The organism is Flavobacterium sp. PLA-1-15, assembly GCF_049060005.1.
Lineage (GTDB): Bacteria > Bacteroidota > Bacteroidia > Flavobacteriales > Flavobacteriaceae > Flavobacterium.
The window spans coordinates 113,104-228,446 of sequence record NZ_JBMGQS010000002.1 but is presented as its reverse complement, the minus strand read 5'-3'; the positions used below and the strand labels follow the sequence as shown (position 1 = coordinate 228,446).

At 37.2% G+C, this 115,343-nt stretch carries 107 protein-coding genes, 1 tRNA gene, 2 other RNA genes, 1 pseudogene and 1 riboswitch (1 of these 112 running past the window's edge); of the genes and pseudogenes, 69 read left to right on the top strand and 42 right to left on the bottom strand.

Annotated features, from left to right (window positions below; all coding sequences use genetic code 11):
• Nucleotides 1-51 precede the first annotated feature (51 nt).
• Complete coding sequence (glmM, locus tag ACI6PS_RS03180; protein WP_421011101.1) at nucleotides 52-1,440, top strand: phosphoglucosamine mutase; 1,389 nt, start codon at nucleotides 52-54, stop codon at nucleotides 1,438-1,440.
• A 2-nt stretch (nucleotides 1,441-1,442) separates the two neighbouring features.
• A complete protein-coding gene (gene def / locus ACI6PS_RS03175) occupies nucleotides 1,443-2,093 on the top strand; it encodes a peptide deformylase (protein ID WP_421011100.1) in 651 nt (216 codons plus the stop codon).
• Nucleotides 2,094-2,135: 42 nt separating this feature from the next.
• On the opposite strand, the gene ACI6PS_RS03170 is transcribed toward def, so the two are convergent.
• Nucleotides 2,136-3,305, bottom strand: coding sequence for a proline dehydrogenase family protein (locus ACI6PS_RS03170; RefSeq protein WP_421011099.1), 1,170 nt, complete (start codon nucleotides 3,303-3,305; stop codon nucleotides 2,136-2,138).
• A gap of 176 nt (nucleotides 3,306-3,481) precedes the next feature.
• On the opposite strand from ACI6PS_RS03170, the gene aroB reads away from it, so the two are divergent.
• From aroB to ACI6PS_RS03140, 6 genes are all read left to right on the top strand, one after another.
• Entirely contained in the window at nucleotides 3,482-4,549 is a 1,068-nt protein-coding gene (gene aroB, locus ACI6PS_RS03165; RefSeq protein WP_421011098.1) for a 3-dehydroquinate synthase, read from the top strand.
• A 57-nt stretch (nucleotides 4,550-4,606) separates the two neighbouring features.
• Nucleotides 4,607-4,786 (top strand): hypothetical protein, encoded by a 180-nt coding sequence (locus tag ACI6PS_RS03160; protein WP_421011097.1) that lies wholly within the window; start codon nucleotides 4,607-4,609, stop codon nucleotides 4,784-4,786.
• A 56-nt stretch (nucleotides 4,787-4,842) separates the two neighbouring features.
• Nucleotides 4,843-6,249: an arginine decarboxylase gene (locus ACI6PS_RS03155; protein WP_421011096.1), complete on the top strand. Its 1,407-nt coding sequence runs from the start codon at nucleotides 4,843-4,845 to the stop codon at nucleotides 6,247-6,249.
• A 94-nt stretch (nucleotides 6,250-6,343) separates the two neighbouring features.
• On the top strand, nucleotides 6,344-7,315 hold the full coding sequence (locus ACI6PS_RS03150; protein ID WP_421011095.1) for a deoxyhypusine synthase family protein: 972 nt from the start codon (nucleotides 6,344-6,346) through the stop codon (nucleotides 7,313-7,315).
• A 7-nt stretch (nucleotides 7,316-7,322) separates the two neighbouring features.
• Nucleotides 7,323-7,721 (top strand): DNA primase, encoded by a 399-nt coding sequence (locus tag ACI6PS_RS03145; RefSeq protein WP_421011094.1) that lies wholly within the window; start codon nucleotides 7,323-7,325, stop codon nucleotides 7,719-7,721.
• Nucleotides 7,722-7,795: 74 nt separating this feature from the next.
• Complete coding sequence (locus tag ACI6PS_RS03140; protein ID WP_421011093.1) at nucleotides 7,796-8,272, top strand: DNA-deoxyinosine glycosylase; 477 nt, start codon at nucleotides 7,796-7,798, stop codon at nucleotides 8,270-8,272.
• Here the strand turns inward: ACI6PS_RS03140 and ACI6PS_RS03135 are convergent, their stop codons facing one another.
• The 3 genes from ACI6PS_RS03135 to ACI6PS_RS03125 all read right to left on the bottom strand — a co-directional run bounded on the left by ACI6PS_RS03135 (nucleotide 8,273) and on the right by ACI6PS_RS03125 (nucleotide 11,918).
• On the bottom strand, nucleotides 8,273-8,791 hold the full coding sequence (locus tag ACI6PS_RS03135; RefSeq protein ID WP_421011092.1) for a DinB family protein: 519 nt from the start codon (nucleotides 8,789-8,791) through the stop codon (nucleotides 8,273-8,275).
• 10 nt (nucleotides 8,792-8,801) lie between these two features.
• On the bottom strand, nucleotides 8,802-11,384 hold the full coding sequence (locus tag ACI6PS_RS03130) for a phosphoenolpyruvate carboxylase (RefSeq protein ID WP_421011091.1): 2,583 nt from the start codon (nucleotides 11,382-11,384) through the stop codon (nucleotides 8,802-8,804).
• 81 nt (nucleotides 11,385-11,465) lie between these two features.
• A complete protein-coding gene (locus ACI6PS_RS03125) occupies nucleotides 11,466-11,918 on the bottom strand; it encodes a response regulator (protein ID WP_421011090.1) in 453 nt (150 codons plus the stop codon).
• A gap of 478 nt (nucleotides 11,919-12,396) precedes the next feature.
• Here ACI6PS_RS03125 and ACI6PS_RS03120 point away from each other — a divergent pair, with 478 nt between their 5' ends.
• The 5 genes from ACI6PS_RS03120 to ACI6PS_RS03100 are packed head-to-tail and all read left to right on the top strand — an operon-like array spanning nucleotide 12,397 to nucleotide 19,288.
• Nucleotides 12,397-13,956 (top strand): response regulator, encoded by a 1,560-nt coding sequence (locus tag ACI6PS_RS03120; protein ID WP_421011089.1) that lies wholly within the window; start codon nucleotides 12,397-12,399, stop codon nucleotides 13,954-13,956.
• A gap of 22 nt (nucleotides 13,957-13,978) precedes the next feature.
• Nucleotides 13,979-17,542, top strand: coding sequence for a response regulator (locus ACI6PS_RS03115; RefSeq protein ID WP_421011088.1), 3,564 nt, complete (start codon nucleotides 13,979-13,981; stop codon nucleotides 17,540-17,542).
• Between the two features lie 10 nt (nucleotides 17,543-17,552).
• Nucleotides 17,553-17,915 (top strand): response regulator, encoded by a 363-nt coding sequence (locus ACI6PS_RS03110; protein WP_421011087.1) that lies wholly within the window; start codon nucleotides 17,553-17,555, stop codon nucleotides 17,913-17,915.
• A 6-nt stretch (nucleotides 17,916-17,921) separates the two neighbouring features.
• Nucleotides 17,922-18,731 (top strand): CheR family methyltransferase, encoded by an 810-nt coding sequence (locus ACI6PS_RS03105; protein ID WP_421011086.1) that lies wholly within the window; start codon nucleotides 17,922-17,924, stop codon nucleotides 18,729-18,731.
• Nucleotides 18,713-19,288: a chemotaxis protein CheB gene (locus ACI6PS_RS03100; protein WP_421011085.1), complete on the top strand. Its 576-nt coding sequence runs from the start codon at nucleotides 18,713-18,715 to the stop codon at nucleotides 19,286-19,288. Before ACI6PS_RS03105 ends, ACI6PS_RS03100 begins: the two co-directional genes overlap by 19 nt.
• On the opposite strand, the gene ACI6PS_RS03095 is transcribed toward ACI6PS_RS03100, so the two are convergent.
• On the bottom strand, nucleotides 19,285-20,310 hold the full coding sequence (locus tag ACI6PS_RS03095; protein WP_421011084.1) for a quinone-dependent dihydroorotate dehydrogenase: 1,026 nt from the start codon (nucleotides 20,308-20,310) through the stop codon (nucleotides 19,285-19,287). The genes ACI6PS_RS03100 and ACI6PS_RS03095 overlap by 4 nt on opposite strands.
• Nucleotides 20,311-20,416: 106 nt before the next feature.
• Between ACI6PS_RS03095 and ACI6PS_RS03090 the strand changes: the two genes are divergently transcribed.
• The 7 genes from ACI6PS_RS03090 (at nucleotide 20,417) to pepT (ending at nucleotide 29,031) form a co-directional block, all read left to right on the top strand.
• Nucleotides 20,417-20,884 carry an OsmC family protein gene (locus ACI6PS_RS03090; protein ID WP_421011083.1) on the top strand — a complete coding sequence of 156 codons (468 nt, stop codon included), beginning with the start codon at nucleotides 20,417-20,419 and terminating at the stop codon, nucleotides 20,882-20,884.
• A gap of 263 nt (nucleotides 20,885-21,147) precedes the next feature.
• The gene (locus ACI6PS_RS03085) at nucleotides 21,148-23,553 is read left to right on the top strand and encodes an alpha-ketoacid dehydrogenase subunit alpha/beta (RefSeq protein WP_421011082.1); all 2,406 of its coding nucleotides are present in this window, start codon (nucleotides 21,148-21,150) and stop codon (nucleotides 23,551-23,553) included.
• Between the two features lie 253 nt (nucleotides 23,554-23,806).
• Entirely contained in the window at nucleotides 23,807-24,184 is a 378-nt protein-coding gene (locus ACI6PS_RS03080) for a hypothetical protein (protein ID WP_421011081.1), read from the top strand.
• A 15-nt stretch (nucleotides 24,185-24,199) separates the two neighbouring features.
• On the top strand, nucleotides 24,200-24,748 hold the full coding sequence (locus ACI6PS_RS03075; RefSeq protein WP_421011080.1) for a hypothetical protein: 549 nt from the start codon (nucleotides 24,200-24,202) through the stop codon (nucleotides 24,746-24,748).
• 4 nt (nucleotides 24,749-24,752) lie between these two features.
• Nucleotides 24,753-25,226 carry a nuclear transport factor 2 family protein gene (locus ACI6PS_RS03070; protein WP_421011079.1) on the top strand — a complete coding sequence of 158 codons (474 nt, stop codon included), beginning with the start codon at nucleotides 24,753-24,755 and terminating at the stop codon, nucleotides 25,224-25,226.
• 122 nt (nucleotides 25,227-25,348) lie between these two features.
• Nucleotides 25,349-27,610, top strand: a complete 2,262-nt coding sequence (locus ACI6PS_RS03065) for an acyl-CoA dehydrogenase (RefSeq protein ID WP_421011078.1) — start codon at nucleotides 25,349-25,351, stop codon at nucleotides 27,608-27,610.
• A 101-nt stretch (nucleotides 27,611-27,711) separates the two neighbouring features.
• Nucleotides 27,712-29,031: a peptidase T gene (pepT, locus tag ACI6PS_RS03060; protein WP_421011077.1), complete on the top strand. Its 1,320-nt coding sequence runs from the start codon at nucleotides 27,712-27,714 to the stop codon at nucleotides 29,029-29,031.
• An 80-nt stretch (nucleotides 29,032-29,111) separates the two neighbouring features.
• On the opposite strand, the gene yajC is transcribed toward pepT, so the two are convergent.
• The 4 genes from yajC to ACI6PS_RS03040 form a co-directional block, all read right to left on the bottom strand.
• Entirely contained in the window at nucleotides 29,112-29,399 is a 288-nt protein-coding gene (gene yajC / locus ACI6PS_RS03055; RefSeq protein ID WP_421011076.1) for a preprotein translocase subunit YajC, read from the bottom strand.
• Nucleotides 29,400-29,936, bottom strand: coding sequence for a DUF1573 domain-containing protein (locus tag ACI6PS_RS03050; protein WP_421011075.1), 537 nt, complete (start codon nucleotides 29,934-29,936; stop codon nucleotides 29,400-29,402).
• A 14-nt stretch (nucleotides 29,937-29,950) separates the two neighbouring features.
• Nucleotides 29,951-30,856, bottom strand: coding sequence for a transcription antitermination factor NusB (gene nusB / locus ACI6PS_RS03045; protein ID WP_421011074.1), 906 nt, complete (start codon nucleotides 30,854-30,856; stop codon nucleotides 29,951-29,953).
• Nucleotides 30,857-30,969: 113 nt separating this feature from the next.
• Nucleotides 30,970-32,076, bottom strand: coding sequence for a Glu/Leu/Phe/Val family dehydrogenase (locus ACI6PS_RS03040; RefSeq protein ID WP_421011073.1), 1,107 nt, complete (start codon nucleotides 32,074-32,076; stop codon nucleotides 30,970-30,972).
• A 201-nt stretch (nucleotides 32,077-32,277) separates the two neighbouring features.
• Between ACI6PS_RS03040 and ACI6PS_RS03035 the strand changes: the two genes are divergently transcribed.
• The gene (locus tag ACI6PS_RS03035) at nucleotides 32,278-34,041 is read left to right on the top strand and encodes an ABC transporter ATP-binding protein (protein ID WP_421011072.1); all 1,764 of its coding nucleotides are present in this window, start codon (nucleotides 32,278-32,280) and stop codon (nucleotides 34,039-34,041) included.
• A gap of 78 nt (nucleotides 34,042-34,119) precedes the next feature.
• Entirely contained in the window at nucleotides 34,120-34,515 is a 396-nt protein-coding gene (locus ACI6PS_RS03030) for a PUR family DNA/RNA-binding protein (protein WP_421011071.1), read from the top strand.
• A gap of 49 nt (nucleotides 34,516-34,564) precedes the next feature.
• On the opposite strand, the gene ACI6PS_RS03025 is transcribed toward ACI6PS_RS03030, so the two are convergent.
• Nucleotides 34,565-34,906 carry a tRNA-binding protein gene (locus tag ACI6PS_RS03025; protein ID WP_421011070.1) on the bottom strand — a complete coding sequence of 114 codons (342 nt, stop codon included), beginning with the start codon at nucleotides 34,904-34,906 and terminating at the stop codon, nucleotides 34,565-34,567.
• 153 nt (nucleotides 34,907-35,059) lie between these two features.
• On the opposite strand from ACI6PS_RS03025, the gene ACI6PS_RS03020 reads away from it, so the two are divergent.
• The 3 genes from ACI6PS_RS03020 to ACI6PS_RS03010 are packed head-to-tail and all read left to right on the top strand — an operon-like array spanning nucleotide 35,060 to nucleotide 38,319.
• A complete protein-coding gene (locus ACI6PS_RS03020) occupies nucleotides 35,060-35,614 on the top strand; it encodes a thioredoxin family protein (protein ID WP_421011069.1) in 555 nt (184 codons plus the stop codon).
• A 10-nt stretch (nucleotides 35,615-35,624) separates the two neighbouring features.
• The gene (locus tag ACI6PS_RS03015) at nucleotides 35,625-37,040 is read left to right on the top strand and encodes a glycogen synthase (RefSeq protein WP_421011068.1); all 1,416 of its coding nucleotides are present in this window, start codon (nucleotides 35,625-35,627) and stop codon (nucleotides 37,038-37,040) included.
• Nucleotides 37,036-38,319: a glucose-1-phosphate adenylyltransferase gene (locus ACI6PS_RS03010; RefSeq protein ID WP_421011111.1), complete on the top strand. Its 1,284-nt coding sequence runs from the start codon at nucleotides 37,036-37,038 to the stop codon at nucleotides 38,317-38,319. The genes ACI6PS_RS03015 and ACI6PS_RS03010 overlap by 5 nt, the downstream gene beginning before the upstream one ends.
• A gap of 1 nt (nucleotide 38,320) precedes the next feature.
• On the opposite strand, the gene ACI6PS_RS03005 is transcribed toward ACI6PS_RS03010, so the two are convergent.
• The 4 genes and pseudogenes from ACI6PS_RS03005 to ACI6PS_RS02990 form a co-directional block, all read right to left on the bottom strand.
• Complete coding sequence (locus tag ACI6PS_RS03005) at nucleotides 38,321-38,851, bottom strand: hypothetical protein (protein ID WP_421011067.1); 531 nt, start codon at nucleotides 38,849-38,851, stop codon at nucleotides 38,321-38,323.
• Nucleotides 38,852-38,948: 97 nt separating this feature from the next.
• On the bottom strand, nucleotides 38,949-39,320 hold the full coding sequence (locus ACI6PS_RS03000) for a hypothetical protein (RefSeq protein WP_421011066.1): 372 nt from the start codon (nucleotides 39,318-39,320) through the stop codon (nucleotides 38,949-38,951).
• A gap of 108 nt (nucleotides 39,321-39,428) precedes the next feature.
• A complete protein-coding gene (locus ACI6PS_RS02995) occupies nucleotides 39,429-40,361 on the bottom strand; it encodes a peptidylprolyl isomerase (protein WP_421011065.1) in 933 nt (310 codons plus the stop codon).
• Between the two features lie 36 nt (nucleotides 40,362-40,397).
• A pseudogene (locus tag ACI6PS_RS02990) lies at nucleotides 40,398-41,587 on the bottom strand (MFS transporter).
• A gap of 141 nt (nucleotides 41,588-41,728) precedes the next feature.
• Here ACI6PS_RS02990 and ACI6PS_RS02985 point away from each other — a divergent pair.
• The 17 genes from ACI6PS_RS02985 to ACI6PS_RS02905 all read left to right on the top strand — a co-directional run bounded on the left by ACI6PS_RS02985 (nucleotide 41,729) and on the right by ACI6PS_RS02905 (nucleotide 57,349).
• Nucleotides 41,729-42,448: a 3-ketoacyl-ACP reductase gene (locus ACI6PS_RS02985; protein WP_421011064.1), complete on the top strand. Its 720-nt coding sequence runs from the start codon at nucleotides 41,729-41,731 to the stop codon at nucleotides 42,446-42,448.
• 37 nt (nucleotides 42,449-42,485) lie between these two features.
• Nucleotides 42,486-43,166 (top strand): tRNA (guanosine(37)-N1)-methyltransferase TrmD, encoded by a 681-nt coding sequence (gene trmD / locus ACI6PS_RS02980; protein ID WP_421011063.1) that lies wholly within the window; start codon nucleotides 42,486-42,488, stop codon nucleotides 43,164-43,166.
• 168 nt (nucleotides 43,167-43,334) lie between these two features.
• Nucleotides 43,335-43,685 (top strand): 50S ribosomal protein L19, encoded by a 351-nt coding sequence (rplS, locus tag ACI6PS_RS02975; protein ID WP_026705646.1) that lies wholly within the window; start codon nucleotides 43,335-43,337, stop codon nucleotides 43,683-43,685.
• Nucleotides 43,686-44,202: 517 nt separating this feature from the next.
• A complete protein-coding gene (locus ACI6PS_RS02970; RefSeq protein ID WP_421011062.1) occupies nucleotides 44,203-46,425 on the top strand; it encodes an NADP-dependent isocitrate dehydrogenase in 2,223 nt (740 codons plus the stop codon).
• Nucleotides 46,426-46,503: 78 nt separating this feature from the next.
• Complete coding sequence (locus tag ACI6PS_RS02965) at nucleotides 46,504-48,381, top strand: T9SS type B sorting domain-containing protein (protein WP_421011061.1); 1,878 nt, start codon at nucleotides 46,504-46,506, stop codon at nucleotides 48,379-48,381.
• Nucleotides 48,382-48,742: 361 nt separating this feature from the next.
• Entirely contained in the window at nucleotides 48,743-49,411 is a 669-nt protein-coding gene (locus ACI6PS_RS02960; RefSeq protein WP_421011060.1) for a thiamine diphosphokinase, read from the top strand.
• 21 nt (nucleotides 49,412-49,432) lie between these two features.
• Nucleotides 49,433-50,020 (top strand): GDP-mannose pyrophosphatase NudK, encoded by a 588-nt coding sequence (nudK, locus tag ACI6PS_RS02955; protein WP_421011059.1) that lies wholly within the window; start codon nucleotides 49,433-49,435, stop codon nucleotides 50,018-50,020.
• Between the two features lie 80 nt (nucleotides 50,021-50,100).
• Entirely contained in the window at nucleotides 50,101-50,688 is a 588-nt protein-coding gene (locus ACI6PS_RS02950) for a hypothetical protein (protein ID WP_421011058.1), read from the top strand.
• A 32-nt stretch (nucleotides 50,689-50,720) separates the two neighbouring features.
• Nucleotides 50,721-51,665, top strand: a complete 945-nt coding sequence (gene rlmF / locus ACI6PS_RS02945) for a 23S rRNA (adenine(1618)-N(6))-methyltransferase RlmF (RefSeq protein WP_421011057.1) — start codon at nucleotides 50,721-50,723, stop codon at nucleotides 51,663-51,665.
• Between the two features lie 58 nt (nucleotides 51,666-51,723).
• Nucleotides 51,724-51,954, top strand: coding sequence for a hypothetical protein (locus ACI6PS_RS02940; RefSeq protein ID WP_421011056.1), 231 nt, complete (start codon nucleotides 51,724-51,726; stop codon nucleotides 51,952-51,954).
• Nucleotides 51,939-52,178, top strand: coding sequence for a type II toxin-antitoxin system RelE/ParE family toxin (locus ACI6PS_RS02935; protein WP_421011055.1), 240 nt, complete (start codon nucleotides 51,939-51,941; stop codon nucleotides 52,176-52,178). The genes ACI6PS_RS02940 and ACI6PS_RS02935 overlap by 16 nt, the downstream gene beginning before the upstream one ends.
• Before the next feature lie 85 nt (nucleotides 52,179-52,263).
• Nucleotides 52,264-54,255 (top strand): excinuclease ABC subunit UvrB, encoded by a 1,992-nt coding sequence (gene uvrB, locus ACI6PS_RS02930; protein WP_421011054.1) that lies wholly within the window; start codon nucleotides 52,264-52,266, stop codon nucleotides 54,253-54,255.
• 764 nt (nucleotides 54,256-55,019) lie between these two features.
• On the top strand, nucleotides 55,020-55,475 hold the full coding sequence (locus ACI6PS_RS02925) for a hypothetical protein (protein WP_421011053.1): 456 nt from the start codon (nucleotides 55,020-55,022) through the stop codon (nucleotides 55,473-55,475).
• 23 nt (nucleotides 55,476-55,498) lie between these two features.
• Nucleotides 55,499-56,026: a hypothetical protein gene (locus ACI6PS_RS02920; protein ID WP_421011052.1), complete on the top strand. Its 528-nt coding sequence runs from the start codon at nucleotides 55,499-55,501 to the stop codon at nucleotides 56,024-56,026.
• A gap of 10 nt (nucleotides 56,027-56,036) precedes the next feature.
• Nucleotides 56,037-56,396: a DUF2200 domain-containing protein gene (locus ACI6PS_RS02915; RefSeq protein ID WP_421011051.1), complete on the top strand. Its 360-nt coding sequence runs from the start codon at nucleotides 56,037-56,039 to the stop codon at nucleotides 56,394-56,396.
• Nucleotides 56,397-56,417: 21 nt separating this feature from the next.
• Entirely contained in the window at nucleotides 56,418-56,822 is a 405-nt protein-coding gene (locus ACI6PS_RS02910) for a hypothetical protein (RefSeq protein WP_421011050.1), read from the top strand.
• 5 nt (nucleotides 56,823-56,827) lie between these two features.
• Entirely contained in the window at nucleotides 56,828-57,349 is a 522-nt protein-coding gene (locus ACI6PS_RS02905) for a DUF4269 domain-containing protein (protein WP_421011049.1), read from the top strand.
• On the opposite strand, the gene ACI6PS_RS02900 is transcribed toward ACI6PS_RS02905, so the two are convergent.
• Entirely contained in the window at nucleotides 57,346-57,747 is a 402-nt protein-coding gene (locus tag ACI6PS_RS02900; RefSeq protein WP_421011048.1) for an excinuclease ABC subunit B, read from the bottom strand. The genes ACI6PS_RS02905 and ACI6PS_RS02900 overlap by 4 nt on opposite strands.
• A 54-nt stretch (nucleotides 57,748-57,801) precedes the next feature.
• On the opposite strand from ACI6PS_RS02900, the gene ACI6PS_RS02895 reads away from it, so the two are divergent.
• The 3 genes from ACI6PS_RS02895 to ACI6PS_RS02885 are packed head-to-tail and all read left to right on the top strand — an operon-like array spanning nucleotide 57,802 to nucleotide 59,769.
• Nucleotides 57,802-58,602 (top strand): alpha/beta hydrolase, encoded by an 801-nt coding sequence (locus ACI6PS_RS02895; RefSeq protein ID WP_421011047.1) that lies wholly within the window; start codon nucleotides 57,802-57,804, stop codon nucleotides 58,600-58,602.
• Nucleotides 58,603-58,659: 57 nt separating this feature from the next.
• Nucleotides 58,660-59,082, top strand: a complete 423-nt coding sequence (locus tag ACI6PS_RS02890) for a DUF1456 family protein (RefSeq protein WP_421011046.1) — start codon at nucleotides 58,660-58,662, stop codon at nucleotides 59,080-59,082.
• A gap of 18 nt (nucleotides 59,083-59,100) precedes the next feature.
• Complete coding sequence (locus ACI6PS_RS02885; protein WP_421011045.1) at nucleotides 59,101-59,769, top strand: SGNH/GDSL hydrolase family protein; 669 nt, start codon at nucleotides 59,101-59,103, stop codon at nucleotides 59,767-59,769.
• Between the two features lie 106 nt (nucleotides 59,770-59,875).
• Here ACI6PS_RS02885 and sucC read toward each other — a convergent pair whose 3' ends face one another.
• Nucleotides 59,876-61,072, bottom strand: a complete 1,197-nt coding sequence (gene sucC, locus ACI6PS_RS02880; protein WP_421011044.1) for an ADP-forming succinate--CoA ligase subunit beta — start codon at nucleotides 61,070-61,072, stop codon at nucleotides 59,876-59,878.
• A gap of 229 nt (nucleotides 61,073-61,301) precedes the next feature.
• On the opposite strand from sucC, the gene ACI6PS_RS02875 reads away from it, so the two are divergent.
• From ACI6PS_RS02875 to ACI6PS_RS02850, 6 genes are all read left to right on the top strand, one after another.
• Nucleotides 61,302-61,724 carry a hypothetical protein gene (locus ACI6PS_RS02875; RefSeq protein WP_421011043.1) on the top strand — a complete coding sequence of 141 codons (423 nt, stop codon included), beginning with the start codon at nucleotides 61,302-61,304 and terminating at the stop codon, nucleotides 61,722-61,724.
• Between the two features lie 107 nt (nucleotides 61,725-61,831).
• Nucleotides 61,832-63,055, top strand: coding sequence for a diaminopimelate decarboxylase (gene lysA / locus ACI6PS_RS02870; RefSeq protein WP_421011042.1), 1,224 nt, complete (start codon nucleotides 61,832-61,834; stop codon nucleotides 63,053-63,055).
• Between the two features lie 352 nt (nucleotides 63,056-63,407).
• Nucleotides 63,408-64,826 carry an alkaline phosphatase gene (locus ACI6PS_RS02865; RefSeq protein ID WP_421011041.1) on the top strand — a complete coding sequence of 473 codons (1,419 nt, stop codon included), beginning with the start codon at nucleotides 63,408-63,410 and terminating at the stop codon, nucleotides 64,824-64,826.
• A gap of 135 nt (nucleotides 64,827-64,961) precedes the next feature.
• Nucleotides 64,962-66,569, top strand: a complete 1,608-nt coding sequence (locus ACI6PS_RS02860) for a Na+/H+ antiporter (protein ID WP_421011040.1) — start codon at nucleotides 64,962-64,964, stop codon at nucleotides 66,567-66,569.
• A 2-nt stretch (nucleotides 66,570-66,571) separates the two neighbouring features.
• Nucleotides 66,572-67,558 (top strand): bestrophin family protein, encoded by a 987-nt coding sequence (locus ACI6PS_RS02855; RefSeq protein ID WP_421011039.1) that lies wholly within the window; start codon nucleotides 66,572-66,574, stop codon nucleotides 67,556-67,558.
• A gap of 10 nt (nucleotides 67,559-67,568) precedes the next feature.
• Nucleotides 67,569-68,201, top strand: a complete 633-nt coding sequence (locus tag ACI6PS_RS02850; RefSeq protein WP_421011038.1) for a carbonic anhydrase — start codon at nucleotides 67,569-67,571, stop codon at nucleotides 68,199-68,201.
• Between the two features lie 98 nt (nucleotides 68,202-68,299).
• Here ACI6PS_RS02850 and ACI6PS_RS02845 read toward each other — a convergent pair whose 3' ends face one another.
• Together ACI6PS_RS02845 and ACI6PS_RS02840 are read right to left on the bottom strand one after the other, a co-directional pair.
• A complete protein-coding gene (locus tag ACI6PS_RS02845) occupies nucleotides 68,300-69,238 on the bottom strand; it encodes an NAD(P)H-dependent flavin oxidoreductase (protein ID WP_421011037.1) in 939 nt (312 codons plus the stop codon).
• 54 nt (nucleotides 69,239-69,292) lie between these two features.
• Complete coding sequence (locus ACI6PS_RS02840; protein WP_421011036.1) at nucleotides 69,293-70,909, bottom strand: S8 family serine peptidase; 1,617 nt, start codon at nucleotides 70,907-70,909, stop codon at nucleotides 69,293-69,295.
• A 218-nt stretch (nucleotides 70,910-71,127) separates the two neighbouring features.
• Nucleotides 71,128-71,238: riboswitch (SAM riboswitch) on the top strand.
• A gap of 146 nt (nucleotides 71,239-71,384) precedes the next feature.
• On the opposite strand from ACI6PS_RS02840, the gene ACI6PS_RS02835 reads away from it, so the two are divergent.
• Nucleotides 71,385-72,563 (top strand): trans-sulfuration enzyme family protein, encoded by a 1,179-nt coding sequence (locus ACI6PS_RS02835; RefSeq protein ID WP_421011035.1) that lies wholly within the window; start codon nucleotides 71,385-71,387, stop codon nucleotides 72,561-72,563.
• 127 nt (nucleotides 72,564-72,690) lie between these two features.
• Complete coding sequence (locus tag ACI6PS_RS02830; RefSeq protein WP_421011034.1) at nucleotides 72,691-73,938, top strand: homoserine dehydrogenase; 1,248 nt, start codon at nucleotides 72,691-72,693, stop codon at nucleotides 73,936-73,938.
• A 162-nt stretch (nucleotides 73,939-74,100) separates the two neighbouring features.
• Here the strand turns inward: ACI6PS_RS02830 and kdsB are convergent, their stop codons facing one another.
• From kdsB to ACI6PS_RS02815, 3 genes are read right to left on the bottom strand one after another with little or no spacing between them, the layout of a single operon-like run.
• Nucleotides 74,101-74,826 (bottom strand): 3-deoxy-manno-octulosonate cytidylyltransferase, encoded by a 726-nt coding sequence (kdsB, locus tag ACI6PS_RS02825; protein WP_421011033.1) that lies wholly within the window; start codon nucleotides 74,824-74,826, stop codon nucleotides 74,101-74,103.
• A 17-nt stretch (nucleotides 74,827-74,843) separates the two neighbouring features.
• Nucleotides 74,844-75,482, bottom strand: a complete 639-nt coding sequence (locus ACI6PS_RS02820) for a hypothetical protein (protein WP_421011032.1) — start codon at nucleotides 75,480-75,482, stop codon at nucleotides 74,844-74,846.
• Nucleotides 75,483-75,531: 49 nt separating this feature from the next.
• The gene (locus ACI6PS_RS02815) at nucleotides 75,532-76,956 is read right to left on the bottom strand and encodes an ATP-dependent DNA helicase (protein ID WP_421011031.1); all 1,425 of its coding nucleotides are present in this window, start codon (nucleotides 76,954-76,956) and stop codon (nucleotides 75,532-75,534) included.
• A gap of 726 nt (nucleotides 76,957-77,682) precedes the next feature.
• On the opposite strand from ACI6PS_RS02815, the gene ACI6PS_RS02810 reads away from it, so the two are divergent.
• A complete protein-coding gene (locus tag ACI6PS_RS02810; protein WP_421011030.1) occupies nucleotides 77,683-78,501 on the top strand; it encodes a DUF3822 family protein in 819 nt (272 codons plus the stop codon).
• Nucleotides 78,498-79,085 (top strand): 16S rRNA (guanine(966)-N(2))-methyltransferase RsmD, encoded by a 588-nt coding sequence (gene rsmD, locus ACI6PS_RS02805; protein WP_421011029.1) that lies wholly within the window; start codon nucleotides 78,498-78,500, stop codon nucleotides 79,083-79,085. Before ACI6PS_RS02810 ends, rsmD begins: the two co-directional genes overlap by 4 nt.
• Before the next feature lie 40 nt (nucleotides 79,086-79,125).
• Here rsmD and ACI6PS_RS02800 read toward each other — a convergent pair whose 3' ends face one another.
• Both ACI6PS_RS02800 and ACI6PS_RS02795 read right to left on the bottom strand, forming a co-directional pair.
• Entirely contained in the window at nucleotides 79,126-81,216 is a 2,091-nt protein-coding gene (locus ACI6PS_RS02800) for a TonB-dependent receptor domain-containing protein (RefSeq protein WP_421011028.1), read from the bottom strand.
• A gap of 2 nt (nucleotides 81,217-81,218) precedes the next feature.
• A complete protein-coding gene (locus ACI6PS_RS02795) occupies nucleotides 81,219-82,223 on the bottom strand; it encodes an alpha/beta hydrolase (RefSeq protein ID WP_421011027.1) in 1,005 nt (334 codons plus the stop codon).
• Nucleotides 82,224-82,398: 175 nt separating this feature from the next.
• Between ACI6PS_RS02795 and ACI6PS_RS02790 the strand changes: the two genes are divergently transcribed.
• Nucleotides 82,399-83,757, top strand: coding sequence for a sensor histidine kinase (locus tag ACI6PS_RS02790; RefSeq protein WP_421011026.1), 1,359 nt, complete (start codon nucleotides 82,399-82,401; stop codon nucleotides 83,755-83,757).
• A gap of 2 nt (nucleotides 83,758-83,759) precedes the next feature.
• Nucleotides 83,760-84,458: a response regulator transcription factor gene (locus ACI6PS_RS02785; RefSeq protein ID WP_421011025.1), complete on the top strand. Its 699-nt coding sequence runs from the start codon at nucleotides 83,760-83,762 to the stop codon at nucleotides 84,456-84,458.
• A 26-nt stretch (nucleotides 84,459-84,484) separates the two neighbouring features.
• Here the strand turns inward: ACI6PS_RS02785 and rnpB are convergent.
• Nucleotides 84,485-84,801, bottom strand: an RNA gene (gene rnpB, locus ACI6PS_RS02780) — RNase P RNA component class A.
• A gap of 114 nt (nucleotides 84,802-84,915) precedes the next feature.
• On the opposite strand from rnpB, the gene ACI6PS_RS02775 reads away from it, so the two are divergent.
• From ACI6PS_RS02775 to ACI6PS_RS02760, 4 genes are all read left to right on the top strand, one after another.
• A complete protein-coding gene (locus ACI6PS_RS02775; RefSeq protein ID WP_421011024.1) occupies nucleotides 84,916-85,227 on the top strand; it encodes a hypothetical protein in 312 nt (103 codons plus the stop codon).
• A complete protein-coding gene (locus ACI6PS_RS02770) occupies nucleotides 85,227-86,303 on the top strand; it encodes a DNA topoisomerase IB (RefSeq protein WP_421011023.1) in 1,077 nt (358 codons plus the stop codon). Before ACI6PS_RS02775 ends, ACI6PS_RS02770 begins: the two co-directional genes overlap by 1 nt.
• Before the next feature lie 298 nt (nucleotides 86,304-86,601).
• Nucleotides 86,602-87,687: a DNA polymerase III subunit gamma/tau gene (gene dnaX / locus ACI6PS_RS02765; RefSeq protein WP_421011022.1), complete on the top strand. Its 1,086-nt coding sequence runs from the start codon at nucleotides 86,602-86,604 to the stop codon at nucleotides 87,685-87,687.
• A 104-nt stretch (nucleotides 87,688-87,791) separates the two neighbouring features.
• The gene (locus ACI6PS_RS02760; protein ID WP_421011021.1) at nucleotides 87,792-88,322 is read left to right on the top strand and encodes a DNA polymerase III subunit gamma/tau; all 531 of its coding nucleotides are present in this window, start codon (nucleotides 87,792-87,794) and stop codon (nucleotides 88,320-88,322) included.
• A gap of 94 nt (nucleotides 88,323-88,416) precedes the next feature.
• Here the strand turns inward: ACI6PS_RS02760 and ACI6PS_RS02755 are convergent, their stop codons facing one another.
• From ACI6PS_RS02755 to pyrR, 8 genes are all read right to left on the bottom strand, one after another.
• Entirely contained in the window at nucleotides 88,417-89,307 is an 891-nt protein-coding gene (locus ACI6PS_RS02755) for a Ppx/GppA phosphatase family protein (protein WP_421011020.1), read from the bottom strand.
• Nucleotides 89,308-89,345: 38 nt separating this feature from the next.
• The gene (gene ppk1 / locus ACI6PS_RS02750; RefSeq protein WP_421011019.1) at nucleotides 89,346-91,451 is read right to left on the bottom strand and encodes a polyphosphate kinase 1; all 2,106 of its coding nucleotides are present in this window, start codon (nucleotides 91,449-91,451) and stop codon (nucleotides 89,346-89,348) included.
• Nucleotides 91,451-91,936, bottom strand: coding sequence for a SixA phosphatase family protein (locus ACI6PS_RS02745; RefSeq protein ID WP_421011018.1), 486 nt, complete (start codon nucleotides 91,934-91,936; stop codon nucleotides 91,451-91,453). Before ACI6PS_RS02745 ends, ppk1 begins: the two co-directional genes overlap by 1 nt.
• An 89-nt stretch (nucleotides 91,937-92,025) precedes the next feature.
• A complete protein-coding gene (gene pdxH, locus ACI6PS_RS02740; RefSeq protein ID WP_421011017.1) occupies nucleotides 92,026-92,667 on the bottom strand; it encodes a pyridoxamine 5'-phosphate oxidase in 642 nt (213 codons plus the stop codon).
• A gap of 170 nt (nucleotides 92,668-92,837) precedes the next feature.
• Nucleotides 92,838-93,743 (bottom strand): ribonuclease Z, encoded by a 906-nt coding sequence (locus tag ACI6PS_RS02735; RefSeq protein ID WP_421011016.1) that lies wholly within the window; start codon nucleotides 93,741-93,743, stop codon nucleotides 92,838-92,840.
• Nucleotides 93,744-93,786: 43 nt separating this feature from the next.
• Nucleotides 93,787-94,119: a ribonuclease Z gene (locus tag ACI6PS_RS02730; RefSeq protein WP_421011015.1), complete on the bottom strand. Its 333-nt coding sequence runs from the start codon at nucleotides 94,117-94,119 to the stop codon at nucleotides 93,787-93,789.
• Nucleotides 94,120-94,153: 34 nt separating this feature from the next.
• Nucleotides 94,154-95,080: an aspartate carbamoyltransferase catalytic subunit gene (locus tag ACI6PS_RS02725; protein WP_421011014.1), complete on the bottom strand. Its 927-nt coding sequence runs from the start codon at nucleotides 95,078-95,080 to the stop codon at nucleotides 94,154-94,156.
• A gap of 27 nt (nucleotides 95,081-95,107) precedes the next feature.
• Complete coding sequence (gene pyrR / locus ACI6PS_RS02720; protein WP_421011013.1) at nucleotides 95,108-95,647, bottom strand: bifunctional pyr operon transcriptional regulator/uracil phosphoribosyltransferase PyrR; 540 nt, start codon at nucleotides 95,645-95,647, stop codon at nucleotides 95,108-95,110.
• A gap of 252 nt (nucleotides 95,648-95,899) precedes the next feature.
• Between pyrR and ACI6PS_RS02715 the strand changes: the two genes are divergently transcribed.
• Together ACI6PS_RS02715 and ACI6PS_RS02710 are read left to right on the top strand one after the other, a co-directional pair.
• Nucleotides 95,900-97,339 carry a sensor histidine kinase gene (locus ACI6PS_RS02715; RefSeq protein ID WP_421011012.1) on the top strand — a complete coding sequence of 480 codons (1,440 nt, stop codon included), beginning with the start codon at nucleotides 95,900-95,902 and terminating at the stop codon, nucleotides 97,337-97,339.
• A 99-nt stretch (nucleotides 97,340-97,438) separates the two neighbouring features.
• A complete protein-coding gene (locus ACI6PS_RS02710; RefSeq protein ID WP_421011011.1) occupies nucleotides 97,439-97,606 on the top strand; it encodes a hypothetical protein in 168 nt (55 codons plus the stop codon).
• A 61-nt stretch (nucleotides 97,607-97,667) separates the two neighbouring features.
• Here ACI6PS_RS02710 and ACI6PS_RS02705 read toward each other — a convergent pair whose 3' ends face one another.
• Entirely contained in the window at nucleotides 97,668-99,287 is a 1,620-nt protein-coding gene (locus ACI6PS_RS02705; protein ID WP_421011010.1) for an ABC-F family ATP-binding cassette domain-containing protein, read from the bottom strand.
• Nucleotides 99,288-99,494: 207 nt separating this feature from the next.
• On the opposite strand from ACI6PS_RS02705, the gene ACI6PS_RS02700 reads away from it, so the two are divergent.
• Entirely contained in the window at nucleotides 99,495-100,898 is a 1,404-nt protein-coding gene (locus ACI6PS_RS02700; protein WP_421011009.1) for a TlpA family protein disulfide reductase, read from the top strand.
• 118 nt (nucleotides 100,899-101,016) lie between these two features.
• Here the strand turns inward: ACI6PS_RS02700 and fsa are convergent, their stop codons facing one another.
• The 4 genes from fsa to ffs all read right to left on the bottom strand — a co-directional run bounded on the left by fsa (nucleotide 101,017) and on the right by ffs (nucleotide 103,226).
• Nucleotides 101,017-101,673, bottom strand: a complete 657-nt coding sequence (gene fsa / locus ACI6PS_RS02695; protein ID WP_421011008.1) for a fructose-6-phosphate aldolase — start codon at nucleotides 101,671-101,673, stop codon at nucleotides 101,017-101,019.
• Nucleotides 101,674-101,801: 128 nt separating this feature from the next.
• Nucleotides 101,802-101,996 (bottom strand): hypothetical protein, encoded by a 195-nt coding sequence (locus ACI6PS_RS02690; RefSeq protein ID WP_421011007.1) that lies wholly within the window; start codon nucleotides 101,994-101,996, stop codon nucleotides 101,802-101,804.
• Nucleotides 101,993-102,796 carry an SDR family oxidoreductase gene (locus ACI6PS_RS02685; RefSeq protein ID WP_421011006.1) on the bottom strand — a complete coding sequence of 268 codons (804 nt, stop codon included), beginning with the start codon at nucleotides 102,794-102,796 and terminating at the stop codon, nucleotides 101,993-101,995. The genes ACI6PS_RS02690 and ACI6PS_RS02685 overlap by 4 nt, the downstream gene beginning before the upstream one ends.
• A gap of 332 nt (nucleotides 102,797-103,128) precedes the next feature.
• An RNA gene (gene ffs, locus ACI6PS_RS02680) (signal recognition particle sRNA small type) lies at nucleotides 103,129-103,226 on the bottom strand.
• An 87-nt stretch (nucleotides 103,227-103,313) separates the two neighbouring features.
• On the opposite strand from ffs, the gene ACI6PS_RS02675 reads away from it, so the two are divergent.
• From ACI6PS_RS02675 to ACI6PS_RS02665, 3 genes are all read left to right on the top strand, one after another.
• On the top strand, nucleotides 103,314-104,390 hold the full coding sequence (locus ACI6PS_RS02675) for a glutaminyl-peptide cyclotransferase (protein ID WP_421011005.1): 1,077 nt from the start codon (nucleotides 103,314-103,316) through the stop codon (nucleotides 104,388-104,390).
• Nucleotides 104,391-104,510: 120 nt separating this feature from the next.
• Nucleotides 104,511-105,143 (top strand): carboxypeptidase-like regulatory domain-containing protein, encoded by a 633-nt coding sequence (locus ACI6PS_RS02670; protein WP_421011004.1) that lies wholly within the window; start codon nucleotides 104,511-104,513, stop codon nucleotides 105,141-105,143.
• A gap of 11 nt (nucleotides 105,144-105,154) precedes the next feature.
• The gene (locus tag ACI6PS_RS02665) at nucleotides 105,155-105,295 is read left to right on the top strand and encodes an SsrA-binding protein (RefSeq protein ID WP_421011003.1); all 141 of its coding nucleotides are present in this window, start codon (nucleotides 105,155-105,157) and stop codon (nucleotides 105,293-105,295) included.
• On the opposite strand, the gene ACI6PS_RS02660 is transcribed toward ACI6PS_RS02665, so the two are convergent.
• Nucleotides 105,292-105,804 (bottom strand): adenine phosphoribosyltransferase, encoded by a 513-nt coding sequence (locus tag ACI6PS_RS02660; RefSeq protein WP_421011002.1) that lies wholly within the window; start codon nucleotides 105,802-105,804, stop codon nucleotides 105,292-105,294. The two genes, ACI6PS_RS02665 and ACI6PS_RS02660, sit on opposite strands and share 4 nt — an antisense overlap.
• Nucleotides 105,805-105,873: 69 nt before the next feature.
• Here ACI6PS_RS02660 and ACI6PS_RS02655 point away from each other — a divergent pair.
• Together ACI6PS_RS02655 and ACI6PS_RS02650 are read left to right on the top strand one after the other, a co-directional pair.
• Nucleotides 105,874-105,947, top strand: a tRNA-Arg gene (locus ACI6PS_RS02655).
• 94 nt (nucleotides 105,948-106,041) lie between these two features.
• Nucleotides 106,042-107,247 carry a phage integrase SAM-like domain-containing protein gene (locus tag ACI6PS_RS02650; protein ID WP_421011001.1) on the top strand — a complete coding sequence of 402 codons (1,206 nt, stop codon included), beginning with the start codon at nucleotides 106,042-106,044 and terminating at the stop codon, nucleotides 107,245-107,247.
• On the opposite strand, the gene ACI6PS_RS02645 is transcribed toward ACI6PS_RS02650, so the two are convergent.
• The 4 genes from ACI6PS_RS02645 to ACI6PS_RS02630 form a co-directional block, all read right to left on the bottom strand.
• Complete coding sequence (locus ACI6PS_RS02645; RefSeq protein WP_421011000.1) at nucleotides 107,236-109,035, bottom strand: hypothetical protein; 1,800 nt, start codon at nucleotides 109,033-109,035, stop codon at nucleotides 107,236-107,238. The two genes, ACI6PS_RS02650 and ACI6PS_RS02645, sit on opposite strands and share 12 nt — an antisense overlap.
• Entirely contained in the window at nucleotides 109,013-111,040 is a 2,028-nt protein-coding gene (locus ACI6PS_RS02640) for a hypothetical protein (protein ID WP_421010999.1), read from the bottom strand. The genes ACI6PS_RS02645 and ACI6PS_RS02640 overlap by 23 nt, the downstream gene beginning before the upstream one ends.
• Before the next feature lie 146 nt (nucleotides 111,041-111,186).
• Nucleotides 111,187-111,609: a hypothetical protein gene (locus ACI6PS_RS02635; RefSeq protein ID WP_421010998.1), complete on the bottom strand. Its 423-nt coding sequence runs from the start codon at nucleotides 111,607-111,609 to the stop codon at nucleotides 111,187-111,189.
• On the bottom strand, nucleotides 111,606-115,343 hold the 3' portion of the coding sequence (locus ACI6PS_RS02630; RefSeq protein ID WP_421010997.1) for a phage tail tape measure protein. Its footprint extends 555 nt past the window's final position; 3,738 of the gene's 4,293 nt are visible here — the last part of the coding sequence; the start codon falls outside the window, past its right edge; it ends in the stop codon at nucleotides 111,606-111,608. The genes ACI6PS_RS02635 and ACI6PS_RS02630 overlap by 4 nt, the downstream gene beginning before the upstream one ends.

Here is a 115,343-nt window from a genome sequence, read left to right as displayed (position 1 = left end):
CTTTTTGATTTTTAAATTATATTTGTTCATCTAAAATTTAAAATACAAACAATGACCTTAATAAAATCAATTTCAGGAATTCGTGGAACAATTGGCGGAAAAGTAGGCGATAATTTGACTCCGGTAGATGCTGTAAAATTTGCTTCGGCTTATGGAACCTGGCTGAAATCCTATTCCAACAAAGAAAAACTAATTGTCGTTATTGGTCGTGATGCTAGAATTTCTGGACCAATGATTCATAATTTGGTTGTAAATACCTTGATAGGATTGGGAATTGATGTGATTGATTTGGGTCTTTCGACAACACCAACCGTTGAAATTGCTGTTCCTTTGGAAAAAGCGGACGGTGGAATTATTCTGACGGCAAGCCACAATCCAAAACAGTGGAATGCCTTGAAATTATTGAATGAAAAAGGAGAATTTTTAAGCGGTGCCGAAGGAGCAAAAATTCTTGACATTGCCGAAAGAGAAGCTTTTGATTTTTCTGATGTAGATAATTTAGGCGAAATCACTTCAAACGATGCTTTTATGGACATCCATATTGATGAAGTTTTGAACATGCCTTTGGTAGATGTTGAAGCAGTAAAGAATGCGAAATTCAAAGTGGTTGTGGACGGTGTAAATTCTTCGGGAGGAATCATCATTCCTAAATTGTTGGAATTGATGGGTGTTGAAGTGGTAAAATTGTACTGCGAACCAAACGGACATTTCCCTCACAATCCAGAACCTTTAAAAGAACATTTGACTGATATTTCAGAATTGGTAGTGAAAGAAAATGCTCATTTAGGAATTGTGGTGGATCCAGATGTGGACCGTTTGGCCTTCATCAGCGAAGACGGTGAAATGTTTGGAGAAGAATATACACTTGTAGCAGTTGCCGATTATGTTTTGAGCAAAACACTTGGAAATACGGTTTCGAATATGTCGTCTTCTCGTGCCTTGCGCGATGTGACCATCAAACACGGTGGAAAATACGAAGCGAGTGCTGTTGGAGAAGTGAATGTGGTGGAATTGATGAAGAAAAACAACGCCATTATTGGAGGTGAAGGAAACGGTGGCATCATCTATCCAGAATCGCATTATGGAAGGGATTCCATCGTTGGTACGGCTTTGTTCCTGACACATTTGGCCAATAAAAAAATGAAAGTTTCCGAATTGAGGGCTTCGTATCCTGAATATTATATGAGCAAGAACAAAATTGAATTGACACCACAGATTGATGTCGATGCGATTTTGGAAGCGATGACGGAGAAATACAAGATGGAAGAAATTACCACAATCGACGGTGTGAAAATTGATTTTGCCGACAATTGGGTGCATTTGAGAAAATCGAATACGGAACCTATTATTCGTATCTATACAGAAGCTTCGTCACAGGAAAAAGCAGATGCATTGGCTTTGAGGATTATTGATGAGATTAAAGCGGTGGCTGGAATTTAAGTATGAAAAACACAACCTTAAAAATTCTTTTCCTCTTTCTGGGAACCACTCTTTCTGCTCAGAAATTTACGAAAGAAGAAAAAAAGCTCATCCAATCCGGAGATGCAAAAACGATGATGAAAGTCATTCAGATTACGGATGAAAAAGAGCTCAAAATCTTGAAATCGGTTTCTACAGATGTTGACACTAAGGATGAATTATTGCCTGTATTAGCAGAACGAATGTTTCTTTCAATGCGTGACCCAGCCAATCCCGGAATTGGAATTGCGGCTCCTCAAGTCGGAATCAACAAAAATCTTATTTGGGTACAACGTTTTGATAAAGAAGGTGAACCATTTGAATTGTATCTGAATCCTAAAATTGTTTGGCGTTCGGCATTATTGCGAAAAGGCATGGAAGGCTGTCTGTCGATTCCCGATATTGATGGTGATGTCTTGCGGAATTACACCATTAAATTGACCTATTTGGATAAGAATGGTAAATTTCACGAGGAAATGATCGAAGGCTTTACAGCAGTTGTGTTTCAACACGAAACCGACCATCTCAACGGAATCCTCTTTACCGACAGGATGAAGGAACAGGAAAAAATGGATGTTTCAAAAGTAAGCGGAGAAATGAATCTCTTTTTGGAAAAGAAACTCAGAAGACAATAATATACAATAAAAAAGGCTGAATTAATTTTCAGCCTTTTTTATTTATTTTCCTTTTCTCCTGTTACGTTCTGTTTTGATAAGTGTCAGCTCTCGACTTGTTTGTCCAGCAACCGAAGTATTCTCTTCCGCTCGACGGATCAAATACGGCATCACATCCCTAACGGGTCCGAATGGTAAATACTTGGCAACATTGTATCCGTTTTCTGCTAAGTTGTAGCTGATGTTATCGCTCATTCCGTACAATTGCCCGAACCAAATTCTTTCATCATTCTTATCGATGTTGTTCACACGCATCAAATCCATCAATTTATAGGAACTCAATTCGTTGTGCGTTCCAGCAAAAATGGCCATTTTCTCTAAATGTTCCACCATATATACCACGGCGGCATCATAATTAATATCAGTAGCTTCCTTGCTTTCGCAGATTGGCGACGGATATCCTTTCTCTTCCGCACGCTTATTTTCCTTTTCCATATAAGCGCCACGAACTAATTTCATTCCGATATAAAAACCATCCTGCTTGGCTTGCTCGTGTAATTTCTTCAAATAATCCAAACGGTCCCAACGATACATCTGAAGCGTATTGAAAACGATTGCCTTCTCCTTATTGTATTTTTTCATCATTTCAGCAACCAAATCATCGGCTGCATCCTGCATCCAACTTTCTTCTCCATCAATCAACAAGGCAACATCTTTATCATGCGCCGCTTTACAAACAATATCAAATCGCTCTACTACCCTATTCCATTCTGTTTGCTCTTCGGCATTCAGTGTTTGGCCTTCGCCTAATTTTTCATACAATTCAAAACGACCAAAACCGGTAGGTTTGAACACCGCGAAAGGAATCGCTTGTCTTTCCTTTGCAAAATCAATTGTCTTCAAAGTCATTTCCAAAGCAGCATCAAATTGCGCTTCTTCCTCTTTTCCTTCAACCGAATAATCCAAAACCGATGAAACTCCCTTGGTATACATTTTATCTACAACCGACAAGCAATCATTTTCATTCACACCACCACAAAAATGGTCGAAAACCGTAGCACGGATCAACCCTTCAACAGGAAGATGGGCCTTAATGGCAAAATTGGTAACGGCCGTCCCAATCCTAACCAACGGCTGGCTATCAATCAATTTAAACAAAAAATAAGCCCTATCCAATTCGGTATCGCTCTTTAAAGAAAATGCAACTTGTGTATTATTGAAGATTTTTTCCATAAGTTTTTTAATGATAGTGCAAATATAAAGAGAGTTTCATAATTATTAATCAAAAAATAATGGTAGTTTAAAACTTAAATATAAGTTTCGATTACGGACATTTTCTTTGATCAGAAAACCCAAAAAATTACCTTAATTTTGCCAATCTAAAAATTACAAACCTATTATTCTTTAAGATGGAAGTTATTCAAGCAAATGGTTATCCTATATATTTCAATGAAAAAGGCTATGAAGCCTTGAACAATCTTATTGCTGAAGAAAATTATTCCTCCATCTTTATAATAGTGGACAGTAATTCAAATGAAATCTGCCTGCCGAATTTTCTTCCCAATCTAGCTACCGAATCACGGATTGAAATTGTAGAATTTGATGCTGGCGAAATCAATAAAAACATCGAAACCTGTGTGGGGATTTGGAATGTCCTGACCGAACTCGGAGCTGATAGAAAAACGTTAATCATCAATCTTGGTGGTGGCGTTGTCACGGATTTAGGTGGTTTTGTAGCTTCAACATTCAAGCGAGGAATTGATTTTGTTCACGTTCCTACTACACTTTTGGCGATGGTTGATGCTTCGGTTGGAGGCAAGAATGGTGTTGACCTTGGTGTTTTGAAAAATCAAATCGGTACGATTACCATTCCGCAAATGGTTTTAATTGATACTTCTTTTTTGGAAACGCTTCCGCAGAATGAAATGCGTTCGGGATTGGCAGAAATGCTAAAGCATGGTTTGATTTTTGATAAAGCCTATTGGGAAAAGTTTCTTGATTTAAGCGAAATTGATTTTGCTGATTTTGATACCTTAATATATGACTCGATTGTCATTAAAAATACAATTGTAAAGCAAGATCCGAAAGAAGACGGAATCAGGAAATCCTTGAATTTCGGACATACTTTAGGTCATGCTATTGAAAGTTATTTTTTGGAAAATGAAACCAAGAAAAATTTGCTCCACGGCGAAGCCATTGCCATCGGTATGATTTTGGAAAGTTATATCTCATTTAAAAAAGGATTGCTTTCTGCTGAAGATTATCTTCAAATTAAGACAACCATTAAAGGGATTTATGAAGATGTTTTATTTGATGAAAATGACTTGATTCCGATACAGGAATTGCTCATTCACGACAAGAAAAATGAGTACGGAAACATTCAATTTGCATTAATTGAAGGAATCGGAAACATCAAAATAAATCAATCTGCTGAAAATAAACTCATTAACGAGGCTTTTGAAGATTATAAATCTTAATATTTTTTTAATTAAAAGCGTTGCAATTCGCCTAATTATTTTTTTACATTTGCCCTAATGAACAAGACTTCAAATACAGGAAATTATTCTTTCGAAAGCAACGAAAACAATAAATCATTTATACGATTATTGAAACAGTTTTTTGCAGGAAATGGAGTAATAAATCCAGACACTTGTTCACATTTTAATAATTACAACGAAAAATTACCCATCATTTATGCAAATATTAGGGTTTGAAAAGTAAGATTAAATAATTTTTATACTAATTTTAATCTTAAAACCTTGAAAAATAAATGAATACTAAATATTCCGACTTAATAAATCAAACATTCTACTTTCCTCAAGAAGAATTTACACTTAACAAAGACAACCTTCAATTTCACAACATCGATTTGATGAAATTGGTTGAACAATACGGCACACCCTTAAAATTTACTTATTTACCTCAGATCTCAAACAATATCAACAAGGCGAAAAATTATTTTCGTAAGGCGATGGAAAAAAACAAATACGAAGCGAAATATTACTATTGCTACTGTACAAAAAGTTCTCATTTTGAATTTATAATGAATGAGGCGTTCAAGAACAATATTCACATTGAAACTTCTTCTGCTTTTGACATCAACATCGTTGAAAATTTGTTGGAAAACGGAAAGATCAATAAAAGCACTTATGTAATCTGCAACGGTTTCAAAAGAGACCAATACATTACAAACATTGCACGTTTGATTAATAACGGACATAAGAACACTATTCCAATCATCGACAATTACGAAGAATTAGATTTGCTTCAGGCAGAAATTCCTGGAAAAATGAAAATCGGAATCCGAATTGCCGCCGAAGAGGAACCAAAATTTGAGTTCTATACTTCTCGTTTGGGAATTGGATACAAAAATATTGTGAGCTTTTACAAAAAACAGATTCAGGATAATCCAAATCTTGAATTGAAAATGCTTCACTTTTTCATCAACACCGGAATCAATGATACTTCGTATTATTGGAACGAATTGGTAAAATGTATCAAGGTATATATCGCCTTGAAAAAAGAATGTCCAAGTTTGGACGGATTGAATATTGGTGGTGGTTTCCCTATCAAAAATTCATTGGCATTTGAGTTCGATTATCAATATATGATTGACGAAATCTTGAACCAAATCAAGATTGCTTGTGATGAAGCAGAAGTAGACGTTCCGAACATTTTTACAGAGTTTGGATCCTATACTGTTGGAGAAAGCGGTGGCGCGATTTACCAAGTACTGTATCAAAAACAGCAAAACGACAGGGAAAAATGGAACATGATCGATTCTTCTTTCATTACCACACTTCCTGATACTTGGGCAATCAATAAGCGCTTCATCATGCTTGCCGTTAACCGTTGGAATGATACTTATGAAAGGGTACTTTTGGGCGGATTGACTTGTGATAGTGATGATTATTACAATTCAGAGCAGAACATGAATGCCATTTATATGCCAAAATACAACAAAGATAAACCTTTATATATTGGATTTTTCAACACGGGTGCTTATCAGGAAACCATTGGAGGTTTCGGCGGATTGCATCACTGCTTGATTCCGCAACCAAAGCACATTCTTATCGACAGGGATGAAAACGGAATTCTCGCTACAGAAGTTTTTTCTGAGCAGCAGACTTCTGATGATGTTTTGAAAATATTAGGGTACACCAAAAAAGAATCTTAAAAATTAAATAAATAAAAAACTGTTTGCCGTTTTAAAAAAAAAGTTTTTCTTTGAAGAACCCTAAATTTAAAACCTACAACAAAAAAACTTGGATATGAGTAAAGGACCTATCAGCCAATTTATAGAAAAGCACTACCTGCATTTCAATTCAGCTGCATTAGTAGATGCCGCAAAGGCTTATGAAGACCAATTAGCGAATGGTGCAAAAATGATGGTGACTTTGGCAGGAGCTATGAGTACTGCCGAAATCGGGAAAATTTTTGCAGAAATGATCCGCAAGGACAAAGTGCAAATCATTTCATGTACAGGAGCTAACCTTGAGGAAGATATCATGAATTTGGTTGCGCATTCACACTACGAAAGAGTGCCAAACTACCGTGATCTGACTCCTGAACAAGAGTGGGATTTGCTGGAAAGAGGATTGAACAGAGTAACAGATACTTGTATTCCTGAGCACGAAGCATTCCGTCGTTTGCAAAAGCACATCTATAAGATTTGGAAAGATGCTGATGATAAAGGTGAGCGTTATTTACCACATGAATTTATGTATAAGATGTTGCTTTCTGGTGTTCTTGAAGAATATTACGAAATCGACTTGAAAGACAGCTGGATGTATGCTGCAGCTGAAAAAAATCTGCCGATCATCGTTCCGGGATGGGAAGACAGTACAATGGGTAACATTTTTGCTTCCTATGTAATCAAAGGAGACTTGAAGGCTTCTACGATGAAATCTGGAATTGAATACATGACCTTCCTTGCAGATTGGTATTCTAAAAACAGTTCAAACGGAGTTGGTTTCTTCCAAATTGGTGGAGGAATCGCTGGGGATTTCCCAATCTGCGTTGTACCGATGTTGTATCAGGATATGGAAATGCATGATGTTCCTTTCTGGAGCTATTTCTGCCAGATTTCTGATTCCACAACAAGTTACGGATCTTATTCAGGAGCAGTTCCTAATGAAAAAATCACTTGGGGTAAATTAGACATAAAAACCCCTAAGTTTATTATCGAATCGGATGCAACGATTGTAGCCCCACTAATTTTTGCTTATTTATTAGATTTATAATATTGGTATGAAAAGAATTATAGTTGATTACTCCAAACTGACTAACGAAATTTTAAACCTTCTTGTAGAGAAATTCCCTGATGGTTACGATGATTCGGATATTATCCGTTTTAAAAATCACAAGGACGAAACGATTGAAGCTGTAGAAGTTCGTACTGAAGACACGATTTACCTAGTGAAAATCAGCACAAAATTATCCGACAGAATGGTAAATTTTGATGATGATGAAGATGTAGTAGTTCCGCTTGAAGGTATCAAAGGAATTGATTTGGATGATGAAGACGCAACATCTGATGACGATGATGAAGATGAAAATCTTGACAAGCCTGAAACTGATGATGAAGATGACGATGAAGACAGAGACGACATAGCTGATGACGAGGATGATGAAGACGACGACGAATAAATTCCACCGTTAAAAAATATAAAAAGGAACTCAATTTGGGTTCCTTTTTTAGTATATTTAAGTAAAACTAAACCATGATCAGCTCCTTTCCTCCTATCATCGACAAAAATGCCGAAACATTAATTTTGGGCACAATGCCTGGAGCTATGTCGTTATTGAAACAGGAATATTACGGACATCCGCAAAATGCGTTTTGGAAAATTATGTTTTCAATATTTGATAAACTGCCTGTTCCAAGCGTTTTTGAGGAGAAAGCCAATTTATTATTAAAGAATAAAATTGCGCTTTGGGATGTTTTGCAACATTGTGAAAGAAAAGGAAGCTTGGACATCCACATCAAAAACCAAATTGAGAATGACTTTGATTCCTTGCTTATGGATTATCCGAAAATCAAAAGAATTCTTTTTAATGGAAAAGAAAGCCATAAATATTTCTTTAAAAAATTCGGGCAGATTGAAGGCATCAGTTATCACATAATGCCTTCAACCAGTCCTGCTAACACCATTGGCTTTCAAAAGAAATTAGAACTTTGGTCGGAAGTTTTGAAATAATTAAAGATATCGTTCTTCAAAAATACGTTGGTGATGGTTTTGATGCCCGATAATGACAAATCCTAAGGCTCGGACCGACATTATGTTATTTGATGCAATCCCACTTCTTAAAAGCTGTTCATCTTTGAAATTTTTAAAAAGTGACAATGTCGCTTGTCGAACAACTGCTAATTCCGTCAGCAAATCCATTATGCTTCGCTTATCACCATTAGCAATGTCTGCATAGGCATTTTCCTCAAAACCCGGTAATTCCGTTTTATCGTTTCTGGCAAATCTCAAGGCTCTGTAAGCAAAAATTCTTTCCGCATCGATAACATGTTGCAAAATATCCTTGATTGTCCATTTTCCTTCCGCATAGCGATAATCATATTTGTCCATTGGAATGTTTTGAACAAATTTTATAAGTCGGTGAACCGAAATTTCAAGCTCTTCCATCAACGTATATTCATCTGAAACATTTGCAATATAGTTTGCATAGAACCGCGCATACTCGTTCGGAGTCAGTTGTGTTACTTTCATATTTTTAAGATTAAGCAGAGTTCCTGCTTGCATTTGTATTTCCGAAAAGAGAACGGATCACAAGTTTTTCATAAACCGAAATCAATTCTTCATTTGGAATTTTTTCTTTATTAAATTCTTTAATTTTTAGAAGAGCATATTGTTGTATAACTAACAGTGGCAATACTATATGTTCTCTCATTGAAATAGATGCTTTACCATCAGGATAATTTTCCATCAGTTCCGTATGACCGGCAATTTTTAATAAAAGACGTTTTGTTTCATTGAATTCATCCGAGATGATTTGCCAGAATTCACCAAATTCAGGGTCATCTTTCATGTAGGCCGTCAAAGGTAAAAATGATTTTGCCAACGACATCATACTGTTTTCCAAAAGTGTCTTGAAGAATAAGGAATGATTGTATAAATCGGTAACTTTTTCCCATTGATTGGTTTCCTCAAAATGTTTCAAAGCCGATCCAACACCAAAAAATCCAGGAACATTTTGCTTCAATTGGCTCCAAGAACCCACAAAAGGAATGGCCCTCAAGGCAGAAAAATCAAGCTTTTCTGATTGATTACGTTTTGAAGGTCGGCTACCAATATTCGCTTTCGCATAATAATTGAGCGTACTCATGTGCTCCAAATAAGGCACAAACTTCGGATGATTCTTAAAATCAATGTACTTTTTGAATCCGATTTCTGCCAAATTATCAATTATTTGAATTTCACTTTCAGATAATTTGTTTTTATTCTTGTCAAATAATTGATTGGCAACCCCAGCTGTTAAAAGGTTTTCCAAATTGAATCGACAGGAATCCATAGTTCCAAAATTAGAGCTTATTGTTTGTCCTTGTATAGTAACCTGAATTTCCTTATTTTCAATTTCCGGACCAAGCGAAGCATAAAACTTATGTGTTTTTCCTCCTCCACGGGCTGGCGGACCTCCCCTGCCATCAAAAAACACCACTTTTATACCGTATTTTCGTGAAACCGAACTGATTGTTTGTTTGGCTTTATAAATGCTCCAATTCGCCATCAAATAACCGCCATCTTTTGTTCCGTCAGAAAAACCCAGCATTACGGTTTGTTTGTTGCCTCGCTGTTTCAAATGCTTGGCATAATTTTCATCATTGTACAATTGTTCCATGATTTTATCGGCTTTTTTCAAGTCATCAATCACTTCAAATAGCGGAACAATATCGACCGAGGGATTTTTCCAACCCGACAATCTGAACAATGTCAGAGCTTCAATCACATTCAAAGCACTTTCATTATTGCTAATGACGTATCGGTTCGAACCAAATTCACCGTTATTTTCTTGAATGGCTTTGATGGCATGGATAGAACTCAGAGTAGATTGGACTTCATCCTTAAAATCATCAGGATTTAAATCCGCATTGATTGAACCAAGGGCTTTCATTTTTTCTTCCTCAGAAAGATTTGAATAATTCTCAGGAAAAATAGAAGTCTTGCTTTTCAAATCGTATGCAATGATTTCATCAAAAACAGCATTGTGAATTTTACTATTTTGGCGTATATCCAAAGTCGCAAAATAAAAACCAAAAAGATTTACCTTGTTGATTAAAGCATTTAACTCATTCAAATAAAGCGATTGGTGTTCGTTGATTATGATTGATTTTATTTCTTCTAATTTGGATTTAAATTCTTCCAAAGTGATGAAAATTTCACCTTTAGAATAAAAAACAGAACGATAAAGTTTTGCTTCAATTTCGGACACTAAATTATCTACATTATAAAATGTTAGCTTTCTTTTTAAATCACGAATATCATTGTAATAACATTTTAAAATCGAAGTTCTCAAACGGTCGGCAACTTTAAGCGTAATTTCGTTTGTAACAAATGGATTTCCATCTCGATCACCTCCGGGCCAAAATCCGAAATTGATTATAGGATTACTGATTTCTTCTCCTTTGAAAATATTGTTCTGAAGATAATGCACCATTTCTCCAGCAGTTTGATAGAACACATTTTCCAGATACCAAATTAAACTTACCGCTTCATCATAAGGTGTGGGTTTTTCTTTTTTGATAAAAGGCGTTTTTCCTAACTGTGAAAGTAATTGCTTGATGACAACCAAATCATTTTTACGAATGGCCTCCGTTAAATCCGTGATTATCCCCAAAACTGAACCTGGGTAAAATTGCGTTGGATGCGCTGTCAAAACTGTCCGCACGCTAAAATCTTGCAGAAGCGACTTCAGTTCGTTTAAAACATCTTCAGAATCGGCCCTTTCTTTAATATAACGCAATGAGCCTTTTCCTTCGAGATTGTTGACAACAGGAAACGCGGCATCCTCAATAGCATCGAACAATACTACCTGACGCTCAACATACTGGATGAACCGAAACATCAAACTTATCTTGTTTTTTTCTGACTGATCGTCTAGATATTTCTCGGAAAAATGGTCAAATATCTGATTCGGATTCCATTGATTTTTAAAACCATTTTCACAAACTTCTGAAAACAAAGGCAATAAAACACCTGTATTGTCAATGGCATCAAATGGAAGTGTTATGAAAACGCTGTTGTAAATGTGGTATTTTGAAAGAACATTCTGGTTGAAACGTTCGATTTTTGGCGGGGTATACATTGTAATAAATTTTCCCTTAAATTAATAAAAAAATCCTCAAAGTATGAGCCTTGAGGATTTTTTTATTGTGATTAAATGACTTTAGACCGAAATCAAGAAATTTGACATATCCAAGCCATTGCTGGTATGGTATTGCCATTGCAAGCTCAAAACATATTTCAAGGTGCTTTTCAGGTTTTGGAAATCATTTGGCTTAACAATATAACAGTTGGCTCCATTTGCAAGCGTGTTTTCAATGTCTTTATTAGCCGAAGATGTTGAATAAATTGCAACCGCAATATTATTATACTTCTGATTCTGCTTCAACTTTTTCAATGTTTCCAAACCATTCAAGATTGGCATATTCAAATCCAGAAATATGATATGAGGCATATCCGAAGTTTCTAAATATTCCAAAAGCTCTTTTCCATTCTCAACAGTTGCAACCTTCGAATCAAAATCTAATTGCTTTATAGCTTCTTCGAAAAAATTACGATCGTCCGGATCATCATCAGCCAAAAGCACCTTAATTATTTTCTGATTGTGTTTAAGCATATTGTGTAGGTTTTTGAGGTATAAAAAGTGATAATTTATTAACTTTTGTTTAATGTATAATTACTAGTGCAATTTCAAAAAAATATCCATGGCATGTAAAAAAAAATCTTACAACTTATTTTCGATATGTTATAAGATTTCCACATGTACAATTTGGTGTTTTGTAGTGAACTATTATTTATTGAAAAAATAATCCGTTGTAAACTCTTATGAAATATATGTTTAATGAAATTACATAAATATTGCGCTTAACTTTTTTAGTTGAATTAACGAAAAATCACCTGCCAATGGCTTTTACATGATTTTGTTTTCTTTGGCATTATTAATACTTTTGAACGTCAACTTTAATAAGGAACCCCGTTATCTCAAGTCGATAAATCAACCCTAACAAAAAAATGCAACAAATAACAAGTCGTTTATGCTCTTGCCTTCCTAACAATTCGAATATGATGCTTCTAATAAATAATAGTAAAGTATCATGATATTAATTGTAGACGATATAAAGGCTAATATTATTGCTTTAAAAAAGATACTTGAACTTCATAATTTACCTGTAGATTCGGCAGAATCTGGAGAGGAAGCGTTGAAGAAAATCCTTAAAGTAGATTATTCCTTGATTATCATGGATGTTCAAATGCCTGGAATGGATGGTTTTGAAGTCGTAGAAACATTATCGGGAAGTAACCGGACAAAGGATATTCCTGTAATATTTTTATCAGCCATCAACAAGCAAAAAAAATACATCTCCAAAGGATATGAAACTGGTGGCGTGGATTATATTACCAAGCCTGTTGATCCTGATTTATTTATACTGAAGGTAAAAACATTTCTTAAATTATCAGAACAGAAAACAGAACTAAAAAACATACACGGTATTTTATCGAAAGAGATTGAAATCCGGAAGGAAGCACAGGAAATTCTTTCCCATCAGATGGAAGAATTGCAATCGGTTTTGCAAATGCTTCCGGAGATTGCCTTCATCGTTTCAAAAGAGGGCCCGATAGAATATGTAAACGACCAATGGTTTCAATACTCCACCGATCCTTTGGTTTTTCCTGAAGCACATCCCGAGGATCATCATCTATGTGAAAGTTGGGAAAAACATTTTGAAAATGGGAAAGAATTTCGTTGCGAAATGCGAATCCGTCATTTAAGTACAAATGAATTCCGCTATTTTAAAATGAAAATTGTTCCTATCAAGTACAATGAAACCATTACGCGTTGGGTAGGAACATTTACGGATATCCAGGATCAAAAGCTGGCGAATGAAATACTTGAAGTAAAAGTGGCTGAAAGAACCAAGGAATTGATTGCTAAAAATCAGGAATTGGAGTTCAGCAACCACGAATTGCAGCAGTTTTCTTGGGTAGTTTCGCATGATTTGAAAGAACCTGTCCGAAAGATAGAAATGTTTATCAAGCTTCTAAAGGAAAAATATCTTATTGAAGACGATAAAGCCACCGATTATGTAAACCGTACACTGGGTTCTGCTGGGAGAATGTCTAAACTTATTTCCGATTTGCTTGATTATTCGAGGCTTTCGGCTAATGTACCTTTTGAAAAAACTGATTTGAATGAAGTCGTAAATGAAGTTTTAGCCGATTTTGACTATCAGATAGAAGAAAAAAAGGCATCCATAAAAGTTGATGACCTTCCAGTCATAAAAAGCATTCCGAGCCAATTACGTCAGGTATTCCAAAACCTAATAGGGAATTCACTTAAATTCTCTAAACAAGATATTTCTCCAGAAATAGAAATTTTTTCTGAATTTATAGAGGAAAAAGACTTCAACAGCAAATCTTCTCCCACAGGAAATTACTGCAGAATAACCGTAAAAGACAACGGAATTGGTTTTGATGAAAATTATCTCAACAAAATCTTCATCATCTTTCAAAGCCTAAACGATCGTCAAGCGTATGAAGGAACCGGAATCGGCTTGGCAATTGCAAAAAAAATAATCGAAAAACACAACGGGCTGATCACTGCAAAAAGCCAGACCGGTATAGGTTCCAGCTTTATCATCATCTTACCTGTTTAAAAAATAGTAAATCACATTTTATATGAATGGCAATTTTAAAAGGAATCTATTAGTAAGTTCAAGCGTTTCTATGCTTATTTTGATTGTGAGTTCCACTGCGTCTTACCTCAGTATCAAAAGTCTTCTAGACAGCAATCAAATGGTAAACCATACGCATGAAGTCATTTACAACGTCAACAGTGCAACGATGGTTATGGTCGATGCGCAGACAGGAATGCGTGGTTTTTTAGTTTCAGGAAGGGAAGATTTCCTAAAACGCTATACTAATGCCGAAACAGAGGCGAATGTGTATTTGGAAAAGCTCGAAGCCTTGACGGAAGACAATCCGGCGCAACAAAAAAGTATTGAAGAATTAGTGCCTTTGAAACGATTGTTCTTTGATTATTTGGCTGATCGCATAGAAGAAAAACGAAGAGGCGAAACGGTTGAAGCTACAGATCTTGACATGGGAAGAAGGCATATGGACAACATTCGAATCATTTTCAAGCGAATGGAAAATCAAGAACAGGCGCTTTTAAAAGAAAGGATTGCTTCTTCAGAAAAATATGGAAATTACAGTTTGATACTGATTATCGCGGCCGCTTTGATAGCCATTTTTATGAGTATTTTGTTTTTCGTAAGAATACTGAATGATTTTACCGCAAGGTTAAAACTTCAAAGAGAGTTAGAAAAAAGCGAGAAAGACACCGCAGAAAGAATCAGGATCATAAGTGAAATTGCAGGTCAGATTTCGCAAGGAAATTACGAAGCAAGAGTAGACTCAAGTGAAAGTGATGCTTTAGGAAGCGTTAGTCAATCACTTAACAACATGGCTTTATCGTTAAACAATTCATTCAATACGCTATCCGATAAGGAATGGCTTCAGACTGGTGTTGCCGCTCTAAACAAAGTAATGATTGGTGAAAAATCTTTGGAACAACTAACCAAAGATGTCGTCGAATATTTGTCGGTTTATACCAATAGCAATGCCGGCGTAATGTATCTTTTGGAAGGAAACGATCTTCACACCATTGCGAGTTACAGCTATATTTCCAATAAGGACAGGGAGCATTTTAAATTAGGTGAAGGTTTAACGGGTCAGGCGGCTTTATCGGGTCAGGTATTGGAATTAAAGTCGATTGCGCCAGAAGACATCAAAATTTCGTATGCTTTAGGCGAGGCCAAACCTGCTCATGTTGTTGCAATTCCCCTAATGGATGAAAAGACAAATGGAGTTGTGGAACTTGCCACTCTGAAAGAATTCCGACCACTTGATATTGAATTCCTGTCCAGTGTCGCCAATAATATCGGCATTGCCATAAAAGCGGCCCAGAACCGAAAACGCCTTCAGGAACTTTTGGAAGAAACACAATCCCAGTCAGAAGAATTGCAGATGCAGCACAGCGAACTCGAAAGTATGAATGCCGAATTGGAAACACAAACTGAAAAATTACAGGCTTCTGAAGAAGAATTGAGGGTACAGCAGGAAGAATTGCAACAAACCAACGAAGAACTTGCCGAAAGAAGTGTATTATTGGAAGAAAAAAACATGGAAATCCAGAAAAAATCGGAGGACCTTGAACTTACAACACGATACAAATCAGAGTTTCTGGCCAATATGTCGCACGAATTAAGAACACCACTTAATTCGATTCTTCTGTTGAGCCGCTTATTGTCTGAAAACAACGACAGCAATATGAACGAGGAGCAAGTTGAATTTGCAAAAGTGATTCAAAGCTCTGGAAGCGGATTGTTAGGCCTTATTGATGAAATTCTGGATCTATCTAAAATTGAAGCCGGAAAAATGGAACTTGAGCTCATGGACATCACGATCAACGAAGTTACGGGAAGTTTGAACGATTTGTTTCATGAAGTTGCAAAGGAAAAAGGCATCGGTTTCAACATCATATCAAAGGAAGCACCGATGGTCATCAAGACCGATAAAATGCGATTGGAACAAATCTTAAAAAACCTTATCTCGAATGCAATCAAGTTTACTTCGGAAGGAGCTGTGACATTGGAAATAAAGAAAAATCCAAAAGATGCAAAACAGATTTCATTTATTGTAAAAGATACCGGAATTGGTATCCCAAGAGAAAAACAGCCTTTGATATTTGAAGCATTCCAGCAAGCCGACGGTTCCACAAAGCGCAAATATGGAGGAACAGGCCTTGGACTTTCCATCAGTCGTGAATTAGCAAAACTATTGAAGGGAGAAATTACACTAGCAAGTACGGTAAATGAAGGAAGCGAATTCACGCTTTCCATCCCAATTATCGGTTCTTCAATTGGGCAATCGGTTGACAGACAACACTCCTATTCTCAAGCAGAAGAAACTATCGAAGAAGTTACTGTTCCCAAATCAAAAGATAGCAAATATTTAAGTGCCAATATTCCGGAAGATGTTCCAGACGATCGTGAAATCATCCAGGAAGGCGACCGAGTAATCTTGATTGTAGAAGACGATGTCAATTTTGCAAAATCATTACTGGAGTTTGCCCGTCAACGTCAATACAAAGGAATTGTTTCCGTTCGTGGCGACCATGCCTTGAATCTTGCCATCGTTTACAAACCAGTTGGTATTTTACTTGACATCCAATTGCCGATAAAAAGCGGTTGGGAAGTAATGGAAGAATTGAAGAACAATTCGCAGACCAAGCACATTCCGGTTCACATTATGTCTTCGCATAAACTGAAACAAGAAAGTCTTCTAAAAGGAGCCGTAAATTTCTTGGACAAGCCAATTGCATTCGAACAAATGCCAGAAATATTCAAGAAAATCGAACACATCATCAACCGCGAATCGAAAAAAGTATTGATTATCGAGGATAATTCCAAGCATGCCAAAGCACTCGCCTATTTCCTAGAAACGTACAATATCAATTCCGAAATAAAAAGCGAAGTTTCTGATGGCCTGGATGCCTTGAAGAAATCAGACGTTGATTGTGTGATTTTGGATATGGGCGTTCCCGATAAGCAGGCTTATGAAATTCTTGAAAATGTAAGGAAAAACCCAGATTTGGAGAACCTTCCGGTTATCGTCTTTACAGGAAAAAGCCTTTCGATGAAAGAAGAGTTGAAGATTAAAAAATATGCCGATTCGATTGTTGTAAAAACGGCCCATTCCTACCAAAGGATGTTGGATGAAGTATCGCTTTTCATGCACCTTATGGAAGAAAACAAAGCCGCTTCTGCTCCAAAGAAACGCAATCTTCTCAACAATATCCTGAGTGACAAGACGGTCTTGGTTGTAGATGATGATGTTAGAAACATCTACTCACTAACAAAAGCACTCGAAGCCTTGAAGATGAACATTATTACCGCCATTGATGGAACTGAAGCCATTTCTGCCTTAGAAAAACATCCAGAAATCGACGTGGTTTTATTGGACATGATGATGCCAAACATGGACGGATATGAGACGGCAACAGTTATAAGGCAAAATCCTAAATTGAAAAATCTTCCCGTAATTGCCGTTACAGCCAAGGCAATGACGGGCGACCGCGAAAAATGCATCAATGCAGGAGCTTCGGATTATATTACAAAACCGGTGGATGTCGATCAATTATTGTCGCTCCTGAGGGTTTGGCTGTATGATCGTTTTTAATTCATAAATGATGAAAAAGAGAGTATTAATTGTTGATGATGATACACGGAATATTTTTGCGCTTTCGGCCGTCATGCGTTCGAGATCTTTTGAATGCATTTCATGCCTGAGTGCACGCGAAGCCTTGCGTATTTTGGAAAGCGACGATCATTTTGATGCCATCCTGCTCGATATGATGATGCCGGATATTGACGGATACGATGCCATTCCTATGATAAAGAAAATCCCAAACAGACAATCGACCCTGATAGTAGCCGTCACGGCACAGGCAATGATTGGCGATCGGGAAAAATGCCTCGAAGCCGGTGCTGATGATTATATTTCAAAGCCGGTGGATGTCGACAAATTATTTCAAATCTTAAATTCCATATAAGCCAAAATGATACAAGATAACGAGTTGGAACTACTCATTAACGAAGTCTATGAAAACTACGGTTATGATTTCAGTGGCTATTCGATGGCATCCTTCAAAAGACGTGTGGACAGGCTTTATCAGATGGATGCCTTTACCAATTTCAAAGCTTTTTTAGAAAAAGTGATAGACGATTCTGATTATTTCAGCCGGATGGTCGAAGAAATCACGGTGAACATCACTGAAATGTTTCGTGATCCGCATTTCTACAAAGTGCTTCGAACCGAAATATTACCCGTTCTAGCAACCAAGCCTTTCATCAGGCTTTGGCACGCCGGATGCTCTACGGGAGAAGAAGTTTATTCTATGGCAATATTATTAAAAGAAGCCAATCTTTTAGAAAAATCTTTGCTCTATGCAACCGATATAAGTCCAATGGTTTTGGATGTTGCCCGAAAAGGTGTTTTTCCTTTACGGATGATGAAGCAATATTCTGAAAATTACATGAACTCCGGTGGCAAGGAAGATTTCTCCGATTATTACACTGCCAATTATGGACTCGCAAAATTTGGGGAAGACCTTTCTTCAAAAATGGTTTTCTCACAGCATAATTTGGTTTCCGATCGTTCTTTTAACGAATTTGATTTGATTTTATGCCGAAACGTACTCATTTATTTCGATAAGGATTTGCAGGAAAGAGCCTTTCACCTTTTTGACGATAGTCTTTCAAAACTTGGTTATTTGGCACTTGGAACCAAGGAAACGCTTAAATATACCTCGATGCAAAAGCGCTACAAACAGCTTGAAAAAGAAAAGATATGGAGGAAATTACATTAATTTCAGGTTGCAAAGTTTTAATAATCGGTGGTTCTGCCGGAAGCCTCGACGTGCTTTTAAAAATTCTTCCTCATCTTCAAGTTCCTTCATTTGCCATTGTAATTGTACTCCATCGAAAACATACCGACGATACTACTTTGGAAGAATTAATTGCGGCAAAAAGCAAAATCCCAGTTAAAGAAGTTGAAGACAAGATAGCGCTTGAATCTGGAAATATCTACATTGCACCTTCTGATTATCATTTGCTTTTTGAAAAAAATGATTTGCTTTCGCTCGATATTTCCGATAAGGTAAACTACAGTCGTCCGAGTATTGATGTTGCTTTTGAATCTGCCGCAGATGTCTATGGAAAATCACTTGTCGGAATTCTTCTATCCGGGGCAAATGCTGATGGTACTGACGGATTGATTGCCATCAAAAAAAACGGCGGCACTATCGTTGTTCAAAAACCAGAAACTGCCGATATGCCTTTTATGCCTAACAATGCCTTACTTCACACCACTCCCGACCATATTTTGAATGTTTCGGAACTATTGAAATTCATAGCCTGTATCTAAGTCCGCAACTGCTTCAATATCTTTTGATTAATTGCTTTAACCAAAGAAGGTCCTTCGTAGATGAATCCTGTATAAAGTTGCAGCAGGCTTGCTCCTGCTTCCAGTTTTTCAATCGCATCATCGGCAGTATGAATTCCTCCGACACCAATAATAGGAAAGGCTTTATTGCTTTTCTCGGATAAAAACCGAATCACTTCCGTAGAACGTTTGGTTAATGGTTTCCCAGAAAGTCCTCCCATTTCAATTCGGTTGATGGATTTCAAACCATCTCTTGAAATCGTCGTATTAGTAGCAATCACACCTGCAATCTGCGTTTCTTTTACAATATCAATAATATCCAAAAGTTGCTCATTGGTCAAGTCTGGAGCAATCTTCAATAGGATTGGCTTTTGTTTCGGTCGGGCCAAATTTTTATCCTGCAACGTCTGAAGCAATTGTGTCAGAGGTTCCTTATCCTGCAAGGCACGGAGATTTGGCGTATTCGGAGAACTCACATTCACCACAAAATAATCCACATAATCGTAGAGCGCATCAAAACAAATTTCGTAATCCTTTACCGCATCTTCGTTTGGCGTCAATTTGTTTTTTCCGATGTTTCCACCAATCAAAACGCCGTTGTTCTGTTTTAATCGTTCCACCGCTTCACGAACTCCACCGTTGTTGAAGCCCATCCGGTTTACAATTGCGGAATCTTCCTTTAAACGAAAAAGACGCTTCTTCGGATTTCCTTCCTGCCCTTTCGGCGTAAGCGTTCCAATTTCGATAAAACCAAAACCAAAATTGGAAAGTTCCTTATAAAGTTTAGCATCTTTATCAAATCCGGCTGCCAATCCTACAGGGTTCTTAAATTTCAAACCGAAAACTTCCGTTTCCAATCGCTTGTCATTCACTTCATACAACGATTTAAAAAGTGAGGTAAATCCAGGGATTTTCGATAAATTTCGAATTAAAGAAAACGTAAAATAATGCACTTTTTCAGGGTCAAACCAAAAAAGTATCGGGCGAAGTATCATTTTGTACATTGTTGTTGTGTTGTTGTTTGGCAAAAGTAAAAAATAGTAGGCAGTTTCGCTATGGGATATAGAAAAAGAATAAATTTGAGCTTCTTTGTAATGCAATTTCAAATCTATGAACCTACAACACAACTACAAACTCACCGTAAAATGGACTGGAAATAATGGAACCGGAACTTCTGGTTACCGAGCTTATGACCGAAACCATATCATCTTAATTGACGGAAAACCAATATTAGAAGGTTCTGCCGATCCTACTTTTCATGGCGATAAAACCAAGCACAATCCTGAAGATTTATTGCTTGCTTCTCTTTCGGCCTGCCATATGATGTCGTATTTTCATGTTTGTGTAAAAGCTGGAATCACTGTAATCGATTATCAAGACAACGCAACGGGAACCATGATTACCGAAGGCGACGGCGGGCGTTTTACGGAAGTGGTTCTAAATCCAATTGTTACCATTAGCGATGCTTCTCAAATTGATTTGGCTAATGAATTGCATCAAAAAGCCAATGAACTTTGCTTTATTGCGAATTCCGTTAATTTTCCGGTTAGGCATAATGCGATTTGCTTGGTATGTTAATCAATTAAAAAACAAATAGTTCTCAAATAACATAACTTTTTTATGTTTTTCTTAAATGTATCCACTTCTGCTAATGAATGATTATCATCGTGCATATTCTATACTTTTACCAAATTAAAATTGATTTCATTGCATATTATTCAAAATATTAATGGTTAGTGGTAAATTCGTTACCAATAATCAAATTATATTTTTTTCACGCTATTATGATAAATCGATACTTTTAATTAAATTTGTCTACGAATCTTTAAGAAAGACTACTTATGACAAACACGCAAACCAAGAAAGAAATCTCATTTGAGGATTTCAAGACGGAAGTTTTAAACGACTATAAAATTGCCCTAACCAGTAGAGAATGTAGTCTTCTTGGGCGACGTGAAGTATTGACTGGGAAAGCCAAATTTGGGATTTTTGGTGATGGAAAAGAAGTGCCTCAATTGGCAATGGCGAAGGCTTTCAAAAATGGCGATTTCCGTTCAGGATATTACAGAGACCAAACCTTTATGATGGCCATCGGTGAGATGAACATCCAACAATTCTTTGCTGGATTATACGGCCATACGGATATTGAACACGACCCGATGTCGGCCGGACGCCAGATGGGTGGACACTTTGCAACTCATAGTTTGAATGAAGATGGTTCTTGGAAAAACCTGACTTTACAAAAAAATTCAAGTGCCGATATCTCTCCTACTGCTGGGCAAATGCCACGTTTGTTAGGCTTGGCTCAGGCTTCAAAAATCTACAGAAACGTTTCTGGAATTCATAATAAAACGAATTTCTCTATCAACGGAAATGAAATTGCCTGGGGAACTATTGGTAATGCGAGTACTTCCGAAGGTTTGTTTTTTGAAACCATCAATGCCGCGGGTGTTTTGCAAGTTCCAATGGTAATGAGCGTTTGGGATGATGAATACGGAATTTCGGTTCATGCCAGACACCAGACTACAAAAGAAAATATCTCTGAAATTTTGAAAGGTTTTCAGCGTGATGAGAATGGAAATGGATATGAAATCATCCGTGTGAAAGGTTGGGATTATCCTGCCTTGGTGGAAGCTTATCAGAAAGCGTCTCAAATTGCACGAGACGAGCACGTTCCGGTTTTGATTCATGTGAATGAGCTGACACAGCCACAAGGACACTCTACTTCGGGATCGCACGAGCGTTACAAAAATGCTGAGCGATTGGCCTGGGAAAGTGATTTTGACTGTGTTCGTCAGATGAAATTGTGGATGATTGCCTTGAACATTGCTTCTCCGGAAGAATTGGACGAAATGGAAACTTCCATCAAAAAAGAAGTTTTGGAAGGCAAGAAAGCGGCTTGGGAAGCATTCGTTTCTCCAACCAAAAATGAGCAAAAAGAATTGATTGCTTTATTGGATAAAATTGCTGCAACGAGCGACAATAAAGTATTCATCGATAAATACAGTGCTGATTTAAAAGGTATAAAAGAACCTATCCGTAAAGAAATATTAATCACGGCCCGTAAGGTTTTGCGTTTGATTGTAAAAGAAAACGGTAAGAAGGAATTGGCCGATTGGATTGTCAATTATACTGAGAAAATCCAACCGAAATTCAGTTCGCATTTGTTTTCTCAATCAGAGCAAAATGTATTTTCTGTGAAAGAAGTATTGCCTACTTATGACGATTCTGCTGAAGATACAGATGCTCGTTTGATTTTACGCGACAACTTTGATGCAATTTTTACAAAATATCCAGAGTCTTTGATTTTTGGTGAAGATGCAGGAAACATTGGTGACGTGAACCAAGGTTTGGAAGGAATGCAGGAGAAATACGGAGAACTTCGTGTTGCCGATGCAGGAATCCGTGAGGCTACTATATTAGGTCAGGGAATCGGAATGGCTATGAGAGGTTTGCGTCCGATTGCGGAAATTCAATATTTGGATTACTTGCTTTATGCAATCCAGATTATGAGTGATGATTTGGCCACATTGCAATACAGAACCAGAGGAAAACAAAAGGCACCGCTGATTATCAGAACACGTGGACACCGTTTGGAAGGTATCTGGCATTCTGGTTCTCCGATGGGAATGATCATCAATGCTATTCGTGGTATTCATGTTTTGGTTCCTAGGAACATGACAAAAGCGGCTGGTTTTTATAATACTTTATTGGAAACAGACGAACCTGCCTTGTTGGTGGAATGCTTGAACGGTTACCGTTTGAAAGAAAAAATGCCGACCAATCTTGGAGAATTTAAAACACCAATTGGTGTGGTAGAAACTATCAAAGAAGGTACTGACATTACGATTGTTTCCTATGGTTCGACACTTCGTTTGATTGAACAAGCGGCGAAGGAGTTACAGGAAGTTGGAATCAATGCTGAAATTATTGACGTTCAGTCGTTGTTGCCGTTTGATATCAACCATGATATCGTGAAGAGCGTTGCGAAGACGAATCGTCTTTTGGTTGTTGATGAAGATGTTCCTGGTGGAGCTTCGGCATTTATCTTGCAACAAATCATCGACGAACAGAATGCTTATAAACATTTGGACAGCAAGCCGGAAACCTTGGCTGCAAAAGCACACCGTCCTGCTTATGGAACAGATGGGGATTACTTCTCTAAGCCTTCGGCAGAAGACATTTTTGAAAAGGTTTATGCTATTATGAGTGAAGCAGATCCAAAAAAATATCCAAGTTTATTTTAATATAAATATTCAAATCCCAACTTTATAAAGTTGGGATTTTTTGTATAATTACAATTACTTTTCTTAATGAAACGTTATAAAGCCAATGCAAATTTTTTATGTTGGCTTTTTTTATTTTAAATTTAAACTATAATAAAATTTCCCCAAACACTACAATCTATTTGCTATGAAAAAAACATTCCTAATTCTCATTATTTGCACATTTGTCCTTAACGCCTGTAAATCGAAAAGTAAGGTGGCTGAGAAGCCAAAAATGGAAGTACTGGACCCACTGACTGTTGACAAGACCAAGAAAGACAAGGCTTATGCTTTAGGGAAAAGGGTTCTGATGACCTGTAATACTTCTAAATTCAGGCCTTTTAATAATAGTGAAGCAACAGAATCTGTTATAAAAAATACAACTTTGGAACGATTGACGAGTACTTGCCAGAAATTTAGGCTGAAATATGGTAAATTTGAAGATATAAAGTTGGCTCAAGTAATTCATATCAGCAGTGACAACAGTTACATTTTTCGATATAAGGCTGAATATCAACGAAAGTTTACAACCAAAGAATTGCGCGTTACCCTTAATCATGAAAATAAAGTTTCGGCTATAAAATCAACGGATTGGAAGGACGAATTCAATTAATACAAAACAAAAACAATGCATAAACCCTTTTTTATCAAGTCTCTACTTCTATTCTTTTTTTTGACGATTCCTTTTTTGGCGAAAGCCCAGGAAACAATGACCACCAAGGACGGAAATCAATACAAAGCCACAAACAACTGGAATTTTATTTCTAAAAACTATACGTATAGTGGAATTGTGGAAGTTCAGATTGCAAAGATTGAAAAAGGTGGTATTATAAAATTGGGAGTTGATGTCTCAAACGACACCTTGTATATTGGCGATACAGTTTATCTGGTTTTGGATGACGGATCGTTTATAGTATGCACCGATAAAGGTATCAGAGAAAAAGTAGGCAAAAAAACGATTGCCTATTATTACCTGACAATCACAGAAATGAACAAACTAAAAATGCTTGCGCTGACAGATGTACGCTTTAGAATAAAAGGAAATGAGGAGGCATTTGGCAGTAGATCAGGTCATTTTACAGGAACAAACAAAAAATCGATATTGGAAACTTTTGGAACTCCCGAAGAAGCAAAAACATACGACACGACCTCTGAAATAAAATCGCTTTACAACTAAAATAATGAACCAACACCAACAATTAATCGAAGAGTTTTATGCCGGTTTTGCCACAGGTAATGCAAAAACAATGGCGAGTTGTTACCACATCGATATTGTTTTTGAAGACCCAGCTTTTGGGAAACTTGAAGGACAGGATGTTCTTGACATGTGGGAAATGCTGATTGAAAAAAGTAAAGGCAACATGAAAATTGAGTTTTCGGATGTTCGTGCAGATGAACTTTCAGGGTCGGTGAAATGGGTTGCCACTTACAATTTCAGCAAGACCAATCGCAATGTGGTGAATGTCATCAGGGCTTCGTTTGTTTTTAAAGATGGTTTGATTATCAAGCATACAGATGAATTTGATTTCTGGAAATGGAGCAAGCAGGCGTTGGGATTGCCGGGATATCTTTTGGGCTGGTCGGGCTTTATGCAACAGAAAGTGAGGCAAAATGCATTGCAATCTTTACGTTATTACCAATCTAAAAAGCGTTAACTTCTTATATTTCAAATAAAAATTATTAGGGATTTTATTTCCTTACTATTTTAATTAACTTTTCCTTATCAGGAGTATTTTGGGGAATTTCTTATTTTTAGAAAACAACTAAACCCCATACGATGAATACTCCTGAACTATCCTTTTTTCTACCTTACTTTTATTTGGCCTGGTCGGATGATATCCTGACTAAAAAAGAGTTTGAGACCTTGTCGACATTTGTTTCTTCGAGATCTTGGCTTACCAAAAACGAAAAAGAATTTCTCCTTACCAAAATTGATCTTGCTTCTCCTCCATCGCGCTCGGAGTTGTCGGAATGGAAAACCATTATCGGAAAAGAGTTATATGCTTCGGAAGATATCCGAACAGTTTTTGACTTGATTGTTGGACTATCCAAAAAGGACGAAAAAATTGCTTCCTACAAATCGCAATTTGAAGAACTGGAAAACGACCTCGGTATCCTGAGTGAGGAAGTCATCAACAGTTTTAAGGAGCATCCTAAAACGATTACATCTGAATATGGTACTGTGACGGAATTTGATGTTGCACAACTGACATTGATTCTTGATGGTGATCAGGCTCCGATCATCAATAAGGTCAAAGAAGTGATTTCTAGACCTGAATTTGCTTATGAGACTTCGACAGATATTTTTATTTACCGTGAAAAAGTTTTGGAATGGTGCAAAATATTGGCCGATGAAAACCTGGGCAATATGGCGTATCCAAAAAAATATGGCGGCGGTGAAAACATAGCCGATTATTTTGCAATCATGGAAACGCTGAGCTACCACGATTTGAGTTTGGTGATAAAATTCGGCGTTCAATTTGGGCTTTGGGGAATGAGCATCCAATCGTTGGGAACGGAAAAACATTATGCCAAATATTTGAAAGATGTTGGTACTCTTGCACTTCCGGGCTGTTTTGCGATGACCGAAACCCATCACGGATCGAATGTAAAAGGAATTGAAACGACGGCAACTTACAATCACGCCGACAAGACTTTTACGATACATACCCCACACGAAAACGCACAGAAAGAATATATTGGGAATGCGGCCAATCATGGGAAGATGGCAACCGTTTTTGCAAAATTAATAATTGACGGACACGATTATGGCGTGAATGCGTTTATCGTTCCGCTAAGGGATGAAAAAATGAATGTTTTGGAAGGCATTACCATAAAAGATTGTGGGTTGAAAATGGGCTTGAATGGTGTGGACAATGGCATCATCCGGTTTCATAATGTGGTAATTCCGAAAGAAAATATGCTGGATCGTTTTGCTCAAATCAATGAAGAAGGCGCATTTGAAAGTACTATTCCGAGTGATAATAAAAGATTTTTTACGATGCTTGGAACTTTGGTTGGTGGCCGAATTGGTATTCCGAGGTCAGCATTGGCGGCGGCAAAATCCGGTTTGACGATTGCCATCAAATATGGAGACAAGCGACGACAATTTGGTCCCGAAGGTGGTTCGGAAGTTCCTATCTTGAACTACAGAATCCATCAGCGAAGGCTGCTTCCCCATCTGGCGAAAGCCTATGCATTGCATTTTGGATTACAATATCTTACCCAGCGTTTTATTGACAAAACCGAAGCTGAAATGCAGGAAATTGAGGCGCTTGCCGCAGGGATGAAAGCCTATACCACTTGGACTACCCGCGATACTTTGCAGGAATGCCGCGAAGCTTGTGGTGGAAAAGGCTATATGTCGGAGAATAGGATTGATGCGCTGAAAAACGATACGGAGATTTATACGACTTTTGAAGGTGACAATACCGTATTGATGCAGTTGGTAGCAAAGAATAGACTGTCGGAATTTAGAAAGGAATTTGGAGAGATGAATGCGCTTGGGGTAATTAATTATGTCTATGACCAAGCAAAAACAGTGATTTCTCAAAAGAATCCTTTTGCTACACGAAATACAGACGAAGCACATTTATTGGATAAAGATTTTCATTTGAATGCCTTTCAATACAGGGAAAAGCAAATCCTCAATTCAGCCGCAAGGCGTTTAAAAAAGTTAATTGATGGAGGATTAGATTCTTATGATGCCTTCAATGTTGTGCAACATCAGATGATTGAAGTGGCTCAGGCTTATCTGGAAAGAGTTGTGTTGGAACAATTTTACATCCAAATCGAAGGTGTTGAAGATGCCAATTGTAAAGCAGCCTTGACGGAGCTTTGCCAACTATATGCGCTGTCACAAATTGAAAAAAACAAGGGTTGGTATTTGGAAGACGGTTATATGGAAGGTGTAAAAACGAAAGCGATCAGGAAAATGGTCAACCAGTTGTGCTGGGAAGTTCGCCCGAATGCTGTTGATCTGGTTAATGCTTTTGTCATTCCTGAAAGTTGTTTGGCTGCACCGATTGTAGTGGAATAATAGCCTTATTTTATTGATAAACTTAACACTGCAAAATGTTAGCAATTTGTATCTTTGTGGCACAAAAAAAACTAAATTTTTTCAAATTTCAAAAACATATTATGCAACACATTATTGATCGTTTTTTCAGCTATGTAACCATTGATACAGAATCAGATCCGGAATCGTTAACTACACCAAGTACTAAAAAGCAATTGGTTCTGGCCAATTTATTGGTTAAAGAATTAAAAGCCATCGGTTTGACCGAAGTAACAAAGGACAAAAATGGCTATGTAATGGGAACTTTAGCAAGTAATGTGGACCATGAAGTGCCAACGATCGGTTTTGTTGCACATTATGACACAACTCCCGATTTTACAGGATTTAATGTAAAACCACAAATTGTTGAAAACTATGACGGTGGCGATATTGTTTTGAATGCAGAACAAAATATCGTTTTATCTCCTAATTATTTTAAGGATCTATTGCAATATAAAGGTCAAACTATCATTACTACTGATGGAACGACTTTGCTTGGTGCCGATGATAAGGCAGGTTTGACGGAGATTGTTACGGCCATGGAATATTTGGTAAAAAATCCACAAATCAAGCACGGAAAAATCAGGGTTGGTTTTACTCCTGATGAAGAAATTGGCCGTGGTGCTGATTTATTCGATGTAAAAAAATTCGGAGCTCAATGGGCTTACACAATGGATGGAAGCCAGATTGGTGAATTGGAGTATGAAAACTTCAATGCTGCTGGAGCGAAAATTACCTTCAAAGGAAAAAGCGTTCACCCAGGTTATGCAAAAGGAAAAATGATCAACTCTATGTTGATTGCAAATGATTTTATCAATGCTTTGCCAAAAGGCGAAACTCCAGAAGAAACTAAAGGTTATGAAGGATTTTTCCACGTTCACCATTTAAAAGGAAGCATTGAAGAAACGGTTTTGGAATTGATTGTACGTGACCACGATGCTAAGAAATTCTTGAAACGAAAAGAATTGATCCACGAAATCACTAAAAAAATCAATAAGAAATTTGCGAAACAATTTGGTGAAGATATCGTAATTGCTGAAGTAAAAGATCAGTATTACAATATGAAAGAAATGGTAGAGCCTGTAAAATATATTGTTGATTTGGCTGAAAAAGCAATGAAGCAATTGGACATCAAACCTTTAATCAAGCCTATTCGTGGTGGAACTGACGGTTGCAGATTGTCCTATATGGGATTACCTTGTCCGAATATCTTTGCGGGTGGACATAACTTCCACGGAAAATATGAGTATGTTCCGGTTGAAAGCATGCAAAAAGCAATTGATGTAATTGTGAAAATTGCTGAACTTACAGCTACGACTGATTTTACAAATATCGAAAGTAAAGTAGAAAAGAAATCTAAGGACTATTCAAAAAAGAAATCTAAATCTAAGAAGAAAAAGTAATTCTTATAATTGCGCATAAGTCCAAAAAAAAAGCTCCACAATTGTGGAGCTTTTTCATTTATGATAAGATATAGAATAAATTATTTCTTAACTACTGGCGAAGCATTTAATTTTGCACTCATTTCCATAGAAATTGCAGAGCGCTCCATCTTTAATTTTCCAGACATTGTCTCAATTACGATTGTAGTATCTGAAAGTTCGGAAATCCTTCCGTGGATACCGCTTTTCGTAATAATCTTGTCTCCAACTTTAAGACTTGACTCAAATTCTCTTTCTTTTTTAGCTCTTTGTTGTTGCGGTCTGATCATTAAAAAGTAAAACACCGCTATCATTGCCACATATGGCAAAAAGTTCATATAATTTTCCATTTATTTTTTTTCTGTTTTAGTATTTTGCTCAAATTGTTTTTTTAATTCTTCTCTCCTATTCTTAATTTCTTCAGTAGTCATAGGCTTTTTTGAATTATCAGGTTTATTTGGATCAGGAATTATATTTGCCTTAATGGTTAGTAATTCTGTACCTGACTTAGTATTGGCAGATATTGTAACCGTTTTATTTTGCATTCCTTTTTTCCCTGTAGAACTAAAAGAAACTTTCATCGTAGCTTTTTCACCTGGTTTCACAGGTTCTTTCGGATACTCCGGAACCGTACAGCCGCAAGAACCTTTGGCATTTGTAATGATCAAATCTTCGCTTCCATCATTTGTAAAAGTAAAGACCGTTTCAACCTTATCTCCTTCGTCGATAGTTCCAAAATCATGTTCGGTCTTATCAAATTTCATAGATGTAATTTTACCGTTTGTCTCAACGGTTGAAGTTCCATCTGCGGTAATTGTTTCCTTTTTGCATGAAGCCGTTACTAATAACAGTGCAACAGCCATAATACTTAATGTTTTTTTGATCATGATATAATTTAAGATTACATTAAACCTCTTCCTATTTTTTTCAATTTATCATCAGCTTGGAATTCCTTTACCAAATTATCCAAGATCCCATTAATAAAGATGCTACTCTTTGGTGTTGAATATTCTTTCGCCAATTCCAAGTATTCATTAATAGTAACTTTTACTGGAATAGACGGAAATTTTAAGAACTCACAGATTGCCATTTTTAAAATGATTGTATCCAATTCAGCAATCCTTTCGGTATCCCAATTTGGCGTTTTATCCATGTATTCTTTGGCGAAAGCTACTTCGTTCAAAACTGTTTTTCTAAACAAATCTCTCACGAAATCTTTATCATCTGCATCTTTGTAAAGCTTAGGTATCTTGATTTCGCTGTTTTCCTTGATGGCTTTCAATTGCTTGATGATTTCGGTATTTACCAATGGAATATCATCAATCCAAGTTAATTTATGGTCTTCCAGGTAGTCGTACAGTTTTTCGTTTGGCGCAATAATTTCTGTAAAAATGTCCAATACAAATTGTTTGTCCTCTTCAAAATTATTGACACGATTGGTCATGTATTTTGAATAGAATTCGCTTTGTTTGATTTCCTGAAGCAGGATTTGAATATAATCATCTGCCAAATCCCAATTTGTAATTTTTCTATTTTCCAATGCAATGCTTAGCGAATTGCTTTCGGATAATAATTCAATTACTTGGTTGTTGATGAATTTTTTGTTGGGGTTTCGTTCTTCCGGAGTTACCAAATGTTTTTTACTTGATTTATCTAAAAAAACTTCTTCAGTTTTTTTGATTTCAATCAAAGAAGAAAGCATTATCAAATATAAATCCTGAATATTTTCGACACTGTAGAATAAAAATTTTTCTTCTTTTTCAAGATTGTCTGATTTGCTTTGATGCATTGCATAGATTGTCTGCATCACTTTAACACGAATATGTCTTCTGTTTAACACGGATAAGAACTTTTATAAAATTAACAAAGCGAAAGAAATTCTTTCGCTTTGCAAAAATAGTAATAATATTGAAAATGCCCTTATTTAGTAGCGTTTTCTTTTTTTCTTGTGTCGATTCTGTTCTGAGCAATTCGCATTGCAGCCTCCTGAGTTGTGATACCGTTTTGTTCAGCGAAAGCGAAAATCTCTAACGTTGTGTTATAGATGTTTTCAGTTCTTCTCATTGCTTCAGCACTGTCGTATCCAACGATTTCAGCATAAACGTTGATGATTCCACCCGCATTGATCAAGAAATCAGGAGCATAAAGAATTCCTTTTCCTTTTAAAATCTGACCGTGAACTGAATCATTTGCCAATTGGTTGTTTGCAGCTCCTGCAATAACTCTAGCTTTCAATTTGTTGATGGTTTCATCGTTAATTGTAGCTCCAAGTGCACAAGGAGAATAAATATCAACATCTGCACTGTAAATATCTGAGCCAGTAAAGATTGAAGCTCCGTATTTTGCACTGATTTCTTCCAATCTTCCTTGATTGATATCGGTAATTTCAACTTGAGCACCTTCTTTAGTTAAAAAATCAACTAAAGTTTCTCCAACGTGGCCAATTCCTTGAACTAAAACTTTCTTACCGTCTAGTTTCTCACTTCCGAATTGGTATTTTGCAGCGGCTTTCATCCCCATATAAACACCGTAAGCCGTTACTGGAGAAGGATTTCCAGAACCACCTTTTTCTACAGAAACACCCGTAACAAATTTCGTTACTTCTCTAATGTTGTCCATATCTTCCGTTGTAGTTCCTACATCTTCGGCTGTAATATATTTACCGCTTAGAGAATTTACATACTCTCCAAACTTACGAATCATCTCCGGCGTTTTATCAATTTTTGAATCACCAATGATAACGGCTTTACCTCCACCAAGGTTCAATCCTGTAATTGCTGATTTATAAGTCATACCGCGTGAAAGTCTCAAAACGTCGTTCAAAGCCTCCCATTCATTAGCATATTTCCACATTCTTGTTCCACCTAATGCTGGTCCTAAAACTGTGTTATGAATACCAATTATTGCTTTTAAACCAGTATCTTTGTCATTACAAAAAACAACTTGTTCATGATCATTGAATGATACTTGTCCAAAAACTGGATCGATTTTGTGAAGTTCTTGAGGGGTTAATACTTCTGTTATCATAGTACTTAATTTATTAAATGAATTATGACTTTATCAAAAAGACAGTACAAATTTACAGTTTTAATCAAAACATTGCAATGAAATTGTCTTTTTTTAGTAATACCTTAATAGAAATACACTTTAAGTCGAAAAACCAAAAATATACTTTATTAGCACTTTTAACTGATATATCTTAAAAAAATATTCGATTATCTTAATATAATGAAAGAATTACAATATTTAAATAAATATTTCGTCAAATACAAATACCACTTTTTGTTCGGAATAATTACCACCATCGTTGCTCAAATCTTCTCCCTTTTTACGCCAAAGCTCATCAGCAAATCTATTACGGCTATCGAGAGCCACGTTAAAGATGCAAGCGTTATTGATGTTGCATTTGTAAAGGCAGAACTTCTTCACAACATATTATTTATTATTGGAACGACCTTAATTGCGGGCGTTTTGACTTTTTTGATGCGTCAGACCTTAATAGTAATGTCGCGTCACGTAGAATTTGATCTAAAGAATGAGGTTTTCCGTCAGTATGAAAACCTGTCTCAAAATTTTTACAAACAAAATCGTACGGGAGATTTGATGAACCGTATCAGTGAAGATGTGGGAAAAGTAAGAATGTATGTGGGTCCAGCCGTAATGTATTCGATTAACACATTTATACGATTTGCCATAGTAATCGGCTATATGTATAATGTCTCGCCTTTATTGACACTTTATACCATCCTGCCTTTACCTTTATTATCGTATGCTATTTTCAAACTGAGCACAGAAATCAACAAGAGAAGTACCGCTTTCCAGCAGAATTTATCCAAACTTTCTACATTTTCACAAGAAGTATTTTCGGGTATTCGGGTAATCAAAGCCTATTCATTGGAAAATCAATATCAGAAAAACATGGTTGATTTATCCGAAGAAAGTAAGGAAAAAAGCATGAGTCTTGCTCGAGTGAATTCGTTTTTTGGACCATTAATGATTGCCTTGATTGGTGTGAGTAATTTGGTCGTGATTTATTTTGGAGGAATGATGCACATTGATGGAAGTATTCCAAATATTGGTATCATTGCCGAATTTATCCTTTATGTAAACTTACTTACCTGGCCGGTTGCATCTCTCGGATGGGTTTCTTCGATGATTCAGGAGGCAGAAGCTTCCCAAAAAAGAATCAATGAGTTTTTAAAAATTGAACCAGAAATTAAAAATAATTCAAAAGAGCATTCCGTTATCGATGGCGAAATCTCTTTCAAGAATGTAAGTTTTACCTATGATGATACCAACATTGAAGCGCTAAAAAATATTGATTTCACCATTAAAAAAGGAGAAACATTAGCAGTTTTAGGAAAAACGGGGTCCGGAAAATCAACTATTCTTTCGTTGATTAGCAGACTTTATGATGTTACCGAAGGACAAATTACTATTGACGGTAAAGAAATTAGCCAATTGCATTTGTTTGATTTAAGAAACAGTATTGGCGTTGTACCACAAGATGCATTTTTATTTTCTGATTCAATTAAGAATAATATCAAATTTGGAAAAGAAGATGCAACTGAGGAAGAAGTAATTGCAGCGGCGAAAATGGCGGTTGTCCACAATAACATCATCAACTTCAATATGCAATATGAAACTGTTTTGGGCGAACGAGGCATTACGCTTTCGGGCGGACAAAAACAGCGTGTTTCCATTGCAAGGGCAATTATTAAAGATCCTGAGATTTTAATTTTGGACGATTCACTTTCGGCGGTTGATACAGAAACTGAGGAAGCAATCCTTAATAATCTGCTCGAATTTTGCAAATATAAAACCACAATCATTGTCACACACAGGGTTTCATCTGCAAAAAATGCTGATAAAATTATTATTTTGGAGGAAGGAAAAATCATCCAACAAGGTTCTCATAATCAACTCGTAAACCAAGAAGGATATTACAAAGAGTTATACATCAAACAACTTTCTGAAAAAGAAATGATATAAAAGGTTGGTCAATTAACTTTTTTTTCTGATTTTTGAGTTCTACAAAACACAACCCAAAATAAATTTGAAAGAAGGATTATGAGAGAAAATGATATGTTAGAGAAAGAAGAAATTTTTTCTAAAGTTTTAAGAGCAGGAAGAAGAACTTACTTCTTTGATGTTAGAGCTACAAAGGCTGATGATTATTATATCACAATTACCGAAAGTAAAAAATTTACGGAAGAAGATGGTTCTTTCCACTTCAAAAAACACAAGATTTATCTGTACAAGGAAGATTTTGCCGCTTTCGCTGAAATCTTAGAAGAAATGACTTCGTATGTTTTGAACCATAAAGGCGAAGAAGTAATTTCTGAAAGACACCAGAAAGATTTCAAAAGAGAATTTTTCAACGAATACAATCAGAAACCAGAAGCACAACAGGTTGCAGAACCATCTGTTAGTAGTTTCACAGATATCGATTTTGACGATATTTAATAACTGAAAAACAATATATAAAGCCTGAATTAACCTTCAGGCTTTTTTATTATCCAATCCTCAGTCCATTTTCTACTTTAAAATCTGGACTCAATAAAACCACGTCACCTTCGGCTCCTACCGCTCCAAGAACCAAACATTCACTCATAAATTTTCCAATCTGTTTTTTTGGAAAATTTACAACCGAAATTATTTGCCTATTTAGCAAATCTTCCTTCGCATAGCGTTTTGTAATTTGGGCCGATGTTTTTCGGATTCCAATCACATTTCCAAAATCAATTGTCAATTGAAATGCCGGTTTTCTGGCCTCCGGAAAATCGTTTACTCCAATAATTGTCCCTACTAACATTTCTACTTTCTCAAAATCTGCCCAAGTTATTTCAGATTGCATATTTTATTCAATTTTTTATTATTAATATTAAATATTCATAATTCAAATTTCTAATATTTTTATTATATTTAGAAACAAAAACTAACATTTTTACAACATTAAAGTTCAAAGTTGTATCAGAGAAATAGTAAGCTAAAATTCAATCTTTTATAAATGGCAAGAACGCCTTCCAACATGTTACCGCTCGGAACTCCGGCACCTGCATTCAAACTCAAAGACACCAATTCCAATTATCATTATTCATTTGAAGATTTAAAAGGAAGCAAGGGAACTTTGGTAATGTTTATTTGCAACCATTGCCCGTTTGTGCACCATGTTTTGGAGGAAATTCTAATGATTGCAAACGATTATCGTGTTCAAGGATTGGGAATAATGGCCATTTCGAGTAATGATGCTCAAAAATATCCACAAGATGGGCCAGAATTGATGCGCGAATTTGCTTTTGAAAACCGAATTGATTTTCCTTATTTATATGATGAAAGTCAAGATGTTGCAAAAGCTTTTGACGCCGCTTGCACACCCGATTTTTATCTTTTTGATGCTCAAAATAAATTATTTTATCGAGGTCAATTGGATGATTCCCGTCCCGGAAATGGAATTCCTTTAAGCGGAAGCGATTTGCGAAATGCTATTGATGGCGTGATTTATAACAGAACTATTGCCGAAACACAGAAACCTAGTTTAGGCTGTAATATCAAATGGAAATAATTTTATAAAGATGGAAATATACCATATAAGTGCCGAATGTTACCCCGTTGCTAAAGTTGGCGGTCTGGCCGATGTTGTGGGTGCGTTACCAAAATACCAAAAAAATCTCGGACATAACGCTAAAGTTGTAGTTCCGGGTTACGACAATAAATTTACCAATGAAAATGAATTTGATACCATCCATCAAGGAAAATTGAAATTGGGTTGGTTTCATTTTAATTATACCGTTTTCAGAGAAAAAACAAATAAATTAGGTTTTGAATTGTACTTGATTGCCATTCCAGAATTGTTTGACCGACCGAATGTTTATTCTTATGATGACGACACCGAACGTTTTACCGCCTTTCAGATTGCTTTTTTGAATTGGCTGACCGAAACGAATCAGAATCCTGATATTTTACATTGCCACGACCACCATACCGGATTGATTCCTTTTATGGTACAAAATTGCTTCAATTATCATCATTTGAAAAACACGCCAACCGTCCTGACCATCCATAATGGGCAATATCAAGGTTGGTTTGGTTTTGATAAATTGCATTATTTACCTGAATTTCATCAGTCTAAACTAGGCTTTTTGGAATGGAATGGTATCGTCAATCCTTTGGCTTCAGCTATAAAGTGTGCTTGGAAAGTGACTACGGTTTCTCCGAGTTATTTGGATGAAATCAGCAACAATGCGAATGGTTTGGAAAGTCTCCTTCGTTATGAACGCCCAAAATCCATCGGAATTTTAAACGGAATTGATACTGAGGTTTGGAATCCGAAAACCGATGAAATGCTGACTTCCAATTTCAACGTGAAGAATTTTAAAACCGGAAAACAAAAAAACAAACAATTCATCTGTGAGCAATTTAATCTCGACATCAATAAACCTTTATTCACCTTTATTGGAAGATTGGTTGGCGAAAAAGGTGCCGATTTGCTACCTGAAATTTGCAGTACTGCTTTGAGCAGAAATCCCGGTGAAATCAATATTTTGATGCTCGGTTCTGGCGACAAACAACTGGAAAATAGCCTTGACGGATTGAAGTATTTTTATCCAGGAAATTATAATGCTTACATTGGTTATAATGAAAAACTGGCCCACATTATTTATGCCGGTGCCGATTTCCTTTTGATGCCTTCTCGTGTTGAACCTTGCGGTCTGAATCAAATGTACGCCATGCGTTACGGCACGATTCCAATTGTCAGAAGAACGGGCGGATTAAAAGATACTGTTTGGGATATAGGAGATGGAGGATTTGGAATTTGCCACGATAACGTGAGTGTTTACGATGTAAATCATTCCATTACAAGAGGAATTGATTTGTTCAACGATCGTGAAAAATTTGATTCCGTTAGAAAAATAGTCATGCAAATTGACCATTCGTGGGACAAAGTTGCAGAAGAATATATCAGTGTTTACCAATCAATAACAAATTAAATCTATGAAAAAGAGTGTTTTAGCCATCATTTTAGGTGGTGGTCAAGGTTCTAGATTAGCGCCTTTAACAGAAAGCCGTTCAAAGCCAGCAGTTCCAATCGCGGGAAAATATCGATTGGTTGATATTCCCATATCCAATTGCATCAATTCAGAAATAACAAGAATGTTTGTCTTGACGCAGTTCAATTCGGCTTCTTTGAATCAGCATATAAAGAATACCTATCATTTTAGTTATTTCAGTAATGCATTTGTAGATATTTTAGCGGCCGAGCAAACTCCGGACAATCCGACTTGGTTTCAAGGTACGGCGGATGCGGTTCGCCAATGTATGCAACATTTTCTGAACCACGAATTTGATTATGCCTTGATTCTTTCGGGCGATCAATTGTATCAGATGAATTTCAATGAAATGATTGATGCACATCACGAAAGTGGCGCTTCCATTTCCATCGCAACTTTACCTGTAAGCGCTAAGGAAGCTCCAGAATTTGGGATCTTAAAAACAGATTCAGATAATTTTATTACTTCATTTATAGAAAAACCAGCCAAGGAATTATTACCCGAATGGACATCCGAAGTAAGTGAAGAAATGGCGAGCGAAGGCAAACATTACCTGGCTTCGATGGGTATTTACATCTTCAACAGAGATTTGCTTGTTAAATTGATGTCGAATCCTGAAACGAAGGATTTCGGCAAGGAAATTATTCCGCAAGCTATTGGGAATCAAAAAATATTAAGCTACCAATACGAAGGTTATTGGACCGATATTGGAAACATTGATTCGTTTTTTGAAGCCAATTTGGGCTTGACAGATGACATTCCAAAATTCAATTTATTTGATGAATCGAGCAAGATTTTTACACGTGCAAGGGTTTTGCCTCCTTCTAAAATTACTGGGGTTACATCTTTCAATAAAACCGTAATTGCCGAGGGTTGCATCATCAATTCATCGAAAATTGAACATTCTGTAATTGGGATCAGAACAAGGATTGACGAAGGTTCTGTAATTAAAAATTCCTATTTGATGGGAAGTGATTTTTATCAGAATCTCGAAGAAATTTACGCCAATAATCTCAATGATGTGGCCAATATTGGAATTGGAAAACGTTGCTACATCAACAATACCATTGTTGATAAAAACTGCCGAATTGGAAATGATGTGTATCTAAATGGCGGAAAACATCTTGAGGACGCCAACACACCTTTATATACCATTAAGGAAGGAATTATCGTGGTGAAAAAAGGAGTAGTAATTCCGGACGGTTTTAGAATTGAGTAAATTATTTCTTCTTCAATACAATATTTACAGGTTTATTAGCACGAGGTCCAAATTGTTGGGCCTTTTGCTGTACCTGAGTAGTACATAAAATGTACATATTGAAGGCATAAAGCTGAATAATTTCGGTTTCATATTGAGGTTTTTCAGAAACATCCTCTATCTTAACCCTCATATTATCAGCCGGAAAATCATTGGTTACAGACAATAAGTAAGTGTCTTTTGAAAAGGGAAAAAACCATTTTGCCTTTTGATTTTCGGGAGTGTTTTCTATTTTCTTGCCGTCGTTATCAATTTTATAATTTTCATAAAATTTCATGATCTGACCGCTTTTGTTCCAGCTGTATTTGTTGTTGACATTCACAACATCATTGCCTACACTGTCAACAAGGGTTACTTTCAAGTTATGAATGTTTTCTGATTTTCCATCTTCATGGATATGCAAAACAATATAAGACGAAAAGTCATAACCGCAGTGTTGTTGGGCTTTCGCCGAAAAAGTAATCAGAAATAGAAAAATTAAAAGATAACGCATGGAAAATTATTTGAATGCAAAATTACGATTTATAAAGTGTCGATTTCAAAAATTGTTCCAATAAAAAAACATCCGCCATTGGGCGGATGCTTATGCTTTAATTGGTTTGAACAGCTAAATAATTATAAATCGCTAATGTTTCGGCATCCGAAATTCTTGCTTTTTTTTGCATTCTTTTCATAATTGGCACCCAGTCTTCTCTAGAAAAATCTTCAGCTTTGTAGAGTTTATGACAGTTGGCACAGTTGTTTTTATACAAACCACCACCGTCATAAGTGGAAGCCAATTTTATAGTTTCAGGATTATCAGCAACTGGAGATAACAGTGCGACAGGCTTTTCTTCCACAACCGTTATTACTTCCGTTATTTGTTCTTTTACGGGAACTTCTTTTTCAATTGTTGCTTTTTTTGTTTTGCAGGAAGACATTAAAATCGACGCTAAAGCAATTACAATAATTTTTGATTTCATTTTTGGTTTTTTGATTACTGCCGTAAATGTAAAAAATCCCAACAATAAAACTATCGTTGGGATTCTATTTATAAAAATTCAAAACAAGCAAATCGCTCTATGAATTTCTTATTTAACGTCCATCAATTCAACATCAAAAATCAAGGTTGCGTTTGGAGGAATCACTCCACCAGCTCCGCGAGAACCATATCCTAAATGCGATGGAATTACAAAACGCGCTTTATCACCTACTTGCAACAACGCGATTCCTTCGTCCCATCCTTCGATTACATTCCCTCTTCCTAATGGAAATTCAATTGGTTTTTTTCTTGTGTAAGATGAATCAAAAACTTTTCCGTTTTCTAATTGTCCCGAATAGTGAACAGAAACCGTTTTACCATTTTCCGCTTTCTTACCATTACCTTTTTGGATCATTTTATAACGCAATCCGCTTTCTGTTTTATCAAAACCAGCCGCCAATTCTTCCATTTTTGCTTCGGCCGCTTCTCTTTCAGCCGCTTCACGTTTTGCACGAGACCCTTCAAAAGTTCTGAAAGCTTCCACTGCATTCCATTTTTCAGCCTCAGCTCCAACTCTCAAGATTTCAACACTTTCTAAAGCATCGCCTTGAGCAACAGTATCTACCACATCTTGTCCTTCAACAACATGACCGAAAACTGTATGCTTATTATCCAACCAATCCGTTGGGATGTGTGTAATGTAAAATTGAGAACCGTTTGTTCCAGGTCCAGAATTCGCCATAGCCAAAACTCCTGGACGGTTATGTTTTAACGTTGGGTGGAATTCATCATCAAATTTATAACCTGGATCTCCCGTTCCAGTTCCAAGAGGACAACCTCCTTGAATCATAAAATCTGGAATTACACGGTGAAAATTCAATCCGTTATAATAAGGAGTTCCTTGTGGTTTTGCTTTATTTTCAAGGTTTCCTTCTGCCAAAGCTACAAAGTTACCTACTGTTCCTGGAGTCAAATCGTGTGTAAGTTTAACTAAAATCGATCCTTTTGGAGTATTGAATTTAGCATATATTCCGTTTTCCATTGTTTGTTTATTAAAATTGAAGTGCAAATTTACGAATTAATTCTTTATTGATTCAGCCTTTATTCGTTTAGATTTCGACTGATACGTGAGTCATAAACTGTTAGTGCCAATACCGCCAAAAGGATGCAACCCAAAGTAACAGCCTGCCACTCGCCTATTTTCCACAGGAATAATCCGTAGGCAGAACCTAATGCAGTTCCTAAGAAACTAAACGACATATAAACGGTATTCATCCTGTTTCTTGCTTCGGGAAGGAGTGAATATACACGGGTTTGATTGGAAATATGAACGCCTTGCAATCCGATATCAATCAAGATAATCCCGATAACTATTCCGATAATACTAGTTTCTGAAAAATAAAAAATGATGAAACTCGCTAACATCATCAAGCAACCATAACCAACTGCCACTCTTGAATTTCCTTTATCGCCTAATTTACCAACCAATGGTGCCGCCAAAGCTCCCGAAGCACCAATAATCCCGAAAAGTCCAATCGTTGCTGAATTGAATGAAAAGGGTTCTTTCGAAAGCAATAAAACCATTGTGGTCCAAAATGCTCCGAATTGTGCAAAGCAAAACATATTGATTAATGTGGCTTCTCGTAAAAGTGGCTGTGTTTTTATAAGTGTAAAAAGGGATTCAATTAATTTTCCATAAGAACCCTGAAAGTTTGGTTTGTTATAAGGAAATTGTTTTTGAATGACAAAAAACAAAAGCAGACAAATTCCACCTGCAATCCAAAACATCGAACGCCACCCCAAAATTTCTCCAATAAAGCCACTTAATGTTCTAGACAATAAAATTCCAACGAGCAAACCACTCATAATGATTCCTACCACTTTTCCTCTTTTTTCAGGTTGACTTAAAGACGCGGCCAGAGGCAAAATTAATTGCGGTACTATGGAAGTTGCCCCAATTAGGAACGAAGCAATTTCCAAAACTAAAAAACTTTTAGCTGTTGCTGCAATGATCAAGGCAATAATCGAAGCAAAAGTGGTAATTAAAATCTGTTTTTTACGTTCGATCTTATCGCCCAAAGGCACCATAAAAAACAAACCAATCGCGTAGCCGGCTTGGGTAAGATAGGCAATTGTACCGGCTTTTGTTTCTGTAATTTTAAACTCTTCGGCAATCAGTACAATTAATGGTTGACAATAGTATAAATTGGCAACGATTAATCCCGTACATGCCGCCATAAACAGGACTTTGGTATTGGATAAATTCATGCTGCAAAAATACTATACTTAATTTTTATGCCATCTGAATCCAACAATAATTTAACGTAAGTAAATTCATAAATTTCACATAAACCTAAACGCTAAAACATCCGATACACTTAAATTTGTATTTTTAAAATCAAATACAAAATGGAAATTTTATCAGGCAAAAAAGCAATCATAACGGGCGGTGGAAAAGGTTTGGGAAAAGCCACAGCCATCGCTTTCGCTAAAGAAGGAATAGACGTTGCCATCACAGGCCGAAATGAGCAGAACTTAATCGACACGGTTTCTGAATTAAAATCATACGGTGTGAATGCCATCTATGAAAAGTTTGACGTAGCCAATCAGCAGGAAGTACAATCTGCCATCAAACGTATTTTGAACACATTCGGAACCGTAGACATCTTAGTAAACAACGCTGGGATTGCCTCTTTCGGAACCTTTCTAGAAATGAGTCCCGAAAAATGGAACGACATTATCCAAACCAATGTCATGGGAATGTATTATGTAACGCGAGAAGTTCTTCCTTTCTTAATCGAGAAAAATCAAGGCGATATCATCAACATTTCATCAACCGCTGGACTTACAGGAAATGCTGGAACTTCAGCTTATTCTGCTTCAAAATTTGCGGTAATTGGACTTTCGGAGGCCTTGATGAAAGAAGTACGAAAAAACAACATCCGTGTTTGCACTTTAACTCCAAGTACAATTGCATCGGATATGTCAATCGAATTAGGAATCGCAAGCAAAGATTCCGAAGATTCTGTTTTGCAACCAGATGATTTTGCAGAATTGGTTGTAGCCAGTTTGCAATTGCCAAGACGAGCCATGTTGAAATCGGCTTCTTTGTGGTCAACAAATCCATAAGAAATAACTTTGTACCTTTGCACTTTCAAAACAAATTATGAGAATCGACATCATTACCATCTTACCCGAATTATTACGAAGTCCGTTTGAGGCATCCATTATGAAACGTGCCATCGACAAAGGATTGGTGGAAGTTCATTTCCATAATTTGCGTGATTATACGACCAACAAACAAAAAAGTGTCGACGATTATCAATTTGGCGGTGGAGCCGGAATGGTCATGATGGTACAACCAATCGACGATTGCATCACAAAACTGAAAAGCGAAAGAACCTACGACGAAATCATCTACATGACACCCGATGGCGAAACGCTGAACCAAAAAATGGCCAATACGATGTCGATGTACGAAAATATCATCATTTTATGTGGACATTATAAAGGTGTTGACCAACGCGTTCGCGACCATTTCATTACAAAGGAAATTTCAATTGGTGATTATGTTTTGAGTGGTGGCGAATTAGGTGCATTGGTTTTATCTGATGCATTAATACGTTTGATTCCTGGTGTTTTAAGTGATGAAACTTCTGCTTTAACGGATAGTTTTCAGGATAATTTGCTATCTGGACCAATCTATACACGACCAGCCGATTACAAAGGCTGGAAAGTTCCAGAGGTTTTAACCAGCGGACATTTTGCTAAAATCGATAAATGGCGTGAGGATATGGCTTATGAACATACAAAAAACAGAAGACCGGATTTACTTGATAACGAGTAGGTTATTATTTTGAATGATGAATTTTAAATTATAAATGACTTGTGCCGAAATAATTTAAAATTTATCATTTAAAATTCAAAATATTTTCTATTTTTGCACCCTCATTGAATTAACCTCTGGCGAAAACCGTGAATGTTGATTTGATTTAAACCATAAATTAGAAATAAAATGGCAGATTTAATGAAATTTGTTCAAGACGAATTCGTAACAAGAAAAGATTTCCCTGTATTCGGAGCTGGAGACACAATCACAGTTTACTACGAAATTAAAGAGGGTGAAAAAACAAGAACTCAGTTCTTCAAAGGAGTTGTAATCCAAAGAAGAGGTTCTGGAAACACAGAAACTTTCACAATCCGTAAAATGTCTGGAGCAGTTGGTGTAGAGCGTATCTTCCCAGTAAACTTGCCAGCTTTGCAGAAAGTTGAAATCAACAAAAAAGGTGCAGTTCGTAGAGCTAGAATTTTCTACTTCAGAGAACTTACTGGTAAAAAAGCAAAAATCAAAGACAAAAGAAGATAATTCATTGTCGCTTACTTATAAAAATCCCGATTCATTTGAGTCGGGATTTTTTTTGTTTTATATTTTAGAAGCGAATCGTTCCGGCTGAGAATAATCCATATTCCTGCTGGAGCCACTCGCTTTGAGCCTGCTTTTGAGGCAGGCTCAAGAGCTCAAACAATGGCTCCATCAGGGCTAAAAGGCCAATCATTTTCCACACGTTTGGCTAAATGATTGGCCTTCTAGCCCCGATTGTAGTGGAAATCCTTTTTTGAATTGCCTTGGGTTTAAACCCAAGGCAATTCAAAAAAGATTGGAACGGAAAGCGGGAATATGGATTATTCTCTGCCCTACCTTTCGCTCCTTAAAAAATCAAATGCTGCAGTAAATTGCAGTCCAAATTGCTGATTTGTCATTTATTAAACCATAAATTGCCATATTCACAAATCAAACGTTTTCGTAGCGTTCTGATTCTGAAATTCGCACTCGTTTTATTATATTTGTAACCCTTACAAAATAGCAAACAAACTTTTATACAATGTCAAATAAAGCAAAGATTTTTTACACCATCACGGACGAAGCTCCAATGTTAGCCACTCATTCTTTCCTTCCTATTGTTCAATCTTTTACGGCTCCTGCGGGAATTGCTGTGGAAACCAGAGACATTTCTTTGGCGGGAAGAGTTATCGCAAACTTTCCAGAATTTTTGAATGAAAACCAAAGAATCAAGAACGATTTATTGGAACTTGGCGAATTGGCTAAAACTCCCGAGGCGAATATCATCAAATTGCCTAACATTTCTGCTTCGGTACCGCAATTGAAAGAGGTAATCAAGGAATTGCAAAAATTGGGTTACAACTTGCCTGAATTGCCGGAAAATCCACAAACAGACGAAGAAAAAGCCATCAAGGCAAAATATGCAAAGGTCTTGGGTTCGGCTGTGAATCCGGTTTTACGTGAAGGAAACTCCGACAGAAGAGCTCCAAAAGCAGTAAAAAACTATGCTAAAAAACATCCGCATTCAATGGGTGCTTGGAGTGCTGATTCAAAAACACATGTTGCTTCGATGAGCGAAGGTGATTTTTACGGAAGTGAAAAATCGGTTACTATTAAAGACGCTGATACTTTCAAAATCGAATTCGTTGGAACTGATGGCACTTCAAAATTATTAAAAGACACTTCTCCTCTAAAAGCAGGCGAAATTATCGATAGCGCTGTTTTGAGCGTAAATGCCTTAAAGAAATTTATCGCAAAAGAAATTGAAGATGCAAAAGTAAAAGGCGTTTTGTTCTCAGTTCACTTGAAAGCAACGATGATGAAGGTTTCCGACCCGATTATCTTTGGTGCAATTGTGGACGTTTTCTTTGCTCCTGTATTTGAAAAATATGCAACACTTTTCGCCGAATTGGGTGTAAACACTAAAAATGGTTTTGGCGATGTGTATGCAAAAATCGCAGGACATCCTCAACAAGCAGAAGTAGAATCTGCTATAAATGATGTTTATGCAAATGCACCTGCTCTGGCAATGGTAAATTCAGATAAAGGAATCACGAATCTACACGTTCCTTCGGATGTAATTGTAGATGCTTCAATGCCTGCCATGATTCGTACTTCTGGACAAATGTGGAACAAGGACGGAAAAGGTCAAGATACAAAAGCGATTATCCCAGACCGCTCGTATGCCGGAGTTTATGTAGCAACGATTGATTTCTGCAAAAAACACGGTGCTTTCGACCCAAAAACCATGGGAAGTGTACCAAACGTTGGTTTGATGGCACAAGCAGCCGAAGAGTATGGTTCGCACGACAAAACCTTCCAAATGGATGCGGATGGAAGTGTAAAAGTAACCAACTCGAAAGGTGAAATCCTTACAGAACAGAAAGTAGAAAAAGGCGATATTTTCAGAATGTGCCAAGTAAAAGATGCTCCGATCCAGGACTGGGTAAAACTGGCCGTGAACAGAGCGAGATTATCTGATACTCCTGCCGTTTTCTGGTTGGATGAAAACAGAGCACACGACAGACAGTTGATCGAAAAGGTAAACCTTTACTTGAAAGAACATGACACAAGTGGTTTGGATATCAGAATCTTAAATCCTATTGAAGCTACGAATTTTTCTTTGGAAAGAATCAAAGATGGTAAGGATACAATCTCTGTAACTGGAAATGTATTACGCGATTATTTGACCGACCTCTTCCCTATTTTAGAATTAGGAACTTCTGCAAAAATGCTTTCTATCGTTCCATTGATGAACGGTGGCGGATTGTTCGAAACAGGAGCTGGTGGTTCTGCACCGAAACACGTAGAGCAATTTATCGAAGAAGGTTACCTACGTTGGGATTCTCTTGGAGAATTCTTGGCTTTGGGTGTTTCTTTGGAGCATTTGGGTCAATCTTTGAATAATTCTAAAGCATTGGTTTTATCCGAAACATTGGACCAAGCAAACGAGAAATTTTTAGAGAATGATAAATCTCCTGCAAGAAAAGTAGGTGAAATTGACAACAGAGGTTCACATTTTTACATTGCGCTATATTGGGCTCAAGCTTTGGCCTCACAAGATAAAGATGCTGAATTGAAAGCTATTTTCGCTCCTATTGCAAAAGAATTGACAGATAACGAAGCAAAAATCAACGAAGAATTAATTGGTTCACAGGGTAAACACCAAGAAATTGGAGGTTACTACAAACCAGATTTCAAATTGACGGATAAGGCAATGCGACCAAGTGAAACTTTAAACAACGCTTTGGCTAAATTACTGTAATTCAGAATTAAAAAAAATAAATATCAAAAAAGACGACTTTCAGGGTCGTCTTTTTGCTCTTAAGCTGTTATACATCATATGGAAAAAACCTCGAAAGTAATTGTTGCTTTTTTATTTTTAGTACTCACATCCAATCTCTCCTATGGCCAGTTGGGCTTTTGTTTAGGCAGTAAAGGATTGCCCATCTTTACGGAAGATTTTGGCAGTGGAACAGGTTTTGGGCCTCAATTACCTGCAGGAACTACTTCGTATAATTATGTGTCAGGAACTCCAAATGATGGCGATTACACATTATCATCCCAAATAAACCTTAATAATTCCTGGCACAATACAAAAGACCATACTCCGGGAGACACAAACGGAAAATCGCTGATTGTAAATGCGAGTTTTACTTCGGGTGAATTTTATAAACGAACCGTAACCGGATTGTGTGTCAACACCACATTTGAATTTACCGCTTGGCTGATGAATATTTATAACTCAGCTTCGGTTGGAGCGTGTCCCGGAACCGGAATTCCAATCAACGTAACGTTTGAAATTTGGGATGCTACCGAAACGACATTGCTAAAATCTGGTAACACAGGTGATATCAATGGAACTCCTTCACCGATCTGGGAACAATTCGGATTAACCTTTACCACTTTAGGCGGACAAACTTCTGTAGTTTTAAAGATGAAAAACAACGGTGTGGGAGGTTGCGGAAACGATTTGGCCATTGACGATATTATGTTCCGTTCTTGTGGAGATTTTACACTTATAGCCACTGGTCCCGACAATGTTTCATCCTTTACAACTTGCCAAGACCAATTGCCAACCAATATCAATTTGAATGTGTTTTCCGAAGGGACCAATTTGAATGTTTATCAATGGCAAGAAAGCAATGATAACATTACTTGGACCGACATTGCTGGTGAAACTACCGATAATTATGTTCCAACTATCACAGCAACTAAATTTTTCAGGGTAAAAGTAGCCGAAGATGTAGCCAATCTGGCAAATCCATTTTGTTTTACCGTTTCTGAAGTTTTCACAGTAACTGTTGTTCCAAAACCTGTTGCACCAACAAGTAACGGTAATGTCGATATTTGCGAAGGAGATCCAATTCCTGCTTTGTCCGTAACGCCCGCCACTGGCGAACAAGTCAATTGGTTTGATGTGCTAACAGGTGGAAACTTGTTGCAAGCCAACAGCACCACTTTTACTCCAACAATCGAAGGAACTTATTATGCCGAAGCTTTTGTTCCAAATGCAACTTGCGTAAGCGACACTCGAACTGCAGTCAGTTTCAACATACGCGAAACTCCAATTGTAACGGATGGTACGGCTACTTTTTGCGAAGATGGTTTTGTAAACATCAGTGCCGAAATCGACGGTGTTGACTATCTGTGGAGCACTGGAGAAACCACCAAAACCATCCGAGTGACTTCAGCAGGAACATATACTGTAACAGTTACCAACACCGTTGGATGCTCAGCAGTTCGAACTGTGATTGTAACAGAAACGTTAATCCCTATAATCGACCAAATCATTATCGACCACAGAACCGTAACGATAACCACCACTACAACTGGAGATTACGAATACGCACTTGATGGAATAGATTACCAAGATTCAAATATTTTTTATGGTGTTACCGGTGGTGTAAGAACCGCTTTTGTGAGAAACAGATGTGGTAGAGGTACTCAACGTTTCGACCTAATCATACTTCCAAAATTCTTCACCCCTAACGGCGATGGCTTCAACGACATCTACCAAATTGAAGGCCTTTCTATGGTTCCAAAAGTAAAAATTGCCATTTTCGATCGTCAAGGCGCATTGATTATTTACCTAGACGAAAGAAATGCCAGCTGGGATGGAACTTTCAACGGAAACATGCTTCCTGCAACCGACTATTGGTACAAAGCCAATTTCAAAGACGGAAAAGAAATGAAAGGACATTTTTCGTTGATAAGATAATTTTTTGAAGCAATTCCGGCTGTCCATTACAAAAAAATCTTGCCATAAAAAGTTTTGTAAATCCCGCAAGGAGCTTCCGTTGGTCGCTCTTGCAGGATAACAAAACTAGATTTATTGCAAGATTTTGTTTTCATTACCATCCGGGCTAAACCTATAGAAACGCATAATCGTTTAATAGGGCTTCACCCTATGCTAAAATATATTGCCCTTTCAGGGCGAAAACTGAATTACTATTTGATAGGGTTCTACCCTATTTTAAATTATCAGGCCACGTGTGGCTTTAGCTACAGATTAAATATATCAAAAACCCAAAGTTTATTTATCTTTACGAGCAAATCTGAAATCTAAAATCAAAAATCAAATGTCTTCACACCACATCGTTCGCGACGACCAAGAACCTGCCTTAATCATTGCCAACGGTGCATCTTGCAGTTCCGAATTATTAGGACAACTTCTAGAATGGTCGCCACTTGTGATTGTCTTGGATTCAGCCATCGAACGGGTGATGCAACTTGATATAAAAGTAGATGTACTTTTAGGCGATTTCGACCGGAATTTCGATACAAAGAAATACGAAGAGTTGCAATATCCAATAGAAATTGTCCATACTCCCGACCAAGACAAAACCGACCTCGAAAAAGCAATAGACTATTTAATTGAAAGAAAAATTCCTGCTGTAAACGTAGTTTGGGCAACCGGAAGAAGAGCCGATCACACGATTACCAACATTACAAATATTGTTCGGTTTAAGGATTTGATTAAGATTGTAATCCTCGACGATTATTCAAAAGTATTTCAATTACCACGAAATTTTCAGAAATGGTATACTGCTAACACAAACATTTCACTGATTCCGATTGGTGTCGTTTCAGGCATACATTCAGAAAATTTACTATATCCTCTACATAACGACACCCTCACGATGGGTTATCGTACTGGAAGTAGCAATTCCGTAAAAGAAGACGGAATCGTTTCCATCACACACCAAAAAGGCGATCTATTGATGATGGAATGCATCGATTTAATCTGATTCAAATCTAACTATACAACAATGAGTAATACGAAAATTAAAATCAAAAATACCGAACTCCTTTCCAAAAACTGGGCAACACTTACCAAAGTTACCTTTGATTATGAAACCCCAGACGGAAAAGTACAAATTCACAAAAGAGAAGTGTACGACAGAGGAAATGGAGCTGTGATTTTCCTATACAACAAGAAAAGCAAGAACATCATCCTGATCAAGCAATTTCGCCTGCCAACTTACCTGAACGATAACCCAACTGGCTTTTTGATTGAAGCTTGTGCCGGACTTTTGGAAAAAGAAAATCCCGAAGATTGCATCAAGCGGGAAACGGAAGAAGAAACAGGATATGAGATAAGTGATGTAAAGAAGATATTCGAAGCCTATATGTCTCCTGGATCAGTAACGGAAATCATTCATTTCTTTACAGGCGAATATTCCAACGAGATGAAAATAAGCGAAGGCGGCGGAGTAGATACCGAACAGGAAAACATCGAAGTTTTGGAGCTTCCTTTTGACAAGGCTTATGAGATGATTGCCACTGGAGAAATTATCGATGCCAAAACCATTATGTTGCTTCAATATGCCAAAATCAATAATCTCCTAGACGCTTAACATTTATAAATAAAACTTACAAAGGCATTCTCACAAAGTTACATTTTCATCAAACTTTAACAATATCACAATTCACAAGAATGATAAATTTATTTGGCAGAAATGAAGATACTTGGAAGCACTTTTCAGAATCAACTGGAGGAACTTTTTTTTCAGGCCGATATGGAAAACTAGACGGAACAATAGTCAATTATAAAAATTGGGATATTGTATTTGACTATTATGATTTGTATTCAGGAAAATTTAACCAAAGGTTTACTAGAATCTTCGTTCCTATTGATTCGAGGGATAGTTTTAAATTCGAAATCTACAATAACGGAATTGTCCGATCCGTCGAGAAGTTTTTCGGTGCACAAGATATTGAAATCAGAATAAAAGAGTTTGATAAAAAGTTCATTCTAAAAGCCAATAATGAATTCAAATTAAAGAAGCTTTTACAGAATTCAACTTTAAGAAGTCTAATCGAAAAAGAAGCTGAGTTTAATTTTCAGATATCAAATTACAAAGGAATTTGGGGAGAGAAAACTACAGGTTTTGAGCTTTCCTTTTTTGCAAAGGGAGAAATTAAGTCAATTGAAACCTTGAATTCTCTTTTAGATATCTTTAAAATCACCTTAGAAAGTTTAGAAGAGAACCATTCAATAACAAAACCCTCTGCTAATCGTTAGTAAAGCGTATCTTTGCCTTGAAAATGAGCACGATGAAACCCACGATAACAAACGAAAAGAAAGCATTACATCCGAGAAACCCGCACCGTTTTAGATATGATTTTGCAACACTGATAAAGGCTTCTCCCGCTTTGAAACCTTTTGTATTTATCAATGAGTTTGATATAGAAAGTATTGATTTCAGTAATCCAGAGGCTGTAAAGGCTTTGAACAATGCTATTTTGATAAGCGAATACAGCATTCAAAACTGGGATATCCCTAAAAACTACCTCTGTCCTCCTATTCCCGGAAGAGCCGACTATATCCACTATCTGGCTGATTTATTGGCTGAAAACAACAACGAGGTTATCCCGCAAGGCGATACCGTTTTTGGGTTGGACATCGGCGTTGGAGCCAATTGCATCTACCCGATTATTGGACATTCTGCCTACGGATGGAGCTTTGTAGCAACGGATATTGATGAAAAAGCGATTGACAATTGTGCCATGATCATCGACCATAATCCTTCGCTTCAAGAGGCAATCAGTCTGCAACAGCAACTCAACAGTCGGTATATCTTCAAGGATATTATTCAGCCCGAAGATCGGTTTGCGTTTACGCTTTGCAATCCGCCGTTTCATAGTTCGGAAGAAGAAGCCAATAAGGGAACTATCCGCAAGATCAATAATCTGCAAAACACCAAAACCACCAAACCTGTGCTCAACTTCGGTGGGCAGAATGCTGAATTATGGTGCGAAGGCGGCGAACTTGGTTTCATCACCCAAATGGCATACGAAAGTGCAAAATACCCAATGCAGGTGCTTTGGTTTACAACATTGGTATCAAAAAACTCCCATTTGGCAAGCATCTACAGGACTTTGGCAAAAGTAAATGTGGCTACCATCAAAACAATTGAAATGGCGCAAGGTCAAAAGATGAGCCGTATTGTAGCATGGACTTTTCAATCGGAAAAACAATTGAAGAGTTGGAAGTTTTAAGTTTTTATAAACTTTGCCCGTAATTATTTTTTGTATTTTTGATTAAAGATTTTTGACTATGAATACTCTTGAACTAAAAAAAATATTGATTACGAAAATCTCTGAAATAGAAGACAATGCTTTTCTTGAAGCCTTGAATACTATATTAGACCACAAGTCTTCTGATGCTGAAAAAGATTATAAGCAATATAATTTTGATTTGCTAAAGGCAGAAGAAGATATAGAAAACGGAAGAATATATTCTCACGATGCGATCAAGGAAAAAATTGCCTTATGGAAAAAGAGATAGTTTGGACTGAAATTGCTCAAGATCAATTACAGGACATCTATTTCCATATTCTTGAAGAATCTAAAAGTTTTTCAATCGCAGACAAAGTTATCGATGCAATTGTAGATGCAGTAACAATTTTAGGCAACAGATGGGAAATCTACGAAATTGATAAAATGCGATTACCAAACTCTCCTAATTATAGAGCTTTAGAAATATATCCTATAGAATATCATACAAAATAACTGATAATTCTATTTTCATAATACGAATTAGACATACCAGTAGAAACCTAAAAAGTTTCAATTAATTTTCATACAACTACCCCAAATGAAATTCCAAATAGTATCCGATTATCAACCAAAAGGTGACCAACCTCAGGCAATTGAAAAACTGGCGCAAGGCATCGTTGATGGCGAAAAATTCCAGACGTTGCTTGGTGTGACCGGTTCTGGAAAAACATTTACGGTTGCCAATGTCATCGAATCCATCCAGAGGCCTACACTGGTTTTGGCACACAACAAGACACTTGCCGCACAATTGTATTCGGAGTTCAAACAGTTTTTTCCCGATAATGCCGTGGAATACTTTGTTTCGTACTATGATTATTACCAACCTGAAGCGTTTATGCCAGTAACAGGTGTTTTTATTGAAAAAGATCTGTCCATCAATGAAGAACTTGAAAAGATGCGATTGAGCACCACTTCTTCCCTACTTTCGGGCCGACGTGATGTTTTGGTTGTGGCTTCGGTTTCGTGTTTGTATGGTATTGGAAATCCTGTTGAATTTCAAAAAAATGTTATTTCCATACAAAAAGACCAGGTGATTTCGAGGACCAAGCTTTTGCATCAATTGGTGCAGAGCCTCTATTCTAGGACAGAAGCAGAGTTTACGCCCGGAACTTTTCGTATAAAAGGAGATACGGTGGAGGTTTTTCCTAGTTATGGAGATGAACCTTTCAGGATTCACTTTTTTGGAGATGAAATTGAAGAGATCGAAGCCTTTGATGCCAAGACTTCATTGGTTTTAGAAAAATACAACAAACTGAATATCTATCCTGCAAATATGTTTGTGACTTCGCCTGATGTTTTGCAGGGAGCGATTTGGGAAATACAGCAGGACTTGGTGAAGCAAGTGGATTATTTCAAAGAGATTGGAAAGCATCTTGAGGCAAAACGTTTGGAAGAACGTACCAATTTCGACCTTGAAATGATACGTGAATTAGGCTATTGCTCTGGGATTGAAAATTATTCCCGTTACCTTGACGGAAGGCTTCCTGGAACGCGACCTTTCTGTTTATTGGATTATTTCCCGAAGGATTATTTGATGGTCGTGGATGAGAGCCACGTGACGCTTTCCCAAGTGCATGCCATGTTTGGTGGCGACCGTTCTCGAAAGGAAAACTTGGTGGAATATGGCTTCAGATTACCTGCTGCGATGGACAACCGACCATTACGATTTGAAGAATTTGAGGCGATGCAGAACCAGGTGATTTATGTTTCGGCTACTCCAGCCGATTATGAATTGCAGAAGACGGATGGTGTTTATGTGGAGCAAATCATCCGCCCGACGGGACTTGTGGATCCTGTGATTGAAATTCGTCCAAGCTTGAACCAGATTGATGATTTGATTGAGGAAATACAAGTTCGTGCGGAGATTGACGAGCGTGTTTTGGTGACAACCCTAACCAAAAGAATGGCAGAGGAATTGGCGAAATACTTGACGAAAGTCGGTATTCGTTGCCGTTATATTCACTCTGAAGTGGATACTTTGGAGCGAATTGAGATTATGCAGGATTTGCGAAGAGGAATTTTTGATGTCTTGATTGGGGTGAACTTGCTCCGTGAGGGATTGGATTTACCGGAAGTTTCGCTAGTTGCGATTCTTGATGCAGATAAGGAAGGTTTCTTGAGAAGTAACCGCTCACTGACGCAAACTATCGGACGTGCGGCAAGGAACTTGAACGGTAAGGCAATCATGTATGCTGATAAGATTACGGACAGCATGCAGAAAACGATTGACGAGACAAATTACCGCCGTACGAAGCAAATCAACTATAATACGGAGCATAATGTGACTCCGATGGCGCTGAACAAGAAGATTGAAAGTGCTTTTACAAAAAATCCGTTAGTGGATTATGAGTTGGGCAATACTGCTAAGGTTGCGGCCGAGCCTGATACTACTTATATGACGAAGGGCGATATTGAGAAGATGATCCGTGAGAAACGCAAGTCGATGGAAAAGGCGGCGAAGGACTTGGACTTTATTCATGCGGCGAAGTTGCGTGATGAGATCAAGAAGTTACAGGAGCAATTGGTTTAGGTTTTTATTTCCCTATTATTTTTTAAGATATTGCCTTGAGGATTTTATAATTTTCCTTGAGGCTTTTTTTGTTGTACTTGTTTTTTAAGGAGTTTTTGGAGGGTTTCTGAAGTTTTCGGAGCAGTTACAGGCGAGAAACGGTAGCAAAGATTTCTTCTAACCCTCCGTTGTGGTGCTATATAGGTCGTTCGGGGTTCCCGGAGTGGTCGCTCGGGGTTTTTTAATGTTTGATCGAGGTACTTTATTGGTTGATCGGGGTACTTTAGTGGTCGCTTGGGTTACTTTAGTGGTCGCTTGGGGTTAGACAGCCCTCGGAAGGATTTGTACAACCCTTTCCGAGGGCTGTCTAACCCCAAATTATACCTCCTATAACCTCTCCAACGGGTTTCTTAACCGCAAAATATATGTTGCACAACTACTTGTGAGGATTTAAATACCCCATCGAAGGTCTAAAAGACCCCGATGAACCATTACGGAACGTCAACAGAGTAGTGATTTTGATAGATCAATAGGTTCTTTAAAGTTATTGGAGAGTATTTTGAAATTTCTTTAAAGATATATTATTGTAGGAAATAAATTATTACTTTAGTAGAAGTAACAAAAGTTGATATTTGACGTGTGTGTGGCTAATTGTAGTCGGTATTTGCCTGTTATGGAAATAAAAATGAACACTAAAATATAACGGATAACATTATAGCGGTTTTGAATCTTTTGCAAATTCATCCTGTTCTGAAAAACGATATCTTTTAATAATTTACCCCACAATGAAACTAGATAAAATCAAAGTATACTACTATTTCTGGATGATAGCCATAGCTATCTTAATCATCGGCTTAAGTAGGCAAAGCGAAATGATGGATGTAAATTTTGGCGATACATACTATGTGATCTCCAACCTGCATGCCGCAATCTTGTTCAGCATTTGCTATGCGCTTTTGGGTTTGGGCTATTGGTTTATACTCGGGTGGCTAAAGAAACCAATGATCAAATGGATGACCATCCTGCATACGGGAATTTTGATGCTGAGTTTTATTATCTATTGGATGGTGGTGTTTTATACTTCATTAAAAACAGACAATGCTATTGCTTCGCTACAGTATTATGGGCTGATCAATACAACCTTGGTACTTGAATTATTGCTTATCCTGTTTATCGCCCAGCCACTCTATATGGTAAACTTTTTGGTTTCGGTATTTAGAAAGAGGAAGTTAGGTGTTTGATTATTTTTATTAATTTAACTACTATGAAAAAATTAGGAATCTTTATTATTTCCATCTTTATTGCTGTGCTTTTAGCGGGTATTTATGGAATGCTACACGATCAAGTAACCTATTCCATTTCTCCAGAATATTTTACGGTCTTTAAATTTGAGCAATTTGGATTTCAAGATTGGGGACATAACAATCCTAGGTTCACTGTGGGTTTAATTGGATTCTTGGCCACTTGGTGGGTAGGCCTTTTTATAGGGATATTTCAATCTTTGGTTGGCTTGATTCATAAAAATCATAAATTGATGTTCCAATATGTTTTCCATTCTATACTCATTACACTTGGTGTAGCTCTGTTATTTGGAATTATTGGTTTTGTAATTGGTTATTTTGATAGTGGAAAAGGAACAGATGCATGTTGTTTTCCGTATTCAATTGTAGATAAAAGAAGTTTTCTAATTGTGGGTTCCATCCATAACTTCGGGTATATTGGTGGTGAAGTTGGTGCGCTGGTAGGAATAACCTATCAGATTATAAAACGAAGGTCTTCCGTTATAAACTAAAAATAAATGTATGAAAAGCGAAATGAACAACATGAGAGTATTCAAAATGTCCTTTGCAGGAGTCTACCCACATTACATTGCAAAGGCAGTCAAAAAAGGGCGCACAAAAGAGGAAGTAGATGCCATTATTTTTTGGCTGACAGGGTATGATGAGAAAGCGTTGCAATCAATATTGGATGACAAAACCAGCTTTGAAACATTTTTCGCAAATGCCCAAATCAATCCAAATGTTTCGAAAATTACAGGTGTGATTTGTGGCTATCGTGTAGAAGATATTGAGGACAAATTGATGCAACAAATCCGTTACCTGGACAAACTGATTGATGAATTGGCCAAAGGGAAAGCAATGGAAAAGATTTTGAGAAACTGAAACTAGTAATAATTTTAATATATGAGAAGTATTCTTCTAAAATTTAGACTTTTAATTATCTTTATATTTCTCTTCGTTTGGTCTTTTTTGGTAGAATCACCATTTCAAAAAGGAGGAATGGATCAAAATATGCATTATATGATCTATTTTCTGACCGTGATTATTGCTTACCTCTTCTTAGTTCCTCAATCATATCCAAAGTTTATCGTAGCAGAAAAAATATTATACTCCTTTTTAATTTCTATCATAGCACTTATAATTGGTGGATCAGGAACTGGAAGTCTTTTAGAACTTCTATATGGAAGTGATTATGAATTTAAATCTGATGCGATAATTTCAAATTTGATTTTTTATTTTCTAACTACATTTACATCATTTGGCCTAGTACAAGTAGTGATTATGATAAAAAATAGAAATAGCGCCTAATACTAATGAATTTCCTTACCATCGACTATTTAAAAACGGGAACTCCCAAACAAATCAAAGCATTTGAAGTGTTGACCAACAATCAAATCCTTTTAAAAATGGAAGTTTTTCATCCTATTCTAGTAGGAACCATTCCGATTGATATCGACATTGAAAACAGTGATTTGGATATCATTTGCCATTGGGAAAACAAGCAGGATTTTATAGATGCTGTTCTGCTTCATTTTGGTTCTGAAAAGGACTTTTCATTTCGGGAAGCGTTTATTGACGGAGAGGAAAGCGTTGTGGCACATTTTGTAAAAGATGGTTTTGAAATAGAATTCTTTGGGCAAAACATTCCCTCAGAACATCAAAACGGTTACAAGCACATGCTGGTTGAGTATGAAATTTTGAAAGCAAAAGGCGAAGGCTTCAGGCAGGAAATCATCAAGCTCAAGGAAGAGGGTTATAAAACCGAACCTGCTTTTTGCAAACTCCTAGGATTAGCAGGCAATCCCTATCAGGAATTATTGAAATATAGTATTTAGTTGTGCTGTTCCTTAAAGGTATCAAACAACTCCTTTGGGTTGATGATTCTGTTGGGCGAGCATTTTATAAGATCAAGAATACGCTTGGTTGCCGCAGGATTCAGCCCCATGTTGATGGCAATCTGCTTGATGGCAATTTCTTCTTTTTCATGCAATTCACCATCGATGTACATCAATAAAGCCAAACGATAAAACTGCTGGATTCTTTGCACCTCAGACTTGATAACATTTGTAGGAAGCTCTCTGTGAAATAAATCATTAAATTCCTCCTTTTCAATCTTCAGTTCGCATGCCACGAGATACAAAAATTGGTATTCTCTTTCGTGTAAGCGACCGTCAACAATGGAGAAGGCAATCATTTCGGCTAATAAGTTTATTTTTTCCTGATGGGTATTCATGAAATTGTTATTTTTAGCTAAAATATCCTTTTTATATTAAAACACAAAATCCAAATGCTCAGACTCCTCCTTTTTTCGGTCATCATACTGTTGGTTACATTAAAACTGCATGCACAGGAAAGCACATTATCAAAAAATGTTTCGACCTTTGTAATTGATGCTCCGCAACTTAAAACCAAGAAAAAAATCTGGCTCTACCTGCCCGAAGATTATAAGACTTCCAACAAAAAATATCCTGTGATTTACATGCACGATGCTCAGAATTTATTTGACAAGAAGACATCCTTTGTAGGAGAATGGAATGTTGATGAAACTTTGGACAGCTTGAAAGCTAAAGTTATTGTGGTAGGAATCGAACACGGAAATGAAAAACGTTTGGACGAGCTGACTCCTTTTCCAAATGAAAAATATGGTGGCGGAAACGGTGATGCTTATTTGGAATTTATCGTGAAAACCTTGAAACCACACATCGATTCGAATTATAGAACCAAGACCAAAGCCAAAAATACGATCATTTTCGGAAGTTCCTTGGGTGGCTTGATTTCCTATTATGCAGTACTGAAATATCCTGAAGTATTTGGAAAAGCGGGTGTCTTCTCCCCTTCTTTCTGGTTTTCTGATAAAATTTATGAGATGACCGAGAAGTCTGATAAAATCAAAGCCAAGATTTATTTCCTATGTGGCGACAAGGAAAGCGACGAAATGGTTGCTGAAGTAAAAAAGATGGAAATTCTTCTCGATAAAAACCGATGTTATTGTCTGCATTTGGACAAATCGGTTATTGTAAAAGAGGGTGAACACAACGAAAAATTATGGCGCGAAGGTTTTGCAGAGGCTATAAAATGGCTGTTGTAACCGCTATTATTGCCTTTAACCTAAAATAAACGCTACCTTTACACAAAATTACCGATTATGAACAATAATGATGTTTTCAAGAAACTTCGCGTGGCACTGCAATTACGCGACGAACAAATAATAGAAATCCTTGCATTGGTTGATTTCCGTATGGAGAAACCAGAATTGAATGCGCTTTTCAGAGCCCAAGACCATCCCAATTTTATGGAATGTGGCGACCAAGTATTGCGTAATTTCCTAAACGGATTGATCATTCATTTGAGAGGAACTAAGGAAGAACCTAAAAATGCAATGGACGTTATCAATAAAAATAAAGAAGAAGTAAAAGCCCGACTTTTCTCTGATAAACCAAAATCAAGTGGAGCTCCAAAAACTTTAGCAAAGAAAAAACCTGCATCAAATCCTAAATCGAGAGAGAAAAAGCCAGCTCCAAAGGTTCAAGTTGTAGAGAAAGTGCAGTATAAGAATGGTAAGAAATAAGAATTTTAATTCTTATTTATGAAAAAGCTAGCACTTGCCATCCTAATCTTCAGTTTATTTATGGGTAAAAATGCAGTTGCTCAAGATTGGGCAAACCTAAATCGTTACGCAAAGGAAAATGAAAAGATTATTTCACTTCCGTCCGATGCAAACCGCGTAGTTTTTATGGGAAATTCCATAACAGAAGGCTGGCTTACACATCATCCTGATTTTTTCTCTAATAAATCGTATGTCAACAGAGGAATTGGCGGACAAACAACACCGCAAATGCTGTTGCGTTTCCGTGCCGATGTCATTAATCTTAAGCCTAAAACGGTGGTTATTCTTGCCGGAATAAACGACATTGCTGGAAATACAGGTCCTTCAACTTTGGAAATGATTCTTAATAATATTATTTCAATGTCGGAATTGGCCAAAGCCAATAACATCAACGTAATCTTGTGTTCCGTTCTTCCTGCGAACAATTTCTATTGGAATCCAGGAATACAACCTGCGCAAAAAGTGATTGCATTAAACCAGATGATTCAAGATTATGCAAAATCGAATAACATTCCCTTTGTTGATTATCATACACCAATGAAAGATACAGAAGATGGATTGAAGAAAGAATATGGTCCGGATGGCGTTCATCCGAATTTGGAAGGATATAAAGTAATGGAGACAATTCTAAACAAATTTATCGAGTGATTATTTTTCTCGACGAAAAACAAAAAATCCCGAGCTCACACTCGGGATTTTTTTATAACCTAGGTATTAGAAATAATTTGAACACTATAACTAATACGTTTTACTCTTATTTATTCAAAGCCGCTTTCACTTGGTCAGCCGCTTCTTGGAATTGAACAGCTGAAAGGATCGGCATTCCAGAATTGTCAATCAATTCCTTAGCGATTTCAGCATTTGTTCCTTGCAAACGAACGATGATTGGCACTTTAATAGCGTCTCCCATGTTTTTGTATGCATCCACAACACCTTGGGCAACACGGTCACAACGAACGATTCCTCCAAAAATGTTGATCAAAATTGCTTTTACGTTTGGATCTTTCAAGATGATTCTGAAAGCCAATTCCACACGTTTAGCATCTGCAGTTCCTCCAACGTCCAAGAAGTTAGCCGGCTCAAAACCTGCATACTTAATCAAGTCCATTGTGGCCATTGCAAGACCAGCACCGTTTACCATACATCCTACAGTTCCGTCAAGATCTACATAGTTCAAACCTGCCGCTTTCGCTTCAACTTCAATTGCGTTTTCTTCACGAATATCTCTATATTCTGCTAATTTTGGGTGTCTGTATAAAGCGTTGTCATCTAAATTTACTTTAGCGTCAACTGCGATAATTTTGTTATCAGAAGTTTTTAAAACTGGATTGATTTCAAACATAGAAGAATCAGAACCGATGTATGCTTTGTACAATGAATCAACAAACTGAACCATTTCTTTAAAAGCATTTCCAGAAAGACCTAAGTTGAAAGCAATTCTTCTTGCTTGAAAACCTTGCAAACCTACGTTAGGATCAATTTCTTCAGTAAAAATCAAATGAGGCGTGTGTTCAGCAACTTCTTCGATATCCATTCCACCTTCAGTAGAATACATAATCATGTTACGACCTTTTCCTCTGTTCAATAAAACTGACATATAGAATTCAGAAGTTTCACTTTCACCTGGATAGTAAACATCCTCCGCTACTAAAACTTTGTGTACTTTTTTACCTTCAGCAGAAGTTTGAGGCGTAATCAATTGCATTCCGATGATTTGCTCAGCTAATTCCTCAACTTGTTGCAAGTTTTTGGCAAGCTTCACACCACCACCTTTTCCTCTTCCACCTGCGTGAACTTGAGCTTTAATAACGTGCCATCCTGTTCCGGTTTCAGCAGTCAATTGTTTTGCAGCAGCAACCGCTTCTTGTGGGTTGTTGGCTACATAACCACGTTGAACTTTTACACCATAACTGGCTAATATTTCTTTCCCTTGGTATTCGTGTATATCCATAATGAAGTATTTGACTTTTTTAAAGTGCCACAAAAATAACTAAAATCATCTAATAGAAAAAACAAATTGTTGATTTTATTAGGAGCTTTTTCCCGCTATCCGCTCTATCTTTTGCTCCTTAAAGAAAGGAGCAAAAGGATGTCGCTACTATCGGGGCTAGATCAGTAGTTCTTTTGAAGCAACCATTTCAAAATAATGCATCTAATTTTAAACCACAAAAAACAACCTTATGAAAACAATTACCATGCTTAAATTTATCATCGCTACTCTCCTACTCAGCAGTTGTTGCAATCAGGACGATGGAAATACAGTTGAAGATTCCTTGAGTGGAAAATGGCATCTTGTTCAAGTTAGCGGAGGATTTGCCGGATTCAATCATTTATATGAACCCGGAACCATCAGTTGGGAATTTAATACTGCCAACAACAGCTTTAAAGTTGTGAACACCAATACGGATGAAAGCTTGGAAGATTTATTTGAAACCGGTACTTATACTTATGGTACTGCCACCAATACTGCAACGCCTGAACTTTGCGAAGAAGTTATCCTTCTTGATGAAATTGATTATGGTTGTTTTGAAATTGAAAACAACCGATTAATCATCAGTATGGTTGAGGCGGACGGCTATTATATTAAATTAATACGTTTTTGACCTAAAACATGTTTTATAAATAACTTTATGTTTTATTTTGTTTGATTTAGAAATTTATAACACACATTAAAAGTGTGATTGTTATATTTGCAGTAAATTCAAATGAAATGACACCGAAAGAACTTACCTCACTAGCCGAAGAATTTGGAAGTCCGCTTTATGTTTATGATGCGGCGAAAATTCAAAATCAATATACAAGACTAACCAGTGCTTTTTCTAAAGTAGAAAGTCTTAGAATCAATTATGCTGTCAAGGCATTGTCGAATATTGCTGTTTTGCAACTTCTGGAGCAGATTGGCTCAGGATTGGACACGGTTTCTATTCAGGAAGTGCAATTGGGATTGTATGCAGGTTTTACACCGGAGAAGATTATCTATACTCCGAATGGTGTTTCGTTTGAGGAACTGGAAGAGGTTGCTAAGCTGGGTGTTCAGATTAATATTGACAACCTTTCGGTATTGGAGCATTTTGGCGCTAAACATCCTGATATTCCGGTTTGCATCAGAATCAATCCGCATGTTATGGCGGGTGGTAATGCCAATATTTCTGTTGGACATATTGATAGCAAATTTGGCATCTCGATCCATCAGATGCCGCATATCTTAAGGATTGTAGAGAATACGGGCATGCACATCAATGGTTTGCACATGCATACGGGATCGGATATTTTGGATATCGAGGTGTTCCTTTATGCGGCAGAAATCTTGTTTGATGCTGCGAAAAACTTTAAGGAACTTGACTTCCTTGATTTTGGAAGCGGTTTCAAAGTGCCTTATAAGAAAGACGATATTGAAACGGATATTGAAGAGCTTGGAAAGAAACTTTCCAAAAGATTCAATGCGTTTGCAAAGGAATATGGTAGGGATTTGACTCTTGCTTTTGAACCGGGGAAATTCCTGGTGAGCGAGGCGGGCTACTTTCTTGCGAAAGTGAACGTTGTAAAACAGACTACTTCTACTGTTTTTGCTAGTATTGACAGCGGTTTCAATCACTTGATTCGACCGATGTTTTATGGTTCTCAGCATCATATTGAGAATGTTTCGAATCCTAAGGGAAAGGAGCGTTTTTATACGGTTGTGGGCTATATCTGTGAGACGGATACTTTTGCGAACAACAGAAGGATTGCGGAAATCAAGGAGGGTGATGTGCTTTGTTTTAGAAACGCTGGGGCGTATTGCTTCTCGATGGCGTCGAACTATAATTCTAGATTGAAACCTGCTGAAGTTCTTTGGATTAATGGCAAAGGCGTGCTGATTAGACAGCGCGAAACGTTTGACGATTTATTAAAAAACCAACTGCCATTTGAAGCTCCGGTTGCTCTTGAAGTATAATTTTTAGGCACTTTTTTTCAACCGAAGTTTTAGATTGTTTATAGACGGGCCTAGGAATCTGTCTGACTAAATCCAATAATTCATTTTATTGGATTTTTTTGTGGGTTTTGGGTTGTGGGTTTTGGGTTGGGGATGATTCCAAAGTGCGTTTTGTTTCCATCTAGCCCTGATGGTGCCATTGTTTGAGCTCTTGAGCCTGCCTTAAAAGCAGGCTCAAAGCGAGTTGCACCAGCAGGAATATGGTTTTATTCTGGGCGCTAATGTTTCGCTCCCAATAATAAGGGTTAAATAACATAAAAATAATAAGTGTTGGCTGTAGGTTTTTTATATTTGGGGCCTTAAACAAACAGAAATGGATAGAAGGAAGTTTTTTAGAAACGGATCGTTATTTACTATCGGGGCGACGGTTTTGAATCCGTTTGACTCGACGGCGAAGAATGTTGATTTTGATACTCCGGACAAGAATAAGAAAGCGAAGAATATTATTATGCTGGTGAGCGACGGTATGAGTACGGGGACGCTGAATATGGCGGATTTGTATTTGAACCGGAAGATGGGAAAGGGTTCAAACTGGCTGCAATTGTATAGGGATAATAGGGTTTCGAGGGCGTTGATGGATACGGCTTCGGCGAGTTCTATAGTGACGGATTCGGCGGCGGCGAGCTCTTCTTGGGGCGGTGGTTTTAGGGTGAATAATGGTTCGCTGAACGTGGGTCCGAATGGTGAGATGAATTTGCCGATTTGGCAGAAGTTTAAAAAGAGCGGCAAGATGGCGGGCTGTGTGACGACGGTTCCGATTACGCATGCGACTCCGGCGGGTTTTTGTGTGAGCTCGAAAAGCCGTAACAGTCAGGATGGTATTGCGGAAATGTATCTTGATTTGGGTTTTGATATTATGATGGGTGGTGGTTTGAATTATTTTTCGGCCGCGACGCGAAAGGATAAGAAAGATATGCTGTCGGCTTTCGAGGCTAAGGGGTATCAGGTGGCGAAAAACCGATCTGAGATGATGAATACCAACAACGACAAGCCTATTCTGGGGGTGTTTGCTGAGGATGGTCTTCCCTACTCGATTGATCGCAATAACGACAAGACGTTGCAGGAAACGGTTCCGACTTTGGCGGAGATGACTCAAAAGGCGATTGATAGAATGAAAAATCATAAGAATGGTTTTGTGTTGCAGGTTGAGGGCGGAAAAGTGGATTGGGCGGCACATGCGAATGATATTGGCGGTTTGATTTACGACCAAGTAGCGTTTGACGAAGCGGTGAAGGTGGCGATTGATTTTGCTGAAAAGGATAAAAATACGCTCGTGATTATTACGACCGATCACGGGAATGCGAATCCGGGTGTGATTTATGGCAAGCATGCGAATGCTAATTTTGATTCGATTCAGAAGTATACGCATACGAATGAGTGGTTGCTGAACGCCATTAAACCGAACTCTACCGTAGCGCAGGTGCGTGAGATTATTGATTTTGCTAATGGCGGGACGATTACGGAAGAGGATGCGAAGACGGTTTTGAGTTATTATGACGGATTGCACAAGGAAGAAGGTGGCTTGTATAACTACAAGAAGTTACCGTTTAAAGCTTTTGCGGAAATGCAGGAAAAGAATAACTCGGTTGGTTGGATCAGTATGGACCACTCGGCAGATTATGTGGAGCTGGCGATGTTTGGACCGGGGAGCGAAAACTTGAAACCTTTTATTAAGAATACTGATTTGCATTATTTGATGCTGGAAGCGGCGGAAGTGGAGAATAGGTTTTAGGTATTAGGTTCAGGGTTTAAGGTTTTGGATTTAAGGTTTTGGAAATGCGGTGATGTAATATTTACCGCATTTTTTATTTTAACAGTTTTAAAAAAGAATATATTTGATGGCAAAAATTTAATTGCTGTTTCGACTATGTTTCATGACAATCTCCTTTTGATTATTTCTTTACTTTTTGCGGTTTCGATGCTGGTGATGCTCGGGCAAAAGCTGAAGATCTCCTACCCTATCTTCCTTGTTTTGGGAGGATTACTAATCAGTTTAATTCCGGGAATTCCGAACATCCAGATGGATCCAGATATGATCCTGACGTTGTTTTTACCCCCTTTATTATATGAAGCGGCTTGGTATACTTCGTGGTGGCAGTTTTGGAAATGGAAGCGTCCTATTATTTTGCTGGCTTTTGGATTGGTATTCTTTACTTCTACCATAATTGCTTATGTGAGCAGTTCTATGATTCCTGGCTTTACGCTTGCTTTGGGATTTTTGCTGGGCGGGATTATTTCGCCTCCAGATGCGGTGGCGGCGACATCGGTGTTGAAGGGTGTGAAGATCCCGAAACGACTGGTGACGATATTGGAAGGCGAAAGCTTGATTAACGATGCGGCGAGTTTGATTGTGTTTCGTGTTGCATTGCTAACCGTTATTACAGGACAATTTTCTTTTGGGAAAACCGTAGGCGATTTCTTTATTGTAGGAACAATGGGCATTGTGGTAGGGCTTGTGGTGGCGCACGTGGTATATGTTATCCATCGGTTCTTCCCTACGACTTCGAATATTGATACTGCACTGACGTTGATGACGCCTTATGTGATGTTTATCGTGGCGGAGCATTTTCATTATTCGGGTGTGATGGCAGTGGTTTCGGGAGGTTTGTTCCTTTCGTTCCGTTCGCATGAATTGCTGAATTATTCTTCGCGATTGCAGACCATCAATGTTTGGTCGACCGTGATTTTTATCTTGAACGGATTGGTTTTTATCCTCATCGGATTGGAACTTCCTGTGATTGTGAATGGCTTGGACGATTCTTCTTTGGAAAAAGGCATCTACTATGGTGTCATCATCAGTTTGATTACGATTTTTATTCGTTTTGTGTGGGTCTATCCTATTGCCTTTATACCTCGCTTTCTGAGCAAAAGAATTCGGGAAACGGAACCTTCGCCCGGATGGAAAGGGCCTTTTATCATCAGTTGGGCGGGTATGCGTGGTGTGGTTTCTTTGGCAGCGGCGCTATCTATTCCGCTTGCGATTGACGGACAGGCTTTTCCGCAAAGGAATCTTATTTTGTTGGTGACTTTTATTGTGATTCTTATTACCTTAGTGGTTCAGGGATTGAGCCTTCCGTGGATTATCAAGCTCATCAAAATTGAGGAAATGGATGAATCGATTCCCGAAGCAGAACAAATGGCAAACATAAAACTTCGATTAATGAAAGTTTCCATCGGCCATCTTGAAACCCATTTTAAAGAGGAGATTGCAGGAAATGAATTGGTTGAAAACCTTAAGAAGCGTTTAGAAAACTCGATTTCACTCACAACGGAACGACTTGAATCTTTAGAATGCGAAGAAATGGATCTGGAGGAAATTCGCAATTATAACAAGGTACATCTTGCCATTATTGCCGCACAAAGAGAGGAGCTTGCCAAGATTAGAAAAGAAAAAACATTTGAGCTCGAAGTGATTCAGAAACAGGAAGTACAGCTTGATTTTGACGAAAGTAAATTATCTCAAATTTCACATTAATTATGCATTCAGGAAGACAATATTCGCTAAAAGAATTTTTAATTTGGACGCGTTTCGATATTTATAAATTGGCGCTGATTGCCATTATTCCTACTTTGGCTTTTCAATTATTAGGTTGGAATTTTGTAGCTATTCCATGGGTACCGATTGCCTTGATTGGAACCGCAGCAGCATTTATCGTGGGTTTTAAAAACACACAAACCTACAATCGTCTTTGGGAAGCAAGACAAATTTATGGTGGCATCGTCAATACCAGCAGAATTGTTGGAATGATGACTAAAGATTTTATAAAAACCGATCACAACACGCATCTTGAAATCATAAACCGCCACTGTGCATGGCTTACGGCATTACGTTATCAATTGCGCGAAACACGGTCTTGGGAGAATATGGGTAAGAATTACTATGTAGAATACAGCAAATTTTACCGTATTGAGGAACGGGAAACGAAACTGGAAGACGAACTGAAAAAATATCTTTCAGCAGAAGAATTTGACTACGTTTTGTCCAAAAAAAATCGTGCAACACAAATCATTTCGCTTCAGTCTAAAAGATTTAAGGAGCTAGCTGATGAAGGAAAGATAGAAAACTTTAGATACATCGAGCTTTCCAATCGATTGGCTGACTTATACGACCATCAGGGAAAATGCGAACGTATTAAAAATTTTCCTTATCCGAGGCAATTTGCAAGCATCAACTCGTTTTTCATCCAACTTTTTGTACTGATGCTTCCTTTCGGGATGCTCCATGAATTTCAAAAACTAGGGTCAGAATTTGTATGGCTGACTATTCCGTTTACAATTGTCGTGGGCTGGGTTTTTACTTCTATGGAAAAAGTAGGCGAAAGTACCGAAAATCCTTTTGAAGGAAACCCAAACGATGTTCCGAGAACCGCAATGAGCCGAACGATAGAAATCGACCTGAAAGACATGCTCGATGTAGCCGATTTACCAAAACCCCTATCACCTGTCAATAATATTTTAATGTAAATAAATTAATATGAAAATTGAAAAAGTATTCGAAAACAATGAAAATTGGATTGCCAATAAATTAACTGTCAATCCTGATTATTTTACAGATTTATCCAAAGGACAAAGTCCTGAAATTCTTTACATTGGATGTTCTGACAGTCGCGTTACTGCAGAGGATTTGATGGGAGTTCAACCCGGCGAAGTATTCGTTCATCGTAACATTGCCAATATGGTCATCAGTATCGATTTGAATGCAATGTCAGTTTTGAATTATGCCGTTGAACATTTGAAAGTGAACCATGTCGTGGTTTGTGGACATTATTTCTGTGGAGGTGTGAAAGCGGCGATGCAGGCCAATGATTTAGGTGTTTTAAATCCTTGGTTGCGTAATATTCGTGACGTTTATCGTTTGCATAAAAATGAATTGAATGCGATTGAAGATGAAACGGCTCGATACAATCGTTTGGTTGAATTGAATGTTCAGGAACAATGCGTAAACTTGATCAAGACTGCCGAAGTTCAGAAAGCCGTAACCGAAAGAGGATTACAGGTTCACGGTTGGGTTTTTGATATTCATTCCGGAAAACTGATCGATTTGAAGATTGATTTTGATCATGTATTGCGAAATATAAAAGAGATTTATAATCTAGGACACGATTAATTCTTAACCGCAAAGAACGCAAAGAAAAAAAACGCAAAGTTCGCAAAGCTGTTTCTTCAACAACACTTTGCGTTCTTTGCGTTCTTTGCGGTTAAATCTTAAAATGTAATCAACGTTTTCTTTGCTTCTTCAAATTCCGAAACCATATCATCAATAATATCCTTTACGGATTTTATTTCGTGGATTAGTCCTGAAACTTGTCCGATTTCGAGTTCGCCTTCAATTAAATCGCCTTCAAACATTCCACGTTTCGCTCGGGCTCTTCCTAGTAATGATTTCAAATCATCAACACTGGGAGCGGTTGCATATAATTCTTGAACGTCCTGGTAGAACTTATTTTTAATCAAACGAACAGGTGCCAATTCCTTCAAGGTAACCTGGGTTCCACCCTCTTCCAAATCAACAATCGTTTGCTTGAAATTATCATGGGCAGAACTTTCAAACGAAGCAGCAAAACGGCTTCCTACTTGAACGCCATCGGCACCTAGAACCATTGTTGCGAGCATAGCTTTTCCTGTTGCAATTCCACCGGCGGCGATCAATGGGATTTGAATTTTTTCTCGAACCATCGGAATCAATGTCAACGTTGTGCTTTCTTCCCTTCCGTTGTGTCCTCCAGCTTCAAAACCTTCAGCTACAACGGCATCAACACCTGCTTCTTGTGCTTTCAAAGCAAATTTTGAACTGCTTACAACATGCACAACTGTAATTCCTTTTTCCTTTAAAAAAGTCGTCCAAGTTTTTGGATTTCCAGCCGAAGTGAAGACAATTTTCACGCCTTCTTCTACAATGATGTTCATAATTTCCTCCACATTCGGATACAGCATCGGAACGTTTACTCCAAAAGGTTTATCGGTTGCTTTTTTGCATTTTTGAATGTGCTCTCTCAAAACATCTGGGTACATCGATCCTGCTCCGATCAAGCCAAGTCCGCCTGCATTACTAACCGCGCTGGCTAATTTATAACCGCTGTTCCAAATCATTCCGCCTTGTATGATTGGGTATTTTATATTAAAAAGTTGTGTGATTTTGTTCATTTAAAATGTAATTGTTTTTGATATTGGGAATTATACTTTGCTAAAATATAAATTTTATTTCTTAATTAATTTTCCTTTCTGCGAAACATCTCCAGCAGCAATTTCATAAAAATAAATACCGGAACCAAGATTTTCTAAAGACAGACCAGTTGTATTAACCGTTATTTTTTCTAACCAAACACGTTGTCCTAAACTATTGAAGATACTAATTTCACCTGCCTTAAAATCTTTTGGAAAAACCAAATGCAATACATTATCTACAGGATTTGGATAAACAATAAATCTATCTTGAATCACTGAATTTCTTCCTAAAACATTCTGAACAATCAAATTAAAATCCGGAATTCCATAACCAAATTGGGTATTCGGAGCGGTGAATAAACTTGCCGATTCCTTAATCAATTGTATTATTTCTAAATTGGTTTTATCAGGCAGAGCTTGCCACAAACAAGCAACCAAACCAGCAGTTATCGGCCCCGAAAAGGAAGTGCCATCAGAAGTTCCAATAGTTCCCATCTCATCGGAAACTACAGCATTCTTACCTTGTGCCATCACATCGGGTTTGACTCTTCCATCAAAGGAAGGTCCGATGGAGCTGAAAGTCGCATAACTTTCATCCGGCATAACTGCTCCAACTGCCAAAGTATTTTCGGCATCTGCCGGAACTGCAATATGAGGATTTTCAGAAGTTCCCGAATTTCCTGCAGAGGTTACGCAAATCATTCCACGCGAAAAAGCAACTTCGGAACCTCTCGAAATAAACGAAGTAGTTCCGTTCATATCGGCATAGGTATAATTATAATTCGGATTATCAAAGCCAAAATATCCTAAAGAAGTATTGATGATATCGACACCTAAACGGTCGGCTTCTTCTGCAGCTTCCACCCAAAAAGATTCTTCGACAGGGTTTTCCGCATTGATGTCTTCAGTAATAAAAAGATAGTATTGAGCATCGGGAGCCGTACCTACCAGCTGATTTTCGACATACCCTCCCATTGTAGAAAGCACCATCGTTCCATGTGAACCACCGCCGTAAAAGTTCGTACTTGAATTGACAAAATCATAACCTCCCAAAATGAGATTATTATCCTGCAATCGTTGAAAAGGAGCTGTACTGTCAACGCCGACAAAACCAGTGTCCATCACGGCAATTATTTTTCCGTTTCCTGTGAAATCTTGCTGATGTAGCAGATGTCCGTTCAGCATTTCGATTTGATTGTTCGATGTTCCGTAACCAAAAGTTGCCAGGGCTTCTAAGTTTTTATTAACTTGACTGATATTTTGCTGTGAAGCATTTCTAGCAGAAGCATTTAAAGTTTTATCAGCAAATTCAATATGGTCTACAAAAGCTAAATTTTCTAAATTTTCAATGTCATAAATTGTACCACGAATGTGCAACGCATTCAGCCATTTTGATTTCGCTTTTACTGTAATTCCAACAGAATTTGTAATCTGATTGATATACGAAACCGCAATTGGAACATCTTTTTCATCGAGTGCAATATTTTGAGAAGCTCTTCTATCCAAGGCTCTTTGCGAAAGCATTTCCAACGGATTAGCAAGATAAAAAGTAGCATTCGGCTTATCTGTAAAATACACCCAGGCATCTTCAATTTGTGCAAAAGAAAATAACGAAACATGAAGAAAGAGAATTATCAGATATTTTTTCATAAGGAATCTAAAACGGTTCTGCGGTTTTCAAAAATACGAATTGTTTACAGATTATTTTGAAAGAATTATTGATGCTTTCTTTTCATTTAATGATTTCACACAAGAAAAAAAGGTTTCTTAAACACCTGTAAAACAACTGCTTTAAAAATAAATCACTTTTTGTTAGGAATTATAAAATTTTATGTTCTAAATTTGCACTCAAGTTCTTTAAAAAATTATTCTTATCCAGAAAGACCGAGGGAATTGACCCTATGACGTCTTGGCAACCTGTCACTTTTGTGTGATAAGGTGCCACCTTCAACCCTTGCCTTGGCAGGGAAAGATAAGCTTAGAAATTGTACATAATACCTCAAAATATTATATGCTCTTCTGACTTATCGGAAGAGCATTTTTTGTTTATGCTCCTCTGATATCTGGTTTTGAATGTTTTTTTTAATCAACAAAAAAATATTTATAAACATTAAAAATTTTAAAGATGCAAGAGCAAACACAAATCCTAAATTACATTCCAGTAGACGAATTAACCGGTTCAATCTCGGTGCCAATTTACCAAACTTCCACATTTGTCCAAGACGAACCTGGTGTTCACAAAGGTTTCGATTATGCGAGAAGCAACAATCCGACGAGAAAAGTATTGGAAGATTTGGCCGCAAAATTAGAAAACGGAACCAACGGTTATGCCTTTTCAAGCGGTTTGGCTGCGATCGATGCAGTGGTAAAATTATTGAAATCTGGAGATGAAATCATTGCAGTTGACGACATTTACGGAGGTGCTTTCCGCCTGTTCACCCACATTTATGAGAAATTCGGAATCAACATTAAATATGTTGATGCTACAGATGCCCAAAATGTTGCCAATGCCATTTCCGACAAGACGGCCTTGATTTGGATTGAATCGCCAACAAACCCAACCTTAAAGATTGCCGACTTGAGAGCAATTGGAAAAATTGCAAAAGAACACAACGTCTTATTTTGTGTGGACAATACTTTTGCTTCGCCAATTGCCCAAAAACCAATTGAATATGGAGCAGATTTGATTGTTCACAGTGCTACAAAATACATTTCAGGACACAGCGATTTGATTGCCGGATTGGTGATTACTGCTACGGAAGAATTGGGAGCCAAAATCAAATTTATCCAAAATGCTTCAGGTGCTATCCTTGGGCCATTCGACAGCTGGTTGGTTATCCGAGGAATTGAAACGTTAAGTTTGAGAATCAGGCAACACGCTGAAAATGCACAGAAAATTGCTGAATTCTTAACTACCGAAAAATTAATCAAAAATGTTTTTTATCCTGGTTTGAAAACGCATCAGAACCACGAGATTGCAAAAAGCCAACAGAAATATTTTGGTGGTGTTGTCACTTTCGATTTGGTAATTGATGATAAGGAATTGGCTTCAAGAATTGTTTCTGGAACAAAATTATTCAAGCTAGCGGAAAGCTTAGGAGGTGTGAAAAGCTTGTGTTGCCTGCCTTGCGAGATGACGCATAAATCGATTCCAGTTGAAAAGAGATACCAGTCTGGCGTTACGGATAGCTTAATCCGATTGTCTGTTGGATTGGAAGATGCAGACGATTTGATTGCAGATTTGAAACAGGCCATTGAAAATGCAGTGAGTGCTAATGTAGAAACTGCTTCGTATTTAAATTAAACACAGATTTCACAGATTAGCACAGATAAAATATAATTCAATTATGAGAAAAAATTAATACTCTGCTAAATTTTCACGATTCAAATCTGTGGAAATCCGTGAAATCTGTGTTCAAAAAAACTAAAACATGTCAAGAAAAAAATTAAATATAGGATTATTCGGGTTTGGATGTGTGGGTTTTGGACTTTATGAGGTGTTGCAAAAAACGCCCGGTTTGAAAGCCAACATCAAGAATATTTGTGTGAAGGATAAGGATAAGAAGCGTGAAATTGGCGCTGAAAATTTTACGTTCAACAAGGAAGATATCTTTAACGACCCCGAAATTAATGTGATTGTCGAGCTGATTGATGATGCCGATGCGGCATATGAAATTGTAACTCGTGCTTTAAAAAGTGGAAAAGCCGTGGTGACAGCCAACAAGAAAATGGTGGCGGAACATTTTGAGGAATTGCTGGCTCTACAACGTGAATACAATGTTCCGTTGTTGTATGAAGCAGCCTGTTGTGCAAGTATTCCGATTATCAGAAACCTTGAAGAATATTACGATAATGACCTTTTGGAATCGATTCAAGGGATTGTAAATGGTTCGACGAATTATATTTTGACAAAGACTTTTAAGGATAATTTATCGTATGAAGATGCTTTGAAAGAAGCTCAAGAAAAAGGATTTGCAGAGAGCAATCCGATTTTGGATACTGGCGGTTTTGATGCGAAATACAAGTTGCTAATTTTATTGGCGCATTCGTTCGGATACATTGCCAAACCCAATGATTTATTGAACATCGGCATCAATAATATTGGTGGATTGGAATTGAAATATGCCCGTGAAAAAGGACTGAAAATTAAATTGGTGGCTCAGGCTTTCAAGAATCCAAACGGAAGTATTTCTGCCTTCGTAATTCCAAAATTTGTGGATGCAGAAGACCGATTGTTTAATGTTGATGATGTATTCAATGGTGTGATCACAAAGACAAGTTTTGCCGACGAGCAGTTTTTTGTAGGCAAAGGAGCTGGAGCCCATCCTACTGCTTCGGCGGTTTTGAGTGATATTTCGGCCTTGAGTTACGACTATCAATACGAATATAAAAAGATAGCACAACAGGGAGATTTGAGTTTATCGAATGATGTGAATTTGAAAGTCTTTTTAAGACATTCCGTTAAAGATGCTGTGGCTTTGAAGGAACAATTCTTGAATATTGACGAATCGTATCTGAACCAAGAATTAGGATATATCATCGGAATTATTTCATTGGAGAATTTGAGAAAAATTCATTTTGATGAGCGCTTTGAAAAATCTTTTGTGCTTCTGGAATTGGTGAAGGAAGTGCCAACTGTAACCGAAAGTTTTCAAATAGCAGGTCTTGAACTTGCTTAAATATAAAGATTTTTTGTTTGTTAGACAAAACCCGTTAGGCTTTAGGGCTTGGCGGGTTTTACTTTTTCAACATTAAGAAGTTAAGTTTTGAACCATTAAGAAATTAAGCTTTTAAAAACTTAATGAAACTTACCAAATCTTAACTTCTTAATGTTATAATCTTTACAACATCTTCCTAGCCTTTTCTAAATCTTCCAAAGTATCAATTCCGATACTGACGTGAGTAGTTTCCACCATCTTAATACGTTTTCCAAATTCCAAATAACGCAATTGCTCCAGCTTTTCGGAAGCTTCCAAAGATTTCATCGGAAGGTTGTAAAAATCCATAATGGCTTGCTTGCGGAAGGCATAAATCCCAATGTGTTGGAAATAGCGAACGCCTACATTCCTTTCTCTTGGGTACGGAATCACTGAACGGGAAAAATACAACGCAAAATCATTCTGGTCCACAACAACCTTTACATTATTCGGATTATTGATGTCGTCTTCATTAGTGATTTCACGCATCAGTGAAGCCAAATCTACTTTTTTATCGGTGTCGTTTTTAAAAACAGAAAGCACTTGCTCCAACGGACCTTTTTCGGTAAAGGGTTCATCGCCTTGCACGTTCACTACGATGTCTGCATCAATATCGGCAACGGCTTCGGCAATTCGGTCGCTTCCCGATTCGTGTTCCTTGATGCTCATGATGGCTTTTCCACCGTTTGAAATGATTTCGTTGTAAATCAAATCGGAATCGGTTACTACAAACACATTGTCGAACAATCCTGTGGCAACACTGGCTTCGTAGGTTCTTAAAATAACGGTTTTGCCTCCCAAATCCTGCATTAATTTTGCGGGAAATCGTGTGGAAGCGTATCGGGCTGGTATGACTGCGATTACTTTCATCCTGTAAATTATTTATCCTATTCTAACCAAAAATTTTGCTTTATATAAAACACCGTATCAATAAAATATAGAATATCATTGCGGGTCAATACATTTTCGTCGTGAAGATCTTCCAAGATAATACCTAATTCAGTATTATAATAATCATTGTTTCGAATATTTTCAAAACCATTTAAACCGAGAAATTTTTTTACTTGCTCTAAATCAGTAGTGGAAGTAATTTCAACGTATGCCTGCTTCACAACAGCATACAATATTCCGTTATCTTTTGTGAATCCCACACATTCATAGGCCGTATCTGCAAAAAAATAGTTGTGAAGTAACAAATTGTAAAGATATTCTTTCCAAGAAGTGTAATAAATAGCATCATTTAATTTCAGCACACTTTCGCTGTCTTTAAGATACACTTTTTGTTCGGCTCCTTCACTAACATATTGTGTAAAGTCAATATCTTCAACCCAAAGATGGTTTTCTGAAATATAATTTTCTAACCTCTTTGTTTCTTCACTTTTGAAACGCTTTTGGTCTTCAATTGCTTCACCTGTTCTTTCGCCATCTTTAAGGTAACTGGCGATTGCTTGGATAACTGCTCCAAACCTAACTTGGCTCTTTCCTGAAAGGACATTTTGTAATCCATATTTCAAATCGTTTTTCATTGACAAAGGTAAAAATTTTCTGCTAACTATTTTCAAGCTGATCTAGTCGTTACTCCTCAAAATACTCCTCCTTAAATCCTATCAAATATAATTTATCTTTCGCTCTAGTGATGGCGGTATACAACCATCTTACATAATCCCTGTTGATGCCATCCGGCAAATAAGGCTGTTCGATGAAAACCGTATTCCATTGGCCACCTTGCGATTTATGACAAGTAATGGCGTACGAAAACTTAACCTGCAAGGCATTGAAAAACTCGTTTTCCTTTACCTTTTGGAACTTCTTGTATTTGGTGGTTTCATTTTCATAATCCTTCATCACTTCCTGGTACAATCGGTTGGATTCTTCGTAGGTCAAGGATGGCGATTCGCTTGTAATCGTGTCCAATAACAGGATGGTTTCAAACGGAATCTGATTGGGATAATCGACCATTCGGATTTTGACCTTTGCAAATTTGAATCCGTAGAGTTCCATGATGCCAAATAATTCCAAAACCTCGATGATGTCGCCATTCGCAATAAATCCTGCCTCGTCGGTTTCCTTGAGCCAAAAGTAATTATTTTTTACGACCATCAGGAAATCGCCCGTCGATAATTCGCTTTCCTTATCGAGGATGCGGGTGCGGATTTGCTGGTTGTATTGGTTGGCCCTTTTGTTGGAACGCACGATAAAAGCCGTGTCCTCAATACTATAATTACTGTAGGCCGAATTGATGGCGTCCTGAATATCATAGCCGTCGGTGAGGCGAACGATGTCCTTGAAACCTTTTAGTTTGAATTGAAACGTATCATACAGTTCGTCCTTTAATAAATCACGGAGTTCGGTGGCATTAAAGAGAATGCCGGAGTTTTCTTCCTGACGCATTACCTCGTCGAGTTCAATTGATTTTACTTCCTTATCATAATGCAAGGAAAGCGAATCAATATCTAAGGCGGGAGAAATGTCCATGTTTACAGGTGGAAGCTGGGCGGTATCGCCAAGCAAAATCATTTTGCAATTGTGGCCGGTGTAGACGTAAAAAATAAGGTCGTCGAGCAAAGAACCGTTTGCATACATCTTATCACCTGAATCCGAATCGGAAATCATGGAGGATTCATCGACGATAAAGATGGTGTTCTTGTGTTTGTTTTGCTGCATCGTGAAGGTAACCCCTCCTCCTGCTCCTTTTTTGGGAAAGTATATTTTTTTATGGATGGTAAAGGCAGGCTTGTTGGAATAATTGGCGATTACCTTGGCGGCACGGCCTGTTGGAGCCAACAAAACGTACTTTTTTTTGACTTCTATAAGGTTGTTGACGATGTTTGAAATAACGGTTGTTTTTCCGGTTCCGGCATATCCTTTTAATACATAGATTTCATCCTGGTTTTCGTTGGTAATGAATTCGGCGATGTGCTGGAAGAAGATGTCCTGCTTGTAGGTGGGGCTGAAAGGAAAGCTTTGGCGGAGTGTTTTATAGAATTGGGCAGCAATCATTAGGATGTGTTTAGGGCAAAGTTAAGGGATTTCGATGTCTTTTTTTGCCACAGGTTCACAGATTATTATATGAGGATATTGATTTTTAAAATTTGTAAGATGTTTTTAAATTTTTGTAGTAGCAGATGCAAGAATGTAAGTTGCAGAAGCAACAATGTAAGTTGCAGAGGCAACAATGTAATTTCCGAAGCAAGAATGTAAGTTGCAGAGGCAACAATGTAAGTTGCGGAAGCAAGAATGTAAGTTGCGGAAGCAATAATGTACGATGCGTTAGCAAGAATGCATGATGCGCAAGCAATAATGCAAGTTGCGTTAGAGACAATTTACGATGCGCAAGGAACAATGTGTGATGCGTTAGCGACAATGTAAGTTATGTTAACCAAGATGAAAGTAGGGAAAGAATAATGCTAAATAATTAATGGAATTTCTTTACTGTCCCTCGACTGCGCTCGGGATGACACTTAGATTATGTAAGTTAATTGTGAATTTGTCACGGATTTTTCGACAATATTGGTCGGGATGGTTAAAAAGGGAAAAAGCGATTGAGCCTAGCCCCGACTGGAGGGAAAATCCTTTTTTCAATTGCTAGGGGTTTAAACCCCTAGCAATTGAAAAAAGATTTGGAAGGAAGGCGGGACGATGATTAAAAAGTTGACTGAAGTTTTTGCTTCTAAAAATTACTGTCGTTTAAAAAAATTGTAAGTTTGCGAACATCAGTAGAATTCAATGACGGTTAACGGAAATATAACGGAAAAGAAATATAAAAAACTGGTTGTTCAGGTATCTTTGAATGGCTTTTGTTTTGCTGTTGTGGACACTTTGTATCACTCGGTTTTGTTGTTTAAGGAGGTTGATTTTAGGGATTTTCCTGCTTCGGCAAAGGTGGAAGACCATTATTGGAAGGCGTTTTTGGAGCATCAGGAATTGACGAAAATGTATGACGAGGTGGTGGTTTTGCACGATAATAACTTGAATACTTTTGTTCCGACGGCATTGTTTGACGAGCAGTTTCTGGGGAGTTATTTGCAGTATAACACGAAGGTTTTTGAGACGGATTTCTTTACGTTTGATGCGATTGCGAATCAGGAAATGCACAATGTTTATGTGCCTTATGTGAACATCAACAATTATTTGCTGGACCAATTTGAGAGTTTTGATTACCGACATGTGACGAGTGTTTTGGTGAGCAAATTGCTGGAGAAATCGAAGAATGTGGAGGAAAAGCAGGTGTTTGTGCATTTTGGTAAGGAGAAATTTGAAATCGTGGTGGTGCAGAACCAGAAGTTGCTTTTGTTTAATTCGTTTGAATTTGTGACGGAGGCCGATTTTATCTACTATCTGCTTTTTACTGCCGAACAACTGAATTTGAATCCGGAGCATTTTAAGTTGCAACTTTTAGGAGACATCGCGGAGGAAAGTTCGCTTTTCAAGATGGCCTACAAATATGTGCGGCACGTGGAGCTGATGGACGTGGCGGATGTACAAAAAAACAATTCATTTTCAACTGCTGATAATTTAAAGCATTTTATACTTTTTCAATCGTGAGAATTATTTCGGGTAAATATAAAGGAAGAAGAATTTCTCCGCCAAAGGGCTTGCCTGTTCGTCCGACGACGGATATGAGCAAGGAGGCCTTGTTTAATGTTTTGAACAACTACTTTAATTTTAGCGAGTTGAAGGTGCTGGATTTGTTTGCCGGAACGGGCAACATCAGCTTTGAGTTTGCTTCGAGAGGGAGTGACAATATTACGGCTGTGGATGCTGATTTTGGTTGCATCAAGTTTATCAAGCAGATTGCGCAGGAGTTTGATTTTAATATTGCTTCGATAAAAAGTGATGTGTTTAAGTTCTTGGAAAAAAACAACACTTCCTACGATATTATTTTTGCCGACCCGCCTTATGGCTTGGACCAGGCGACTTTTGAAAAGGTTGTTACGACAGTTTTTGAGAAGGAGCTACTTCAGGAAGACGGTATGATGGTGATTGAACATTCGAAATATACGAAGATGGACCACTTGATTAATTTTTCGTTCCAGAAGAGTTATGGCGGTTCGTTTTTTAGCTTTTTTGAATTGAATTCGGATGGCGGTGAAGAGGTTGGGGATGATTTTGATAGTGATGAGGGGTAGGTCTTTACACGAATTGCACTAATTTTCACTCCTTTAAACGCTATTTTATCCTGTCCGAGTTTTCGTTTACTTCTTTTTCCTTATAAACAGAATCTTTTAGTTTCCCAAACGTGTAGCGCAAAGCGATGGAGCACTCTCGGTTGTCTCCAAAAAAGACGGCACTTGACTGAACGTTATTGACCTTGAAATTTTCAGTAAAGGTAGAACCGTTGAAAATGTCGTTGAAACTCAAGGTACACGATAAATTCTTATAGGTTTTTGAAACGCCAATGTTCATCATAAAAAAGGCATTTCGTTTGAAAACGCCTTCATTTCGTTGTGTAAGCCCAAAGCCTGACGCCCAAAGCGACCATTCTTTTTTGAATGCAAAGGTTTGATTGGAATAATAATACAGATACGGTTTTGCATTGCCCACCAACGCCGAAGCATCTTCAATCTTATTTACAATAACGAAAAAGACATTGGTTGACGACCATATTTTATGGGTAAACGGAAGCGTAAATTCCAGGTTATAGCCTGTTTCCTTATCGAAGTTTTCTGGTCGGTAAATCAAAATGTTTTCCTGCTCGTTGTATTGAAAACCGTAATTCATCACGTTTTTATTATTGAAATAACCCAGCTTTACGGATTTGTCGTGGTATTGAAAATTGACTGAAAACTCATTTGAAAGGGCGGGATTCAGATTGATGTTGCTCGAAAAAACGAAATACGGGTTGATGTAGGTTTCGCCATTGCTGGTAGAAGAAAAATCCGGTCGGGAGATGGTTTTGGCATAATTGAAGCTTATCGTTTTGGTGCTGTCTATCGGAATGTCGACTTGGAGTTTCGGGAAAAAATTGGTGTAGTCTTTCTTGATGGAAGCCATTGTCTCGGTTGCGTATTTCCCTTCAATGTTGGTATTCTCTGCCCTAACGCCCAACAGCCAAGATGTTTTTGCGAACGTTCCTGATAATTGGATATAAGCCGAAGTGTTTTTTTCCTTTAAATTATAAGTAGAAGCGGAAACAGTATTTTGTTCAAAGTTTTCAATTTTCAGGTTGGTATCTGCATTTGCCGAAGAATGGATGGCGCCAATTTCCCACTTCATTTCGTTAGCAAATTTCTTATCGAAATCAAGCCTGCCTGAAAAAACATCGACCTTGAAATCCTGATCCATCATTTGAAACGGCTCGTAAATGGTTTCGTCATAATTGTTTGAGGAACGGATAACCGAATCTGTATTGTAATTGGAATACTGCAAGCCCGCGAAAAGATTGGCCGATTCGTTGATCTTTTTGTTGTAATTGAAAAAGGAGTTGACGTAATTTCGGTCGCCGATGGTTTTTCCTATCGTATGCAGGTTGGTTTGAGTAGTATTATCTTGGTTATTGGTGTTGGTATTAAAATCAAAATCATCGCTTTTTAGATTTCCATTTAAGGAAAAAGACAACGAATTGTTTTCATCGATGGTGTGAAACATTCCGCCTCCAAAAACATAATTGTTGCGTTTGGTTACGCCCGCAACGCGATAGCCGGACACAATATTCTGACTTGGAATTTCATAATTGCTTCCATTGCTTTCCCAAGGTTGAAGCGCATTGTAATTGAAGTTTGCCTTGACTTCTGTGTCTTTCAGTTTTAAAAAAGAATTGATTCCGGCATAATTATTAAACTCTTTTTTGAAAGAAGCGGTCTCCGATAAGATGGTTTGAAAGCCTTCTTTCCTACTCAATTTTCTGGTAATTAAAATCACGGCACGGCCATCTGCTTCATATTTTGACGAAGGATTGTTGATGATTTCGATGGTCTTGATGTCATCAACTGAAAGCGTATTCAGATAGTTCATATCTACTCTTTGGTTGTCGATATAAAGCAACGGATTTCCTTTTCCAATGATTGAAATTGACTCTTTATCGGGGCTGATTTGGATTTTTGGAAGTTTTGCAAGCAAATCCAAGGTGTTTGGAATGGCTTTGAAAACGGAGTTGGCCACATCAATTTTGATATTGCCGTTTTTGTATTTGAAGGTTTCCTTTTTGTTTTCAATAGTTACTTCCTTTAGCTCATTGACTGTTGAGTCTTTCTTGGTTTCAACTTGTGAAAATGTGGTACCAAATGACATTACTAATATGCCTAAAATGATTTGCTTCATTCTTACTTATTTGTTTTTTCTAACCAATCCAGCCAATCCGAAGCTATTTTATCCCAATTATAAATTTCTTCGTTTACAGTTCCATTTTTATCGATGGGAAAATAATTGTGCTCCAGATTCAAATAACTTTTAAACGACAGGTTTTGTTTTCGCTCTCGGATAGCTTCAATTTGAAACAAATCATTAAAAGATGCCGACCAATCTTTTGTACCATACGTTACCAAAACTGGAATTTTCAAACCCATCAAGTTGTCTTTCTGCGGAAGCGAGAAGCTGTAGGTTGTTTTGTTTGAATCTCCGTTTGAAGCATCAATTTCGTTGGGATTTTCCACTACTTTTTTCCAGTATTCTATCGTATTATCGCCTTCGTTTAAGGTGTCGTTGTCGAAGCTACGGCTTTGCGAAAGCATATTCATAATCCTGCCGTAAGGATTTCCTCCCGAATAAATCAGGTGTGTTACTTTCTTGTTGATGGAAGCCATCTTGGAGGCAATTGTGCTTCCTTCTGAATGTCCGGCTACCAAGAGTTTTGAGGTCCTCACCCATCGTTCTTTGAACAATTGCTTGAGGATGGAATTGTTTCTGAAAACATAATAATCGAGATAATTACGTTCGACGTAACCTTTTGGTGGGAGCTTTTTTTCATCATCTTTCAGATACATATAATTTTCTCCGAGCTTGTTTACGTTTGCAATTATTGGAATAAAAGGTTTAGCAATAATCACGATATGATATTCCTCTAAAAAAGGTGTTTCATCAAAGGGTAGTGTTCCATAAAGTCCCGTTTCATCGTATTTTACGACTGGTTGAGGCAAGCTTCCTTGGCAGAAAAGAAACAGCGGTTTGGCTATTTTTTCTTCGCCTGGTTTGGAGATGACGATGATGTCAACAGGGTCGTTCTGATATTTGAATTTCAGATGACGGTAGCCGAAATCTTCAGGGATTTTTTGTGAATAGGCGAACGTTTTGGAAACTAGAAACATAAGCGTAATTATTAAAGTTTGCATTTACTCTTTTGAAATAAAATTTTGATTTGATGATGATTGAAACTCCATTACTGATTAGGTAACAGTGCAAATTTGCTTTTAAAAATTCACAGCGAAAGTTAATCGTAGGTTAATGCAGGGTTAATGTCTGATCTTTCTAATAAAAGCTTTATTTTTGACTTGTATTTCCTTAAAAATGAAACAGAAAATAAATTTGCTCATTGCGTTTTCGGCCGTTGTTTTGATTGCCCTTTCGGCGATGCAATACTATTTGGTAAAGACTACTTATGACTATAAAGTGGAGCAGTTTCGTGCGGAAATAAAGGACAAGATTGCAAAGATTACCAATGATTACAGTGATATCGATTCGACAATCTTCTATAAAAAAGACTTGCTGTATAAGGAATTGGCCGAAAATTATCTGTTGGATCCTGAGCGTAGAGACCAGATCAAGAAATCCATTTTGCAGAACAGTTTTAAAGCCGAACTGACTAGAAAATTACAGAAAGAATTTGAACGTGAGATTCCGAATTTGGAACTAGATTTTGCGATAGTCTTGGATAAATTTGTAATTTATAACGAAAAGGAAGCCGATACGATTTTTGCTGAAAAGCCTTTTATCGAAAACAAAATGTATGGTAATTTGGCTTCTTTGGACGATGCGTTTTTGGTTCGGAATTATGTGGGAACTACAAGCGGAAAATCATTGAATTCGGATTATAAATTATTGACAGAAGATACTTTGTATGTTTCAGTGAACAATTGGGAAACCATTATTTGGAAACGAATGGCGTTGATTTTGGTCTTTGCTTTATTCTCAATTTTGACGTTGATTACGCTTTTTGTCATTGCCATTAAAGCCTTGATCAAACAGAAAAAAGTAAGCGACATCAAAACGGATTTCATCAATAACATCACCCACGAATTGAAAACACCTTTGACGACGCTTTCGGTTTCGACTAAGATTTTAGAACGAAAAGAAGTTCGTGAAAATGATAAAGTGTATGAAAATGTTTTGAGCACCATCAACCGTCAAAACAACAGATTGCAGAATTTGATTGACCAAGTAATGACCAATTCTTTAGGTTATGAAGAGATTGAATTACAAAAGGAGAAAGTGTCGATGCCAAGTTTCTTAAATTCGATTGTGGATGATTTTCAGATTGCTTATCCGAATGTGGCAATTCTGACTGATTTTGATAGCAAGAAAATCAATCTAAACTTGGATAAATTTCATTTGACAACAGCCATTACAAACGTTTTGGAAAACGCTGTAAAATACGGTTGCCAGAATATTACTATTACAACTTCATTGGAAAACAGTCAATTTAATATAGGCATTCAAGACGATGGAATTGGGATTCCGAAAAGCAAGCACTCGCTTTTGTTTGATAAGTTTTATCGTGTCGAACAAGGCAATCTTCATAATGCAAAAGGTTTGGGATTGGGACTTTATTATGTCGATCAGATTATTAAGGCGCATCAGGGAAGTATCAATGTGGTGAGCGAATTGGGGAAAGGCGCTTCATTTAATATCAGTATTCCTTCGTTTTAATCATGAAAAAAATACTCCTAGCAGAAGACGATGCTGATTTTGCATGTGTTTTAAAACAATACCTTGAAATCTACGACTACACCGTTTTTTGTGCGGAAGATGGTGAACAGGCTTTGAAATTATTTCAAAAAGAAACCTTCAACATTTGTGTTTTTGATGTGATGATGCCCAAGATTGACGGTTTTACGTTAGCCGAAAAAATCATCAAGATTAACCCCGAAATTCCGTTTGTTTTCCTTACTGCAAGACAATTAAAAGAAGATAAAATCAAGGGTTTGAAACTCGGTGCCGACGATTATATCATCAAGCCATTTGAAGCAGATGAATTGGTTTTGAGGTTGAATAACATCTTGAAAAGGTCGGAGAAAAGCACTACTACAATTTCTGTTTCGGATGAAATTGTTATCGGAAAATATATTTTTGATACGAAACGTCTTGAACTAAAATTCGAAAACAAAGTCCAGCAACTTACTGAAAAAGAAGCTTCTTTGGTTCTGTTTTTCTATCAGAATAAAAACCAATTATTAAAAAGAGAAGAAATCCTGAATGCTATTTGGGGCAACGACGACTTTTTTTCAGGAAGAAGTATGGATGTTTTTATCAGCCGATTGCGGAAATATTTCAGCGCCGATAATTCTATAAAAATTGAAAGTATTCGGAATGTTGGGTTGGAGTTTAAGCTGAGTAGCTTAGGTACTTAGTTGCTAAGTTACTCAGCAACTTTATAAAAAAAAGCAGACCTATAAGCCGGATTCTGTCATCAATAAATTGAAGCCTTATCATTTATCTAGTTCCAAAATTACTCTCGGAATCAATCTTTCTACCCTTCGGCAACGGACGAGTAATCCTTAAATGCCGATATACTTGAAATTTCACCGCATAGAGTTTACCTGGTTTCACTACAGCATTACCTGTACATACTTTCTGTTGCACTTGTCCTAATCCCGATAAATCGGAACCGACGGGCGTTACCCGCTATGCTACTCTGTGGTGTCCGGACTTTCCTTCCCGATATAAAATCGCGACGATAAGGCGGTCTGCGGTGCAAAGCTACAATTATCAGTGCATATATTATAACTTTAAGTACAAATACTGTAACCGATTTTGCAGTTGCAAATTGTACTTTTAAAGTATTAAAAACAACTAAATACAACAACAATGGAAAATCAAATGTATCATTATGCCACGGTTTCCAAGGCACTAGAAGAACTAAGCAAAAAAGGTTTCACAACCGACTTCAATATTCAGGAAGATAAAATTATTAACAGTCCTGAAGATTTTACGATAGAACACGTGTACAGATATGAAGGAGAAAGCGATCCTGGAGACGAAGCAACTGTTTTTGGAATCAGTTCCAGTAGTGGCGAAAAGGGAATTTTTGTGGCCGGCTTATCAGCTTTTACTGAAAATAGTGCCGCAATGGCCTTGAACGAATTGTTTATCAGAGGACGTCAACAAGAAAACAAATAATGAATCGCTTACAAGCTAAACTCGAAAAAATTGGCAGCAATCCAAAGGTAACTGCGAAGGCAGTTGGCTTGAGATATGCTGCCAATTCTGATATTGGTTACTACCGAAATAAAATTAATGATGAATTCGTTTATACGGATGAAAACCGAAAAAAAATCCGCAACAAAGAAATTTTAGACCGAATCAAGAAGCTTGTGATTCCCCCAGCTTGGGAAAATGTATGGATTTCGCCTTATGAAAATGGGCATCTGCAGGTTACAGGCATTGATGCAAAAGGCAGAAAACAATATCGTTATCACGCCAATTGGAACAAAATTCGGAATCAATCGAAGTTTTATAGGTTGAGAAGATTTGCCGATGCCTTGCCGATTATTCGTGAACAGGTGGATAAGGATTTGAATCGAAAAGGTCTTCCTTATGAAAAAGTGCTTGCTTTAGTGGTGAAGCTTATTGAAATGACGAACATCCGAATTGGAAATGAAGCATATAAAAAATTATACGGTTCTTTTGGATTGACGACACTTCGCGATAAGCATGTAAAATTTGAGAAAACTTCCGTTTCATTTGAGTTTAAGGGAAAGAAAGGTGTCAATCATAAAATCAATCTTCAAAGCAGGAAATTGGTGAATTTGGTTCGACAATGCAAGGAAATTCCGGGTCAGGATTTGTTTCAATATTATGATGATGAAGGAAAGCACCATTCAATTGGTTCGGGCGATATCAATAATTATTTGAAAGAAATTACGCAGGAAGATTTTACGGCAAAAGATTTCAGGGTTTGGGCTGGAAGTGTAAATGCATTATTTGCTTTTCAAGAAATTGGTGCGTTTGAAACCCAAACGGAATGCAAACGAAAAATTGTGGAAGTATTGGATTTGGTAGCTTCCAAATTGGGAAACACGAGAACGGTTTGCAAGAAATATTATGTTCATCCAACGGTGATTGCGAGTTATGAAAATGGCTCCATCAATAATTATAAGTTGGAGAAAAACATCAAAAACAACAACTTGAATCCAGAAGAAGAGGCTTTGGTTCGGCTTTTGGAAACGGAAAAGATTGCTGAAGTTTTAGGTTAGGCTTTTCTTAAAGATAAAAAACACAGACTACATTTTATTATTGGCGTAAGTTTCAGATGGCGAAGCTAACCCCGACATGAATGGAAAGCCTTTTGAAAAAAACGGCTCATTTTTCTTGACAAAAAAGAGCGACCAACGGAAGCTCCTTTTTTGTTTAGAAAAATAGCCGTTTTTGAAAAAGCTTGGAATGTTGGCGGGAAATAGTTCCTGAAAAAACTTTAGCAGAAGCCGTACTAATTGTGTTTTGGAATTTGCTTTTTGGATTTTCTAAACCTATATTTGCTTTTCAAAATTTTCTATGGAACAGTTCGTCGTATCGGCCCGAAAATACCGTCCTCAAACATTTAAAGATGTGGTGGGGCAACAGGCGATTACGAATACTTTATTGAACGCCATAGAAACGAATCATTTGGCCTCCGCCCTATTGTTTACTGGGCCTAGAGGTGTTGGAAAGACGACTTGTGCTAGAATTTTGGCACGAAAAATCAACCAACCCGGCTATGACGACCCGAATGAGGATTTTGCTTTTAATGTTTTTGAGCTGGATGCGGCATCGAATAACTCGGTTGATGATATCCGAAATTTGATTGACCAGGTTCGCATACCGCCACAGACGGGGCAATATAAAGTGTACATCATTGACGAGGTGCACATGCTCTCGACAGCGGCGTTCAATGCTTTTTTGAAAACATTGGAGGAACCGCCGAAACATGCGATTTTTATTTTGGCTACGACTGAAAAACATAAAATTATCCCGACTATTCTCTCGCGTTGTCAGATTTTTGATTTCAAAAGAATCACGGTTAAGGATGCGAAAGACCATTTGGCTGAAGTTGCTAAAAGTCAAGATATTACTTTTGAAGACGATGCTTTGCACATTATTGCCCAAAAGGCAGATGGTGCGATGCGTGATGCTTTGTCGATTTTTGACAGGGTTGTGAGTTTTTCTGGTAAAAATCTTACCCGTCAGGCTGTTACCGAGAACTTGAACGTTTTGGATTATGAAACGTATGTGAACGTGACGGATTTGCTTTTGGAGAATAAAATCCCAGAGGTTTTGATGGCGTATAACGAAATCCTATCGAAAGGTTTTGATGGCCATCATTTTGTTTCTGGTTTGGCATCACATTTCAGAGATTTATTGGTATCCAAAACGCCTGCAACTTTGACTTTGCTTGAGGCTGGCGAACAAGCTCAGAAATTATACTTTGAACAATCTAAAAAAGCTTCACAAGACTTTTTGATGAAAGGAATTGAAATTGCAAATGACTGCGATTTGAAGTATAAAGTGAGTCAGAACCAACGTCTTTTGGTTGAACTTTGCCTGATGCAACTGGCCTCTATCACTTTTGATGGAGAAAAAAAAAAGTTGACGGATATATAATTCCACCACACCATTTCTTTGCACGGGTTTTAGAAATCCCTGTTGCATCCCCTGAACTTATTAGTATTCCGACGACTGTTCCTATTGATGAGGAAGAAGCTGAAGTGATTACTGTACCCATTGCAACAGAAATTGTTATTGAAACTCCGAAAGCAGAAACACCAGTAAACACTGGAACTAAAGTTTCGGCGCTTTCCTTATCCAGTATTCGAGCCAAAAGAGAATTGGAGAAGTCACAAAAAGCAACTGTGAGAGATAGTGTTCACCTGCCAACCGAAGCTTTCACCGAAACGGACATGCTGTTGCAATGGAACAAATATGCACAACGTTTAGGCGACAAAGGCCGAAAGATTATGGAATCGTTGATGCTGGTAAATGATCCTAAATTACAAGGTACAACGATTGTTCACGAACTTCCAAATGAAGGCTCGAAGATTGATTTTGAAAGTGAAAAGCTTGATTTAGTGGGATATCTGCGTGGAAAATTACACAATCACGATATTATGATTGATTTGATTGTAAACGAAGGGATGGACAGCCGACGTGCGTTTACGCCCCAAGATCGTTTCAACCGACTGAACGAAATGAATCCGAATTTGGAAATTCTTCGAAAAACGTTTGATTTGGATATTTAGTCTAAAAAACCATTAAGATATTAAGTTTCATTAAGAAAATTAAGTTTAAAATGCTTAATGAAACTTAATATCTTAATGGTTCAAATTACTTTAATTAAATCTTTCCGTAATACAAAGCCTTTACTATTCCATCTGATAATCCAATTTTTGGAACATAGATGCTTCTTGCTCCGCTCCATTTCATAGCATTCAGATAGATTTTTGTAGCTGGAATAATCACGTCGGCCCTATCTGCATTTAACCCTAATTCAGTGATTCTCTGCTCATAAGACAAGGCGCTTAAAGCTGTCAATTGCGAATTCAGATAAATATAAGAAAGAGGCTTTTCTTGTAATTTTCCAGACATTTTGAAGAGCTTGTTGATGTTCCCACCAGAACCAATTAAGGCTACTTGTTCGTATTCTTCAGTATTGATCTTGATCCATTTTTCGATTTCCTGCCATACGATGTCGCTGACCATATTGTTCAGCAATCGAACGGTTCCGATCTTGAATGATTTTGAAGCCACAATTTTGGCATTGGAAAAAAGAGAAAACTCCGTGCTTCCGCCACCAACATCAACATAAAGATAGGTCTGATCAATTTTGAGAAGGTGATGCAAATCGGTTGAAGCAATAATCGCTGCTTCTTTTTTTCCATCAATAATTTCAATTTTTATATCGGCTTTTTTCTTGATCAGATCAACAACTTCCTTACCATTATAGGCTTCGCGCATTGCAGAAGTTGCACAGGCCATGTATTTTTCAACCTTGTGAACCTTCATCAAAAGCTTAAATGCTTTCATTGCATCTATCATTCTTTCGATGTTGTCTTCGGTAATTTCACCAACAGTAAATGCATCCTGTCCTAAACGAATCGGTACGCGAACAAGCGAACTTTTACTGAACTGTGTTTCTTTTCCTGGTTCTTCAATAATATTGGCAATCAGCAATCGCATCGCATTGGAACCGATATCAATTGCTGCATATTTCTTTATAGTAATCATATAACTTCTTACGATTTGGGTCGAATTCTAATTCTTAATTATAATTTTTCTGTAATTACCTCCAGCTTGTCACGGTAATAATTATAGGTTTCCAATTGAGCTCTAAAGATTGGATTTTGTCCACGAACCCGGTACTTGTTATCTAATTTTTCTGAATGAAGACGCGCCTTCACGTTTCCTTTCCATCCAATATTAAAATTATCGATTAGCTCTTTTTTAATATCCTTGTCGTAAATCGGACAGGTTACTTCTACTCTTCCGTCGAGATTTCGGGTCATGAAATCCGCAGATGAAATAAAGACTTCCGGGTCGCCAGCATTTCCAAAAATATAAACTCTTGAATGCTCCAGATAATTATCAACAATACTGACAGCTTCAATATTTTCACTCATTCCCTTAACGCCAGGAATCAACGAACAAATACCTCGGATTTGCAATTGAATTTTTACTCCTGATCGACTTGCATCATACAATTTATCGATCATTTTAAAATCCGACAAACTGTTCATTTTCAATTTGATGTATGCTGCTTTTCCAAGATGTGCGTTCATTATCTCACGGTCAATCAGGCGATAAAAACGCGTTCTTGTATAATGTGGCGAAACAATTAAATGCTTGTACCGGTGCAACCTGTAATTAATATTGAAAAAATCAAAAATCTTCGAAACGTCTTTTAAAATCTGCTGATGGCTGGTTAAAAGCGTCACATCGGTATATACTTTTGCAGTAGATTCATTGAAATTTCCAGTTGAAATAAGTCCGTATCTTCTGATTTTTCCTTGTTCCATTCGTTCAACGAGACATATCTTGCTGTGTACTTTAAGTCCTTTCACACCAAAAATCAACTCAATCCCTTCCATCTGCATTTGTTCAGAATAGGAAATGTTACTGGCTTCATCAAAACGGGCTTGCAACTCAATTTGTACCGTTACTTTTTTTCCGTTTTTAGCAGCATTTACAAGCGAACTGATGATTTGAGAGTTTTTGGCCAAACGGTATAAAGTAATCTTTATAGCCGTAACTTTCGGATCCAAAGCCGCTTCACGCAAAAACTTTACGATATAGGAAAACGATTGATATGGTGCATTCACCAAATAATCTTTCTGTCTGATTTTTTCCAAAATACTGCCTTCCAAACTCAAGCCTTCGACCGGCAATGGCGTATTGGATTGGTACAATAAATCAAATCTTCCGAGGTTTGGAAAATCCATATAATCGCGTCGATTATGATACCTTCCTCCTGGAATGATACTATCGGTAGAATCAATATGCATTTTTGAAAGGAAGAATTTCAAGGTGTCTTTTCCTATCGATTGATCATACACAAACCGAACAGGCTCACCAATTCTCCTGTCTTTTACACTGGTAGCAATTTTTTCGAGCATACTTTTACTCAAATCACTATCAATTTCCAACTGTGCGTCTCTAGTGATTTTGATCATGTGAGCATCAACACTTTCATAATCAAATATGTTAAAGATATGGCTTAGATTATATCGGATAACATCGTCTAACAGAATAATATACTGCTTTTCATTGTTTGATGGAAGTACCACAAATCGGTTGATGGTTTTCGGAATTTCGATAACCGCATAATGCACTTCGGATTTTGGTTTTACCAATCCCAACATCGAAGATTTCTCTTTTGGTTTCATCACCAATTTCACAGCAAGATAACCCGAAGTATCTTTTAATATTGGAAATTCAGCCAAATCATTCAAGATGATGGTTACCAAAGCCGGACTTACTTTCTGAATGAAAAAATCGTTTACAAAGTTTTCCTGCTCTTTAGATATTTCCTTTTCATTTATTATAAAAATATTTTCTGCTTCGAGCTCTTTCTCAATTATGCTAAGGATTCTCAAACTCTCCGATTGCTGCTGAATTACAATTTCTGTAATTTCCTTCAATAATTTTTCTGCTGAAATTCCGCCAAGCACTTTTTCGCCAGACAATCCTGCAAGACTCAATCTTCGGATTGCGGCAAAACGAACTCTAAAAAATTCATCTAAATTATTGGAAAAAATTCCTAAAAAACGAAGCCTGTCCAGCAATGGAACTGCCGAATCTCCGGCCTCTTGAAGTACTCTTGCGTTAAATGAAAGCCAACTTTTTTCTCTATCTGTGTATCTATTTTCTACCATTATCGTTTTAAATGTCTAGGAAAAATCATCTTCTTAATCTCGCCTTTATCAATGTCTTCCCATGAATTGACCTCAAAATTAATTGAAACAAAGCCTGAAGTAGGAACATTCTCTACAAAAACATCGGTAAATTTATTAACAAAATCCGTGATTGCCTCATTGTGACCAAAAAGAATAACACAATCATAACTATCACTGCAGGATTTTATGACTTTTAAAAGTTCCTTGCATTCAAAAGTATAGAGTTCATCCTTGTAGATGATACTTTCTAAAGGACATGAGATATTCTGCGTAAAGATGGTTGCCGTTTCCGAAGCACGCTTTGCGGTACTGCTCCAAATGATAAAGGTTTTAGGCAAATATTGTAAAATTTCGGAAGAAACCAAATGCGCATCTTTAACGCCCCGACTGGACAATGAACGGTCCTTGTCGCTAACGGCATACCAGCTCGATTTGGCGTGTCTAACTATTATTAAATTTTTCATTATGGCTATAGTCGGTTAAAATACAAGCCTAAATTTAAGCATTAAATTCTAAAGTTAGTTCGCTTGAAGTATTTATTATTCCAAAGAATTCAAGGCGAAAGCCTATCAATTTTCCAAGAAAAATCATCTTGCAATTTATAACGTATTCGGTCGTGAAGTCGGTTTGGGCGGCCTTGCCAAAACTCAATTTCTACAGGTTTTACAATGTATCCGCCCCAGTAATCCGGACGTGGAATTTCTTTTCCTTCAAAATCCTTTTCCAATTGGTAAAGCTTTTGTTCCAATATTTCTCGTGATGCAACGACTTCGCTTTGGTTGGAAACGATTGCTCCAAGTTTGCTTCCATCCGGACGGCTTTCGAAATAACCATCGGAAAGATTTTCGGGAATTTTCTCCGCTTTTCCTTTTATGATGACCTGACGTTCAAAAGAATGCCAGAAAAACGAGAGGCAAATATTTGGATTATTGGCGATTGCTTTTCCTTTTTCGGAATTGTAATTGGTATAGAAAATAAAACCTTCGTAAGTGAAACGTTTCAACAAAACCACTCGCGATTTAGGATAGCCATCCAAACCAAAAGTAGAAACGGTCATGGCATTGACTTCTTCGGTCGAACCAAAATCTACTTCGTGGAACCATTTCTGGAATAAATTAATGGGATCTTCGGGAAGATTGTCTTCTATGAGTTCGCTTTTTTCGTAGGATCTTCTGTAATTGCTTAAGTCTTCCATTTCTTGAGTTACTGAGTTGCTAAGTTACTGAGATTTTTGGGAAAATGATAATCTCTATAGCCCCGATTGTAATGAAAATCCTTTTCTTTTTTTAATTCAAAAAAAAGAAAAGATTGTAATGGAAAGCGGGAAAAAGGATTATTCTCTGCCCAAGCTCTTCGCTCCAAATTTTAAAATTCGAATGTCTTGCCGTCGTCGGACAAAAGGACGTTTGGGAAAATGGTTTCGGCTTCTTCCTTGAAGAGCTCAATTGAAGCATATCGGGTGGAATAATGCCCCATAATCAGCTGTTTCACATTGGCTTTCAAGGCAATCGTAGCCGCCTGTTTGGCAGTTGTATGCATTGTTTTCTCAGACAAATGCGCTTCGGTTTCCAAGAAAGTCGATTCGTGGTAAAGGATGTCGGTGTTTTCAATTATCGGAATGATGCTTTCGTCGTAAACGGTATCGGAACAGAAGGCATAGCTTTTTGGCGGAATCGGATGGAATGTAAGTTTTTCGTTGGGAATTATGGTTCCGTCTTCCAATTCGATGTCTTTTCCGTTCTTTATTTTTTGGTAATAACAGGTTTCGATGTTGTAGTTTTGAATGGCATTCATGTCGAGTTTTCGGTCACCTATTTTTTCCTGAAACAGGAATCCGTTAGTGTAAACCCTGTGTTTTAGTGGAATTGTCTTTACAATAACTTTTTCGTCTTCAAAGATTACATCGCTTTCGCTGGAAGTCAATTCGTGGAAATATAAATTGTAAGCCGTGTAAGAATTGGATAATTTCAATTGCAAAAGAATGACTTCCTTGATGCCTTTTGGCCCGTAAATATGCAAATCGGTGGTTCTTCCAAGCAACATAAAAGTTGAAATCAAGCCGATCAATCCATAAAAATGATCGCCGTGAAGATGCGAAATAAATACGTGGTTGATTTTTGAAAACTTGACTTTGTTTTTGCGCAATTGCACCTGAGTTCCTTCGCCACAGTCAATTAGAAAAAGCCTATTTCTTATTTCTAATACCTGTGAAGTTGGATTGGTAAACGTTCGAGGTGTTGCGGCATAACAGCCAAGTATGGTAAGATTCATTAAGGATTTTAGATTTTAGATTACTGATTTTAGATTTCAGATTCTAAAATCCTAAATCTCTTTCGATTTCTTCCATTTCGATGATATCGTGCGCTTCGAGCAATGTTGGGACAACGGTCATCTTTGCAGGAACTTCATTAAAATCGATGTCATTTGCAACGATAACGAATGATTTCTTAGCTTTTTTATGGACTTTACATAAATCTGAAAACAATTTTATATCTTTTATTTTCAAATCGTTATACTTGGAAACATCAACAATTAGATTATGTGATTGAAAGGTTTTGAATTCGCTTGTGAGTTTCGTCAGAAATCCTCCCAAATCGCCTTGAGTATCTTTTATGGTTGTGGTATGTCCTTTGGTTTCTACTTTCATTGTGGAGTATATTTAGTCAAAGATACGAAGTTTGTTATTTTATTTTTGAAGCCAAAAGATAAATTACCGCCATCCTTACCGCCACACCGTTTTCTACCTGATCCAAAATCACCGACTGTTGCGAATCGGCAACGTCCGATGAAATCTCTACGCCACGGTTGATTGGACCTGGATGCATGATAATGATTTCCTTATCCAATGAATCCAACAAAGTTTTGTCAACACCATATTGCTGGGCATATTCTCGTGTTGAAGGAAAATAATTCACATCCATCCTTTCGTTTTGAACGCGGAGCATATTTGCTACATCACACCATTCTAGTGCTTTGATTAAATTCGGCTCGACCGTAACTCCCAATGATTCGATATATTTCGGAATCAATGTTTTAGGCCCACATACTTTTACTTCGGCACCTTGCATTTGCAGTGCATAAATGTTTGAAAGCGCCACTCTTGAATGTAAAATATCACCAACAATAACCACTTTTTTTCCGGCAACTTCGCCTAAACGTTCCCTAATGGTAAAACTGTCCAATAATGCCTGTGTTGGATGCTCATGAGCTCCGTCTCCAGCATTTACGATGCTTGCCTTTACATTTTTGGAAAGAAAATAGGCTGCACCAGGATTTGAATGCCGCATTACCACCATATCCACTTTCATTGAAAGAATATTGTTTACAGTATCAATTAAAGTTTCGCCTTTTTTAACGGAAGATTGTGCCGCCGAAAAACTGATCACGTCTGCCGAAAGGCGCTTTTGAGCCAATTCGAACGAAAGCTTAGTTCTGGTACTGTTTTCAAAAAATATATTGGCAATCGTAATGTCACGCAAGGAAGGAACTTTCTTTATCGGACGGTTGATGACTTCTTTAAAATGATCGGCAGTTTCAAAAATGAGGTCAATATCGTTCTTGTTGATATATTTTATTCCTAATAAATGATTTACGCTTAATTCGCTCATTTTGATATGTGTTGTATATTGTGTGTATTAATTTGTAATAAGAGTAACGACATCTTCACCTTCGTTTTCGACCCAGCTTACCTTTACTTTTTCGTTGTTGATGGCATCCACTTGTCTTCCACGATAATCAGGTTGAATAGGCAAATGACGGCTGAAACGTCTGTCGATTAAAACCAAAAGTTCAATTTCTGAAGGTCTTCCAAATGATTGAATCGCAGTCAAGGCCGAACGAATGCTTCTTCCTGTATACAAAACATCATCAATAAAAATGACTTTTTTTCCTTCTACAAGAAAATCGATTTTGGTTTTATTAGCTTCAAGCGGTTTTTCAGTTCTTCGGAAATCATCCCTGAAGAAGGTGATATCCAGATAACCGATATTGATTTTACTGACGTTGTATTCGTTTTCTAATATTTGTCGTAGTCGCTCGGCCAGAAAAGTTCCGCGAGGTTGAATACCCACTAAAATAGTATCCGAAAAATCCAAGTGTTTCTCAATTAACTGACAAGCCAAACGATGAAGGATGATATTGACTTCCTTTGAAGTGAGCAATATTTTTTGACCCATAATGCTTTGTTGTTTGGGAGGTAAAAGTAACTAAAAATTTTGAAAATTTTAAGCCGCATTCCTAGAATCTTTCTTTCAAAAAATTTTATACCTATAAATATAATTCTTATTTTAGTAGTCCTAAATTACCACCAGTTTAATGCTTTTAAAAATGAAAACTATGTTCTTGAGCCATCCAAAACGGTTTGATTATATGTTTGGTACTTTTAAAAAAGATTCACTTTCAATGTATATGCTTAAAAGTATAGTTAAATGAAGAGATTTATACGCTATCGCATAGAAATTTTATTCACAATTGCTATAATCGTTCTATTATCGCTTTCTGTATTTTCTTACATCAGAATCAACAACTTAGTGAAAGCTTCGGGATTGGTCAACCATACCACTACGGTGAAATTAGAACTTGAAAATGTTTTCTCAACCGTTGCAGATATGGAATCCGGCCATCGTGGTTATATTTTGGCAAAAGACATAGGGTTTCTTACTCACTTCAATAGCCTTATTTACGGCACTCAATTGAAGCTTAAAGAAATAAAGACCTTAACCGCTGATAATCCTGAACAGCAATCAAATTTTTCAAAATTAGAAATGTTGGTCAATACTCGAATCGACCAGATGAAAGATGCGGTGCTACAATCCAGATCCTCAGAAATTACACCCGAAACATGGAGGAAAGGCAAAATAACAATGGATGAATTGAGGGATCATATTGATAAAATGATGGACCAAGAGGCCTTGTTGCTAAAAGAACGAACCACTTCTTTAACACAAGAAACAGTGCTTACTCCTATCTTTACTATTGTGATTATAATTTGTTCTCTTTTGGTTTTATTTGTTTCCTATTTTGCAATTACCAAGGAATTAAAAATTTCAAATGTATTGAGGAATGATTTAGAATACAGAAAGAAAGAGCTTTTAAATCTGAACGAATCACTTCGAAGCAGTAATAATTCCCTGCAAGATTCAAATATCTCACTTGAAAAAATGAACAAGGAATTGGAATCGTTCACCTACATTTCCAGTCATGACCTACAAGAACCTCTGCGGAAAATCCAGACTTTTATTTCTATGATAATTGACATGGAAGAAAATTTATCGGAAAATGGCAAAAAGTTTCTCGTTCGATCGCAAGAATCTGCTTTTAGGATGCAAAATCTTATCAGGGATTTATTGGCCTATTCAAGATTAAAAACAGAATCTTTTCCGGTGGAAGCTGTAAATCTTAAAACGTTAATCGATGAAATAAAAGACGAACTTTCGGAAGAAATTGCTCAAAAAAACGTTTCCATAATTACAATAGGAGAAAATGAAGTACAAATAATTCCGTCTCAATTCCGGCAGTTGCTTATTAATCTTATTTCTAATTCCATTAAATTTTCTGATAAAGAAAAACCACAAATCATTATTCAAAATACTACGGTGAAAGCTTCTGAAATTCCAAATCAAGAAGTAATTCCAACCAACAATTTTTATTCTAAAATTACGGTTACGGATAATGGTATTGGCTTTGACGCTCAATTTAAAGACCGAATCTTTGAAGTCTTCCAACGTCTTCACGATAAAAAAATTGAAGGAACCGGTATTGGATTGGCAATTGTCAAAAAAATTGTCGAGAACCATTATGGTTTTATCTTCGCCGACGGAAAAGTGGGTGAAGGTTGCGTATTTACAATCTATATTCCTGTAAACTGATTGCTTTTAAATCCTACAACTTATTGCTATAATTCTGTAATATGATTCTTTATAAAGTTTGAGATATTTGCTATATCGATAACCTAAAAAACAGAAATTATGAGAAATTATATTTTAAGAATTAGCTTGATGTTGATGGTCTTATTTACTGCAACAAGTTGTGAAGTAGTTGAAGGAATCTTTAATGTAGGCGTTGGTGTTGGTATTTTCATTGTGATTGCCATTCTCGCCGTCATCATCTGGATTGTAAGCAGGTTCAGAAAATAATAAAAATAAAAAATCCCATTTCGATTTAAACTGAAATGGGATTTTTTTTATGATTTAAAGATTACAGATTGTACATCTTCTTTCTCAATTCCTGTACTTTTTCATCGTCAAGATAATCATCAAAAGTCATGTAACGGTCGATGGCTCCATTTGGCGTAAGCTCCACTACTCGGTTACCTACAGTTTGAGCAAACTCGTGGTCATGCGTCGTAAAGATAACCGAACCTTTGTAGTTTTTCAATGAATTATTGAAAGCTGTAATCGACTCCAAATCTAAGTGATTCGTCGGTTCGTCAAGCATCAAGACATTGGCTCTTTGCATCATCATTCTCGAAAGCATGCAACGCACTTTTTCTCCTCCAGATAAAACGCGACTTGTTTTCAAAGCTTCTTCTCCAGAGAAAATCATCTTTCCAAGGAAGCCACGGATATATACTTCGTCACGTTCTTCTTCTGTTTTTGCATATTGTCGCAACCAATCCACCAAGGTCAAATCATTTTCAAAGAAAGAATGATTCTCTGCAGGCAAATAGGCTTGAGTGGTGGTAATTCCCCAATCAAAAGTACCAGAATCCTGTGTTTGGTTTCCGTTTAAAATTTCGTAGAAAGCAGTCGTAGCTCGGGAATCTTTAGAGAACAAAACAATCTTATCTCCTTTTGCCATGTTCAAATCAACACCTGTAAACAATGTTTCACCATCTACTGAAGCGCTTAAATTAACCACATTCAAAATCTGATCCCCAGCTTCTCTTTCCTGATCGAAAATAATCGCAGGATAGCGACGGCTTGAAGGTTTGATTTCAGAAATATTCAGCTTGCTGATCATTTTTTTACGAGAAGTTGCCTGCTTAGATTTTGCAACGTTCGCACTAAAACGACGTATAAATTCTTCCAACTCCGCTTTCTTTTCTTCCGCTTTCTTGTTTTGCTGTGCTCTTTGCTTCGCTGCCAATTGGCTCGATTCGTACCAGAAGGTATAATTCCCGGAATAATGGTTTATTTTTCCAAAATCAATATCCGAGATATGTGTACAAACCGCATCCAAAAAGTGACGGTCGTGCGATACAACAATAACGGTGTTCTCATAATTAGCCAAGAAATGCTCCAACCAAGCGATGGTTTCAAAATCCAAGTCGTTGGTAGGCTCATCCATAATCAGCAAATCTGGATTTCCAAAAAGTGCCTGTGCCAAAAGGACACGAACCTTGAGCTTTCCTTCCAAATCACCCATCAAAGTATAGTGGTTGTCTTCTGTAATGCCTAAACTTGAAAGCAAAGAAGCCGCATCAGAATCGGCATTCCAACCGTTCATCTCTTCAAATTGCACCTGCAACTCTCCTATCCTATCGGCATTTTCATCTGTGTAGTCCAAATAAAGCGCATCCATTTCTTTCTTAACGGCATACAGGATTTTATTTCCCATCATAACCGTTTCAAGAACCGTATGCTCATCAAACATATTGTGGTTCTGGTTCAAAACCGACATACGTTTTCCTGGCTCAAGGTGGATATGTCCCGAAGTTGGATCCATATCGCCTGAAATTATTTTAAGAAAAGTAGATTTTCCAGCACCGTTGGCTCCAATTACTCCGTAAATATTGCCGTGTGTAAAAACGGTATTTACTTCATCGAACAAGATCCTCTTGCCAAACTGTACTGATAAATTATTTACTGTTAACATTGATTGTATTTTTTAAAAAGTTTTGCAAAAGTACGAAAAATAGTTTAGAATTGTAGCAGTGAATTACACGCCAAACTTGGACAATTACCCCTGCTTCATTTTATTTTAAACCAATCTATATAAATAAGTTGAAACTCTTATTTAACGATGCATTAACAGTAAAATCACTTCCAAGTAAATATTTTTGTTTCACCATAACATTCTACAATGCATAACTTAAACGTTAGACTACTCTTATCTCTTTCATTGGTTTTGGGGTTCTGCTCCTGCAATAAAAAATTTAAGGACGATAATTTCACGGCTTATTTTGGTGGAGAAGTAACAAACCCAACGAATCGATATGTGCTTTTTTGCAAGGATTCAGAGGTTATTGATACCATTCCGCTAAACGAGGATAATACTTTCTTTAAAACGTTTGACTCGCTCGCTCCAGGCTTATATTCTTTTAAGCATGAGCCTGAGTACCAATATGTATATTTTGACAAGAACGACAGTTTGATGGTTCGAATCAATTCGCAGGATTTTGATGAATCCATCATCTTTTGCGGAAGAGGCGAAGAAAAGAACAACTTCATGATGGAATTGTATCTCAAGAATGAAGACGACAAGAACAAATTGTTTGAAGTGTTTGATTATGATTTGCAAAAATTCTCAAGCAATATTGATTCTTCCTATAAATCCAAAGAAACCTTCTACAACAAGAAAAAAGAAGAACTAAAATGGAGCGAGGATTTTGACAAATATGCCAAAGCTTCGTTGGATTTCTTCCATTATTCCAAAAAAGAAATTTATCCAATCGTACACCAGATGCGAACTGGCGAAAATATCGAAGACAAATTGCCAAAGGATTATTATGATTTCCGAAACAACATCGACTTCAATAATGCTGATTTTACAAATTTTTCTCCATTTGTACGTTATCTTTCCAATATGATGAACAATGTGGCGACCGACAAGGAGTTTGCCAACGTTTCTGAAATTGACAAGGCACTTGAAGTGAACATCAAGAAGTTGAACATTGCCGATACCCTTTTTAAGAATGAAAAAATCAAAAATATTGTACTGAATAATATTGCATTTACCTATTTATTGGAAGACCAAAACATTGTAAACAACAAGAAATTCCTAGACAAATACCATTCTCTATCAACTGACAAGGACCAGCATAATGAGATTGTTAAGATTGGAAATGCCATCCAATCCTTGAAGACCGGAAATGCTTTACCAGAAGTAAATTTGGTTGACGTTGATGGAAAAGTACAATCCATAAGATCAATCATCAAGAAGAAAACCGTTCTCTTTTTCTGGACAAAGAACTTGGAATCGCATTTGGTTGCGGTGCATAAAAAAGTTTTGGAATTCCAGAAGAAACATCCAGATTATGATTTTGTAGCGATTTGTGTGGATGAGAATCAGGCCAAATGGAAAGCTTCACTTGCCAATTATAAATTCAAAGGTATCAAAGAATACCGCGCAGATGATTTTGAAGACCTGAAGGAAAAATGGGTGGTCAATAAAATCCACCGAACAATCCTAACGGATCAAAATGGAAAAATCGACAATGCTTTTGTGAGTTTATTCGATTTGAAGTTTGAGCAACACTTGAGGTAAGTTTCAGTTATCAAAATTCGGAATTAGATATGCAAAAAGGCGATTTTAAAATTTGAAAATCGCCTTTTTGCTTATGTTATTTATTGTTCATCTCAATACTGAGATTGAAAACCGAATACTATTTATTTCCTTTCTCGAAGTCAGCGATAAATTGTGCCAATCCGATATCTGTCAATGGGTGCTTCAATAAACCAGCAATTGCAGAAAGTGGTCCAGTGATAACATCTGCACCAATCTTAGCACAATTGATGATGTGCATCGTATGACGAACTGAAGCCGCCAAGATTTCTGTTTCGTAACCGTAGTTATCAAAAATCAAACGAATTTCTTCGATCAGAGCCAAACCATCTGTAGAAATATCATCCAAACGACCAATGAATGGCGAAACATAAGTAGCTCCCGCTTTTGCAGCCAATAAAGCCTGTCCAGCAGAAAATACCAACGTAACATTTGTCTTGATTCCTTTATCAGAAAAATATTTACATGCCTTGATTCCTTCTTTTGTCAAAGGCAATTTCACTACGATTTGATCGTGCAAGTCAGCCAATTCCTCCCCTTCCTTGATCATTCCCTCGTAATCAACAGCGTTCACTTCTGCACTTACATCACCGTCTACAAGGTTGCAGATGTCTACATAATGCTTCAAGATGTTGTTTTTTCCTGTGATTCCTTCCTTTGCCATCAACGATGGATTTGTAGTTACACCGTCTAAAACGCCTAATTCCTGTGCTTCCTTGATTTGTGCCAGGTTTGCCGTGTCAATAAAAAACTTCATATCTATTATATATTTAATTGTGTGTTTATTTTTCTTCCCACAAAGACAAGAAGTCGTTAAATTATCCTTTTAATCTTTGGGCCTTTTGCGACTTTGTGGCTATTTTTAAAACGTTGCGAAATTACAATTTATAATTTCTTTTCAGAATTGTTTTTATTTAATTCTTTCAACTCCTCTTTTATTTCCCTCAGCAAATTTTCAATATCCTCTTGATTTTCTTCGATTACATTGATCTTGCTAAAAGTTTTGGCTATTGAACGAACTACATACCAAACAAAAACAACTACAAGAATCCCTATGATGGGTTGCATTACTTCTCTCATAACTTATAATGATTCATCAACATTTTTTCATACACTTTATCCGGCAGGATGCGCTTTAAGACAATCGAAAACTTCTGCATAAAAACGCCTACCTTATAATGTACTTTCGGATTTGGAGTCTTGATAATCTTATAAACCGCTTCAGCCATTTCGTTTGGATTGCTTCCTGAATCTACGTGTTCGTCCATCATTTTCAACGTGTTTCCGTAAGGAACCGCATAATCCGAGCCTGGAATCAACGGAGCGTGGAAACGTCCTGAAGCAATGTTGGTCGCAAAGTCGCCTGGAGCAACATTCGTAATGTGGATCCCCATTGATTTTACTTCCATCCGCAAGGCTTCTGTAATCAATTCCAAAGCGCCTTTTGAAGCGGAGTAAACACTTCGGTACGGCAAGCCCATATAGCCTGCGATTGAGGTTACATTTATAATAAGTCCAGATTTTTGCGAACGCATCTGGGGCAGAACGGCTTTCATAACTTCTATTGGACCGAAGAAATTGGTTTCGAAGTTGTTCTTGATTTCAGAGGTTGGAATTTCCTCCAAAGGTCCGGTGATGCCCACTCCTGCATTGTTGATGACCACGTCCAAGCGTCCTGAAATCTGGATGATCTTAGCCACTGCTGTTTGGATGCTTTGCACATCTCGAACATCGAGTGCTACCAATGGAAATACAGAATTGAGCACTTTCACTGGATTCCGGCTGGTTCCGTAAACGATGAAACCTTTGTGGTGCAGGAATTCGCCTATTGATTTTCCGATTCCGGAGGAACCTCCTGTGATGAGTATTACTTTGGACATTTTATTTATTTGATGATTTGGTAATTTGATGATCTCAAATTGTGTTCAAATTTAGTGTTTTGGATTTTTTATTTGATGAATTTCATTGAAAATTTAAACCATTAAGAAATCTAAGATTTATTAAGATTTTACTTTGAAGTATATCGACAGTATTGGTCCGAAGTTAAAAGAATGCCTTTTGATTTTAATCTAGCCCTGACTGGAGGGAAAATCCTTTTTATTTTTTTCTTTAAAAAATAAAAAGATTTGGAAGGAAGGCAGGAATATGGTTCAAAAGGAAACCCTTCATTTTGCTCCAAAAAAAAATCCTCCAACAAGGGAAGATTAAAAAAAAATGGCAAGCTACCTACATCGCACCGCTCAACCACGTACCCTTGCTGTGTTCCCACCCTGGGGGAGTCTGCAGGAGCTGGTCGTGTAGGACTTGCCGGTGCAAATATACAATCTTTTTGTATTTTTGCAAGTGTAAAAGCGCATATTCATTATGTTTGTATATTGCATAAATTTAAATTCAATCATGAAAAATCATAACTTACTATCAGTCATTTTATTAGGCTTGACAATTTTTAGCTGTGGGGACGAAAATAATTCCAAAAAAAGTCATTTCAGCTTTGATGGAGCGCAACTTCAGGAACAATACAAGCCGGGAGAGTCGATTGATATGGGGATTTTGAATGCCGAAAACAAAAAAATTGACAGTATTGTTTACTATGTGAACAACAAAAATATCGGTTCGAAGAAAGGTGCCGAGAAGATCGCGTTTGATCTGACCAATGAAAAACTGGGTTATAAAAACCTGAAAGCGCTGGTTTACTTTGAAGGCGAGCACCAGGAAACGGAAACACGAGTAGAATTGGTTTCGGGCATCCAACCGAAATTATTGTCGTACGAAATTGTGAATGTCTATCCGCATGACATCAAGGCCTATACGCAAGGTTTGGAATTTTACCGCGACACGCTGTTTGAAAGCACAGGCAATGGCGCTGGAAACTCTACGGGTATCAGAGGGATTTCGAGCTTGAGAAAAACCGATTATAAAACGGGTAAAGTCTACAAGCAGGTTGATCTGGAAAATAACATGTTTGGCGAAGGAATGACGGTTTTGAACAACAAGGTATATCAGCTGACCTATAGAGAAATGACCGGTTTTGTATATAATGCAGACACTTTCAAGAGGGAAAAGACCTTTAAATATTTCCGCCAGATGGAAGGCTGGGGATTGACGAACGATGGAACAAACCTTTACCAATCGGACGGAAGTGAGAAGATTTGGATTTTAAATCCTGAGACTTTGAAAGAGGTTGACAATATCAATATCTACACCGGTTCGGCAAAAGTGAAAAATGTCAACGAGTTGGAATGGGTGGATGGAAAAATCTACGGAAACGTGTACCAGAGAGATGCCATTGCCGTTATCGATCCAAAAACGGGTGCTGTTGAAGCTATTTTGGATTTAAAAGATTTGAAAACAAAAGTATTACAACATCCTGATGTTGATGTCTTGAACGGAATTGCCTATAATGCGAAAACAAAGACTTTCTTTGTTACGGGAAAGAACTGGGATAAGATGTTTGAAATCAGAATCAAGGAGTAAATCTTATAAGATAATTATTTAATTGCAGGCTATACAGCCTGCAATTATTTTTTATATTTGTTTATGTCCAAAATCAATTACATAACAATCCCTAAACCTTGCAAGCAAAACTGGCAAGAAATGTCTGTTGCTGAAAAAGGAAGGTTTTGTACTTCTTGCCAAAAGGATGTTTTTGATTTTACAAATTCATCAGACAGGGAAATCGCAAATGCTCTAAAAAATAATAAAAATATTTGTGGAAGGTTTAATGTTTCCCAAGTCAATAGAGAATTAATTCTACCGAGCAAAAAAAACTCACCTTGGATAATAATTGCCACTTCGGCAATTAGCTTTCTAGAGCTTGGCAATATTGAGATGCAAGCACAAGAAACTATAACGATTGAACAGACTGACACAAAGAAACCGCATGATAGAAAAACAAAACTTAGTAAAGAAAAAGATTCTCTAGAAGTTTCCGGGACTATTTATGATGAGCAGAATATTCCTTTGCCTGGAGCCAGTATTCATATAAAGAACACACTAAAAATCAATCAGACTGATTTCAATGGGAACTTTACGATAAAAGTTAAGGAAGGAGATAAACTATCTATTTCTTATATCGGTTACAAAACAGAAGAATTAATAATTAGTTCAAGAACAAAAGCTTTAAAAATATCTTTACAGGCGGAAAGCATTCTTTTAGGAGAAGTCGGTTGTCAGAGACGTACTTTCTTCGGCAGAATATTCAACAGCATTGGAAACATCTTCAGATAAATAAATATATTATGTTTAAAATCCTAGCAAAACTAAACAAGTGGCTGCTCCCGAATTATACCAAGCAGGGTTTGGACCTTGCCAAGGCGACCAAATTCCAGATGGCCATTATTGGTTGGAAATATTATGTCACCAAAAAGGCGCTGGATTAATAGACCAAAGGGGAATAGATTTCGTATTGGCTGATCTTGTTTCTACCGTTTAGGAACGATAATTCCATCAGGAAATTGAACTGCACAATTTCGCCTCCTAATTCTTCCACCAATTCTGCTACGGCTTTTGCGGTTCCGCCTGTCGCGAGCACATCGTCGTGGATCAATACCTTCTCGCCTTTTTGAATGGCATCGGTGTGGATTTCGAGCGTATCCGTACCGTATTCCAATTCATACGAAGCCGAAATTACAGCAAACGGTAATTTTTTTGGCTTTCTTACCGGAACAAAACCAACCCCCAATTCCTGCGCCAACAACATCCCGAAAAAGAAACCACGGCTCTCCACTCCTACTACCTTGTCGATCTTTTTGTCGCGTAAACTACTCACTAACAACTTTAAACATTCCTTTCTGGCTTCCGGATCGTTGAGCAGTGGCGTTATGTCCTTAAAGTTGATTCCCGGTTTTGGAAAATCTTGTATGCCGCGGATGTACTGGTCTATTGACATTTTTTTAATTTTATATTGATTTTGATTTGCAAGTTACGCATATTTCCCTATATTTGCACCCGAATTAAAGGCCTCGTGGCGCAACTGAATAGCGCATCTGATTACGGCTCAGAAGGTTACTGGTTTGAATCCAGTCGAGGTCACTAGCTTTAATTAAAAAGCATTGTAAGCACACTAAAATAAGGGGTTTCCCGAGTTATAGTGTGCTTTTTTATTACCCAAAAAATTTACAATGCCATGATTTTAAGCAATTCCGAAAGATTATTTGACACAATCGTTGACACAAAACGATTTTCTGTGACAACAACATGTACAATTAAGGCGAGAGCCTATGTAAACAAGGCCGGGCAATCTCCACTCTACCTGGATGTAGCCGGAAATTATGAAAGGGAAAGAATCCCTCTTGAGATCGATATCAATGCAAAGCTATTTGACCAGAAAAAGCAAAGGCTTGATAAAAAGCATCCGAATGCCCAGGATTTAAATTTGCTTTTAGAAAAGATAACATCTAAGTGCAGTGATATCAAGATTCATTTTAGGCTTAATGACATCCTATTAACACCAAAACTCTTTAGAGAAGCATGGACCGGTGGATTATCTCGAGTAAATTTCGTTGCCTATTTTGAAAAAAAGCTTGAAGATGACAGACACAATTATGGAAGCAAGGGCACCTACAGGAGATATCAAGCTGTAGGGTTCAAATTAAAAAAATTCAATCCACACATCCCATTCAATACGATTGACGACAAATTCTTTGAAAGCTTCAGGAATTGGTTAGCCGTAAAAAAAAGAAATAAGAAAACAACGCAGAACAGTAACATTATTGTTTTGAAAAAATTCTTAAGATTGGCACAGAAAGATGGCATTAAATTGATGCTCGACTTGGATGATGTCAAGGGAGGTTCAATGGTTGGAAATAGGGCTTATCTTAATCCTGAAGAACTACTTAAATTGTTCAAATTCTATGAAGGTTCGAAAATAAATTATTCTGAAAGACTTACTTTGGGATACTTTCTTTTTTCATGCATGACAGCAATGCGTCTCAGTGACGTAATGAAAACTGACAGATGTGATCTTTCTTTCAATGAAATTGCCTTTGTCAACACAAAAACCACAAAGGATCAGAATCTTAAATTGAATCTCAAGGCTCAGGAAATTGTCACAGGAAATGAAGATCTGTTCGTAGAGAAATATACTCCTGAAGCAATGAACAGGCTGTTGAAGGTTATTGCAAAAAAATGCAAAATTAAAAAAACAATTTCCTTTCACGTTGCCAGGCACACATTTGCCACATGCTTTTTGAGAAAGGAAATTGGCGGTGATGTTCAATCACTGCAGAAGTTATTGAAGCATTCAAAGATAACCACAACAATGATCTACGTGCACATCTTGGAAACCGAAGCGAATGAACAAGTATTTTTTATGGATAAACTATTTAAATGATTCGGTTTCGATTTCAACTTCATATATATCAGGCTCTATTTGAGTGCGAATTAATGATTTTATATAGTGAAGATTTTTGTACGCATAGATTTTGGATTTGACTGTCAAGCTGAGAATGTCAGCACTGAAAGCTTTGAAGGACCACTTATATGCTTGAGAATTTATTCTAAAGTTGAACCAAATAAACCAGTTTGTCAAATGTATTGCCGGCATTAGAATTTCAACCGGATCCAAGGTTTTATTTTTTCCATTTGTCAGACCAGGATAGACAACCGCATATACTTTTGAAGTATTATATTCGAAACTGTGTGCGGTTTCAATTCCGTTTCTATTTAATAAAGGAAGTGGTAGGGCATTAACTTCAATCGTATTTGTTTTTTTATTTTCAACGTAGTCCGAATAAACATACCCGGATTTGCTGTGAAAAACTGAATCATATTTATAGTTATATGTATTGCTTTCCAAGTCCTGAAATTTAAGTAGGAACGACATTCCTTGCTGGGCTTTTCTAAGTGGTGTCTTTACTTCATACTTTTCAAGCGAAATCATATTATCAAAGTCCATCTGATTTTGAATCCTGTTCATTATTACACGATTTCCATCGATGTAATAATCATAATTTCTCCAGTTACAAACCATGGTGAAATATTCTCCAAAAGTCATATCCGGAACTGCCCTGGTCAAATCAATTTTATCCTCATTTTGTATTACAGGAATCGATTGGCCAAACTCATCATATTCATCGAGCATCATTACCTCGAGACTGAAAATAATATTCTCAATGTCTATTTGACTTACAGTCGTAATGGTCAGAATGTTTACATCTGAATTTGTTGTTTCAAAAAAAACTTCAAGTGCCACATATTCATCCGTTGTATCATTATCATAAATTACCACTCCATTAAATGAGACCTTTACATTCCCTAAAAACGACGAGGGTAATATTCTTTGGACAGATCCTTGAAGGACATACTTGCCCCATCTGTCTACATTAATAATTGCCTGATAAAATCCCCAGCTAGGACCTTCTGGTGGCGACGATATATATTCATCGCCCATCATGAAAATTGATAATTCTGGTGGCACTCTTTTTCTGAAGTATTCTACCGGAGCATACGCCGCATTATTCAAAAGCTTTTCATCCGTCAACACATCTCCTTCTAAAACATAGCTGCCAAGCCCGGCTTTTATCAGATACAGGAAAAACGGAACGGGTTGCATTATATTTCTATTGTATGAGAGGATTTCTTCAGAATCGAAATCATTGCGGACAAACTCACCATTTCTATAACAATTGATCATTTCTTGAAATTCGGACCACAAATCGTCGTCTTTTGAAAACTGATCGGTGTGGATAGCAGGGAAGCAAAAATCTACTTCAGGATATGTTTTATCAATCATTTCCTTTGCAAACTCATAAATGTCTTTACCCACCAAATCGAACTTATGCAATGGAAGTTCCGAAAGCTTCTTATTCCAGGAAGGAAATTCCTCCAGACCATACTCGAAACTACACTGAAGCCTCTTACCTTCTATCTCAAGTATTTCAAATTCTGCATCGTGAATCCTGTCGTTTTCATAATACATTGCTTTATACAACGTTTCAGGAGAAGTGTTATCTGAGGAAAGAAAGCCGAAAGCAATGTCGAGCTCATCCGTCATATCAATATCAAAAGGATACGTTACTTTTGAAGTAAATGAATCGGAGAACCAGCTATTTTCCTCTGTATCCGTAATTTTATATGGTGTTAAATCTAATTCAAAATTAGAACCTATAAGTTTCTTCATTGGTTTCTGGATTAATTTGAAATTCTAATGTGTAGTCTATCAATTCTCGCTCGGAATCCTCATTGACTAAAGATTGGTTCAATGGTCGCAGAGAAACTTTCTTTTCCTTTAAACCTATCCAAACATTTTTAGAGCGCATCAAGCTTTCAATGCTGTCCACCTGAGTTTTGAGAATCCAACCTGTATTTATTGTAACTTTAGCTACTTTTGTTATATCAAGGTATTCAAGCTGAGAAACAAAATCTTCATAATTGTTGGCAGAAACAAAAGTGAAATCAGATTTGATTGTGAAGTTCCCATGGCATTCGATACTGCTCTTCAATAAAAAAATATCCTCCCAAATAATATGGTTGGAATATTTTCCTTCAGGAATAACATAAAAAATTAATCTATCAGTTTCTCCAGTTTCATTCTTTAAAGAAACCTCAATTTTATCGCCCTGGTTAAATTCTTCAAAAAACAGTTTCTTTGTCATAATATGACCGTCTGAAGGCAACAACATCTGATTGCTGTATTCAACCCCATTTTTATACACCAAAAAATTAAATTCACCTGCAGGAACGAGAATATTGAAATACTTGAATTCATTCTTTGTCACTCGCTCTGGCATCCGGTTGAACTTTAAAAATCCGAATTTTGAAAAACCCTCACTCAAACCCGCAACAAAAAGAAATTCATCAGAATTCTCACTCCTAATGAGTGTGTTGTCAGACAAATTTCTTTCTTCAAAAAACATGGTAACCTTCGCAGGCTTATACTGAAAGATGTTTTCATCTGGTTTTTTATTTTTATTCAATAACTGATGAATCCTCCTGCCTATATTTATTTTTGCTTTTCCTTGAAATAATCCTATTTTCTCCGGAACAGAATAATTCTTTTCCAAGCCCGTGAAAAAATCAAATGTTTTAACTTCCGTTTTCATTTGTATGTAAGTTGCGCTATTGAAGCTTAGCAAAGAGATTGATTTTTTATCTAAAGTAAAAGCAAACTGTCCATACTCATAGGGTATTGAGGTAAGATCGTCAATTTGATACCTGATTATTGTTGTTTCAATTTTTTCAATGCCTCCTATTACCGCAGTCACTGTAACGTGTCCGATATAAATACCGGCTTCAAGGTTAAAGGTTGACATTGTTGTTACTCTTAAAACTTGCTCTGGTTGACCATCAATCAAAGTTTGTTCAACAGTAACAGTAAGCCAAGGCGAATACGTTAGAACATAGCCAGGAACATTACATGTAAAAATTATATTTTGAGGTGCAGGATCGTTTACATTCTTAATCGCAATAAAATTTAATTGGTCCGGGGAAAGCTCCAGAACCTGAGTAAACAATTTCCTTACCCTTACATCCACATAATCGACTATAACCGAACCTGATTTCACTTTTAATTGATTGATAAAAAGAGTGATTGGTATAGTTCCCGGAGCAGATGGCTGATCAAAAAAGTTTGTCAGTGTAATACTGACTGTCTTTTCGCCAGTACCAGATGCTATCTGAAAATTACCAGTTTCATCAGATACATTTTGAATTGTTACTGAGGGATCAGTCGAAAAAAGTAAATATCTAGGAGTTCCCACTAAACTCCAGCTCACACCATTCATTTGTATCTGGTGAGCAGGCGGAACCGTGCCGACAGTGTGGGTGAATATTATATTTTTTGGGGCATAAAAAACCAAATCATCAACGATATGAAGAAATGTATCAAAATTAATATAGCTTAATTCCTGCCACAGTGAGCCACCCGATCTACCCTGCAATGACAAAACCTGCCTAAACTTGTAAATACCCAAAGGCAATAAGTTGATATTTATTAATTCTATCGGAAAAATCAACTCCAAACCATTCTCCTCGATTGATAAATGGCCAAATGTAACCGGCTCACTGGAATCATATGAAAACGGAGCTAACCAGGCAACTACATTGGAAGGTTCAAATTGTTTCAGATATGTCAATCTAAAAGTATCGCATTGAGGATAAGCACCAATGGCATCTTTAATTTTCAATAAAATATTTTCAGGTTCTGGAATACCAGGAATATTTATGCTTTTATAAATGTGCTTTACACTGGGAACAGGTCCCCAATCTTGAAAGATAGGTTGATCATTTTCTACAGTGTTATTGTTGGGATTGGTGTAATTAACTGGCATAATTATAAAGTTTCAATTGGTATTTGACTTAGGATTTGAATGTTTATTTCATTTATGGGTATTATCTCCAGGTCTGTCTCCATCAACCAAACTTCAAAATATAAGTCCGGATGAGGATAAAAAAGAATTCTTTTTTTGAAAGATATTTGCTTGCATCTTAAAACCTTACCAATATTTTCTATCAGCCAATTATAAATCTGAGTCTTGTTTGTTACAAAAACCACATTATTTATACTCCCCAAATCGCCCTGCAATATTGCGCTAGCTTTTCCGGAAAGAATGAAGCCTTCGAGGATATTTTCATTAAATTCCTCATCTTCGCTTTTAGGAAACTTTTCCATTAATTTCTCAATGATGAAATCGCTGATAGCGTTTAATCTAGGTTCTGCGAAAATATTGTTTACTTGATATTTGTTGTAGCTCATTTTTTTTGTTTTGTTTTAAGATCCTCATATACTTTAAATCCATCTTTTAATTCCTTGATGTTGTTTAATTTCCTAGGATCTACAACAGCTTCAAGAGGTCTGGACTTCAAATCATTAATTGCTTCAGTATTTTCGGCGACCACTTTGATTAACAGCTGCATCATGACACCGGTATCTTGAGGCGGATTATCTTCTGGTTTTTTATCTGGAGTGACCCCAGAATATAGCAAACCATCTTTATAATATCCATTTTCGAAACCTTTTACCCCTTGAATTTCGCGTATCAGCGCTTGTTGAACTTCCGGTGATATTTTTGTCCAGGCTTTATTATCAATAACCATTTCCGGCTTATTCCCTTCGGCTACCATTAAAGTGTTTTTTGAAACTAATCCAGATTTTAATTTACCTCCATATTTTGGACGAAACAATTTCCCATCCTGTTCCCTTTGAACATCTACATAATCAGGATACAAACCTTTTTCATATCCCTTTGAAGGAAGTGGGGTCTTCATAATTGTTGCTACCTGCAACGCTCCCATCACACCTGCAATTCCAGCCATAGCCAATCCTAATGGGAAAAATGGTTGCGTTTGCAATGCATTTATTACTGCTAATGCTGTTCCTCCAATTGCATTGGCTATATTGATAGTGCGCTGTCTTTTTGCCTGCTTATACTCCAAATTAGCTTTCTTCATTTCAAGTTCCCTATCAATAGTTTCAATGGCCTTGTTGTATTGATTTTGAGAAATGTAACCGGCATCCAGCTGACGTTTCAATTTATTTTTCTTAGCATCAGAAGTTTTCTCGAATTTTTTCAGCTGAGCATTTTCATTCGCTGAAACAAATTCAGAATATTTACTCCATAAATTAGTTAGTGCCTGAACGGCGAAAAGCATAGAATTAATGCCATGCTTACCTTCTTGAAGATTAGCATAAAACTGTTCCCAATTTTCTGGTGTAAAACCAAGTATGTCAGTTCCGGCACCACCCAACCCTAAAGATTTTAGGTTTTCCTTTACATCTCCACTTCCATTTAATTGGTTTTTTTTCGCTATAAGTTCAGCAAGTGTTAGTCCTACTTTTTCAGCTTCACGAGTGAATTCTTCAACCTGTGCTGGTGATAAAAGTGATAAATCGAAATTTGTAAACTTTCCTTTTCCAGCTATACTATTGAGACGGTCTATTAATACTCGTAGGTATTCTTCTTCATTCTTTAATTCTTCTTCAGCAAACTGTTTTCTTAATTCTATTTTTGCGCGTTCATTATTTCCTAATGTTGCTAACTCTTCATTGAATTTTGTAGCGCGAAGAATTTTCTGCTGTTCATAATCAGCTTTTTCCTTTTCTAAATGTTCATTGGCCGCCTTTTCCTGAATAGTGCCAATTCTGAGTTTTGTAAGTTCTTCCTCATAACAAATCTGATCATTAATATCTTTTTGTCTGGCCAACAATAACCTTTGCTGATTTCGAATAGAGGTTACCTTTTTAGTATCACCATCTTTCTGTGCCTGGAGAAGATCGACATTTAGTTTTTCCATCAGAATATTGATGGATTCGTTTGTCATTTCCAGATCATGAATTTTTCGAGTATGGTTCAATTTCTCAAGCGCCAACTGCTTTTCATAGCCGTCAACCATCAAATTAATTTTGTCTTCTTCAGATTTAAGATAAGCCTGGAACAATTCCTCTCGAGCTCGACGTTCTGCCTCTAAATAGGAATCATCATATTTTTTCTTTTTCTTTCCTTCATCCGTTCCTGGTACCCAAGTGTTCGGTTTTGCTTCTGAACTATTTAGGTCATCGATTGCAGCCGTCATCAAATCGCCTTCAAGCGCTTTCATTTGTGCTTCAATTTCAGACAAAGCAGCTTCTTTTTCATCCAAATAGGATTCTTTCATGAATTTTTCTACAAGCTCATTGAATTTTTGCTTGTTCACCAAAGTGGCTCCAGTGTTCTTATCGGTCCTTTTTCCTATTTCATTACCGAAAGTTTCTAATACATATTTCTCTATTTCAGATCTATCTTTGAATTGCTGTATCTTTTGATTACCATCCCATTTGGAACTGTACCACTTATCTTCACGGAAATCCCTTCCTTTTTTATTTTCTACATCAAGCTTTTGCCTCGCTAATTCTTCAAACTTGGTTTGTGCTGCCTTTGCTCGAGCATTTCTGTAAAGTTCATCTGTATACTTCTTAAGGATATCGGTTCCTTCCATCAATTTGATATTCTCAAGCGTAAGTACACCGATATGATCAGGAATCAGTTGATTTAATTTTTCAAGTGCCTTTATACGAGTTTCTTCTGCAACATTTTCATCCTTGACAATTTTCTCCAGTAGTTCAACTTCTTTTTTCTGAGCAGCAATATTTTTTGTGGCTTCTAAATGAACCCCTGATAGTGTTTTTTGTACCGCGGTTGCATTATTTGCGCTTTCTGAAAATGCCCAATATGCAACTCCAACTGCAGATATTAAGGAAAGGAATAATCCCCAGGGAGTTGTCATCATGGTTGCTGTCATTACTCTTAATGCCTGAGTGGCACCACGTATATTTCCAGTTAACAACATTGTTGTAGCGGCATAGGCTTGTGTCGCAATCATTGAAATACCTTCAGCGAAAGCACGAGCTCTGACGGCTAGATTATAAAGCACAGTTCCTTGAGTGCTCCTTCCTGTCCATAACACTACTAGTTTTTGCCAAGTCACATTGGTAATAATTGCGGCAGTTACCACAGCAATTGCTTTTGCGAGAAATGCAAGAGTGTTTCTCCATTTCTGACCAGAACCATCGAGATCTTCAGTAGCTCCCACGACACGACCAAACCATTCAGCCGCTTCGGCTAATTTGTTTACAATTGTCTCTGATGAAAATGCTGCTGTTATCTTTTTGCCAATTTTCTCGAGAGTAGCAGCGAGGTTATTATTCTTAATGTTATACTCTTCTGTCAAAGAGGTTCCATCATTAAGGGACTTGTTTGCCAGATCAATTTTTTCACGGAATAAAGCAACATTTTCTGAAGCTGCACCAAGAACCATTTTTACTTCATTATCATTCAGCTTTAAATAATCCAATACTTGAGACAGTTCAGTAAGACTTAAACCTTTAAGAGAATTAGCAAACTGGAGAAAAAATTCCGTAGGATCAGTATTCAACAAATCTTTAATTTTCCCTTCAGAAACACCCATCACCTTAGCGAATTGAGGAAAATCCCTAGATGCAATCGAAATAACCTTGCCGTAGTTATTTCCTGCAATTTCTGCTTTAAGTCCTGACTCCTCAAAAGCGGCTCCCAAACCAAGTGCCTGTGCAATACTCGGTTTTAATTTTCCTGGCAAAGCTCCAACCCTTGTCGTAAACGCTGCTAGGTTTTGCTCGGTAGCGGTACCATCGGCACCAAGATCATTAATGGCAGAACCTACGGCGTTGAATGCCGTCTCAACGCCCATGTTTTTAATTTCGGCATAAAGATTCTTAATCTTTCCTAGTTTGTCGGCCACTTCTTCCGGACCGCCCTCAAACGAATCCCCTAGCGCTACCGCAGCCTTATTCATTACAACCACAAAATCCTGAATTTCCCTTTTTGCTATACCGAGACGACCACCGACTTCAGCAATTCCTAAAAGTTCAATTCTCTTGGTTCGTGAAACCAGTGCACCGAATGACTTAGTGAGCTCATCAACCTCGGTTTTTGTCATTCCGGTGGTCTTCATGACATCCGATTGAGCATCGGA

Bases quoted from the DNA above. Each gene is read 5' to 3' on its own strand.
- ACI6PS_RS02840 (WP_421011036.1), bottom strand. From the start codon at position 70,909: ATGAAAAAATATCTGATAATTCTCTTTCTTCATGTTTCGTTATTTTCT.
- ACI6PS_RS03155 (WP_421011096.1), top strand. From the start codon at position 4,843: ATGAATACTAAATATTCCGACTTAATAAATCAAACATTCTACTTTCCT.
- ACI6PS_RS02935 (WP_421011055.1), top strand. From the start codon at position 51,939: ATGGAAAAAGAGATAGTTTGGACTGAAATTGCTCAAGATCAATTACAG.
- ACI6PS_RS02895 (WP_421011047.1), top strand. From the start codon at position 57,802: ATGCTCAGACTCCTCCTTTTTTCGGTCATCATACTGTTGGTTACATTA.
- ACI6PS_RS03085 (WP_421011082.1), top strand. From the start codon at position 21,148: ATGACAAACACGCAAACCAAGAAAGAAATCTCATTTGAGGATTTCAAG.
- ACI6PS_RS02685 (WP_421011006.1), bottom strand. From the start codon at position 102,796: ATGTCCAAAGTAATACTCATCACAGGAGGTTCCTCCGGAATCGGAAAA.
- ACI6PS_RS02960 (WP_421011060.1), top strand. From the start codon at position 48,743: ATGTCTTCACACCACATCGTTCGCGACGACCAAGAACCTGCCTTAATC.
- ACI6PS_RS03145 (WP_421011094.1), top strand. From the start codon at position 7,323: ATGAAAAGAATTATAGTTGATTACTCCAAACTGACTAACGAAATTTTA.
- rplS (WP_026705646.1), top strand. From the start codon at position 43,335: ATGGCAGATTTAATGAAATTTGTTCAAGACGAATTCGTAACAAGAAAA.
- ACI6PS_RS02800 (WP_421011028.1), bottom strand. From the start codon at position 81,216: ATGAAGCAAATCATTTTAGGCATATTAGTAATGTCATTTGGTACCACA.
- ACI6PS_RS02645 (WP_421011000.1), bottom strand. From the start codon at position 109,035: ATGAAGAAACTTATAGGTTCTAATTTTGAATTAGATTTAACACCATAT.
- ACI6PS_RS02920 (WP_421011052.1), top strand. From the start codon at position 55,499: ATGAAAAAATTAGGAATCTTTATTATTTCCATCTTTATTGCTGTGCTT.
- ACI6PS_RS02745 (WP_421011018.1), bottom strand. From the start codon at position 91,936: ATGAAAAATTTAATAATAGTTAGACACGCCAAATCGAGCTGGTATGCC.
- ACI6PS_RS02875 (WP_421011043.1), top strand. From the start codon at position 61,302: ATGAAAACAATTACCATGCTTAAATTTATCATCGCTACTCTCCTACTC.
- ACI6PS_RS02845 (WP_421011037.1), bottom strand. From the start codon at position 69,238: ATGAACAAAATCACACAACTTTTTAATATAAAATACCCAATCATACAA.
- pyrR (WP_421011013.1), bottom strand. From the start codon at position 95,647: ATGGGTCAAAAAATATTGCTCACTTCAAAGGAAGTCAATATCATCCTT.
- yajC (WP_421011076.1), bottom strand. From the start codon at position 29,399: ATGGAAAATTATATGAACTTTTTGCCATATGTGGCAATGATAGCGGTG.
- aroB (WP_421011098.1), top strand. From the start codon at position 3,482: ATGGAAGTTATTCAAGCAAATGGTTATCCTATATATTTCAATGAAAAA.
- uvrB (WP_421011054.1), top strand. From the start codon at position 52,264: ATGAAATTCCAAATAGTATCCGATTATCAACCAAAAGGTGACCAACCT.
- ACI6PS_RS02650 (WP_421011001.1), top strand. From the start codon at position 106,042: ATGATTTTAAGCAATTCCGAAAGATTATTTGACACAATCGTTGACACA.
- ACI6PS_RS02770 (WP_421011023.1), top strand. From the start codon at position 85,227: ATGAATCGCTTACAAGCTAAACTCGAAAAAATTGGCAGCAATCCAAAG.
- ACI6PS_RS03105 (WP_421011086.1), top strand. From the start codon at position 17,922: ATGATACAAGATAACGAGTTGGAACTACTCATTAACGAAGTCTATGAA.
- ACI6PS_RS02835 (WP_421011035.1), top strand. From the start codon at position 71,385: ATGCAAGAGCAAACACAAATCCTAAATTACATTCCAGTAGACGAATTA.
- ACI6PS_RS02730 (WP_421011015.1), bottom strand. From the start codon at position 94,119: ATGAAAGTAGAAACCAAAGGACATACCACAACCATAAAAGATACTCAA.
- ACI6PS_RS02820 (WP_421011032.1), bottom strand. From the start codon at position 75,482: ATGAAAAACGATTTGAAATATGGATTACAAAATGTCCTTTCAGGAAAG.
- ACI6PS_RS02785 (WP_421011025.1), top strand. From the start codon at position 83,760: ATGAAAAAAATACTCCTAGCAGAAGACGATGCTGATTTTGCATGTGTT.
- ACI6PS_RS02705 (WP_421011010.1), bottom strand. From the start codon at position 99,287: ATGTTAACAGTAAATAATTTATCAGTACAGTTTGGCAAGAGGATCTTG.
- ACI6PS_RS02715 (WP_421011012.1), top strand. From the start codon at position 95,900: ATGAAGAGATTTATACGCTATCGCATAGAAATTTTATTCACAATTGCT.
- ACI6PS_RS02700 (WP_421011009.1), top strand. From the start codon at position 99,495: ATGCATAACTTAAACGTTAGACTACTCTTATCTCTTTCATTGGTTTTG.
- ACI6PS_RS02915 (WP_421011051.1), top strand. From the start codon at position 56,037: ATGAAAAGCGAAATGAACAACATGAGAGTATTCAAAATGTCCTTTGCA.
- ACI6PS_RS03000 (WP_421011066.1), bottom strand. From the start codon at position 39,320: ATGAAATCAAAAATTATTGTAATTGCTTTAGCGTCGATTTTAATGTCT.
- ACI6PS_RS03075 (WP_421011080.1), top strand. From the start codon at position 24,200: ATGCATAAACCCTTTTTTATCAAGTCTCTACTTCTATTCTTTTTTTTG.
- ACI6PS_RS02735 (WP_421011016.1), bottom strand. From the start codon at position 93,743: ATGAATCTTACCATACTTGGCTGTTATGCCGCAACACCTCGAACGTTT.
- trmD (WP_421011063.1), top strand. From the start codon at position 42,486: ATGAGAATCGACATCATTACCATCTTACCCGAATTATTACGAAGTCCG.
- sucC (WP_421011044.1), bottom strand. From the start codon at position 61,072: ATGGATATACACGAATACCAAGGGAAAGAAATATTAGCCAGTTATGGT.
- ACI6PS_RS03160 (WP_421011097.1), top strand. From the start codon at position 4,607: ATGAACAAGACTTCAAATACAGGAAATTATTCTTTCGAAAGCAACGAA.
- ACI6PS_RS02995 (WP_421011065.1), bottom strand. From the start codon at position 40,361: ATGGAAAACGGAATATATGCTAAATTCAATACTCCAAAAGGATCGATT.
- ACI6PS_RS02965 (WP_421011061.1), top strand. From the start codon at position 46,504: ATGGAAAAAACCTCGAAAGTAATTGTTGCTTTTTTATTTTTAGTACTC.
- def (WP_421011100.1), top strand. From the start codon at position 1,443: ATGAAAAACACAACCTTAAAAATTCTTTTCCTCTTTCTGGGAACCACT.
- ACI6PS_RS02810 (WP_421011030.1), top strand. From the start codon at position 77,683: ATGACGGTTAACGGAAATATAACGGAAAAGAAATATAAAAAACTGGTT.
- ACI6PS_RS02865 (WP_421011041.1), top strand. From the start codon at position 63,408: ATGGATAGAAGGAAGTTTTTTAGAAACGGATCGTTATTTACTATCGGG.
- ACI6PS_RS03170 (WP_421011099.1), bottom strand. From the start codon at position 3,305: ATGGAAAAAATCTTCAATAATACACAAGTTGCATTTTCTTTAAAGAGC.
- ACI6PS_RS02830 (WP_421011034.1), top strand. From the start codon at position 72,691: ATGTCAAGAAAAAAATTAAATATAGGATTATTCGGGTTTGGATGTGTG.
- lysA (WP_421011042.1), top strand. From the start codon at position 61,832: ATGACACCGAAAGAACTTACCTCACTAGCCGAAGAATTTGGAAGTCCG.
- ACI6PS_RS02950 (WP_421011058.1), top strand. From the start codon at position 50,101: ATGATAAATTTATTTGGCAGAAATGAAGATACTTGGAAGCACTTTTCA.
- kdsB (WP_421011033.1), bottom strand. From the start codon at position 74,826: ATGAAAGTAATCGCAGTCATACCAGCCCGATACGCTTCCACACGATTT.
- ACI6PS_RS03020 (WP_421011069.1), top strand. From the start codon at position 35,060: ATGGCAAGAACGCCTTCCAACATGTTACCGCTCGGAACTCCGGCACCT.
- glmM (WP_421011101.1), top strand. From the start codon at position 52: ATGACCTTAATAAAATCAATTTCAGGAATTCGTGGAACAATTGGCGGA.
- ACI6PS_RS03030 (WP_421011071.1), top strand. From the start codon at position 34,120: ATGAGAGAAAATGATATGTTAGAGAAAGAAGAAATTTTTTCTAAAGTT.
- pdxH (WP_421011017.1), bottom strand. From the start codon at position 92,667: ATGGAAGACTTAAGCAATTACAGAAGATCCTACGAAAAAAGCGAACTC.
- ACI6PS_RS02665 (WP_421011003.1), top strand. From the start codon at position 105,155: ATGTTTAAAATCCTAGCAAAACTAAACAAGTGGCTGCTCCCGAATTAT.
- ACI6PS_RS02725 (WP_421011014.1), bottom strand. From the start codon at position 95,080: ATGAGCGAATTAAGCGTAAATCATTTATTAGGAATAAAATATATCAAC.
- ACI6PS_RS02675 (WP_421011005.1), top strand. From the start codon at position 103,314: ATGAAAAATCATAACTTACTATCAGTCATTTTATTAGGCTTGACAATT.
- ACI6PS_RS03100 (WP_421011085.1), top strand. From the start codon at position 18,713: ATGGAGGAAATTACATTAATTTCAGGTTGCAAAGTTTTAATAATCGGT.
- ACI6PS_RS02710 (WP_421011011.1), top strand. From the start codon at position 97,439: ATGAGAAATTATATTTTAAGAATTAGCTTGATGTTGATGGTCTTATTT.
- ACI6PS_RS03120 (WP_421011089.1), top strand. From the start codon at position 12,397: ATGATATTAATTGTAGACGATATAAAGGCTAATATTATTGCTTTAAAA.
- ACI6PS_RS02790 (WP_421011026.1), top strand. From the start codon at position 82,399: ATGAAACAGAAAATAAATTTGCTCATTGCGTTTTCGGCCGTTGTTTTG.
- ACI6PS_RS03025 (WP_421011070.1), bottom strand. From the start codon at position 34,906: ATGCAATCTGAAATAACTTGGGCAGATTTTGAGAAAGTAGAAATGTTA.
- ACI6PS_RS02755 (WP_421011020.1), bottom strand. From the start codon at position 89,307: ATGATTACTATAAAGAAATATGCAGCAATTGATATCGGTTCCAATGCG.
- ACI6PS_RS03005 (WP_421011067.1), bottom strand. From the start codon at position 38,851: ATGCGTTATCTTTTAATTTTTCTATTTCTGATTACTTTTTCGGCGAAA.
- ACI6PS_RS02635 (WP_421010998.1), bottom strand. From the start codon at position 111,609: ATGAGCTACAACAAATATCAAGTAAACAATATTTTCGCAGAACCTAGA.
- ACI6PS_RS02855 (WP_421011039.1), top strand. From the start codon at position 66,572: ATGCATTCAGGAAGACAATATTCGCTAAAAGAATTTTTAATTTGGACG.
- ACI6PS_RS02940 (WP_421011056.1), top strand. From the start codon at position 51,724: ATGAATACTCTTGAACTAAAAAAAATATTGATTACGAAAATCTCTGAA.
- ACI6PS_RS03035 (WP_421011072.1), top strand. From the start codon at position 32,278: ATGAAAGAATTACAATATTTAAATAAATATTTCGTCAAATACAAATAC.
- ACI6PS_RS02905 (WP_421011049.1), top strand. From the start codon at position 56,828: ATGAATTTCCTTACCATCGACTATTTAAAAACGGGAACTCCCAAACAA.
- ACI6PS_RS03040 (WP_421011073.1), bottom strand. From the start codon at position 32,076: ATGATAACAGAAGTATTAACCCCTCAAGAACTTCACAAAATCGATCCA.
- ACI6PS_RS02890 (WP_421011046.1), top strand. From the start codon at position 58,660: ATGAACAATAATGATGTTTTCAAGAAACTTCGCGTGGCACTGCAATTA.
- ACI6PS_RS02925 (WP_421011053.1), top strand. From the start codon at position 55,020: ATGAAACTAGATAAAATCAAAGTATACTACTATTTCTGGATGATAGCC.
- ACI6PS_RS03150 (WP_421011095.1), top strand. From the start codon at position 6,344: ATGAGTAAAGGACCTATCAGCCAATTTATAGAAAAGCACTACCTGCAT.
- ACI6PS_RS02850 (WP_421011038.1), top strand. From the start codon at position 67,569: ATGAAAATTGAAAAAGTATTCGAAAACAATGAAAATTGGATTGCCAAT.
- ACI6PS_RS03140 (WP_421011093.1), top strand. From the start codon at position 7,796: ATGATCAGCTCCTTTCCTCCTATCATCGACAAAAATGCCGAAACATTA.
- ACI6PS_RS02775 (WP_421011024.1), top strand. From the start codon at position 84,916: ATGGAAAATCAAATGTATCATTATGCCACGGTTTCCAAGGCACTAGAA.
- ACI6PS_RS02970 (WP_421011062.1), top strand. From the start codon at position 44,203: ATGTCAAATAAAGCAAAGATTTTTTACACCATCACGGACGAAGCTCCA.
- ACI6PS_RS02670 (WP_421011004.1), top strand. From the start codon at position 104,511: ATGTCTGTTGCTGAAAAAGGAAGGTTTTGTACTTCTTGCCAAAAGGAT.
- ACI6PS_RS02795 (WP_421011027.1), bottom strand. From the start codon at position 82,223: ATGCAAACTTTAATAATTACGCTTATGTTTCTAGTTTCCAAAACGTTC.
- ACI6PS_RS03050 (WP_421011075.1), bottom strand. From the start codon at position 29,936: ATGATCAAAAAAACATTAAGTATTATGGCTGTTGCACTGTTATTAGTA.
- nudK (WP_421011059.1), top strand. From the start codon at position 49,433: ATGAGTAATACGAAAATTAAAATCAAAAATACCGAACTCCTTTCCAAA.
- ACI6PS_RS02690 (WP_421011007.1), bottom strand. From the start codon at position 101,996: ATGAGAGAAGTAATGCAACCCATCATAGGGATTCTTGTAGTTGTTTTT.
- ACI6PS_RS03080 (WP_421011081.1), top strand. From the start codon at position 23,807: ATGGAAGTACTGGACCCACTGACTGTTGACAAGACCAAGAAAGACAAG.
- ACI6PS_RS03115 (WP_421011088.1), top strand. From the start codon at position 13,979: ATGAATGGCAATTTTAAAAGGAATCTATTAGTAAGTTCAAGCGTTTCT.
- dnaX (WP_421011022.1), top strand. From the start codon at position 86,602: ATGGAACAGTTCGTCGTATCGGCCCGAAAATACCGTCCTCAAACATTT.
- ACI6PS_RS02985 (WP_421011064.1), top strand. From the start codon at position 41,729: ATGGAAATTTTATCAGGCAAAAAAGCAATCATAACGGGCGGTGGAAAA.
- ACI6PS_RS02910 (WP_421011050.1), top strand. From the start codon at position 56,418: ATGAGAAGTATTCTTCTAAAATTTAGACTTTTAATTATCTTTATATTT.
- ppk1 (WP_421011019.1), bottom strand. From the start codon at position 91,451: ATGGTAGAAAATAGATACACAGATAGAGAAAAAAGTTGGCTTTCATTT.
- ACI6PS_RS03065 (WP_421011078.1), top strand. From the start codon at position 25,349: ATGAATACTCCTGAACTATCCTTTTTTCTACCTTACTTTTATTTGGCC.
- ACI6PS_RS03070 (WP_421011079.1), top strand. From the start codon at position 24,753: ATGAACCAACACCAACAATTAATCGAAGAGTTTTATGCCGGTTTTGCC.
- fsa (WP_421011008.1), bottom strand. From the start codon at position 101,673: ATGAAGTTTTTTATTGACACGGCAAACCTGGCACAAATCAAGGAAGCA.
- ACI6PS_RS03125 (WP_421011090.1), bottom strand. From the start codon at position 11,918: ATGCTTAAACACAATCAGAAAATAATTAAGGTGCTTTTGGCTGATGAT.
- ACI6PS_RS02885 (WP_421011045.1), top strand. From the start codon at position 59,101: ATGAAAAAGCTAGCACTTGCCATCCTAATCTTCAGTTTATTTATGGGT.
- ACI6PS_RS03110 (WP_421011087.1), top strand. From the start codon at position 17,553: ATGAAAAAGAGAGTATTAATTGTTGATGATGATACACGGAATATTTTT.
- ACI6PS_RS02815 (WP_421011031.1), bottom strand. From the start codon at position 76,956: ATGATTGCTGCCCAATTCTATAAAACACTCCGCCAAAGCTTTCCTTTC.
- ACI6PS_RS02660 (WP_421011002.1), bottom strand. From the start codon at position 105,804: ATGTCAATAGACCAGTACATCCGCGGCATACAAGATTTTCCAAAACCG.
- ACI6PS_RS02860 (WP_421011040.1), top strand. From the start codon at position 64,962: ATGTTTCATGACAATCTCCTTTTGATTATTTCTTTACTTTTTGCGGTT.
- nusB (WP_421011074.1), bottom strand. From the start codon at position 30,856: ATGCAGACAATCTATGCAATGCATCAAAGCAAATCAGACAATCTTGAA.
- rlmF (WP_421011057.1), top strand. From the start codon at position 50,721: ATGAAACCCACGATAACAAACGAAAAGAAAGCATTACATCCGAGAAAC.
- ACI6PS_RS02900 (WP_421011048.1), bottom strand. From the start codon at position 57,747: ATGAATACCCATCAGGAAAAAATAAACTTATTAGCCGAAATGATTGCC.
- ACI6PS_RS03015 (WP_421011068.1), top strand. From the start codon at position 35,625: ATGGAAATATACCATATAAGTGCCGAATGTTACCCCGTTGCTAAAGTT.
- ACI6PS_RS03095 (WP_421011084.1), bottom strand. From the start codon at position 20,310: ATGTACAAAATGATACTTCGCCCGATACTTTTTTGGTTTGACCCTGAA.
- ACI6PS_RS03130 (WP_421011091.1), bottom strand. From the start codon at position 11,384: ATGTATACCCCGCCAAAAATCGAACGTTTCAACCAGAATGTTCTTTCA.
- ACI6PS_RS03135 (WP_421011092.1), bottom strand. From the start codon at position 8,791: ATGAAAGTAACACAACTGACTCCGAACGAGTATGCGCGGTTCTATGCA.
- pepT (WP_421011077.1), top strand. From the start codon at position 27,712: ATGCAACACATTATTGATCGTTTTTTCAGCTATGTAACCATTGATACA.
- ACI6PS_RS03090 (WP_421011083.1), top strand. From the start codon at position 20,417: ATGAACCTACAACACAACTACAAACTCACCGTAAAATGGACTGGAAAT.